The 110,000-nt window shown below is 50.1% G+C and carries 100 protein-coding genes, 7 tRNA genes, 2 pseudogenes and 1 riboswitch (1 of these 110 cut by a window edge); of the genes and pseudogenes, 86 read left to right on the plus strand and 23 right to left on the minus strand.

The features are described from left to right. The first annotated feature begins 60 nt into the window (after positions 1 to 60). The 8 genes from NST96_RS01975 (at position 61) to rocF (ending at position 1,945) form a co-directional block, all read left to right on the plus strand. A tRNA-Val gene (locus NST96_RS01975) sits at positions 61 to 136 on the plus strand. A gap of 74 nt (positions 137 to 210) precedes the next feature. Further along, a tRNA-Tyr gene (locus NST96_RS01980) sits at positions 211 to 295 on the plus strand. Between the two features lie 12 nt (positions 296 to 307). Beyond that, positions 308 to 382, plus strand: a tRNA-Gln gene (locus NST96_RS01985). A gap of 7 nt (positions 383 to 389) precedes the next feature. Next, positions 390 to 465: transfer RNA gene (locus NST96_RS01990), tRNA-Lys, on the plus strand. Between the two features lie 28 nt (positions 466 to 493). Next, positions 494 to 570: transfer RNA gene (locus NST96_RS01995), tRNA-Arg, on the plus strand. Positions 571 to 647: 77 nt separating this feature from the next. Continuing rightward, positions 648 to 724: transfer RNA gene (locus tag NST96_RS02000), tRNA-Pro, on the plus strand. A 64-nt stretch (positions 725 to 788) separates the two neighbouring features. After that, a tRNA-Gly gene (locus tag NST96_RS02005) sits at positions 789 to 862 on the plus strand. Between the two features lie 186 nt (positions 863 to 1,048). After that, positions 1,049 to 1,945 carry an arginase gene (gene rocF / locus NST96_RS02010; protein ID WP_003393022.1) on the plus strand — a complete coding sequence of 299 codons (897 nt, stop codon included), beginning with the start codon at positions 1,049 to 1,051 and terminating at the stop codon, positions 1,943 to 1,945. A gap of 78 nt (positions 1,946 to 2,023) precedes the next feature. Here the strand turns inward: rocF and NST96_RS02015 are convergent, their stop codons facing one another. Beyond that, entirely contained in the window at positions 2,024 to 2,173 is a 150-nt protein-coding gene (locus tag NST96_RS02015) for an aspartyl-phosphate phosphatase Spo0E family protein (protein ID WP_003393023.1), read from the minus strand. 179 nt (positions 2,174 to 2,352) lie between these two features. On the opposite strand from NST96_RS02015, the gene sigW reads away from it, so the two are divergent. The 10 genes from sigW (at position 2,353) to NST96_RS02065 (ending at position 16,344) form a co-directional block, all read left to right on the plus strand. Then, on the plus strand, positions 2,353 to 2,916 hold the full coding sequence (gene sigW, locus NST96_RS02020; protein ID WP_003393025.1) for an RNA polymerase sigma factor SigW: 564 nt from the start codon (positions 2,353 to 2,355) through the stop codon (positions 2,914 to 2,916). 17 nt (positions 2,917 to 2,933) lie between these two features. Then, positions 2,934 to 3,557, plus strand: a complete 624-nt coding sequence (locus NST96_RS02025) for a zf-HC2 domain-containing protein (protein WP_003393028.1) — start codon at positions 2,934 to 2,936, stop codon at positions 3,555 to 3,557. A gap of 108 nt (positions 3,558 to 3,665) precedes the next feature. Continuing rightward, a complete protein-coding gene (cdaA, locus tag NST96_RS02030) occupies positions 3,666 to 4,487 on the plus strand; it encodes a diadenylate cyclase CdaA (protein WP_003393030.1) in 822 nt (273 codons plus the stop codon). Continuing rightward, positions 4,480 to 5,721 carry a CdaR family protein gene (locus tag NST96_RS02035; protein WP_024984026.1) on the plus strand — a complete coding sequence of 414 codons (1,242 nt, stop codon included), beginning with the start codon at positions 4,480 to 4,482 and terminating at the stop codon, positions 5,719 to 5,721. The genes cdaA and NST96_RS02035 overlap by 8 nt, the downstream gene beginning before the upstream one ends. A gap of 47 nt (positions 5,722 to 5,768) precedes the next feature. Beyond that, positions 5,769 to 7,115 carry a phosphoglucosamine mutase gene (glmM, locus tag NST96_RS02040; protein WP_122958177.1) on the plus strand — a complete coding sequence of 449 codons (1,347 nt, stop codon included), beginning with the start codon at positions 5,769 to 5,771 and terminating at the stop codon, positions 7,113 to 7,115. A gap of 463 nt (positions 7,116 to 7,578) precedes the next feature. Next, entirely contained in the window at positions 7,579 to 9,411 is a 1,833-nt protein-coding gene (gene glmS / locus NST96_RS02045; RefSeq protein ID WP_311067875.1) for a glutamine--fructose-6-phosphate transaminase (isomerizing), read from the plus strand. Between the two features lie 279 nt (positions 9,412 to 9,690). Next, on the plus strand, positions 9,691 to 11,160 hold the full coding sequence (locus tag NST96_RS02050) for a class I SAM-dependent DNA methyltransferase (RefSeq protein ID WP_172920132.1): 1,470 nt from the start codon (positions 9,691 to 9,693) through the stop codon (positions 11,158 to 11,160). Then, a complete protein-coding gene (locus NST96_RS02055) occupies positions 11,153 to 12,322 on the plus strand; it encodes a restriction endonuclease subunit S (RefSeq protein ID WP_172920131.1) in 1,170 nt (389 codons plus the stop codon). The genes NST96_RS02050 and NST96_RS02055 overlap by 8 nt, the downstream gene beginning before the upstream one ends. 19 nt (positions 12,323 to 12,341) lie before the next feature. Beyond that, a complete protein-coding gene (locus NST96_RS02060; RefSeq protein WP_172920130.1) occupies positions 12,342 to 15,689 on the plus strand; it encodes a DEAD/DEAH box helicase family protein in 3,348 nt (1,115 codons plus the stop codon). Positions 15,690 to 15,792: 103 nt separating this feature from the next. Then, the gene (locus tag NST96_RS02065) at positions 15,793 to 16,344 is read left to right on the plus strand and encodes an AAA family ATPase (protein WP_342405509.1); all 552 of its coding nucleotides are present in this window, start codon (positions 15,793 to 15,795) and stop codon (positions 16,342 to 16,344) included. On the opposite strand, the gene istB (NST96_RS02070) is transcribed toward NST96_RS02065, so the two are convergent. From istB (NST96_RS02070) to istA (NST96_RS02085), 4 genes are all read right to left on the minus strand, one after another. Then, positions 16,289 to 17,017, minus strand: coding sequence for an IS21-like element helper ATPase IstB (istB, locus tag NST96_RS02070; protein ID WP_023555238.1), 729 nt, complete (start codon positions 17,015 to 17,017; stop codon positions 16,289 to 16,291). The two genes, NST96_RS02065 and istB (NST96_RS02070), sit on opposite strands and share 56 nt — an antisense overlap. Further along, a complete protein-coding gene (gene istA / locus NST96_RS02075; RefSeq protein WP_023555239.1) occupies positions 17,014 to 18,519 on the minus strand; it encodes an IS21 family transposase in 1,506 nt (501 codons plus the stop codon). Before istA (NST96_RS02075) ends, istB (NST96_RS02070) begins: the two co-directional genes overlap by 4 nt. A gap of 160 nt (positions 18,520 to 18,679) precedes the next feature. Beyond that, a complete protein-coding gene (gene istB / locus NST96_RS02080; protein ID WP_024982952.1) occupies positions 18,680 to 19,483 on the minus strand; it encodes an IS21-like element helper ATPase IstB in 804 nt (267 codons plus the stop codon). Further along, the gene (gene istA, locus NST96_RS02085; protein WP_024982953.1) at positions 19,480 to 20,703 is read right to left on the minus strand and encodes an IS21 family transposase; all 1,224 of its coding nucleotides are present in this window, start codon (positions 20,701 to 20,703) and stop codon (positions 19,480 to 19,482) included. Before istA (NST96_RS02085) ends, istB (NST96_RS02080) begins: the two co-directional genes overlap by 4 nt. A 105-nt stretch (positions 20,704 to 20,808) precedes the next feature. Here istA (NST96_RS02085) and NST96_RS02090 point away from each other — a divergent pair, with 105 nt between their 5' ends. The 8 genes and pseudogenes from NST96_RS02090 to NST96_RS02125 form a co-directional block, all read left to right on the plus strand. Beyond that, entirely contained in the window at positions 20,809 to 22,698 is a 1,890-nt protein-coding gene (locus NST96_RS02090) for an AAA family ATPase (protein WP_194246924.1), read from the plus strand. Between the two features lie 656 nt (positions 22,699 to 23,354). Next, on the plus strand, positions 23,355 to 24,860 hold the full coding sequence (gene istA / locus NST96_RS02095) for an IS21 family transposase (protein WP_023555239.1): 1,506 nt from the start codon (positions 23,355 to 23,357) through the stop codon (positions 24,858 to 24,860). Then, positions 24,857 to 25,585, plus strand: coding sequence for an IS21-like element helper ATPase IstB (istB, locus tag NST96_RS02100; RefSeq protein ID WP_023555238.1), 729 nt, complete (start codon positions 24,857 to 24,859; stop codon positions 25,583 to 25,585). The genes istA (NST96_RS02095) and istB (NST96_RS02100) overlap by 4 nt, the downstream gene beginning before the upstream one ends. Positions 25,586 to 25,833: 248 nt before the next feature. Further along, positions 25,834 to 26,613, plus strand: a complete 780-nt coding sequence (locus NST96_RS02105) for an ABC transporter ATP-binding protein (RefSeq protein ID WP_003393036.1) — start codon at positions 25,834 to 25,836, stop codon at positions 26,611 to 26,613. Beyond that, positions 26,603 to 28,768, plus strand: a complete 2,166-nt coding sequence (locus tag NST96_RS02110) for an ABC transporter permease (protein ID WP_003393038.1) — start codon at positions 26,603 to 26,605, stop codon at positions 28,766 to 28,768. The genes NST96_RS02105 and NST96_RS02110 overlap by 11 nt, the downstream gene beginning before the upstream one ends. 37 nt (positions 28,769 to 28,805) lie before the next feature. Then, a complete protein-coding gene (locus tag NST96_RS02115) occupies positions 28,806 to 29,474 on the plus strand; it encodes a response regulator transcription factor (RefSeq protein ID WP_024984030.1) in 669 nt (222 codons plus the stop codon). 4 nt (positions 29,475 to 29,478) lie between these two features. Beyond that, entirely contained in the window at positions 29,479 to 30,516 is a 1,038-nt protein-coding gene (locus tag NST96_RS02120) for a sensor histidine kinase (protein ID WP_342405514.1), read from the plus strand. 33 nt (positions 30,517 to 30,549) lie between these two features. Continuing rightward, positions 30,550 to 30,648 (plus strand): annotated as a pseudogene (locus NST96_RS02125) (oxidoreductase); the annotation flags it as partial. Positions 30,649 to 30,752: 104 nt separating this feature from the next. Here NST96_RS02125 and NST96_RS02130 read toward each other — a convergent pair. Continuing rightward, positions 30,753 to 31,589 carry a DUF92 domain-containing protein gene (locus NST96_RS02130; RefSeq protein ID WP_122958182.1) on the minus strand — a complete coding sequence of 279 codons (837 nt, stop codon included), beginning with the start codon at positions 31,587 to 31,589 and terminating at the stop codon, positions 30,753 to 30,755. Between the two features lie 116 nt (positions 31,590 to 31,705). Beyond that, complete coding sequence (locus tag NST96_RS02135) at positions 31,706 to 32,335, minus strand: DUF2306 domain-containing protein (RefSeq protein WP_342405517.1); 630 nt, start codon at positions 32,333 to 32,335, stop codon at positions 31,706 to 31,708. Between the two features lie 185 nt (positions 32,336 to 32,520). Between NST96_RS02135 and NST96_RS02140 the strand changes: the two genes are divergently transcribed. Then, positions 32,521 to 33,114, plus strand: a complete 594-nt coding sequence (locus NST96_RS02140; protein ID WP_039071582.1) for a TetR/AcrR family transcriptional regulator — start codon at positions 32,521 to 32,523, stop codon at positions 33,112 to 33,114. Here the strand turns inward: NST96_RS02140 and NST96_RS02145 are convergent. From NST96_RS02145 to NST96_RS02155, 3 genes and pseudogenes are all read right to left on the minus strand, one after another. Then, positions 33,099 to 33,287 carry a hypothetical protein gene (locus NST96_RS02145; RefSeq protein WP_024984034.1) on the minus strand — a complete coding sequence of 63 codons (189 nt, stop codon included), beginning with the start codon at positions 33,285 to 33,287 and terminating at the stop codon, positions 33,099 to 33,101. The genes NST96_RS02140 and NST96_RS02145 overlap by 16 nt on opposite strands. Further along, positions 33,284 to 33,370: pseudogene (locus NST96_RS02150) on the minus strand (short-chain dehydrogenase); the annotation flags it as partial. The gene NST96_RS02145 and the pseudogene NST96_RS02150, both read right to left, overlap by 4 nt. Positions 33,371 to 33,488: 118 nt before the next feature. Further along, the gene (locus NST96_RS02155; protein WP_024984035.1) at positions 33,489 to 34,703 is read right to left on the minus strand and encodes an MFS transporter; all 1,215 of its coding nucleotides are present in this window, start codon (positions 34,701 to 34,703) and stop codon (positions 33,489 to 33,491) included. A gap of 146 nt (positions 34,704 to 34,849) precedes the next feature. On the opposite strand from NST96_RS02155, the gene NST96_RS02160 reads away from it, so the two are divergent. After that, positions 34,850 to 35,740 (plus strand): LysR family transcriptional regulator, encoded by an 891-nt coding sequence (locus tag NST96_RS02160; protein ID WP_342405518.1) that lies wholly within the window; start codon positions 34,850 to 34,852, stop codon positions 35,738 to 35,740. Positions 35,741 to 35,784: 44 nt separating this feature from the next. On the opposite strand, the gene NST96_RS02165 is transcribed toward NST96_RS02160, so the two are convergent. Next, entirely contained in the window at positions 35,785 to 37,035 is a 1,251-nt protein-coding gene (locus NST96_RS02165) for an MFS transporter (protein WP_172920432.1), read from the minus strand. Between the two features lie 418 nt (positions 37,036 to 37,453). Between NST96_RS02165 and NST96_RS02170 the strand changes: the two genes are divergently transcribed. After that, complete coding sequence (locus tag NST96_RS02170; RefSeq protein ID WP_152562264.1) at positions 37,454 to 37,858, plus strand: ASCH domain-containing protein; 405 nt, start codon at positions 37,454 to 37,456, stop codon at positions 37,856 to 37,858. A 154-nt stretch (positions 37,859 to 38,012) separates the two neighbouring features. On the opposite strand, the gene NST96_RS02175 is transcribed toward NST96_RS02170, so the two are convergent. Next, positions 38,013 to 38,732, minus strand: a complete 720-nt coding sequence (locus NST96_RS02175) for a glycosyltransferase family A protein (protein ID WP_003393058.1) — start codon at positions 38,730 to 38,732, stop codon at positions 38,013 to 38,015. Positions 38,733 to 38,969: 237 nt separating this feature from the next. Between NST96_RS02175 and NST96_RS02180 the strand changes: the two genes are divergently transcribed. The 7 genes from NST96_RS02180 to NST96_RS02210 all read left to right on the plus strand — a co-directional run bounded on the left by NST96_RS02180 (position 38,970) and on the right by NST96_RS02210 (position 45,887). Then, complete coding sequence (locus NST96_RS02180; RefSeq protein ID WP_003393060.1) at positions 38,970 to 39,647, plus strand: response regulator transcription factor; 678 nt, start codon at positions 38,970 to 38,972, stop codon at positions 39,645 to 39,647. Then, complete coding sequence (locus NST96_RS02185) at positions 39,622 to 40,629, plus strand: ATP-binding protein (protein ID WP_003393062.1); 1,008 nt, start codon at positions 39,622 to 39,624, stop codon at positions 40,627 to 40,629. The genes NST96_RS02180 and NST96_RS02185 overlap by 26 nt, the downstream gene beginning before the upstream one ends. A 96-nt stretch (positions 40,630 to 40,725) precedes the next feature. Then, positions 40,726 to 41,484: an ABC transporter ATP-binding protein gene (locus NST96_RS02190; protein WP_003393064.1), complete on the plus strand. Its 759-nt coding sequence runs from the start codon at positions 40,726 to 40,728 to the stop codon at positions 41,482 to 41,484. A 95-nt stretch (positions 41,485 to 41,579) separates the two neighbouring features. Then, the gene (locus tag NST96_RS02195; RefSeq protein WP_342406527.1) at positions 41,580 to 43,550 is read left to right on the plus strand and encodes an FtsX-like permease family protein; all 1,971 of its coding nucleotides are present in this window, start codon (positions 41,580 to 41,582) and stop codon (positions 43,548 to 43,550) included. Between the two features lie 489 nt (positions 43,551 to 44,039). Next, the gene (locus NST96_RS02200) at positions 44,040 to 44,690 is read left to right on the plus strand and encodes a YitT family protein (protein WP_342405522.1); all 651 of its coding nucleotides are present in this window, start codon (positions 44,040 to 44,042) and stop codon (positions 44,688 to 44,690) included. A 92-nt stretch (positions 44,691 to 44,782) separates the two neighbouring features. After that, positions 44,783 to 45,535, plus strand: coding sequence for a metallophosphoesterase family protein (locus NST96_RS02205; protein WP_342405524.1), 753 nt, complete (start codon positions 44,783 to 44,785; stop codon positions 45,533 to 45,535). A 34-nt stretch (positions 45,536 to 45,569) separates the two neighbouring features. After that, positions 45,570 to 45,887: an HAD family hydrolase gene (locus NST96_RS02210; RefSeq protein ID WP_081924473.1), complete on the plus strand. Its 318-nt coding sequence runs from the start codon at positions 45,570 to 45,572 to the stop codon at positions 45,885 to 45,887. Between the two features lie 54 nt (positions 45,888 to 45,941). Here the strand turns inward: NST96_RS02210 and NST96_RS02215 are convergent, their stop codons facing one another. Beyond that, positions 45,942 to 46,556 (minus strand): helix-turn-helix domain-containing protein, encoded by a 615-nt coding sequence (locus NST96_RS02215; protein ID WP_338462796.1) that lies wholly within the window; start codon positions 46,554 to 46,556, stop codon positions 45,942 to 45,944. 273 nt (positions 46,557 to 46,829) lie between these two features. On the opposite strand from NST96_RS02215, the gene cyoE reads away from it, so the two are divergent. The 3 genes from cyoE to NST96_RS02230 all read left to right on the plus strand — a co-directional run bounded on the left by cyoE (position 46,830) and on the right by NST96_RS02230 (position 49,590). Continuing rightward, complete coding sequence (gene cyoE, locus NST96_RS02220) at positions 46,830 to 47,774, plus strand: heme o synthase (protein WP_003392856.1); 945 nt, start codon at positions 46,830 to 46,832, stop codon at positions 47,772 to 47,774. 621 nt (positions 47,775 to 48,395) lie between these two features. Beyond that, positions 48,396 to 48,968, plus strand: coding sequence for a GNAT family N-acetyltransferase (locus NST96_RS02225; RefSeq protein ID WP_003392852.1), 573 nt, complete (start codon positions 48,396 to 48,398; stop codon positions 48,966 to 48,968). Further along, complete coding sequence (locus NST96_RS02230) at positions 48,955 to 49,590, plus strand: C39 family peptidase (protein WP_003392850.1); 636 nt, start codon at positions 48,955 to 48,957, stop codon at positions 49,588 to 49,590. The genes NST96_RS02225 and NST96_RS02230 overlap by 14 nt, the downstream gene beginning before the upstream one ends. 149 nt (positions 49,591 to 49,739) lie before the next feature. Here the strand turns inward: NST96_RS02230 and NST96_RS02235 are convergent, their stop codons facing one another. Together NST96_RS02235 and NST96_RS02240 are read right to left on the minus strand one after the other, a co-directional pair. After that, the gene (locus tag NST96_RS02235) at positions 49,740 to 50,861 is read right to left on the minus strand and encodes a GNAT family N-acetyltransferase (protein ID WP_003392849.1); all 1,122 of its coding nucleotides are present in this window, start codon (positions 50,859 to 50,861) and stop codon (positions 49,740 to 49,742) included. 441 nt (positions 50,862 to 51,302) lie between these two features. Then, positions 51,303 to 52,685, minus strand: a complete 1,383-nt coding sequence (locus NST96_RS02240) for a PLP-dependent aminotransferase family protein (RefSeq protein ID WP_340700969.1) — start codon at positions 52,683 to 52,685, stop codon at positions 51,303 to 51,305. 213 nt (positions 52,686 to 52,898) lie between these two features. On the opposite strand from NST96_RS02240, the gene NST96_RS02245 reads away from it, so the two are divergent. From NST96_RS02245 to NST96_RS02285, 9 genes are all read left to right on the plus strand, one after another. Next, positions 52,899 to 53,819 carry a DMT family transporter gene (locus NST96_RS02245; protein WP_024984223.1) on the plus strand — a complete coding sequence of 307 codons (921 nt, stop codon included), beginning with the start codon at positions 52,899 to 52,901 and terminating at the stop codon, positions 53,817 to 53,819. Positions 53,820 to 54,230: 411 nt separating this feature from the next. Further along, a complete protein-coding gene (locus NST96_RS02250) occupies positions 54,231 to 55,415 on the plus strand; it encodes an MFS transporter (RefSeq protein WP_342405525.1) in 1,185 nt (394 codons plus the stop codon). A gap of 95 nt (positions 55,416 to 55,510) precedes the next feature. Further along, entirely contained in the window at positions 55,511 to 56,023 is a 513-nt protein-coding gene (locus tag NST96_RS02255; protein ID WP_003392842.1) for a DinB family protein, read from the plus strand. Between the two features lie 382 nt (positions 56,024 to 56,405). Beyond that, the gene (locus NST96_RS02260; RefSeq protein ID WP_342405526.1) at positions 56,406 to 57,587 is read left to right on the plus strand and encodes a M20 family metallopeptidase; all 1,182 of its coding nucleotides are present in this window, start codon (positions 56,406 to 56,408) and stop codon (positions 57,585 to 57,587) included. Positions 57,588 to 57,612: 25 nt separating this feature from the next. Then, positions 57,613 to 57,801, plus strand: a complete 189-nt coding sequence (locus NST96_RS02265; protein ID WP_003392838.1) for a 4-oxalocrotonate tautomerase — start codon at positions 57,613 to 57,615, stop codon at positions 57,799 to 57,801. Positions 57,802 to 57,992: 191 nt separating this feature from the next. Continuing rightward, positions 57,993 to 59,423, plus strand: coding sequence for an amino acid permease (locus NST96_RS02270; RefSeq protein WP_003392836.1), 1,431 nt, complete (start codon positions 57,993 to 57,995; stop codon positions 59,421 to 59,423). 206 nt (positions 59,424 to 59,629) lie between these two features. Beyond that, positions 59,630 to 60,169: a GNAT family N-acetyltransferase gene (locus NST96_RS02275; protein WP_003392834.1), complete on the plus strand. Its 540-nt coding sequence runs from the start codon at positions 59,630 to 59,632 to the stop codon at positions 60,167 to 60,169. A 228-nt stretch (positions 60,170 to 60,397) separates the two neighbouring features. Further along, positions 60,398 to 62,122, plus strand: coding sequence for an ABC transporter ATP-binding protein (locus NST96_RS02280; protein ID WP_342406528.1), 1,725 nt, complete (start codon positions 60,398 to 60,400; stop codon positions 62,120 to 62,122). Positions 62,123 to 62,576: 454 nt separating this feature from the next. After that, positions 62,577 to 63,554 (plus strand): NADPH:quinone oxidoreductase family protein, encoded by a 978-nt coding sequence (locus NST96_RS02285; protein ID WP_338462775.1) that lies wholly within the window; start codon positions 62,577 to 62,579, stop codon positions 63,552 to 63,554. Positions 63,555 to 63,580: 26 nt separating this feature from the next. Here NST96_RS02285 and NST96_RS02290 read toward each other — a convergent pair whose 3' ends face one another. Next, entirely contained in the window at positions 63,581 to 64,144 is a 564-nt protein-coding gene (locus NST96_RS02290; RefSeq protein WP_342405527.1) for a hypothetical protein, read from the minus strand. Position 64,145: 1 nt separating this feature from the next. Then, positions 64,146 to 64,940 carry a transposase gene (locus tag NST96_RS02295; protein ID WP_251873633.1) on the minus strand — a complete coding sequence of 265 codons (795 nt, stop codon included), beginning with the start codon at positions 64,938 to 64,940 and terminating at the stop codon, positions 64,146 to 64,148. 375 nt (positions 64,941 to 65,315) lie between these two features. On the opposite strand from NST96_RS02295, the gene NST96_RS02300 reads away from it, so the two are divergent. The 3 genes from NST96_RS02300 to NST96_RS02310 all read left to right on the plus strand — a co-directional run bounded on the left by NST96_RS02300 (position 65,316) and on the right by NST96_RS02310 (position 68,083). Next, on the plus strand, positions 65,316 to 65,618 hold the full coding sequence (locus tag NST96_RS02300) for a metalloregulator ArsR/SmtB family transcription factor (protein WP_003392827.1): 303 nt from the start codon (positions 65,316 to 65,318) through the stop codon (positions 65,616 to 65,618). A gap of 165 nt (positions 65,619 to 65,783) precedes the next feature. Further along, complete coding sequence (locus NST96_RS02305; protein WP_003392825.1) at positions 65,784 to 66,818, plus strand: LLM class flavin-dependent oxidoreductase; 1,035 nt, start codon at positions 65,784 to 65,786, stop codon at positions 66,816 to 66,818. Positions 66,819 to 66,949: 131 nt separating this feature from the next. Continuing rightward, positions 66,950 to 68,083 (plus strand): NADH-dependent flavin oxidoreductase, encoded by a 1,134-nt coding sequence (locus NST96_RS02310; protein ID WP_342405528.1) that lies wholly within the window; start codon positions 66,950 to 66,952, stop codon positions 68,081 to 68,083. A gap of 8 nt (positions 68,084 to 68,091) precedes the next feature. Here NST96_RS02310 and NST96_RS02315 read toward each other — a convergent pair whose 3' ends face one another. After that, positions 68,092 to 69,471 (minus strand): PLP-dependent aminotransferase family protein, encoded by a 1,380-nt coding sequence (locus NST96_RS02315; protein ID WP_342405529.1) that lies wholly within the window; start codon positions 69,469 to 69,471, stop codon positions 68,092 to 68,094. Positions 69,472 to 69,605: 134 nt separating this feature from the next. On the opposite strand from NST96_RS02315, the gene NST96_RS02320 reads away from it, so the two are divergent. Both NST96_RS02320 and NST96_RS02325 read left to right on the plus strand, forming a co-directional pair. Beyond that, positions 69,606 to 70,550, plus strand: a complete 945-nt coding sequence (locus NST96_RS02320; protein WP_122958028.1) for a DMT family transporter — start codon at positions 69,606 to 69,608, stop codon at positions 70,548 to 70,550. Positions 70,551 to 70,824: 274 nt separating this feature from the next. Next, a complete protein-coding gene (locus NST96_RS02325; protein WP_003392817.1) occupies positions 70,825 to 71,112 on the plus strand; it encodes a HesB/YadR/YfhF family protein in 288 nt (95 codons plus the stop codon). A gap of 177 nt (positions 71,113 to 71,289) precedes the next feature. Here the strand turns inward: NST96_RS02325 and NST96_RS02330 are convergent, their stop codons facing one another. Continuing rightward, positions 71,290 to 72,858 carry an IS1182 family transposase gene (locus NST96_RS02330; protein ID WP_172920515.1) on the minus strand — a complete coding sequence of 523 codons (1,569 nt, stop codon included), beginning with the start codon at positions 72,856 to 72,858 and terminating at the stop codon, positions 71,290 to 71,292. 784 nt (positions 72,859 to 73,642) lie between these two features. Here NST96_RS02330 and NST96_RS02335 point away from each other — a divergent pair. The 7 genes from NST96_RS02335 to NST96_RS02365 all read left to right on the plus strand — a co-directional run bounded on the left by NST96_RS02335 (position 73,643) and on the right by NST96_RS02365 (position 79,175). Then, a complete protein-coding gene (locus NST96_RS02335; RefSeq protein WP_141334213.1) occupies positions 73,643 to 73,867 on the plus strand; it encodes a hypothetical protein in 225 nt (74 codons plus the stop codon). A 53-nt stretch (positions 73,868 to 73,920) separates the two neighbouring features. Then, complete coding sequence (locus NST96_RS02340) at positions 73,921 to 74,469, plus strand: NADPH-dependent FMN reductase (protein ID WP_003392811.1); 549 nt, start codon at positions 73,921 to 73,923, stop codon at positions 74,467 to 74,469. Positions 74,470 to 74,711: 242 nt separating this feature from the next. Next, complete coding sequence (locus NST96_RS02345; RefSeq protein WP_003392809.1) at positions 74,712 to 75,665, plus strand: ABC transporter permease; 954 nt, start codon at positions 74,712 to 74,714, stop codon at positions 75,663 to 75,665. Then, a complete protein-coding gene (locus NST96_RS02350; RefSeq protein ID WP_003392805.1) occupies positions 75,655 to 76,605 on the plus strand; it encodes an iron chelate uptake ABC transporter family permease subunit in 951 nt (316 codons plus the stop codon). Before NST96_RS02345 ends, NST96_RS02350 begins: the two co-directional genes overlap by 11 nt. Continuing rightward, the gene (locus NST96_RS02355; RefSeq protein ID WP_003392803.1) at positions 76,599 to 77,357 is read left to right on the plus strand and encodes an ABC transporter ATP-binding protein; all 759 of its coding nucleotides are present in this window, start codon (positions 76,599 to 76,601) and stop codon (positions 77,355 to 77,357) included. Before NST96_RS02350 ends, NST96_RS02355 begins: the two co-directional genes overlap by 7 nt. Before the next feature lie 140 nt (positions 77,358 to 77,497). Continuing rightward, positions 77,498 to 78,493, plus strand: a complete 996-nt coding sequence (locus NST96_RS02360; protein ID WP_024984291.1) for a siderophore ABC transporter substrate-binding protein — start codon at positions 77,498 to 77,500, stop codon at positions 78,491 to 78,493. 163 nt (positions 78,494 to 78,656) lie between these two features. Further along, positions 78,657 to 79,175: a hypothetical protein gene (locus tag NST96_RS02365; RefSeq protein WP_338462763.1), complete on the plus strand. Its 519-nt coding sequence runs from the start codon at positions 78,657 to 78,659 to the stop codon at positions 79,173 to 79,175. Positions 79,176 to 79,341: 166 nt separating this feature from the next. Here the strand turns inward: NST96_RS02365 and NST96_RS02370 are convergent, their stop codons facing one another. After that, positions 79,342 to 79,662 carry a hypothetical protein gene (locus tag NST96_RS02370; protein WP_342405530.1) on the minus strand — a complete coding sequence of 107 codons (321 nt, stop codon included), beginning with the start codon at positions 79,660 to 79,662 and terminating at the stop codon, positions 79,342 to 79,344. Positions 79,663 to 79,941: 279 nt separating this feature from the next. Between NST96_RS02370 and NST96_RS02375 the strand changes: the two genes are divergently transcribed. Beyond that, entirely contained in the window at positions 79,942 to 80,910 is a 969-nt protein-coding gene (locus tag NST96_RS02375; RefSeq protein ID WP_024984294.1) for a YafY family protein, read from the plus strand. A gap of 74 nt (positions 80,911 to 80,984) precedes the next feature. Continuing rightward, positions 80,985 to 81,506, plus strand: coding sequence for a DinB family protein (locus tag NST96_RS02380; protein ID WP_003392795.1), 522 nt, complete (start codon positions 80,985 to 80,987; stop codon positions 81,504 to 81,506). A gap of 52 nt (positions 81,507 to 81,558) precedes the next feature. On the opposite strand, the gene NST96_RS02385 is transcribed toward NST96_RS02380, so the two are convergent. After that, positions 81,559 to 82,782, minus strand: coding sequence for a cytochrome P450 (locus NST96_RS02385; protein WP_003392793.1), 1,224 nt, complete (start codon positions 82,780 to 82,782; stop codon positions 81,559 to 81,561). A gap of 233 nt (positions 82,783 to 83,015) precedes the next feature. Here NST96_RS02385 and cpaB point away from each other — a divergent pair, with 233 nt between their 5' ends. The 12 genes from cpaB (at position 83,016) to NST96_RS02445 (ending at position 93,229) form a co-directional block, all read left to right on the plus strand. Beyond that, a complete protein-coding gene (cpaB, locus tag NST96_RS02390; RefSeq protein WP_003392790.1) occupies positions 83,016 to 83,741 on the plus strand; it encodes a Flp pilus assembly protein CpaB in 726 nt (241 codons plus the stop codon). A 25-nt stretch (positions 83,742 to 83,766) separates the two neighbouring features. Continuing rightward, positions 83,767 to 85,038, plus strand: a complete 1,272-nt coding sequence (locus NST96_RS02395) for an AAA family ATPase (RefSeq protein ID WP_003392786.1) — start codon at positions 83,767 to 83,769, stop codon at positions 85,036 to 85,038. Further along, positions 85,016 to 86,389, plus strand: coding sequence for a CpaF family protein (locus tag NST96_RS02400; RefSeq protein WP_003392785.1), 1,374 nt, complete (start codon positions 85,016 to 85,018; stop codon positions 86,387 to 86,389). Before NST96_RS02395 ends, NST96_RS02400 begins: the two co-directional genes overlap by 23 nt. Further along, positions 86,383 to 87,303: a type II secretion system F family protein gene (locus tag NST96_RS02405; protein ID WP_003392784.1), complete on the plus strand. Its 921-nt coding sequence runs from the start codon at positions 86,383 to 86,385 to the stop codon at positions 87,301 to 87,303. The genes NST96_RS02400 and NST96_RS02405 overlap by 7 nt, the downstream gene beginning before the upstream one ends. Positions 87,304 to 87,316: 13 nt before the next feature. After that, the gene (locus tag NST96_RS02410; protein WP_003392782.1) at positions 87,317 to 88,213 is read left to right on the plus strand and encodes a type II secretion system F family protein; all 897 of its coding nucleotides are present in this window, start codon (positions 87,317 to 87,319) and stop codon (positions 88,211 to 88,213) included. 35 nt (positions 88,214 to 88,248) lie between these two features. Continuing rightward, positions 88,249 to 89,142 carry a hypothetical protein gene (locus tag NST96_RS02415; RefSeq protein ID WP_003392776.1) on the plus strand — a complete coding sequence of 298 codons (894 nt, stop codon included), beginning with the start codon at positions 88,249 to 88,251 and terminating at the stop codon, positions 89,140 to 89,142. Between the two features lie 185 nt (positions 89,143 to 89,327). Then, positions 89,328 to 90,890 (plus strand): hypothetical protein, encoded by a 1,563-nt coding sequence (locus NST96_RS02420; protein ID WP_342405531.1) that lies wholly within the window; start codon positions 89,328 to 89,330, stop codon positions 90,888 to 90,890. Positions 90,891 to 90,919: 29 nt separating this feature from the next. Next, positions 90,920 to 91,597 (plus strand): SLAP domain-containing protein, encoded by a 678-nt coding sequence (locus tag NST96_RS02425; RefSeq protein WP_171506023.1) that lies wholly within the window; start codon positions 90,920 to 90,922, stop codon positions 91,595 to 91,597. Between the two features lie 31 nt (positions 91,598 to 91,628). Then, positions 91,629 to 91,802, plus strand: coding sequence for a Flp family type IVb pilin (locus NST96_RS02430; RefSeq protein ID WP_003393138.1), 174 nt, complete (start codon positions 91,629 to 91,631; stop codon positions 91,800 to 91,802). 8 nt (positions 91,803 to 91,810) lie between these two features. Further along, positions 91,811 to 92,329, plus strand: a complete 519-nt coding sequence (locus tag NST96_RS02435) for an A24 family peptidase (RefSeq protein WP_024984299.1) — start codon at positions 91,811 to 91,813, stop codon at positions 92,327 to 92,329. Next, entirely contained in the window at positions 92,308 to 92,724 is a 417-nt protein-coding gene (locus tag NST96_RS02440) for a TadE family protein (RefSeq protein WP_003393141.1), read from the plus strand. The genes NST96_RS02435 and NST96_RS02440 overlap by 22 nt, the downstream gene beginning before the upstream one ends. A gap of 40 nt (positions 92,725 to 92,764) precedes the next feature. Further along, on the plus strand, positions 92,765 to 93,229 hold the full coding sequence (locus NST96_RS02445; RefSeq protein ID WP_003393143.1) for a pilus assembly protein TadG-related protein: 465 nt from the start codon (positions 92,765 to 92,767) through the stop codon (positions 93,227 to 93,229). A gap of 38 nt (positions 93,230 to 93,267) precedes the next feature. Here the strand turns inward: NST96_RS02445 and NST96_RS02450 are convergent, their stop codons facing one another. Further along, on the minus strand, positions 93,268 to 94,020 hold the full coding sequence (locus NST96_RS02450) for a hypothetical protein (protein WP_003393144.1): 753 nt from the start codon (positions 94,018 to 94,020) through the stop codon (positions 93,268 to 93,270). A gap of 17 nt (positions 94,021 to 94,037) precedes the next feature. Further along, on the minus strand, positions 94,038 to 94,382 hold the full coding sequence (locus NST96_RS02455; RefSeq protein WP_003393146.1) for a DUF192 domain-containing protein: 345 nt from the start codon (positions 94,380 to 94,382) through the stop codon (positions 94,038 to 94,040). Between the two features lie 98 nt (positions 94,383 to 94,480). Between NST96_RS02455 and NST96_RS02460 the strand changes: the two genes are divergently transcribed. From NST96_RS02460 to NST96_RS02515, 12 genes are all read left to right on the plus strand, one after another. Further along, complete coding sequence (locus tag NST96_RS02460; protein WP_052259778.1) at positions 94,481 to 97,345, plus strand: AAA family ATPase; 2,865 nt, start codon at positions 94,481 to 94,483, stop codon at positions 97,343 to 97,345. Next, positions 97,332 to 97,769 (plus strand): hypothetical protein, encoded by a 438-nt coding sequence (locus NST96_RS02465; RefSeq protein ID WP_003393150.1) that lies wholly within the window; start codon positions 97,332 to 97,334, stop codon positions 97,767 to 97,769. The genes NST96_RS02460 and NST96_RS02465 overlap by 14 nt, the downstream gene beginning before the upstream one ends. A 23-nt stretch (positions 97,770 to 97,792) precedes the next feature. Continuing rightward, positions 97,793 to 98,374 (plus strand): hypothetical protein, encoded by a 582-nt coding sequence (locus NST96_RS02470; RefSeq protein WP_342405532.1) that lies wholly within the window; start codon positions 97,793 to 97,795, stop codon positions 98,372 to 98,374. An 11-nt stretch (positions 98,375 to 98,385) separates the two neighbouring features. Next, positions 98,386 to 99,594, plus strand: a complete 1,209-nt coding sequence (locus NST96_RS02475; RefSeq protein WP_342405533.1) for a WG repeat-containing protein — start codon at positions 98,386 to 98,388, stop codon at positions 99,592 to 99,594. Positions 99,595 to 99,700: 106 nt separating this feature from the next. Further along, entirely contained in the window at positions 99,701 to 100,813 is a 1,113-nt protein-coding gene (locus NST96_RS02480) for an S-layer homology domain-containing protein (protein WP_003393157.1), read from the plus strand. Between the two features lie 242 nt (positions 100,814 to 101,055). Continuing rightward, on the plus strand, positions 101,056 to 101,994 hold the full coding sequence (locus tag NST96_RS02485) for a phosphotransferase family protein (protein ID WP_031933363.1): 939 nt from the start codon (positions 101,056 to 101,058) through the stop codon (positions 101,992 to 101,994). A 65-nt stretch (positions 101,995 to 102,059) separates the two neighbouring features. Continuing rightward, positions 102,060 to 102,181, plus strand: a riboswitch (SAM riboswitch). A 129-nt stretch (positions 102,182 to 102,310) separates the two neighbouring features. Next, a complete protein-coding gene (locus tag NST96_RS02490; protein ID WP_024984305.1) occupies positions 102,311 to 103,336 on the plus strand; it encodes a sugar ABC transporter substrate-binding protein in 1,026 nt (341 codons plus the stop codon). Positions 103,337 to 103,412: 76 nt separating this feature from the next. Beyond that, a complete protein-coding gene (locus NST96_RS02495; RefSeq protein ID WP_003393162.1) occupies positions 103,413 to 104,897 on the plus strand; it encodes a sugar ABC transporter ATP-binding protein in 1,485 nt (494 codons plus the stop codon). Between the two features lies 1 nt (position 104,898). Beyond that, positions 104,899 to 105,894 carry an ABC transporter permease gene (locus NST96_RS02500; RefSeq protein WP_003393164.1) on the plus strand — a complete coding sequence of 332 codons (996 nt, stop codon included), beginning with the start codon at positions 104,899 to 104,901 and terminating at the stop codon, positions 105,892 to 105,894. A gap of 345 nt (positions 105,895 to 106,239) precedes the next feature. Continuing rightward, complete coding sequence (locus NST96_RS02505; RefSeq protein ID WP_003393165.1) at positions 106,240 to 107,847, plus strand: catalase; 1,608 nt, start codon at positions 106,240 to 106,242, stop codon at positions 107,845 to 107,847. A gap of 304 nt (positions 107,848 to 108,151) precedes the next feature. After that, complete coding sequence (locus NST96_RS02510) at positions 108,152 to 109,624, plus strand: ATP-binding protein (RefSeq protein WP_003393168.1); 1,473 nt, start codon at positions 108,152 to 108,154, stop codon at positions 109,622 to 109,624. A 23-nt stretch (positions 109,625 to 109,647) separates the two neighbouring features. Then, positions 109,648 to 110,000, plus strand: the 5' end (the start) of a protein-coding gene (locus NST96_RS02515) for a tetratricopeptide repeat protein (RefSeq protein WP_003393170.1). 865 nt of this gene lie beyond the right edge of the window; 353 of the gene's 1,218 nt are visible here — the first part of the coding sequence; its start codon is at positions 109,648 to 109,650; its stop codon lies beyond the right edge, outside the window.

The raw sequence follows: 110,000 nt of genomic DNA on the forward strand, positions 1-110,000 counted from the left end.
GGACCCCCGCAAAGTACTCGGAATATGCTGCCAAGCATACCGTCACTTTGTGGGGATGATGGAGGCTTAGCTCAGCTGGGAGAGCATCTGCCTTACAAGCAGAGGGTCGGCGGTTCGATCCCGTCAGCCTCCACCATTTATTATTTTGTTCACAGATATCGGTTACGGGTTGTCACCGTTCCGTAATTACTCTCGAAGAGCAAATGCGATGGGGAGATAGCGAAGAGGCTAAACGCGGCAGACTGTAAATCTGCTCCCTATGGGTTCGGCGGTTCGAATCCGTCTCTCCCCACCACTTCATATATATTGGGGTATAGCCAAGCGGTAAGGCAACGGACTTTGACTCCGTCATTCCTAGGTTCGAATCCTAGTACCCCAGCCACTTGTTTGAGCCATTAGCTCAGTTGGTAGAGCATCTGACTTTTAATCAGAGGGTCGAAGGTTCGAGTCCTTCATGGCTCACCAGTTTTTTTATTTTTAAAGTGAACGAGATGTGCCCTTAGCTCAGCTGGATAGAGCGTTTGACTACGAATCAAAAGGTCGGGAGTTCGAATCTCTCAGGGCACGCCATTTTTCCCCTAAAAATAATGCGAAGCTTTGTTCATCGCATAGTGTTGACACCGGGGATTAGACAATTGATTTTGTGTCGGGAAGTAGCTCAGCTTGGTAGAGTACTTGGCTTGGGACCAAGGGGTCGCAGGTTCGAATCCTGTCTTCCCGACCATTTCTTCTTATGATCCCGTGTATTCCATTGGGATTATATGCATTTTCAAGCGATTATTTCTTATGCGGGTGTAGTTCAATGGTAGAACTCCAGCCTTCCAAGCTGGTCGCGTGGGTTCGATTCCCATCACCCGCTCCATAAGTGTAAAGGACATGCCGTTGGCAGTCCTTTTTTATTTTTAGCGGCAGATCGTTCTTTCTTTTTCCTAGGACCCTTTTCCTATCGGTTTATTTATGCAGATTTGTGTCGAGTTGAGTCATTTCTTCTTTCAAGGCTACAATAAGTAACAAACAACAAGGTAACCGAGAGGAAGGGGTAACGAGTATGAACAAAAACATCAGTATCGTTGGTGTACCGCTTGATCTGGGAGCAGACCGCCGCGGTGTCGATATGGGACCGAGTGCGATTCGTTACGCTGGAGTGATTGCCCGTCTGGAGCAAATGGGTTTGAACATCCAGGATAAAGGAGATATTCCCGTTACACGTCCTCGCAATTTTACAGAGACAGAGAACCATAAGTATTTGGACGAGGTAGTTGAAGCGAATCAAAAGCTCGCTGAGGTTGTAAGCGGTATCATGCAGGAAGGACGTTTTCCTTTGGTGCTGGGAGGGGACCACAGTATCGCTCTCGGGACAGTAGCAGGCGTGGCCAAGAACGTGAAAAATCTGGGGGTCATTTGGTTTGACGCTCACGGTGACCTGAATACGGGAGAGACCTCTCCATCGGGGAATATCCATGGCATGCCTCTGGCTGCGAGTCTAGGCTTTGGCCATGAACGTCTGGTCAATATCGGAGGCTTTGCACCGAAGCTGAAACCAGAGAATGTGGTGATCATTGGTGCGCGGGATTTGGACAGAGGGGAAAGAGAATTGATCAAGAGGATCGGGCTCAAGGTGTTTACCATGCATGAGATCGACAAGCTGGGAATGGCTCGCGTAATGGAGGAAGCCATGGCTCACGTGTCCAAAAACACGGATGGGGTGCACCTCAGTCTGGATCTGGATGGTCTGGATCCTCATGACGCTCCGGGCGTAGGTACCCCGGTCATAGGCGGGATATCCTACCGGGAAGGACACCTGGCCCTGGAGATGCTGGCAGATGCGGACATACTCTGTTCGGCTGAATTTGTAGAGGTAAACCCAATCCTCGACCGGGAAAATGTGACGGCACGTGTAGCAGTAGCACTCATGAGTTCCGCTTTTGGCGACAAATTGTTATAAGGGCAAAAGGAGAGGGAAACAGGCCTCTCCTTTTTTGTTTCCACATCTTTACATGCGCCAGGGAAAGCGTTACAGTGACTAAGGATGGAAATGCAGTTGGTTAAGGAGATTGTCGAGGCGTACGCTCAGCTCGACCATTTCCGGAGTTATGGCTGCCAGTTCTTTATACCTGTCGTTTAACTCTTGACGAAGCTGTTCGATTTGGAACAGAACATCATCCTGACTCATTTAAACCACGCTCCCTTTACACCATCAGGATAAAAGAGGTACCATCACTACTATATAGAGAGAACCTTGATCTTTATTCCACTCATTCCCAGAAAATTGGCGGGATAAACATAATCAAAACTGAAACCATTTGAGGTATTATCCGTATATAAGGATTACGGTATTGCGGGGAGGATCGCATGGATTTTGTAGAAAAACGGTTGACTCAGCGCGCCAAACGCGGAGATCGCGAGGCTTTTGCTGAGTTGATCGAAATATATAAAGACAAGATATTTCAACTCGCATACCGGATGGTAGGTAACCGTCAGGATGCGGAGGATATCGCGCAGGAAACCTTTTTGCGGGTCTATGCCAATCTGCACACCTACGACGAGAGCTACAAGTTCTCCACGTGGATTTACAGGATTGCAACCAATCTGTGTATTGACCGGGGCAGAAAGAAAAGGCCTGACTTTTCCCTGGATGAAGAAGTAGAACCCGGACAGGGAATGGACTGGTATTCCCGCCTATCCTCAAACGAAAAGAACCCGGCAGACTCGCTTGTCACGCAAGAGCTGCAGGAGACCGTACAGGATGCCTTGTCGCATCTGGCACCAAAGTATAGGTCGATCATGATTTTGCGCTATATTGAAGACCTGTCGCTTCAGGAGATTAGCGATATCGTCAAATTGCCAGTCACAACCATCAAAACCCGTATCCATCGCGGTCGGGAAGCATTGCGCAGCAAGCTGCGATTCATGTAGGAAAGGAGAAAGTCACGATGGAATGCCGAGAAATGTCTGTTCTCATTCATGAGTTTCTGGACGGGGAAATTGACGAATTGTCCAATCAGAAATTACAGACCCACATGAGAACATGTGCCTCCTGTCGTCAACATCTTCAAGAGCTGCAAAGAGCGATCGCTTTTGTACAAAGCGCGTCACATATACAAGTATCTCCGGATTTTACAGCCCGGGTATTTGCGCAACTGCCAACGCCGACGAGGAAAAAACGTTTTTCTTCTTGGCTGCGCAATCATCCGTTTCTTACAGCTGCAGCTGTCTTTCTCTTCCTGATGACGGGGAGCACGATGGCCAACTGGTATGAACGGGACAATACACTGCAAATTGCCTCGTCCAACATGGATAAACTGAAGATTGACCGTACGCGCAATGTCGTCGTGGTTCCGGCCGGCACCACCATTGATGGAGATCTGGTCGTACGCAACGGCAATGTCGAGGTACAGGGCGAAGTGCGAGGGAACGTTGTGGCAATTGAGGGGAAGGTCGTTCTGGCATCGACTGCACACGTGGCAGGAAGCGCTGAATCGATCGAAGCCATTTTCGAATGGATTTGGTACGAAGTGAAAAATATTGGAAATGACTTGCTTCCCGTCTTCCCATAGGAGAAAATAAAGGGTACAACAATAATGAGCACGGCGCCAGAAGCCGTGCTTTTTCCGCAGGAATAAGAGCGACCGCATTGAGATGGAGCGAGATATGGGGGCTTCGTTATGATATCACTGGAATATGGGGATATATTGCGGTATGTGATCGATATTTCGCTCGTCACATACGTGATCTATAAATTAATTATGCTGATCCGGGGGACGCGGGCGGTCCAGCTGCTGAAAGGGATCATGGTGATTATCGTCACTTGGCTGCTGAGCAAGTACTTCGAGCTGAAGACCCTGCACTGGCTGATGTCCCAGGCGTTTACCTTCGGGGTACTGGCTATCGTGATCATCTTTCAGCCGGAGCTGCGGCGAGCGCTGGAGCAGTTGGGACGCGGGAAGCTGTTTTCTCGCACCAATACGATTCAGGATGAGGAAATGGTCAAGCGGGTCGTACAGGAAGTGTGCAAGTCCGTTACGTACATGGCCAAGCGTCGGATCGGGGCCTTGATCGTCATTGAACGGGAAACGGGCCTGAATGATTTTGTGGAGACGGGAATTGCCATCAATGGACGAGTCAGTTCAGAACTGTTGATCAATATTTTTATCCCAAATACACCTTTGCATGACGGGGCGGTCATCATGAGAAAAGATATTATCTTGGCAGCAGCGAGCTATTTGCCCCTCTCCGAAAACAATTCGATCTCAAAAGAGCTGGGAACCCGGCACAGAGCTGCGATCGGAGTAAGCGAGGTTTCCGACGGTATGGCGATTGTCGTTTCCGAAGAGACTGGACAAGTTTCCTTTACCGCGAACGGGCAAATGAACCGGAATTTGACCGAGGAGCAGTTGGCTGAATTGCTCACCGAGCAACTGCATCCGGCCCTGAAGAGCAAATCCATGGGAAGTCGTTGGCAATGGAGGCGAAAACAACATGGATAAATGGTTGAACAGTCACTGGTTTGCGCGCATTGTTGCTCTGTTGTTGGCCGTGATGATGTGGACGGTGGTCAATGTGGAAAGCGACACAACGCCGACCACGGATTCAGCGCCGCCGCTCTTGATCGACAGCGTCAACCTGCACGTAAAGTATGACACGGATCGTTATTACGTCGCCAAAATGCCGCGTACCGTGCAGCTTGCTCTGGAGACAAACAATCCGTTTTACAAGCATAATCTCGTGCCCCAGGACTCCAGAGAGGTGTATGTCGACCTCATGGACAAGGGGAAGGGGACACACCGTGTTCCGGTCCAGTACAAAGGATTTCCCGACGATGTGAAAGTCGGAATTATTCCCAGTATTGTCGAAATTACGCTCGAGGAAAAGAAAACCGTAGAGCGGGAAGTGACGGTCGAGCTGCTCGGCCAGGTCGCCCCCGGCTACAAAGCCGGAGAGCCGCTGGTCAAGCCGTTCCGCGTACTCGTCCGGGTACCGGAGAGTCAGGCCGACAAGGTAGCCGCAGTAAAGGCTCCCGTCGATCTGGAAGGGGCTACGTCTCCGATCAAGACGACAGTGCCGTTAAAGGTGATGGACAAGTCGGGGAATACGCTGCAGGGCGCGGAGGTTATCCCGCTCACGGCGGAGATCAGCGTGCCGGTGACAAGCCCGTATGTACAGGTGCCGATCAAATTAAACTTGACGAATGAATTGCCCGATGGATATAGTTTGGCTAGTGTGGATACGAATGTGGATGAGGTCACCGTATACGGTCCGAAGGAAGTCATCGATGCGATGAAATCGGAGACGTATCCGGGGCCGGAAATCGATCTGAGCGATGTGACCTCGGATCGCGTCATCGAACGAAAGATGCCGGTATTGGAGAACATCGTAAAGGTGGAGCCGGATTACCTGAAGGTAGCCCTGAAGGTCGTGCCGTCCGAAACCAAACGCTTGGAGAAGATTCCAATCCGCATCAGCGGTCTGGCCGAAGACATGGAGGCGCGCGTACTGTCCGGAACGGGGCAAGAGATGTCCACGATGGACGTCGACACGGTTGGAGCGCCGACCATACTGGAGAAACTAAGACCGGAGGATGTGCAGGTCGTGGCAGATGTCAGCAACATGCCGGCGGGAGTGTATGAGGTGCCGATCACCTACATCTTTAACCAGCCGGATTACGTCAAGACGGCCAAGAATGCGATCACGAAGGTTACTGTGGAAATCACCAAAAAATAGCGCTGGGCATAAGCTGTTTTGTACAAGGAAAGAAATGAGGGACAAACATGGGGAAGTATTTCGGAACTGATGGTGTGCGCGGTGTAGCCAATGCGCAGTTGACGCCGGAGCTGGCGTTTCGAATCGGGCGCGTAGGCGGTTACGTTCTCACCAGACATAAACAGGAAGGCAAGCCCAAGGTAGTCATTGGACGCGACACGCGCATTTCCGGTCAAATGCTGGAAAGCGCGCTGTTGGCCGGTCTCCTCTCTGTTGGAGCAGAAGTAGTTCGTCTGGGAGTAATCTCTACTTCCGGCGTTGCTTATTTGACACGAGCGCTGGGAGCAGATGCCGGTGTCATGATTTCCGCCTCGCACAACCCTTACCCGGACAATGGAATCAAATTTTTCGGGAGCAACGGGTTCAAGCTTTCCGACGAGGTGGAAGCAGAGATCGAACAATACCTGGATGCGGCTGAAGACACGCTGCCGCGGCCGACTGGGGAGCACATCGGAGCGGTGCTGGACTTCCTGGAGGGTGGACAGAAGTATCTCTCCCATTTGAAAAGCTCAGTAACGGAACGTTTTGACGGGCTGAAGATCGTGCTGGATTGTGCCAATGGTGCCGTTTCCTCGCTGGCTGCAAGGCTGTTTGCGGACGTGGAAGCAGAGGTGATCACCATCGGAGCGAATCCGAACGGGGTCAACATCAATGAGCAGTGCGGGTCCACGCATCCCGAACGCCTGCAGGAGGAAGTCGTCAAGCACAAGGCTCATCTGGGACTTTCCTTTGACGGCGATGCCGACCGCTGTATTGCGGTAGATGAGAACGGTGAAATTGTAGACGGCGACTACATCATGGCGATCTGCGCCCGGGCTCTCAAGGCAAAAGGCAAGCTGAACAACAACACGGTCGTGACGACGGTCATGGCGAACATGGGCTTTTTCAAAGGCATGGAAGAATGCGCGATCAATACGACCAAAACTGCGGTGGGAGACCGCTATGTCGTGGAAGAGATGCTGCGTGGCGGCTACAATCTCGGCGGCGAGCAGTCCGGACACATCGTGTTTCTCGATTACAACACGACGGGAGACGGCCTGTTGACCGGCCTTCAGCTCCTGAACATCATCAAGGAATCGGGCAAGCCCTTGTCTGAATTGAAGCAGGTTATGACCAAATACCCGCAGCTTTTGGTCAATGTCCGCGTAGAAGACAAGACCAAGCTGAACGGAAACGAAGCGATCGAACAGGCGATCCGTGAAGTGGAGGCCGAGCTGGCTGGCAACGGCCGCGTGCTCGTGCGTCCGTCCGGCACGGAGCCAATCGTCCGTGTCATGGCAGAAGGCCCAGACGAAGCGCAACTGGATGAGCTGGTGAACCGCATCGTTGAGGTCGTGAAAAAGGAACTCGTGTAAAAAGTCAGGGGAGTGGTACGGTGCCACTCCCTTTTGCATACAAGTATAAGACAAAAGAATGATTGTGAAGGACAGGGATCTATGATAAAGTTTGGTTTGTGCCTGGGCTCACAATGAAAAAGGGGGAATGCAGCGAAAAGAGACAATGACATAGCATCGATCTTGATGGGAAAGCGCCAGCACTGCAGCTGCCCGACGTGGAGTGCAGTGGACGAGGTGGAGGTTTATCGAAGCATTCGGCGGATGCCTCCCGGCCGAGTATCGCGGCCGCGGAGCGCGGGGGCAAAACAACAGGGCGACTTGTTGCACAAGACCCGCGCATGATACAGATGATCGTTTTATGGAATGGTTTTATCGAAAAAATCAAGCTGACCACATATACAAATGGAATGGCGGGGGAGCAACCCCCGTACCATTGACAACTGGGTTGTGTCCTCCGTCATAGGGAAGGGGACAAACACACATGTGCGGAATTGTAGGATACATTGGCGATAAACAAGCGCAAGAGGTAATTATCGGAGGTCTTCGCAAGCTGGAGTACCGCGGGTATGACTCGGCCGGAATCGCGGTATTGACCGAGCAGGGGCTGCTCGTAGACAAGGCAAAAGGACGCCTCGCTGTTTTGGAAGGAAAGCTGGCAGCACAGCCGCTGGCCGGAAATGCAGGGATCGGACACACGCGTTGGGCGACGCACGGAAAACCGTCTGACGAAAACTCCCACCCGCATACGGATTCGAGCCACAAGTTTGCTGTCGTCCATAACGGCATCATCGAAAACTTTCTGCCGATCAAGGAAGAGCTGATCGCAAAAGGATACGCCTTTACCTCGGAGACGGACACCGAAGTAATCGCGCACCTGCTCGCGGATCTCTACGACGGGGACATCGTGTCTACCGCCCGCAAGGCCGTACAGCGCATGCGCGGTGCCTACGCATTGGGAATCATGACGGAGCACGAGCCGGATAAGCTGGTAGCAGTGCGTCTCGCAAGTCCGCTCATCGTCGGAATCGGAGAGGGCGAGAGCTTCATCGGCTCAGACATCCCGGCTCTCCTGGAGCACACGCGCGATGTCTATATCCTCAATGAAGGCGAAATGGCGGTATTGACCCGGGAAGGCGTTCAGCTGATGGATGCCCAAAGCGGCGAGAAGATCGAGCGCGATATCTTCCACGTAGACTGGGATCTGGTCCAAGCAGAAAAAGGCGGGTACGATTCGTTCATGCTCAAGGAAATCTATGAGCAGCCGCAAGCCGTACGCGACACGATGGGCGCACGGATCGACCAGGAGAAAAAGCAGGTCATCCTGCCTGAGCTGAATATGAGCGATGCGGAGCTGGCCGCTTACGACCGCCTCTATATCGTGGCGTGCGGAACGTCCATGCACGCTGGACTGGTCGGGAAGGACGTCCTGGAAAAGTGGACCCGCGTACCGGTAGAGGTGGCCGTCGCGTCGGAATTCCGCTACCGCGATCCGATCTACACCGACAAGACGCTGATGATCGTCATCAGCCAGTCCGGTGAGACGGCAGACACGCTGGCCGCGCTCCGCGAGGCGAAGAAGAGCGGGGTCAGAGTTCTGGCGATCACCAACGTCGTCGGCAGCTCCGTAGCCCGCGAGGCGGACGAAGTAATCTTTACCTGGGCCGGCCCGGAAGTGGCGGTGGCCTCGACGAAAGCCTATACGTCCCAGGTGATTGCCCTGTACCTGTTTGCGCTGTACTTCGCGCAGGTAAAAGGGACACTGGCGGCTGCAGAGATCGCAGAGGTAGTCGAGCATCTGCAGGAGCTGCCGGCGAAGATCGGCGCCATCCTGGCCAACGTCGAGCCGATCCGCCAGTTTGCCCAAAGCATCCAGGACGCGACCAGCCTGTTCTTTATCGGACGGGGACTGGACTATGCGGTCTCCCTGGAGGGCTCGCTCAAGCTCAAGGAGATCTCCTATATTCACTCCGAAGCGTATGCGGCGGGAGAACTGAAGCACGGTACGCTTGCGCTGATTGAAGAAAACGTCCCGGTGGTGGCGCTGGCTACCCAACCGGACATTTACGAAAAAATGGTCAGCAATATCGTGGAAGTCAAAGCCCGCGGCGCCCATGTGCTCGGCTTTGCTCTCGAAGGAGACCGCGACCTGGCCAAATCGGTGGACGGCGTCATCCACGTCCCAGCCACCACGCCGATGTTAACGCCAATTTTGACCGTCATTCCATTGCAATTGCTGGCGTACTACACTTCTGCTGCGCGCGGGCTTGATGTTGATAAGCCGCGGAATCTGGCGAAGAGTGTTACGGTGGAGTAAGTTTTCTAAGTTGGGTTAATGTGCATGCAAACAGCAATTTAAACTTGTATTGAGAAATTAAAAGTCGTGTCGAAGCCGAGCAGATCGGAATTATTTTCCGGTATTGTTCGGCTTTTTTCATGTTCTGCTCTCAGCCTTAAGACAGAAACCTGTTAGGGACCATTTATTGCTTTTATTCCAATACTCCGCAAATCTGTTGATACTGTGGTATACTACAATAAAACTAGTCCAATAAATTACAAATTACCTAAGATTTAATATAGATTGGAGCAAAGCACAATGCTAACAGGAGAAATTCGCAACAAGGTAGATAAAATATGGACCGATATGTGGGCTGGCGGGATTACCAACCCGTTGACTGTTATCGAGCAGCTTACATACCTGATGTTCATTCGTTCTTTGGATGAAAAGGAACTGGAAACGGAAAGCTTCGAAGCAGTAAGCGGTCAGGAAATGCCAAAGATCTTCCCGCAGGATGAAGACGGACAGTCCATGCGCTGGAGCAAGTTCAAAACCAAAGATGCTCGTGTAATATACGACATCGTCGGCACGAAGGTTTTTCCGTTCATCAAGTCCATGAACGGTGAAAATACGTCTGCCTTTTCTCGCTATATGCAAGATGCAATGTTTTTGATTCCGACACCGCAGATCCTGCAAAAGATCATTACCGGATTGGATGAGCTTTACGAACACGACATCAAAGATTTGGATATGCAAGGCGACCTGTATGAGTATATGTTGGGCAAGCTGGCTACAGCGGGTCAAAACGGGCAGTTCCGTACTCCGAAGCACATCCGCGACATGATGGTGCGACTGCTCGCTCCAAGCCCGGATGACAAGATTTGTGACCCAGCATGCGGTACAGCGGGCTTTCTGGTCTCGGCAGCGGAGTACATCCGGGAAACCTACGAATCAGAAATGACCAGTGAGCAATGGGAGCATTTCGCCAGCACCATGTTTACTGGTTTGGACACAGACCGTACGATGCTGCGTCTTTCCGCGATGAACCTGATGCTTCACTCCATTACGAATCCGCATATTGATTATGTAGACAGTGTTTCTAAGCAAAATGAGATTACGTCTGCCTATGATTTGATCCTTGCCAATCCGCCATTTACGGGAACCGTGGACACGGAGAGTATCCATGATAACCTGAAAACTGTTTGCGATACGAAAAAGACGGAGTTGTTGTTTGTCGCGCTCTTTTTGCGGATGCTTCGTAAAGGTGGGCGTTGTGCGTGTATCGTACCGGATGGGGTATTGTTTGGAACTACGAAAGCACATAAGGCGTTGCGCAAAGAGTTGGTGGAAAACCATCAGCTGGAGGCTGTCATCTCTATGCCGAGCGGAGTATTTAAACCGTATGCCGGGGTGAGCACGGCAGTATTGATCTTTACCAAGACCGGTGCTGGCGGGACGGACAAGGTCTGGTTCTATGATATGAAAGCGGATGGATATTCTTTGGATGATAAACGCTCTGCGATTGAGGAGAATGATATTCCTGACATTCTGGCGCGGTTTCACAATCTCGCAGGTGAAGTGGATCGCAAGCCGACAGAGCAGAGTTTTTTGGTGGACAAGGCTGCGATTGAGGAAAATGGGTATGATTTGTCGATTAATCGGTATAAAGAGGTTGTGTATGAGAAGGTGGAGTATGATGCTCCCGGGGTGATTATGGAGCGACTGGATAAGTTGAACCTGGATATTGCAGCGAAGATGGAGGAATTGAGGGGGCTTATCGGTGAGTAAGTGGGAAAGTATGAAGCTCGGATCACTCGGTGACTTCAGAACGGGTGGTACACCTACTAGAACTAGACCAGAGTATTTTGAAGGAGAAATACCATGGATTACAACTACATCTCTTGGGAAACCGCTTATAGACGAAAGTGATGCAGTTGAATACATTTCAATGGAAGCTATAGAAAATAGCTCGACAAAACTGATATCACCAAACTCTATTATGGTAGGAATAAGAGTTGGAGTGGGGAAAGTTTCAATTAATTTGGTTCCAATGTGTACAAGTCAAGATATTATATCAATTGAAAATATAAACGAAGAAATAGTATATAAGCCGTTTTTGGTTTATTGCATAAAAAGCTATAAAAATTATTTTAGTTCCCATAAACGCGGCGCAACCATTCAAGGTATCAGTTCTGCAGTATTAAAGTCAATTAATATTCCCCTCCCCCCACTCGAAACACAAAAACAAATCGCCAAAACCTTGGACACCGCAGCAGAACTGCTTGCGATGCGTAAACAGCAGCTTGCGGAGTTGGATAATCTTATCAAGTCTATCTTTTATGATATGTTTGGCAGTGAGAGTGATTTTAATAGATGGGAATGTACTACCATTGAAAATGTTGCGAAGGTAACTGTTGGAGTCGTTATTAAGCCTGCACAGTATTACACGCAGGGACCTAATGGGGTAAAAGCATTTCGTTCCCTAAATGTCGGTGAAATGTATGTCCGTGAAGAAAGCTGGGTTTATTTCACGCCTGAAGGTCACTTGGTCCACAATAAATCAGTTTTGAAAACGGGGGATGTTCTTATAGTTCGATCAGGGGCTCCAGGGACATCATGCGTCGTGTCTGAAAAATATGCGGGTTGTAATGCAATTGACATCATAATTGCCAGACCGGACATTAATAAAATCAAACCCTTATATCTTTGTGCTTTTACAAACTTTCCGCATGGTAAAAATCAAATAAAAATGAAAACTGGTGGTGCTGCTCAACAACACATTAATGTAGGGGCATACAAGGCTATGACCATTCCTTTACCGCCTCTTGAACTCCAAACCCAGTTCGCCGATATAGTCACCAAAATTGAAGAACAAAAAGCCCTCGTAAAAAAAGCAATCGACGAAACCCAATACTTATTCGACAGCCTGATGAGCCAGTATTTCGAATAACCGTAACTGAGGTGAAAAAATGACTGCAAACTTCGATTTCTTACAGGGACAAACAGCATATAAGCTGTTTGCGTTAGCATGCATTGAGGCGGAGCGTGTACTTGCTACCTCTCCAGCCATGGCTGCTGTCGGAAGCCGCAAAGCGCTTGAGCTTGCGGTCAAATGGGTATACTCCGCAGATAACACCATCACGATGCCCTACAAGGACAATTTGCAGTCATTAATTCACGAACCCTCTTTCCGATTCGCCATGGAAAACCAGACATGGGGAAAGCTGCCTTTTATCATCAAGCTGGGCAATCTGGCGGTCCACACCGATAAGGCGGTCAGCCGCAGCGATGCGATTCTTTCCCTGGTCGGTTTGTTCGAATTCGTCCAGTGGATCGACTATTGCTATGGCTCCAGCTACGAAGAGCGCCAATTTGACGAAGCAAGGATTCCCGCCGAGAAGGTCATTTTAGACGAAGCGAAAATCAGGGAGAAAGATAGTCTGATCGAGCAAAAGGACTCGGAGATTGAAGCACTGCGGGCCCAGATTGCCGCGATGAGCGACCGTCTGACCGCTGACAAAGAGAAGCATAAGGAAGAGCGCCAGTTCACGCCTGAGGACATTTCCGAATATCTGACTCGGAAAAAATATATTGATGTGGACCTAAAACTCCTTGGCTGGGTATTCGGCGATGACGTCAGAGAGGAAGTAGAGCTGTACGGCATGCCCAATCCTGAGGAAAAAGGTTATGCCGATTATGTACTCTACGGTAAAGACGGACTTCCCCTGGCGGTCATTGAAGCGAAGCGGACCTCCAAGGACCCGAAAATCGGAACACAGCAGGCCAAGCTGTACGCTGACTGTCTGGAACGGATGACAGGCAGACGACCGATGATGTTCACGACCAATGGATTTGAAACGTATCTATGGGATGACGCCACTTCTCCACAGCGAAAAGTAAGCGGGGTTTTCTCAAAAGCGGATCTGGAAAAGCTGATGAACCGCCGAAAAGAACGCAAACCATTGGCTGATGTCCCGATTGACGACAAAATCACCGACCGCTATTACCAGAAAGAAGCGATTCGTGCGGTCAGTGAAACGATAGAAACAGGACACCGGAAGGCATTGCTTATCATGGCTACCGGTACAGGCAAAACGAGAACGGCTTCCAGTCTGACCGATGTGCTCTCTCGGGGCGGACATGTGACCAATACACTGTTTTTGGCAGACCGTACAGCTTTGGTCAAGCAGGCGAAGGATGATTTTAAAAACTACCTGCCGGATATGTCGCTCTGCAATCTCCTGTCCAACAAGGATGATAAAACGGCGAGGATCGTCTTTTCTACCTATCCTACGATGCTCAACGCCATCGACTCCGTGAAAAGCGATGACGGGAAGCGTCTATTTACTCCTGCCCATTTTGACTTGATAATCATCGACGAGGCACACAGAAGTATTTTCAAGAAATATCGAGCCATCTTTGAATATTTTGATGGCATTATGGTTGGTCTGACCGCTACGCCAAAGACCGAGGTCGATCGCAATACATACGAATTCTTCGAGATGGAAAACGGCGTGCCCACGTATGCGTACGACTATGAAACCGCTATTGAAAAAGATCATGTGCTGGTTCCCTACTACAACATTGAAGTAGAGACGAAATTTTTAGGGCAGGGCATTGTTTACGATGATCTGTCAGAAGAAGACAAGGCACGTTATGAAGAAGATTTTGCTGACGAAGATGGCACGATGCCAGAGTTCATTCCTTCCCCTGCCGTAAATGAGTACATCTTTAACCAGGCAACGGTAGATATGGTGCTGGAGGATTTGATGACCAAGGGGATCAAAGTTGCCGGTGGTGACAGACTAGGGAAAACGATCATCTTTGCGCAAAATAAAAGGCATGCCGAATATATCGTTGAGCGGTTTAACAAACTGTATCCGCAGTACCGCGGAACTTTTGCCAAGCGTGTCGTCTCCGAGGACAACTATGCCCAGACGATTATCGACGACTTCAAGGTGCCTGACAAAGAGCCGCATATCGCGGTGTCGGTCGATATGATGGATACAGGAATTGATGTGCCGGAAATTGTGAATCTGGTATTTTTCAAACGGGTTCGCTCCAAAGCGAAGTTCTGGCAAATGATTGGACGCGGGACAAGGCTTCGCAAAAACCTGTTTGGGGATGGACAAGATAAAACGCACTTTCTTATCTTTGATTACCTTGGAAACTTCGAGTTTTTCCGTACAAACAAAGAAGGTCTGATGGGCAATGAAGTACAGAGCCTGTCGGAAGCCATTTTTTCCAAGCGGGTTCGTTTGATCCATCACTTACAGCATGCCAACCTTGTGGATGATTCGTATCAGGACATTCGGAACAATTTGATTCAAACCGTACATCATCAAATCAATGCGTTGAATACAGAGCTGGCAGCGGTCAAATTGCAGCTGCAACATATTGAAAAGTATAAGCATCGGGAAGCCTTTGTTTGTCTTTCCGATACAGATAAACACAACCTGATCACGTACCTGGCTCCCCTTGTCTATATGGATGATCCTGATGAATATGCCAAGCGCTTTGATAATTTCATGTACGGGATCATGATCGCTCAGATCGAGGGAATGCCGCAATTCAAAAAAGGGAAAAAGCAACTGATTCATGTTTCCTCTGACCTTTCCAAGCGAGCGACGATTCCACAGATTAAAGAGAAGTTGGAGTTCATCAACATGATTGGAACGGACGAGTTTTGGCAGAATCCAGATATCCCTGTTTTTGAGAAGGTACGCATGGAACTGCGGGGATTGATGAAGTTTATTGTGGATGAGGGCGGAAAGAACCCGGTTTACACGAACCTTTCCGATGTGGTATTGGCTGTCAAAGAGGGCGAGGTACTGTATCAAGCCTATGATTTTGAGGATTACAAGCTGAAGGTCAACCGGTATATTGAGAACAACCGTGATCATTTGACTATTCATAAGCTGCGCCATAATATCCCGTTGACTGCTTCTGATTATGAGAGTCTGGAGCGTATTTTCACAGGCGAATTGGGGACCGAAGAAGATTACAAGCGGGAATTTAAAGATACGCCATTTGGTTTGCTTGTGCGAAAAATAGCCAAGATGGACCATGATGCGGCCATGGCTGCGTTCTCCGCGTTTATTAATGACCAGTCGCTGAATCAGGCGCAGATTGTTTTTGTGAAAAAGGTGGTAGATTATGTCGTTCAGAATGGGTACATCGAAAATGTAGCTGAACTGATGAAGCCGCCTTTTGATAAGCCGCAGAGTTTTATTAAGTTGTTTGATGGGGTAAGGCAAAAACAGTTTGTGGAGTTGATTTCGCAGATTAAGGAGAATGCGGTGAAGATTGTGGGATAAACAGTTATAAATTAAATAGCAACTAACATCAGGGCGTAGCTAAAAGGATTTTATTTAAGCTATGCCCTATTTTATATTTTTGATGAAAGTCTGGTGGCGCAATATGATTAAAAAAATAAAATACATTAAGGATTTTGGAGTGTTTAAAGATTTTACTTGGCATTCTGGTTTGAGTGAGTTTAAAAATTTTAATTTAATCTATGCTTGGAACTATTCTGGGAAAACGACTTTATCTAGGATTTTTCAATCATTTGAAAATCGAAAAATTCACGATGATTTTCTAGTGGGGCGATATGAACTAGAAATATCAGATGGATCAAGTGTAGGAGTAAATGATTTAGCGAATCCAATTTTGAATATACGGGTATTCAACTCAGATTTTATTAGCAAACAATTAAAATGGGAAAACTTCGATGGTATTGATCCAATATTTATTCTTGGCGAAGAAAATATAGAATTGCAAAGGCAATTAGAGGAATTGAAAAAAGACATTGAGAAAGTTAAAAAGAATTATCATGTCAACTGTATTTTGCAACTCAAAAATGCAGAGTTTGGCGGCCAATTTATGCAGAACACTGCCAACATCAATACAAAAGAATTTAGGAAGACTTCATGCTGGATAGAGCATGGCGCAGTCGGTAGCTTTCTCCGGTAAACGCCAGAATATGGGCGTGGTGGACGAGGCGATCCACAAGGGCTGCCGTCAATCGCGTATCTCCAAACACCGTATTCCACTGCCCAAACTCCAAATTCGACGTCACAATCACACTGTTTCTCTCATAGCAGGCCGAGATAACATGAAACAACAGCTCAGCCCCCGTTTGGTGAAAGGGAACAAACCCAACCTCGTCCAAAATCAACAACTCACAGTCTGCCAGTTCTTTTTGAAACCGCATCAGTGCCCCATTCGCGTGTTTTTCCTGCAAGAGCGCAACCAGATCGGGAACACGGAAGAATCGAACGGCATATCCCCTTCGGCACGCCTCTACGCCAAGCGCTGTTGCCAGATGGGTCTTCCCCGTGCCCACTTTTCCCAGCATCAGCACATTTTCCTTGCGCTCCAAAAAACGTAGGTCGATCAATCCCTCCTTTGTACATGTTTCCGGTAAGGTGACTGCCTCAAAAGCGTAATCTTCCAGTGTCTTCAGTTGGGGAAACGCGGCTTTCTTTATCAGTCGCTTCAGCTTTGTCTCCTCCCGCCGTTGAATCTCCATCCGCAAGACTCCCAGCAAGAAGCTCTCCCGATCTTCAAACGGCACCTGTTCATAGGTTTCCATCACATGCGCCAAATGCAAAGTTTTGCACACCTTTGCCAGCTCTTCTCTCATTCCACCCTCACCCCCAGGATCCGGTCGTACTCATCCAGTATGGGTATCTGCCCGTGAAGGGCAGGGGGTGTATGCGACTCTGAAAACGGTTCCGGGCGGAAAACAGGGTGTTTTATCGCGTAAAGGGCATGCTCCAAGGCAACAGCCAGATGCTCTTGCTGATGCGACAATTCTCCCAGTACTTGCCCGATTTCCTTCAACGTATAGGTGTCGAGCAATCGATGGAGCAGGCGAATTCGTGCTTTTCGTGCATTCATGTCTTCCACCGTCAAAAACGTTTGGAGCGCCTGAGGCATCATATTGGTAAAGGAAGAATACATCACCGCCCGCGGGCGTTTTTCATATCTCTTCAATACCGCCTTCCAATCTACTGGAATGACTTTCTCCGTATAGGGACGAGGCAATGTCACAATCGGGGTGTATGTCCCGTCTGCCGTTAACACCTCCAGCACATCCCACTTGACTTTCACCAAAACCGGCTGCATGGCCCGACACTGCGGCAACGGGAAGAGAGCCGCGTCAAACGACAGCTCAGCGTATTTGTTCAGGTGGCACGTCTCCAGCCGGAAAATCTCCAGCGGTGTCGTCGGCAGCGTCAGCAGCTTGCATTTTTCTTGCTTCCACAACTCGGCAATGGTTTGCTTTTTCACATAGTGAGGGCGCTGCATATCCGCACGGGCAGCTTCCGCCAAATACGTCTCCAGTTGTTCCGGCGTATCGATAACCGGTGGCGGAACACACCAGTTCCGGCGTCCATACCCCACTTTGTTTTCCACATGGCCTTTCTCATGGCCGCTGTATGGATTGCAAAACAGGGGCTCAAAGCGGTAATGGGCGCAGAAACGCCGAAACGCTTCCGTACACTCTCGTTTTCCGCCTTGCTGGATGGACACAACAGCAGCGGACAAGTTGTCAAACCAAATCTTGCGAGGAACCCCTCCCATTTGCTGAAATAGCCGCCCTAAGGCCTCCAGAAAGCATTCCGTGTTTTCTTTCGGAACCGGGAACACAAAGGCGGCATTGCTGTACGGAAACGACAGGGTCAATACTTTCCGCTCCACCAGTTCTCCCGACTTGACCACGTACACCGTCCCAAAGTCAGCCTGGGCTTCCCCGCCTGGATGCTCCAAACGCTCAAAATGTTCGGCTCGTTCGGCTGCCATGGCTTTCTTCCGTTTGGAGACATATTCGGATACCGTTCGCTGCCCGCCAGGGAAGCCGTACTCATCCCGTAACCGCTGAAACATGCGGACGGCTGTATGGCGTTGCTTGCGTGGAAGACGCTCATCATCCTCCAGCCATGTGTCAATAATCTCTAAGTACGGTCCCAACACCGGATGGCGGCCTTTTCGCTTGCATACCGGTTCATTCCAATCGTCGCGATCCGCATATTTCTTGGCGGTTCGCCAATTCACCTGGACACGTTCCGCAATTTCCTGAATCGAACACCCTTCGACTTCCCGCAAAAATCGGATATACTGTTGTTGTGGCACTTTCAACATTCCTCTCACTCCCTCAGATTCTAGCCAAATCCAAGGGTAGATTTTGTAGGGGGATGTTGGCAAGTGCCTTTTTCATGGCCTCAGAATTGCGGTGGAACTCTGCAGTTTTCCGCCGCAATTCTCTGCACTTTTATCCTGCCATAAACAGTCAACGCCGGAATTAATTTGACCCACGAGCGCCGGTATAATTTTGACCCACCTGTGCGCCTGGTGTCGAATAGATTCCGGTTTTTAGTTTTTCTTTGAGCCGGTAGCTGTTCCCCCGGATGTTCACGACGTGGGAGTGATGCAATAAGCGGTCGAGAACAGCTGTAGCAAGAACGGGATCGCCCATGAGTTCGCCCCATTCGCCAAAGCTCTTGTTGCTAGTCAGAATCATGCTTCCTTTCTCGTAGCGTGCACAAACCAACTGAAAAAACAGGTTTGCAGCGAGCGGATCGAGGGGGAGGTAGCCCACCTCGTCCACGATGAGGATGCGTGGCCTGAGATATACCCTCATTCGTTTGTCCAGGCGATTCTCTTCATAAGCTTTTCGTAAATCGCCCACGAGCTGCGCGAGAGAGACGAAATACACAGGCAATCCTTGTCCAATGGCCTCCATAGCGATAGCAACGGCTAAATGCGTTTTCCCCACGCCGGGAGGCCCGAGAAACAACACGTTTTCTTGCCTCCCAACGAACGTCAGCGCAGCCAGTTCACGAATCAGTCGTTCATCAATCCCCGGTTGAAACGAGAAGTCGAATTCGTTGAGCGTACGCCGATAAGGGAGGTGAGACAGCTTCATGCGGACCTCTACATTTCGGCGCTGGCGATCCTGAATCTCAGCGTCCAGTAGATCATTGAGGAAAGAGAGATACGTGCTTTGGCTCCGGCTGGCAGCTTCCAGCTTGGCATCAAGCGATTGGGCGGCTTGACCCAAACCAAGTTCCTCCAGACGCTGGCGGGCTTGTTCGAGCTCAATCATGCGCCCACCTCCACAAGACGTTCATACACGTCCAACGGACGCACTTCCACGTCTTGTACAGGAATCTGAACGCCTTGCGGCTTTGGATAAGCATATCCCTGAGCTGTACTCAAATTCGTGTATTGGTCCTCACACATCACTAGCCTTCGGGATTGGTACTGCTTCTCGTGCCGGGCGATGAGCTGCTTCTCGCAGTATATTTCGACGAATCTGTTTACCTCTCGTACCTTTACTTCACGTCCGCTATACCGCCATGGAACGCCATAACGAACGCCGTCGTAGCTCACAAATCCGTCACGGCTTACTTTCCTCGGTTCAAACCGGTACTTTGCCCATCGTTCCGGAGACGGAAGCATACCGAGCTTCTCTTGTGCCAAGCGATCGATCGGTCTTTCCCCAGTTGTACCGTGGATACGACGGTTTTGCTCATCGCACCAGTGTCTGGCTTGGCGATTTAGGTCACCAAGATCGGTGAATGATCGCCCTGGCATGAAGTTCTGCTCGATGAACTGAACGCTTCTCTCGACCTTTCCTTTCGTTTGGGGACGTCGTACGCGGCAAACTTTGGGGATCAAGCCGATAGCCGCAGCAAAATCTTCAAACAACGGATGCCATCTCGGCTTTCGATCATCGCCCATGCCAAGAATAACGGTCTTCATTTGGTCGGTTAGCATGGTCTTTGGAACACCGCCGAAGTATTCCAAACCGTTCATCAAGCAGCGTAAGAAACTGTGGATGTCACAGCGCTTTGTAAATTCGATGTACATCGCTCGGGAGTAACCCAACACCATCGTAAAAACGGGGATTTTACGCACTTCACCGTTTAAATCGATGTACTCGCAAATCTTCCAGTCCACTTGGGCTTGGTGTCCGGCTTTTGTCTCATAGCGTTGCACCGCAGGTGCCTGTTTTGGAGGTCGACGGGGCTTCACATAGTCCTTGATGATCGTAATGCCCCCCGTGTAACCTCGCTCTTTCAAGAGACGCAGCAGCACTTCACAATTGAAAATTCCCTTTTCGAGGTATAGATCCAGCAAGGCTTTGAACGGATCGAGTTTTGAGACTCTCTTCTTACGCGGACGAGGTTCCGGAATTCCTTCTGCGCGGAGGTATTTTCGTATGGTATTACGGGAATGACCCGTTTCCCTTGTGATTTCGCGGATACTCTTGCCGCTCACTTGAAGTTCGTGTAATCTGATCACAGTCCCACTCCTTAGCATATGTCTCCCCTCTGAAGCTACTTTGGTCGGTAATTTCAGAGAGAGGTATTCTACAGGGGTGGGTCATTTTCATTCCGGCGAACCTGGGTCAATTTTAACCCGGCGGTGACATATCAAAATAACCGAAGTCAATATGACATAATATTTAATTTAATTGATAAAACAATTCGAAGTAGAGCACAGTCTATGAAAAAAGAGTTACAGTTGCTCGACTACAATAAAACAAAACTAGAGAATGGTATTAATTCAATTAAAGATTCCTATATTTCACATATATTAACCGATGTTGAGTACCAAAAAGAACTACAAATATCTATAGATATAAATAAAAAAGAGTCCATTGAGGAAATACCAGTACTTAATTTTCAGTTGGAAAGGTTATTTTCTACTGCAAGTGAAATTGTGGGGAGAAAAGTTATTTCAAATGTAATTAAAAAGCTTGAGGAAAATCCGAGATTGAACGATTGGGTTCGTACGGGAAAAGAGTTGCATAAATCGGAAGATATTTGTCAATTCTGCGGAAACAAATTACCTATAAATTTAATGGACAAGCTCGAACAACATTTTACAAGCGATTTTGAAAGATTGTTTCAAGATATCGAATCACATGAAAGATTAATTAAAAATAATATTAATTTAATTGATGACTTTTCGACCAAACTCCCCCATTCGACTAGGTTTTATAATGATTTTGAACAAACCATTGAAACGTTAAATAATAAAATTGATGATATTTTGGGGGAAATCCGAGACCAGCTAAATGCACTGATAACTCTACTAAATCACAAAAGAATTAATCCATTTGAATCTTATAGTATTGAGAGTGATTATGCGGCAGCTACATCTACTGGTATACCTCAATTAGATGATTTAGAAGATGTTATTTTGGAAATGAACAATATAATAAAAAAACATAATCAAAGATCAATTGAGTTCGAAAGTCAAAAGAAAAATGCTAAATTGAGAATCGTAAACCATCATATTGCGCAATTTATTCTTGATTTTGACTATTTTGCTAAACTGAGCGAACTTGAAGAGATGCAAAGTGTAGCATCGAGTTTGCAAATCAAACTTAGTGAACTGAATAACAATACTAAAGGAATAGAAGCACAACTTCTCGATGCCACTAAGGGTGCAGAAAGAGTAAATGAATATCTTAATACCTTTTTTCATAGCAATCGCCTGAAAATTGATATCCGAGAAGATGGACGTTTTATTCTTAAGAGGAATGGCAAAGTGGCCAAAAATCTCAGCGAGGGTGAAAAGTCTGCCATTTCATTCATCTACTTTATCACGCAACTTGAAAATAGAGAAACAAATCTCAAGGAAACGATTGTTGTTATTGATGACCCTATCAGTAGCTTGGACCATAATCACATGCATAGCATCTTTGCAATTATAAAAGCAAAGCTTAATCCACTATCGTGTAAACAAATATTTATTTCCACCCACAACTCAGAATTCTTTAATTTGATGAAGGATTTAGCGATTTCAGATATACCGAGGTTTTTTAGAAAGGGAGAAAAAGAACATGAACAATACGTTTCATTTTATTTCATTGAAAGAAAAGTATCAGAAGATGAAGTGGTATCAACCATAATACCATTGCCACAGGAGTTAAAGAGATTCAAATCGGAATATGTTTTTCTATTTTCAATATTAGAAAGGTTTATTAATGATACATCTTCTGATATAAGTTCTAGGCTAATCATACCAAATGTTGCTCGGCGTTTTTTAGAGGCATACTTAAACTTTAGGAATCCTTCAACTAAACAAGGTCTAATTCAAAAAATGAATTCGATTTTTACTAATGATAATGACAGGTTTTTAGTATTTAAGTTTACTAACGAGTATTCGCATAATGATCAAGTAAATAACCGTACCTTCTATTTACCGGAATTAGAGGAATGTAAAAAAGTTGTTGCAGTAATTTTTAAGTGTTTGGAGGAAAACGACAAACTTCATTTTGATGCTTTAATGGATAATATATCCTGAGTGGGTTAGTCTCGGAAAATTAGAAGATCCAGTCTAATACTTTATTATTTCGTCCAAGGCAGGCAATTTACGAAGATGGATATTAGTCTAAAACTTATTTTTCAAAAGTTGACGACCTATCATCTTAAAAAACGCGTAAAATCAATAAACTGAGTCTAAAACTTTATTATCCCAAGACAATAAGTGCAAAAAGCAAATAAAGTCCTATACCAGCACTTTAAACTTGTGCTGAAGCAATAAAAAAGTCGCATTGAAACCGGGCAGATCAGGATTATTTCCTGACATTTGCTCGGCTTTTTTCATGTCTTGCTCCCAGCCATAAGGCAGGAGAATGCAGGGGATATCTTAATTTTTTTATCCAAAAAAGAGAATCCGGGAACGATAACAGTAGAAACGCTCGTTCATTCTCCCGTTGAAACACCGTATGGGAATATTGGACGGACCCGAAGCATATCACGCAATGGAATAAGACATCGGATGACTGGCACACGAGTATGAATCGAAAGACGTGTTTATGGCAGGATAAAAGTGCAGAGAATTGCGGCGGAAAACTGCAGAGTTCCACCGCAATTCTGAGGCCATGAAAAAGGCACTTGCCAACATCCCCCTACAAAATCTACCCTTGGATTTGGCTAGAATCTGAGGGAGTGAGAGGAATGTTGAAAGTGCCACAACAACAGTATATCCGATTTTTGCGGGAAGTCGAAGGGTGTTCGATTCAGGAAATTGCGGAACGTGTCCAGGTGAATTGGCGAACCGCCAAGAAATATGCGGATCGCGACGATTGGAATGAACCGGTATGCAAGCGAAAAGGCCGCCATCCGGTGTTGGGACCGTACTTAGAGATTATTGACACATGGCTGGAGGATGATGAGCGTCTTCCACGCAAGCAACGCCATACAGCCGTCCGCATGTTTCAGCGGTTACGGGATGAGTACGGCTTCCCTGGCGGGCAGCGAACGGTATCCGAATATGTCTCCAAACGGAAGAAAGCCATGGCAGCCGAACGAGCCGAACATTTTGAGCGTTTGGAGCATCCAGGCGGGGAAGCCCAGGCTGACTTTGGGACGGTGTACGTGGTCAAGTCGGGAGAACTGGTGGAGCGGAAAGTATTGACCCTGTCGTTTCCGTACAGCAATGCCGCCTTTGTGTTCCCGGTTCCGAAAGAAAACACGGAATGCTTTCTGGAGGCCTTAGGGCGGCTATTTCAGCAAATGGGAGGGGTTCCTCGCAAGATTTGGTTTGACAACTTGTCCGCTGCTGTTGTGTCCATCCAGCAAGGCGGAAAACGAGAGTGTACGGAAGCGTTTCGGCGTTTCTGCGCCCATTACCGCTTTGAGCCCCTGTTTTGCAATCCATACAGCGGCCATGAGAAAGGCCATGTGGAAAACAAAGTGGGGTATGGACGCCGGAACTGGTGTGTTCCGCCACCGGTTATCGATACGCCGGAACAACTGGAGACGTATTTGGCGGAAGCTGCCCGTGCGGATATGCAGCGCCCTCACTATGTGAAAAAGCAAACCATTGCCGAGTTGTGGAAGCAAGAAAAATGCAAGCTGCTGACGCTGCCGACGACACCGCTGGAGATTTTCCGGCTGGAGACGTGCCACCTGAACAAATACGCTGAGCTGTCGTTTGACGCGGCTCTCTTCCCGTTGCCGCAGTGTCGGGCCATGCAGCCGGTTTTGGTGAAAGTCAAGTGGGATGTGCTGGAGGTGTTAACGGCAGACGGGACATACACCCCGATTGTGACATTGCCTCGTCCCTATACGGAGAAAGTCATTCCAGTAGATTGGAAGGCGGTATTGAAGAGATATGAAAAACGCCCGCGGGCGGTGATGTATTCTTCCTTTACCAATATGATGCCTCAGGCGCTCCAAACGTTTTTGACGGTGGAAGACATGAATGCACGAAAAGCACGAATTCGCCTGCTCCATCGATTGCTCGACACCTATACGTTGAAGGAAATCGGGCAAGTACTGGGAGAATTGTCGCATCAGCAAGAGCATCTGGCTGTTGCCTTGGAGCATGCCCTTTACGCGATAAAACACCCTGTTTTCCGCCCGGAACCGTTTTCAGAGTCGCATACACCCCCTGCCCTTCACGGGCAGATACCCATACTGGATGAGTACGACCGGATCCTGGGGGTGAGGGTGGAATGAGAGAAGAGCTGGCAAAGGTGTGCAAAACTTTGCATTTGGCGCATGTGATGGAAACCTATGAACAGGTGCCGTTTGAAGATCGGGAGAGCTTCTTGCTGGGAGTCTTGCGGATGGAGATTCAACGGCGGGAGGAGACAAAGCTGAAGCGACTGATAAAGAAAGCCGCGTTTCCCCAACTGAAGACACTGGAAGATTACGCTTTTGAGGCAGTCACCTTACCGGAAACATGTACAAAGGAGGGATTGATCGACCTACGTTTTTTGGAGCGCAAGGAAAATGTGCTGATGCTGGGAAAAGTGGGCACGGGGAAGACCCATCTGGCAACAGCGCTTGGCGTAGAGGCGTGCCGAAGGGGATATGCCGTTCGATTCTTCCGTGTTCCCGATCTGGTTGCGCTCTTGCAGGAAAAACACGCGAATGGGGCACTGATGCGGTTTCAAAAAGAACTGGCAGACTGTGAGTTGTTGATTTTGGACGAGGTTGGGTTTGTTCCCTTTCACCAAACGGGGGCTGAGCTGTTGTTTCATGTTATCTCGGCCTGCTATGAGAGAAACAGTGTGATTGTGACGTCGAATTTGGAGTTTGGGCAGTGGAATACGGTGTTTGGAGATACGCGATTGACGGCAGCCCTTGTGGATCGCCTCGTCCACCACGCCCATATTCTGGCGTTTACCGGAGAAAGCTACCGACTGCGCCATGCTCTATCCAGCATGAAGTCTTCCTAAATTCTTTTGTATTGATGTTGGCAGTGTTCTGCATAAATTGGCCGCCAAACTCTGCATTTTTGAGTTGCAAAATACAAGACGTGTGTACTTATCAGTGGATACTCTGTTCAAGCGGAAAAATCGAAATCCTCGCGAAAAATCAACCCATTTTTCCTTACGCCATTTGTAAGTGTTTCTCGTCTTTCGTACTGACTATAATGTGTATAGCTCAATTCGATTCTAGTTGTTGAAGAAAGGAGCCTTATACAGTGGTCAGACAAGGAAAATTACTAGAGGTTCAAGACTTGCAAAAAAACTACGGGAAGAAGAACAATATAACAAAAGCTTTAAACGGTGTCAGTTTTGATGTTCTCCCCGGAGAATTCTTGGGAATAATGGGACCAAGCGGTTCTGGCAAAACTACGTTATTAAACTGCATTGCAACCATACTAAAACCAACATCTGGGCGTGTACTTTTACATGGAAAAAATATCAGTGCTTTCGACAGTAAGGATTTAGCTGAGTATCGCGGCAGTCGGATTGGATATTTGTTTCAAGACTTTGAATTGCTGGATAATCTAACGGGACAAGAAAATATACTATTGCCTTTATCGATTCATGGGGTGGATTTTACAAAAGCACGAGTTAAATTAGATGAGCTAGCCGGTTTTTTAGAAATTACGGATATCCTTCATAAATTCCCGTCTCAGATGTCTGGGGGACAGAAGCAAAGGGTAGCTGCCGCACGTTGTTTCATTACTGATCCAGATATCGTTCTTGCGGATGAACCGACAGGGGCATTGGACACGCGCTCTGCAAGAACTTTAATGAATAAGCTGGAAGGTATGAATAGAACGAGCGGAAGAACTATTTTAATGGTCAGCCACGATCCTAATGCAGCAAGTTTTTGCTCAAGAATCCTTTTTATTCAAGATGGTGTGATATTTCATGAACTGCGTCGCAAACATGATGAGACTCGCGAGAAATTTTATGAAAGAATCTTGCAGGTACTAGCTCAGCTTGGGGGAGGAAGCGCAAATGTTCTCTAAGCTGATTTATCGCAATGCGAAACGAAGTCGCAAGGAGAATCTCATTTACTTTGCAACACTTGTAATCGCAATAGCGTCGTTTTATATCATTCTTTCACTGGGCAGACAAGATGTTATTTTGTTCTTAAAGGAGTTTGAAAGTGATTCGATCGACAAGCTTTTAGCTCAAATGCCCATTGTGTATCTATTTGCGTTATTTTTATTGTTTTTCTTGATTTTATTTGCGAATCGGTACCAATTAAATCGAAGGAGTAAAGAGTTTGGCCTCTATCTCTTGTTGGGAATGCGCAAGAAACGCCTTGTTCTTCAACTATTGGCAGAGGGGTTCATTACTTCTATTTTGGCACTCATTGCAGGGCTCTTGATTGGTGGATTCTTAGCAGAAATAATCAGCTTGACGGTTTCTAAACTAGTCGGACAGGGCATTATCGGTCATCAAATAAGCTTGTCGGCAGGTGCGATTTTCTTTACCATCATCGGTTTTTTATCCATTCAGTTTATAGCACTGGCCATTCTTGGCGGAAGGTTGTTTAAACAAGAGGTGCATCAATTACTTTATGAGCAAATGGATAAGAAACAAGATATGGGGCATTTTACGGGCAATGTACTCACTTTATTGGCAGGCGCTGTTTTCCTGGGTGTCGCATATTGGGTTGCTTTATATCGTTTCACGGATATTGCCGGACTGCTTCTGTTTGTGGCAGTGGCTCTCGGAAGTTTAGGTACGGTCCTTTTTATGAGGGGTTTTGGGAAATTGCTAGGCTTATTGGCAAGCTTGTCTAAAAATAAATCTACAAAAGGTCTGCACACATTTACAGTAAGGCAGTTTCAAGAAAACGTAGCCAATAGATCTACTTCTGTTGCAGTAACATCTATTCTAATCACGTTGTCTATCATTTTGATAGCAGATGGTGCTTCAACTTTTATAGGGTTAGAAAATGTTTTTGCTAGGAGTTCCTCTGTCTATGATTTTACTGTTAATGGAGATAGTCAAAAAATTGAGCAATTTCTTGCTTCGGAAAAAATGGAACCATATGTAGAGGACTTAAACCTGCTGAAAATTGGGAGAATGAAATATAAGGATGAACGCGGCGAAGACGGCATCCCTTTGTCTTTGGTAGACTGGTCTGCATTGAGAGAACAAATGATTATGGCTCTGCCAGACAACTATAAAGAGCAAGTTTTATCGGGAGAAATACAGAATTACAGTTTCAGTTCGGAAAACCCTGAAGCACTTAATCTTTTTGGGGTTCTGGAGACGGATACAACAGCACCTTACCTCATTCCAGAATCATCTTATAATGGTCTTTTAAAAGCCGTAGGAAAAAAACCGTTGAACCTGCATTCAGATGAAATTGCTTTATACTTTAATCCGGATTTTATGCCGATGGATAATCTGGAAAGCATGCCTGTACTAGATCATATTCTTGAAAAGGCTGCCAAAGAGGGCAAGAGCTTGATGAGCATTCATGGTCAGGCGGTATATATACACCCCTCAATTCCAATGAGAGGTTTAGTAGCAGACCGCTCCGTACAAATTTTTTCAGCATTTATCGTCCCTGATCATATGTTTGAACAATTAATGAATACGGAAACCTATGTGGCGTATTGGAATTTTCGAATCCCGCAAAAGCTGCAAGACCAGGAAGGTTTACTGAAACCAATGATGGAGGCCAGAGATTTATTAAAAGCTTCAGGCTTCACGTTTGAAAGTTATTTGCAAAACTTTGGACGCAAACTCTTCTATGTTGTTGCTGGGAGTTATGCAACACTATATATGGGATTCTTGTTTTTGATTATTGCTTGTACGGTATTGGCTTTACAATTTTTGACACAGGTGAAACAGACTGGACAACGCTATGTAACGCTTTCCATGTTGGGGGCAAAACGTAATCAAATGAAGAAATCCATCCACAGACAGGTGTTGCTGACTTTTCTGTTACCTGTATCTCTTGCATGCGTGAGTGGAGCTGTTGGCATAAGGGCTATGATTGCATTTGTTATGATTCACATCGATGACAAAGCGTCCCTTTATCCGATTGCCCTTGCCTCTGCCTGTATTGTAATCGTAATTTTGGGGATTTATGGAGTAGCAGTTGCCCGTTCAGCAGATCATGAACTAGATAAATTGCGTTGGAAACCAAATATAGAGTAAAAAACAGTTGCAATTTACATCGAAGGGTGGTGCTGAAGTGGCGAGGATTACTATTGTTGAAGATGATCCGCTGATGAGGGAAGAATTAATCGATATACTGCAAAAAGCTGGTTATGAAGTGGCTGCCATTGCGGACTTCCAAGATATAGTGGCTCAAATAGCCACTTTGGCACCAGACTTAGTCTTGTTGGACATCAATTTACCGGGACAATCGGGATTTGAAATTTGCAAAAGTCTAAAATCACAAGGAACTGGTCCCATATTGATTCTTACATCTAGAGATAAGTTGCAGGATGAATTGCATGGTCTTGATTTAGGTGCAGATGATTATCTCACAAAACCGTGCAATCGAGATAGATTGTTGGCTCGCATTCAAAACCTGCTAAGAAGATTTGAAGGACGACCAGGCTTGATAAATGGCGGCAGTTTTTTCCTAGACCCCAATACCTTTACCTTGTATAAGGGATCTCAATCGATAGTATTATCAGCAAATGAAGGAAAAATTTTATTGACTTTAGTGCAGCATAGACCTGAGATTGTATCCAAGTCTGCATTACGTGAACTTTTATGGGGAACAGACCAATATATCGACGAAAATGCACTTCAAGTAAATCTGACTCGCTTGCGCAAAACGCTACGACAGTTAAACCTGGAAGATCAAATTGAGACTATAAGAGGTCAAGGTTATCGACTTAGGGGTAGGTGAAGGCATGAAATGGATAAAGCAAATCTTTGATTGCTTTCATGCTTATAAACAATGGTTTCTTATTTTCATTACTACAGATCTTCTGTTTATCTTTTTCGCTTGGCTGGCCTACCCGGAAACCTTTAAGGTGTTAGTAGGACTCATGATTGTTTTTACTCTAGCAATGATATCGTTGTCAGTATTCATTATCATCAGAAAGCAAAAAATAATCGAAGCGGCCATTGAAGATTTTTTGGTAGAGGCGAATGAGACGAACGAAGAAATATTATGCAGGCTATCTCCGAAGACATATTGGCCGTTTATCCGTAGAATGGGGAGCGTCATAAGGTCTTATCAGGCGCAGCTTAATGAGCAAGTTATTGAGTTGACCGATTATGAAAACTATATAGAAGGATGGGTTCATGAAATTAAAAAGCCTCTGTCACTAATGACATTGGTATTAGATAACCGGAGTGATGAAATGTCTCCCCTTGTTAGACAGCGTATGATTCATATTAGAGATCAAATGCTTGGAGACGTAGGGCGAATTTTGTATTTTGCAAGACTAGGGGCTACTCATAAAGATTATTTTTTTGAACCTATCGACTTACTGGCTTTTTGTAAACAGACAATTGAAGATCATCAAACGCTACTGGATGAATCCGGTTTTCAAATACAATTCATAGGTGAGGAGCGGGAAATTCTTTCCGACCGCAAAGGGCTAGCTTTTATATTGGAACAAATAATCGCTAATAGTACAAAACATGTTGCACAGAATCAGGATAGTCCCATTTTGAAGTTTGAAACGGTTTACGACAAAGGGAGTGATCAGACTATTTTACATATTAGTGATAATGGGCCTGGTGTACCTCAAGAAGATTTGCCATTTATATTTGATAAGGGCTTTACCGGAAGGCGAGGTACTTGTACAAGGCAAGCTACGGGGATGGGACTCTTTTTGGTAAGCAAGATGGCCTATGATTTAGCCATTCAGTTGGATGCAAAATCAGCGCTTGGTTCAGGTCTGACCATATCACTAATATTTCCGCATGTGAAACAATAAGCTATGCATCGTGGAGAAAGTTTATCAAGCTGAATAGGCAGGCTGGCCGCATTCGTATGCAGCCCTGATGCATCCGCATGTAAAGGTTCTCCAATCCGTATGGATGGGGGCATGGTGCCTACCATTTTTTAATAGGAATTCTATTAACGTTCCGTACGTCTATAGTACAAGGCATGCGGCATCACCGGAAGGACCAGGCATCGTTCAACGATACAAAGCCCTTCCGGCTTTTCCCATCAGGCCAAGCCGAGTGCCAGAGCCAGCGAGGCGGCTGCTACGCCGCCAGCAAGCGATCCGGCGACATTGACGGTATCGTTGCTCCAGCCGGAGCGGCCGCGGATCCGCTCGGCTGGCCTGCCGCAGTGGCGGACCTGCTCGATCTCCCGGCCGCAAGCGGGGCAACGGTACATTTGCTGCCATGTCGCACCGATCCACGAATCGGCCAGCGATCCAATGATGCCCGCCAGACCGGCTATTCCGATCCAGGCCGCCGGTCTAAGAGCCGCCGAGGTCGTATCCGGTGCGGATTGGCCGGGCACCACCACAAGCAGCATCCACGCTGCAACGCCAATAAATAGGCCGCCAGCCAGCGAAGCGACCATACCGAGGCCTGAGACGCCTCCGGACGTGCCGGGCGGAACGCGCCGACCCGTCTTGATCGATATTGGAGGCGTCCTGCTCAAGCCGCCGATTTCTGTCGCCCACGTATCGGCTGTGACCGCCGCCATTACGCCGAGGAAGGCGTACCACCAAAGCGGATGCGGATACGCCCAGTTTGCCGCGCATAACAGCAGCCCCACTCCTCCATTCGCCAGCACCTGGCCCGCATCGCGCCTCCCGGTTTTCTCGTAACCGCTCTCTGCCGCTGCCTTTGCATGCTTTTTCCACTTGGACCATAACGTCGACGAAACAAAAAAAGCGATAAGGGAGCCGAACCAGACCGCGCTGCCGAGCGCGTACATCACCGTGCCCAGCATCACCGCCGCGAAAAAGCCGGAACCGGACAGCGACCGTTTTGCATAAGCCGCTCCAGCAATCCCGGCGCTGCAGGCCAGACCTATTAACCACTCCACCGCTCTCCGCCCCCTTTGCTTACACTATTATACATTAGCTCAGCGGGCTTTCGAAAATGAGAAGGGAATGAAACGTAGATACCGCTGGACGTTTGACTTCTCCTTTATGACGCCTCCTAGGTTATCCATTTTTTGCGGATGAAAATCTCTGCCAATCCCAGATTGAGCAGCATGCTCCCCCATACGGCGAACGCATACGCAGAGGCGTACGTAAGCCCGATTACGTGCTGGCCGAGCGGGAGCAGGAGATGAATGGCCAGATTCGCGTAAGTAAGAAAAAAGCTGCGTGTGATCCACTTGGAATGCTCGGCAATTTGCTTGCGGCGAATATGGAGATATCCGAGCCAAGCGGTCCCGAGCCAGAGCAAATTCAAGAGGAGGAAACCGGCAACTGTCAAGCCTCCCGCCGCAAACCACGAAACGTAAAGCCCGGGAATGAAGTTCAGCAGGATAGAAACGACGTAGATTCGCCCATTCCATCGATGCCAGGCGATTGACCGGGTACGTATGTTTCGCAGCATGCCGACAGGCCCCGTAATCAAAGAGACAATCGCAAGCACAATATGCGCCCTCAGCATAAACAACCACAATGCCCGGTCGGCGGTAAAGGAATCCCTGGTTGCAAGAAGCTTGATGAATTCGGGATCAGACACGAAATTTTTGGTTACCGTATGCATGATCCACATCAACGCGACGACTGACAGCAGAATAACAACGCCATTCTTTTCTTTCGTTCGATTTTTCACACTGGCAAACCATCCTTTGCTGTTTTTATGTATAATAGATCGGACCGGACCGTCCGGTCTGAACGGTTTCATTATACGGTGTCTTCTGCTAATTTAAAATAGACAGCTTCTCGTAATTCGTGACAATATGAAGAAGTCGCGGAAGGTTCTAATGAATAGGACTGCCTGCCAGGGGGATGAATCATATGAAGAAATCAGATGAGATAAAGGAAAAGATCGTTAATGCCGCCATGCTTTTGTTTAATACGAAAGGCATTGCTCAAACGTCGATACAAGAAATCATGCAAGCAACCGGTTTGCCGAAGGGAGCCATTTACCGGCGGTTTGAAACCAAGGAACTGATTGTGCTGGCTGCCTTTGAGAGAGCGGGGCAAATCATGCAGCAGTTTTTTACACAGGCTGTGGGAGAGGGGACGAGTACGCTCGATAAATTGCTGAAAATCTCGGCGGTTTACCAGGATGCCGTCCACAACCCGCCCATACCCGGCGGATGTCCGCTGCTGAATACGGCGGTAGAAAGCGACGGAACGTTCCCCGAACTCCGTCAGAAGGCCGCAGGAGCTTACGCGGGCATGGTCAAGTTCGTTCAATCGATCATTGAGCAAGGCATACGCAACAAGGAGTTCCGTCCGGATATGGATGCTGCCGAAATGGCCGCTTTTTTGATCGATTCCATGGAAGGGGCCATCATGGCGAGCCGTTTGACGGGCAGCAATGCCCCGATCGAACGCAATATGAAGTATACGGAAAGGCTACTCAAGAGCTACTTGATTGCATAGCCGTTGAACAACAAGCTTGTGACGAAAAATGGAGCCAAGACAGACGGTTGAATCTCAACTGCCCTACAAATATCTTGGCGAAAGAAAATCACAAAGTGAAAACGGGACGTTACCGTTTGGGGGCTGCCGAGAAAACGATCGGCAGCCCGCTTGGCAAGAAAGAGATCAATCACAAATGCGATCCCCTGCTAGCATCGATGCACTGTCCAGTAATCCACCGGCTTTCCGGAGAGGCCAGGAAAGCTGCGACATCCGCAAATGTTGCTCTCCTATTCGGCAGGCGTATCGGCATGAGACAACCTAGAGAGGCAGCAACTCTTTCAAACACAAAAAAATCCTCATTCGCCAGATGAGGATTTTTTCAACGCATGGCTTCATTTAAAGGAAATGGTTTTCTTATGTTGCACGGCCGTAACCCATTTTGCTTGAAGCAACGTAAGTACAAGTGCGATCAGCAAAAATCCCGCGATCATACCGACGACTCCGCCCCATCCTTGGGAAGACCAAAACACGCCGGCTGTCGTCCCTCCGATACTGGAGCCTATATAGTAAAAGAAAAGGTAGAGCGAAGAAGCTTGCGCCTTATCGTGATGAGCGCGGTATCCCACCCAGCTGCTGGCGATGGAGTGGCTGCCGAAAAATCCGAAAGACACGATCGGCAAGCCCAATATTTTGAGCCACACATGGGAATCCAATGTCAGAATGACTCCGGCCAAGGTAATCAGCAAAGAGAGCAAAAGCACCTTCTGTCTACCGTATTTGCTTGCCATTTTTGCCATCCAGACGGAACTGAACATGCCTACGAGATAGACGATAAAAATCCAGCCGATCACCGTCTGGCTCAATGAGTAGGGTGGCGCGGTCAGGACATACCCGATGTAGTTAAACAAGGCAATGTTGCTGCCAAGGATGAGAAACCCGATGACATAGAGCGAAAGCAATGCCGGATTTTTCAAGTGATCAACCAGAGACGCAAGCAGCTTGCCAATTTCAGGAGAACGCGGGTGAAAGTTTTGGGACTTGGGCAAACTCGCAAAAAATATCAGGCTGGCCACAATGCTGATGACGCTAATGGTTCCCAGCGCTGCGTGCCAGTTGAACATGTCTGTCATCATTCCGGCAATGATTCTGCCTGCTACGGCTCCCAGCGAGTTTCCACTGATGTACAGGCCCATCGCCACACCGAGACTGGCTGGTTCCATCTCCTCTCCCAAATAGGCCATTGCGATGGAGGGGAGTCCGCCTAAAGCGAATCCCTGAATCACCCGGAAGACCAGCAGGCTTTCATACGTTGTACTGAAGGCAGTCAAAATGGACAAGACGGAGGCGGATAGCATGGAGATCATCATGATTCGCTTGCGTCCCCATACTTCCGATATCGAGCCAAACAACAGCATACTAACCGCCAGAGATATGGTGGTCAAAGAAAGGGACAGGCTGGCCATTGCAGGGGAGATGTGAAATTCCTTGGTGAATTCCGGCATTAATGGCTGCGTGCTGTAAAGAATCGCAAACGTGTTGAATCCGGCTGCAAAAAAGGCCAGGTTCGATTTGCGAAAAGCAGCGGTGCCTTGTTGAATGTAACCCATGACAAGAACCTCCTTACCTTCTTCCGTACGCATTTTTATACTATCACCGGCAACTCATGATGTATAATTCATTGTAATTATGTTTTTCATGCACACGGGTAATAGATAAATCAGCACACGATGTTTACAGAAAGGAGGATTCAAACATGGAGTGGCAACAGCTCGAATACTTTCAAACCTTGGCTCACTTGCAGCATGTGACGCGTGCGGCCGAGTACCTGTCCATTTCCCAGCCAGCCCTCAGCCGTTCCATTGCCCGACTGGAGGAGGAGCTTGGGGTACCGTTATTCAACCGACAAGGGCGTACCATTGTGCTGAATCGATATGGCCAGCTCTTTTTGAAGCGGGTGAATCGCATTTTGATGGAATTTGACGTTGGGAAGCGGGAGCTGCACGATATGGTGAATCCGGAGCATGGAGAAGTCGCGTTAGGGTTCTTGCATACGCTCGGCACCAGCCTGATCCCTGACTTGCTTGGCGCCTTCCGTGTCCATTCCCCGGCGATCCGTTTTCAGCTGACCCAAAATCACAGCTACTCGCTGTTAGAGCAGATGAACGCCGCCAAGCTCGACCTTTGTCTTGTAGCAGAGCCAACCGAAACAAAAGTGCCGATCCAATGGAAGCCTCTCTGGAGCGAGGAGATTTTTGTGATCCTGCCCACGAATCATCGGTTGGCTCATGCCCAGAGCATTTCGATGGAAGAAATAGCGGACGAATCCTTTATCTTTTTGAAAAAGGGGTACGCGCTGCGTGAAACTACCGATGGTTTGTTCCGGCAATTGGGAATGAATCCGAAAGTTACGTTCGAAGGAGAAGAAGTGTCTACCGTTGCAGGGCTGGTCGCCGCTGGTCTGGGCCTCTCGCTTCTCCCCGACGTAGGGTTGGACAAGAGCAAAATCGTGTATATCCCGATCCGGCAGCCAAAGTGCAGACGCGTGATCGGGATCGCGTATGTTGAGGATCGGTACTTGTCGCCTGCCGCCTTGCGATTCAAGCAGTTTGTGATCAACTATTTTGGCAGGATGGAATCGATTTGACGGTACGGTATCGATCTTAGTACGGCATTGGGCTGAAGCTTCCATCAGCCCGCCGCTTCAGGCTTCTCCACATACATTCTGAATAACTGAATGTATAGCGCGGTGCTGATCAAGGCGAGCGCCAAAATGAGGCTGAATATTCCCATAGGCGGCATCCACCCGGACAGGAAGACGGTGACCGGGGCCAAAAATTTCCCGATCGTGGCCTGCAAGCTGTCAGCACCCATGTATTGCCCCCTGGCGTGCTCCGGGGCATAGCGGCTGATAAAGCTCTGTGTCACGGGTGAGCGCACGATCTCGCCAAAGGTGAAGATAACCGTAACGAAAAACAGGAACCATATATTCGTGCTGATCCCGACGAGGAATGTGCCCCCGCCGGCCAACAGCGTCGACAGAATAAAGACATTGCGCTCCTGCCAATGGTTGAACCACTTCGTGACAGGCAGGATGAAGAGGACAAACAAAAGACCGTTAAATCCCAGCAGCCATCCATATATCTCCGTACCGGAAAGCAAAAGGGTATCGCCATTCCACGGGAACAGTGGCTGGGCAGGGACTTCATTGATCACGTATACTGACAAATACAGATCCAGCTGCATGATCGGGATCAGCGCAAAGATGCCTGCCAACGTATACACCAGAAACACTTTGTCGCGAAGAATAACGCCGTAGCCTTTCCATTGTTCCTTGAAAGCGCGGGAAATCGAAGCCGGCGCTTCCAGGTTTTTCGCCGACCGCGGCAATGTTTCATGGACGATTGCATACATGGCAATGAAATACAGCAGCAAGACCAGTGCGCAGGTCCACAGCAGCTCTTGCCGGTAATGAAAGAAGAAAACGGCTCCGAGTGCAGGTCCGAGAACCGCTCCTATGTTGTTGGCCGTCGCAAACGTTGCGAATACTTGGCGGCGGGATTGTGCGGGAACCAGATCGGCAACCATAGCGGAGCTTGCCGGCCTGTAAATGGCTCCTCCCAGACCAAGACCGATGAATGCGATATAATCGATCCAATGGGACCAAGACACGGCAAACAAGGCAAACATCACCGTCTGAAGAAAAGCGCCCAGCAGCATGACAGGACGCCTTCCCCACCGGTCGGCCAAAGCTCCTCCGAGCAGACTCCCGATCAGGCTGAAGATCGGAGGGACCGTCATCAAAATGCCAGCGATGTGATTGCCCAATGCCGCACCAAAATATACAGTGATAAACGGAAAGTACATCCAAAACAGCATGTTAAACAGTGCTTCCCCGATTAACCGGGTTTTCAAATTGTTATTCCATGAACGTATTTTCATCCATATCCTCCTCATTATTGTCAAAGCAGGCATGTTCCTGTTTACAAACAGATACACACCACAAGTTTTCCGGCCGGGTATACAAACTTTAAAGCATTTTTTCAAGTAAATATAGACTTATAATTCAGAATGGTTTATACTACTAATATGAAGGTCGAATATACGTCTGGTTAGTTTGGATGTTTCAAAAAAAGAACACATGTTCGGAATGCTAAAAGACGCTCCTCACGGAAGCGTCTTTTTTGATGCCTGCGCCGCGGCCATAAGCGATTCGAAAACTGGTAAAACGAGTACTTGCGGCAATGCCAAATGGGCAGGCAAAGGAAAGGCTGACGGGAATAACAGGGCAGGCAAGCTATGAAGCCAACTCGCCAAAATGTTATGATGAATGGATAAGTGAGCTTTTGGAGGAGAGTCTATGTCAGAAATTACAGTACATAATCACAAAATGATATTTGGCTGGGAAGAGGATAATGGCTTGGGCGAGAGATTGATTCAGCAAATCCTCAGGGGGGAGAAAACGGCTACTTGTGCACCCAAAGAAGAATATTCCGCGGAAGAATTGCAGCAAACATACGAGCCGGTCGGAAAAATTGTCACCGTCTATGACAAGCATGGCAATCCCAGATGCAATGTGAGACTGAAGGAGGTTTTTGAAACGACGTTTGGAAACCCAGATATGCGGCTTGTCCAAGGAGAAGGAAACGGAGACGATGTCGCTCAATTCCAGGAGGACCATCGGCTTGCTTGGAAAGATATCGGGATTACGTTAACAGATGATACGGTTTTGATTGTCGAATTATTTGAGTTAATCCATGAATAACGAGATGGTGAAGCCGACGAAAAAGATGGAGGGCCTGTGTTTCAACACCAACCAGACTAAGCCTCTTGGCATATCGCTTTCGATTCAAGAATAAAAAAGGATGCCAAATCGGCACCTTTTTTTCTTGTAAGATAACACGATGAGAAGGTCCTTTTTACATAAAAGACGAGAGGATCCTTTTTACCTGGCGCCGATTTTTTACAATACGTCTTTTGTTGATGACCTTGTTCCGCTTTGAGCGAAATTTGCTTGTCGTATTGCCCGAGTGGATGACGTGCACATAGTTGCGCAAACGCAATTTGTCATGGCGCAGGCGGATGACGGCGGGATGTCCCCCGGCAAGCCGATACCGTTTTCCTTTCAAATAATCTTTTACTTTATAGATTAACGTATAGAATGCCGGCGACTTTGCATACATCGGCGCAATTCGCTTCTTTTTCGAGTCATACATGTAGCCAAATTGGTTGATCACCGCGGACGTTCCCTTTCTTCTGCGGTGATTCTTGAGCTGCTGGATATAGCTTCGGCGGTACAAATCGTCTGAATCCAACCGCACCAAATACAAATAATGATAGCCCTTGAGGCGCTTCCTGATACTTTTCTGGTACTTGCTTTTGGGGATGAATTTGATATTTTTAGGGAGCTTGCTGTACTTGCGCAGCTCTTTTTTTATTTTCCTTCGGGAGCGGTCCTCATACTCCACGAGAGCGACAAAGCCTTGATTGGTCTGTCTTTGCAAACTTCTCCGCGTATACCGCATAAATATTTTCATCCGGCTTTTAATCCATTTCGTCGTAAATCTCTTCTTGCGGTTGTACTTTAGCTTTTTGGAGTTAAAGGCAATCCGGACGATGATCTTCTTTCGTTTTGCCAAGAAGTCCTCACTCTCCTTTACCAAGCAAAGCTGTAAATATTACATGGTATTGGAGTTTTCCAGGTTTTGCTGTAGTCGGATACCTCTCGGTGATATCCGCACACAAATGCCCCTGGTCTTAGCTGAAGAGACTCTCCCGGTTTCGCCCTGAAAAAAGGAAGGGATATAATGTATGCAGGCCACGGCATGCAAAGCAAAAAGCGATGCATCCAACAATCCTGATTCGGGAGGCAAGCGATGAAAATACTTTTAATAGAAGACGATGTGAAGCTGATCAAATATATCAAGCAGTATTTGACCGCATACGATTATGAAGTTTTCATTGTCGGGGATTTTGAGCGGGTCGTGGAAACAGTTGACCGGGTAGAACCTCATCTGATCATTCTGGATATCAATTTGCCGACGTTTGATGGTTTTTATTACTTGAAACAAATCAGGAAAACCCACGCCGTACCGATCATCATATTATCCGCCAGGAATGAAGAAGGAGAACAAATCAGAGGAATGGAGCTAGGGGCGGATGACTATATCACCAAACCGTTTAGTGTCGGGATTCTTATGGCCAAAATTAACGCGGCCTTGCGGAGGTCCATGCAATACTCGGATGGGGTCAGGATCGAAGAGGGGAAGCTGGTGCTGCTGGAGGACAGTTTAAAGCTGCAGTATGAAAATCAAACCGTAGAGCTTTCGAAGAATGAGTATAAAATCATCAAATTATTGATGCAAAACAGAGGGAAACTGGTGAGCAGAGATGATCTGTTTGATGTGCTGACCGATTATAACACCTTCGTGGCGGAAAATACGCTCAATGTCAATATGTCCAGAATAAAGGGAAAGCTGAGGGAATTGGGGCTTGAGGATGTCATCTCGACGAAAAGGGGGTTGGGATATGTCTTTCATTCCGTTACTGATTGAAGTGATCCAGGACAAGAAAGTGACGATCTTCGTGTACACGATGAATACGTTCTTGATCATTTTATTTTATATGCTTTTGCTGGATAGCGCGGAGTATGTATATCCGATCCTGTTGAGCAGTACTCTGCTCATTCTTTATGTAGGCTACGAAGTATACAAATATCATCAATTTGTAAGCGAGATCGAGGACGGAGGGAAGAGTCCGGACTACGCCAAGCATGTCTCGAATCACAAAGACAAGCTTGTTTTTCAGACGCTCTCCAAACTCCATCGTCACTATAACGCAAGGCTTTATGATAACAAAGTCAAACAGAACAATAAAAATGCCTTGTTTTCACAATGGATCCACAACATGAAAACATCGGTTTCCGTCATCCACCTGGCTTGTGAAATCGGACTTGCGGAAAGAGAAAATGATGAGTATTTGGAAGACATCAAGGAAGAGAATGAAGGATTGAAAAAGAACCTGGAGGAAGCTCTGAACTTGCTTAGAATCGAAGAGTTTTCCAGGGATTTTATCGCTCAGCGCATGCCGTTGAAGCAACTCGTCTATCAAGCCTTGAACGAAAGAAGAAGAGAAATCAGGTATAAAGGAATCGAACCGATTGTGGATATACCGGAAGAATTTGAAATCTTGACCGATAAAAAATGGGCACAGTATATGCTTGAGCAAGTCCTGTCAAACGCCATCAAGTATTCCATAGCAGAGCGGAGCGAATCAATCATGATTCGCGCAAGAAAAGAACGGGACAAGGTGATTCTATCGATTATTGATGAGGGGATTGGGATTGACGAAAAGGATCTCCATCGCGTATTTGATCCATTTTTTACGGGAGATGGCGGGAGACGGGACAGAAATGCCACAGGAATCGGGCTTTATATGGTCAAGCTTATTTCGGATCGATTGGGACATCACATTCACATTCAATCACAAAAGAATAAAGGAACGACGGTCGACATCGGTTTTCTTTCAAAACTGTAAGACTTTGAGAGCAAAATCGATATTTTGTTATCCATTCCTCCTATAAACTTCTGCTTAGAACAGAACAAACGTTGCGTATTGGAGGTTTTCTTTCTGATGGAAGTATTAAAAGTAAATGACCTGTCAAAAGTGTACAACTCGTTTAAAGGAGCCAAAGAAGTTACGGCTTTGCATGGAATAAACCTCAGTGTGAGGAGAGGCGATTTTGTTGGCATTATGGGGCCGAGCGGTAGCGGCAAAACCACTTTGCTGAATTTGCTGTCTGGTATCGATCAATGCACGTCGGGAGAAATCTTTATCGAGGACAAAAACATCACAAACCTGTCGAAGGAGGAAATGGCGCTTTTTCGGAGGCACAGTGTAGGCTACGTATTTCAGGACTTTAACTTGCTGGACAGCCTGACGATCTCGGAAAACATCTCCCTTCCCTTGATACTGGACAAGATCGACCCGGCAACAATTAACGGAAAAGTTCAGGAGCTTGCAGCATTTTTCGAAATCGAGCATATCCAAAATAAATATCCTTATCATATATCGGGTGGACAAAAGCAAAGAGCAGCTGTGGCCAGAGCGTTGATCAATGACCCCGCCATCGTATTCGCCGATGAACCGACGGGCAATCTCGATTCAAAATCCTCCAAAAATATTATGAATACGCTGAAAAAGATCAATGAAGAAAGAAACAGCACGGTTTTCATGGTCAGTCATGACCCCTTTGCTGCGTCTTTTTGCAAAAGAATCATTTTTATCAAAGATGGAGCGATCAAGATGGAAATCGCATCGAATGGCGACAGAAAGGAATTTTTTGACCGCATCCTGGAAGCTGAAAGCATGATTGGGGGAGAGCTCCAATGACGTTTTCCGCGATTGTATATAAAAATTTGAAGTACAACCTCGCCCGTTATATCTCCTTTTATCTCGTAAACAGTTTTATTGTCGCTGTTCTATTTATGTATGGAACCTTGTTTTTTAACGACAGCATCCCGGACAACACGAAAAGTGTGTTCAATTTTTCGTTTGTGGCGATCGTGCTGTTCTGTATCGTTTTTATCTCCTACACGCAAACGTATTTTGTAAAATTCCGAGGAAAAGAATTTGGCGTCTATTTGACATTGGGGATGACTGCCAGAGACCTCAAAAAGATGACGCGACGAGAAAATATCATCATTATCTCCATCTCATTGCTAACCGGAATTACGGCAGGATTGCTTTTTTCGAGGATGTTTTACCTGATTCTGGGCAAATTGCTGAAAACTATCGAATACAGCATCGGCTTTGATTCTTTTTTGCTGACGATCGGTGTCTTTTTGCCGATTTATATCATCAGCACATTTTTTACAGAGAGATATTTGACCAAACTGTCCATCATTGAAGTCATTCAATCCAGCTCGAAAAAAGAAGTAGCCACTGCCAATCCCTTCGTCGGCTTGGTATCTATCCTGTTATTTGGACTAGCCTTGTACCTATTGCCGAAAATTTACACGGATGAAATCTTTGATGGTAGCAAGGCGATGCTTGCGCTTTGTGCAATAGTGGTATTAGCTAGTCCATTCTTCATTTTCGGTACATTGATCAGCACATGCCAATTGTTCATTCGTAAATTTCCGAGGGTGTACAATAACAACTTGCTGGTTCTGTCTAATCTTGCACACCGTTTTTTATCCTACCGGACGATTCTTTACGTGGTTTCCCTCATGGTGTCACTGGGTGTTTTTCTGATCGGAGTCGGTTACACGATCCATAAAAATGCCGTTACATTCAATGATTTGGAGAGACCGTATGACTTCATGTTCGTTGAAGATGGTATATACAATCATGTTTCGCCAGATGAGATGCGGGAAGTCATTGAAGATAGCGGCGGAAAGATCGAGAAATATGCGGTCTTGGAGTATCTTTCCTTACCGATTTACAAAATGAAGGATGGCAAAGTGAAAACGGGTGAGCGTACGTATTTCAACGGTGTCCTTGTTAGCGAAAGGAATTACAACAAGCATATGGCTGCAAACAAGGACGTAAAACAAGGCTACATGCTGGATGTATTTCTTGATGGCGGAGAGATTCAAACGAAACCTGCTGAAGATGTCATGTTTTTGATGAATAAAAAAAGCGTGCAAAGCCCAGGCACATCATTCGATGAGGCGAATATAACAATGAGCTCTTCAGACTTCTTTCGTCAGGTCGACCCTGCCGATGTATTTACCGTCTCGAAAGATCGGATTCAAAGTGATATGGCTCAGTTTGCAAATTTAGAGTATACCAATGCGTATTCAACGTATCACATCTATGTAGTCGATGATGCAGACTATGAAATGATCCGCAGAAAGAGCGGCTATCCCGATACTTCCAAGTATCATTTGATCAACCTCGCCAGCGGTGATAAAAACAAGATATTTGCTGAGATGCTCCGCACTTTGCGGGAAGCGAATCACGCTGATGAGTCCATCTGGAAGGACAAAACCTTTTTGGGTGGACCGAAAAACGAAAGGACCTTGCTGGAAGCATATCGCCCTTTCTCCAAGGCCGAGAAAGTAGAAATAGATGTACAAATAAATGGCGTCTTTTACTTCTCCATGGCGTTTTTGGGAGCGTTGCTCCTGATCTCCTCAAGTATTGTGCTGTTCTATAAAATTGTTACAGATATTGCGGAAGAAACGCAGAGAATCACGATACTGAGAAAAATCGGGATCACCAACCGCGAGATGACGCAAAATCTGACGAAACAGTTGAAATTGATCTTTTCGGTACCAGCCATCTTTGGTGTTGCTATGGCTTTGTACTATATCGCATTGGTGAATACCAACTACTCAAAAATCCATTATACGATGCTGCAGGCGTTGTATGTGGTGGCCGTGTACCTTTTCTTGCAGGTTCTTTTTTACTTCGGGTTAAAGAGAAAGTATCTTTCCAGTCTAAACGACTAGTCAAATTCTGCCGTTCTGGCTGCCTGAAGAAGGCTCTTTCAACTTTCCAGCGTGAATGAAAGTTGAAAGAGTCTCTTGCTTATCTGCACTCTTCCTGTTCCCAAATAGCCAAGAGGGGTTCCTTACATCACCATGATTTGGTATGGGACTGCCTTTTTCCTATAGACAAGTGGAAACGAGAATGGTAGAAAAGAGAGAATAAGCAAGTCCTTTCGTTCAACGGGAGAGGGAAAGAGAAATAAATCCTGAGAAATTATCATAAGATGCAAGATGGCGTGAGCTTGAAGCCGGTTCCTCCTGTAGGGTCATTTACTCGGTCAAGTAGTCCGAATATTCAATTTTGCAGAAAGAAGGTGAAGCTTATGGATACACACGTGATGCCCGTCTTCGGACAATGGATGGCATTCGCACAATCTCCCCCTTATGCGTCCTGAAGAGGACAACCGAAAATAGGGGCTGACCACCCCAACACAACAGGGGGAACCAATCATGATAAAGAAGTTTTTTTCAAGCCCGGTAACGGTTCAGTATGCCGTTTTCATGCTGGGCCTGGCTGTGATGGGCTTTGGAATCGGGATGATGATCGAAGCGAATCTCGGTGTGGCTCCGTGGGATACATTGCACATTGGATTGCAAAAGACATTTGGACTGACCATCGGCAGTTGGTCGCAAATCGTTGGAGCGCTCATCATACTCGCGTCTTACGCAATCGGAAAGATCAGGCCAAACGTGGGCATGTTTTTAAACATGTTTTTCTTCGGGCTGTTCATTGACTTATTCTTGTGGCTGGAATGGATTCCTACCGGAGAAACCTTGACGGAGCGCGTCGTCTTGTTCGCGGGCGGGCTTCTGATCTATACGTTCGGAACAGGGATGTACATTTCGCCGCGAATCGGGGCCGGACCCCGCGACAGCTTTATGCTGGCGCTGCATGAACGAATGGGCTGGGGGATCGGCAAAGTCAGGGTCGGGATCGAATGTACAGTTGCGCTCGTGGGCTTTCTCTTGGGAGGGCCGGTTTCGATCGGTACACTGGTGACGGCAGTAGCGATCGGGCCGTTGATCAAGCAGTTTATCCCGATGTGGGAGCGAATGATGGCCGTCCCGTACGGAAGAGCGCCAAAGAAAACAGCGGTTTAACCTGGCACAAAGCAAAACCACCACGCAAGCATTTCGTTTCCGTGGTGGTTTTTTTAAAAATACGGTTTGATGGTCGAAAGGAGAGATGTACGATGAAAGTGGCAGCACTTTATGACATCCATGGCAATTTGCCAGCCCTACACGCTGTGTTGGATGAGCTTGAAGACGTGAAACCGGACTTGCTTGTCATTGGGGGAGATATCGTCTCTGGGCCAATGCCTGCACAGACGATCGAGCGTCTTTTCCGGCTGGAAACGAAGGTCCGCTTCATACGTGGCAACTGTGATCGCGAAGTCGTCATGGCTTTTGACGGTGAGCCGCTTCGTCCCGGAATGTCAGCGAAGGGGCGTGAAAAGACGGAATGGGTCGCCAAACAGTTGACACGCGCTCAGCGCGATTTTTTGTCGCAGCTGCCGCAACTGTTTGTCCAATATATCGAAGGGATTGGGGAGGTATTGTTCTGTCATGCGACCCCGCATAGCGACGAGGTGATTTTTACACCGCTCACGCAGCAGGAAAGGCTGGACGCTATCTTTCAGGGAGTTGAGCAAGGAACGGTTGTTTGCGGGCACACGCATATTCAGTTTGAACTGCTTGCCGGAAAAACTCGCGTCATCAATGCAGGAAGCGTGGGTATGCCCTATGCCGACCAGCCCGGTGCCTATTGGCTGCTGCTTGGCCCGAACGGATGCGAGTTTCGGCGGACGGCTTACGACGTAGAGGCTGCCGCAAACGAAATTAGAAGAAGTGACGATCCACAAGCCCATGAGTTCGCAGAGGAGAATGTCGTCCAGGTTCCCACGGCTGCTCAAGCAATGGAAGTGTTTGAGCGTATGTCTGGATAGCCGCTTTTTTAGCGAGGCATGAAAGCGCAAAGGGGTGTGTCCGGCGCTGCACATTGAGCATTTTTTCGATAAGGCATTGATATCGGAATGGGAAGGGCTGCAAAAGCCAGACCCGGCGATTTTTCTTCGGGCGCTTGCAAAGCTTGGCGTTCCGGCAGAAGATGCTCTATTTGTAGGGGATCATCCGGAGAACGATGTCAGAGCCAGCCGGGCTGTCGGAATGAAGGCGGTTTGGAAGAGAAATGAACAGTTTGAAACTGTAGCAGAGGCGGATGCTGTCATTGACGATTTGGGGGAGCTAATCCATATTGTATGGCACGATCATGTTCATCCCTTATTTCCGTATAGATGATCACAAACGCCCAACCCTGCATTTGACATGCTGCCCCCTCCCATCAGGGGAAACCTATTCTTCCTCACGAGGGGGCTGGAGCATGCTTTGCAGCGCTTTTCCAAATAAATCGGGAGGAGCGGCGTTTTCCACAATAGAAGAAAAGATAGCCATGCCATTTTCCAGCGACAATAGAGTCCACGCCATTTCTTCCGCAGATAAAGACGCCTCGCAATGCTCCTTTGCCATCATTTCCTCGATTGTCTTTGAGAGTTGTTCTGCCGATTCCAAGATCATGCTCGACCACTTCTGGCGAACCGATTCCTCTCGCATCGCATATAAAAGAAATTCCATGTTCAGCATGCTCCAGGTCCGGGTTTGCTGTCTGGCTGAATGGAAATAGCGGTTCATCGTCTCATGAAAATGCTCAAGTGAAGGCTGTTGGCTAATAATTTTATGGATAGTGTGCACATGCAATTTCATTTGCTGTTCCAATATAGCAAGAAACAGCTCTTCCTTGGACTGAAAATGGGCGTAAACGGCTCCTTTGCTAAACCCGGCAAACTCCGCGATTTTATCGACAGAGGCCCCGTGAAAACCGAGCTGGGCAAAAGTCTTCGCTGCCGATTCCAGAAGCAATTGCCGTGTTTCCTGCTTGCGCTCCTCTTGGGTCAATCGTCGTCTCGTCACCGCTCGTCCTTCCTTTCTTGACTGCCGTCCCATATACTATTAATATACCGATTAGTATGTAAATTCCAATGAGTATATAAGGAAACATCTGTATTTTTCTACTTTAAATCGTTATTTGCAGCGTCTTTCGGGATAGTCATTTCCCATTTGGCAGGTACTGGTGTGTGCCAATTGTTTGAACTCGCAACATAATGAATGATAAATTGATATACTAGGTAGGAGTAAAAAGAGCTGGTCACATTTCGGGTAGATTAGAAAAGGAAGATAGGGAAAATGCAAAAGGACGAAAAAATCGATACGAACATACAACAAGCCCTCTCAACGGCTCCGAAACAGACATTGTCAAAGATTTTGGCGCAAACCGTGAAGACGGGGATTATCAAGTCGAATTTGATTCCGATGTTTGCGGGATTGACATTGGCCTTATATACGTACAAGATCAGCCCGTTTGAAAAGCTTCCGGAAATCATCTTGGCTTTCGTCGGTTCGAGTCTGGTAATGGGGGCGGCGGGGGCTTTTAATAACCTGTATGACCGCGACATTGACTCTGTGATGGAGAGGACCAAAAACAGACCTACTGTAACAGGGGAAATAGAGCCGAAGACGGTATTGTGGCTGGGGATTGTCATGACGATCCTGGGACTGGCGGCTCTCGCATGGACTACTCCGCTTGCGGCATTGCTGGGGTTTTTGGGACTGTTTTTTTATGTCGTCCCTTATACGATGTGGACGAAACGAAGGACGATCTACAATACAGAGGTGGGAAGCATCTCTGGAGCAGCTCCTCCGCTCATCGGGTGGGCAGCGATTCATCCGGATATCACGCATCCGGCGATCCTGGGCCTCTTTGTGATCATGGTAATTTGGCAAATGCCCCATTTCTATGCAATCGCGATCCGCAAGCACGATGAGTACAAGGCAGCGAAGGTTCCCATGCTGCCTGTAGTCAAGGGCGTCCGCAGAACCTATATCCAAACGAATGTGTATTTGGTCGTATTGATCGCGACCAGCTTTCTGCTTGGCTCGCTTAGCCTCGGACTGATGCTGGTGGCTCTTTTGTTGAGTGTCGCATGGCTGATTTTAAGTGTGTATGGCTATAAAAAAATGGACCCGGAGAAGTGGGCAAAATCGCTGTTCCTGTTTTCACTGCTGCACATGACCGTCTTGTTTTCTACCGTGATTCTCTATTCGCTGGTGGGCGTCTTTCTGGAATTGTAAGCATACCAGTCCGACAAATTCATATGTTGGCGGGTATTCGCAATGGCAAAGGCAGGCTCTGAAAAGGGGCTGTCTTTTTCTATTCCCGGATAAAAATTGAGCTGCCCGATATAAAGAGAAGGACTTAGGCAGCAGAATGGACAAATAGTAAGTATTCCCTGGCGGACTGCAACTATGGAAGGCAGCGGCTGCGCGAGCAACATGCCAGAGGGGATGCAAAAGAGTGGCTGATTCCCCCAGGCCAAATCCGCGCCCTTGATGGTTCGGCACAAGCCGTCGTACCAAAGCTGGGCGGCTTGTGCCTGTAGCCTTTCGGACAAGAGGCTGGATCGCCTATTTCGGCGCTTCTTTTCCCGCATCCTCGGATTCTTTGTCCAGATTGGTCCGAATGCCAATGATTGGACCTTGGGGGAGGCGGGGCGATCACGCGGTCGGTCAACTGTTTAAAATCGGGCAAATGGTCCTCGCGGTGTGTGTCGATGGGGAACAATCCTCCTTTCATGTATGGACAATGAATTTGGACTTAGTATATCCAAAGCAAGGCTGTCCATTTAGAACAAAGGGAGAGTAGCTGGATTGTCGGTCTTCTTGTGGGGGCCAGTTAAGTACGGGAGGAAGACAATGAATATAAAAATAGCGGAACTGAAGGACGCTCACGGAGATTACCGCGTGGATAGCATCGATGGCAGCTTCCTCGTTGATTCCGAGCTTGTCCTATCCGTAACCGATGGGCGAATCGGGTATACAGTCAGAGAAGTGCCTGCTTATCAGAAAAGCTATTTGGAAGAGGAAGACGTGGACTATTCCGAATACATCGGCAATCCCGATCAAATCATCTATGTCGCACTGGCAGACGATAAAGTCGCGGGCCTGATTGTGTTGAAGCGGAATTGGAACCATTTCGCTTATATAGAAGACATCAAAGTAGACAAAAGCTGCAGAAGGTTTGGTATCGGCCGCAAATTAATCGAGCAGGCCGTGCTTTGGGCGAAGGCGGGCGGAATGGCCGGCATCATGCTGGAGACGCAAAGCAACAATGTAAACGCATGCAAATTTTACGAGAGCTGCGGCTTTGTCATAGGCGGCTTTGATTTTTTTGTGTATAAAGGCATTCCCGAAAGCAGCGGCGAGACTGCGCTGTACTGGTACCTTCATTTTGATCGGGAGCGAACAAATCGCCATGGAAAGGAATGAGAATATGGCTGTAGTGCCTTATTTTTCGCAATGGGAATCTCGGGAGCTGGTGCCGGATTTTTTGTCCGGGCGCATGCTTCCTGCCGATGACCCCCTGTGGCATCTGTCCGGCGCCTCCAACCGGGAGGAATATGCGACCTGGAGCGCTCACATCTGCGGCATGGCCTGCCTGAAAATGCTGCTCGCCCATCGGCAAAAGCAAATCATTCCAACCATCGAGTTAATGAAACAATGCCGGGAATACGGAGGGTATGTCGAGAACGGGGACGGGACGATCAAAGGCTTGTTCTACCGTCCCTTTGTTTCCTTTGTCGCGGACAAATTCGGGCTTGCAGCCGAGGTCAAGGAGCATACACCGATTGAAGAGATCGGCGAATTGCTCGATCAAGGCCATGTCTTCTTTGCTTCTGTCCACCCGAGTATCCGCACGCCTGAGGTGACGCCGCCCCGGCAAGGCGGGCATCTGGTGTATGTATTTGGCGGCAATGCTCAAACCTGGGAGGTCGTTTTTCACAATCCATCCGGGGACACGCCCGCCAGTCAGGAAAATGTCCGGTTAAGCCTCGAGGTCTTCGCCCGTTTTTACGCCGGGCGGGGGGTATTGATCAAGCCTTCGCAATAAAGGTAATAGAAATGGATAGAGCTTCAGTTGATGCCTGAAACTCTATCCATTTTTTGTTTGTTTCAGCTAAACTTGTTTACTGCAAAATTCATACGGAGGGACAGTCCGGGATTTGCTCTCCGGCGCCAATGCGTCGGTCGCCTGCGTTTTTATTTCGCCAATTCCAGAGCTATGGCCGCGGAATCCGCTTCGGAGTACACATAGTCTGCGGCGGTCTGGCACTCGGTACCGTCCCAGCCTTTCTCCACAGCGATCCGGTAATAATGCTTGGCGCGCTCCTTCTCGCCGATCCGGTAGAACAGGCAGGCCGCATTCCAATACAGCGAGGCCATGCCGTCCCAGTCCCAGCCTTTGTCAAGGGCCTGGGCGTAGTTCCATGCGGCGCGGGCATAATCCTTTTGAGTGCCCACAGTCCCGTCTCCTTGCATGTAATAATTGCCGTTTACGAGAAAATTGTTCAGCGGATTCGTCCACCCGAACAGGACCGGGTATTCGGCAAGCGGCTTGAATCCGACAGAAAGGGCCGTTCGTCGAGAGGCTGCATTGCTGGACCAGCACTGCCAGCCTGCTCGTGTGAGGCCCCGTTTCCGGGCCAGTGCGAGAGCGCCTGCGGCTGTCTTTTTGGCCCAGCCTTTTTCCCGGTAGCCTTCTGCGGTTTCAACGCCCAGCTCGCACTCGCTGCCGACCACCCAATCTGTCAGGCACCAGCTGACAATGACCGGTCCTCGCTCTGTTTCCTCAATGCCGACGCATCCGAAACCTTTGTCTAGAAATGCCTCCAGCGAAGGCCATTGGTTCGAGATTTCCTCCAAAACGTCGTCCACACCGATGCAATCCTCGCGTGCCAGCAGCTTTTGATCCACAGGGATGACACCGTCGGCAAGCGGTGCATCCGTGTTGCCCAGATCGTGAGAAAAGGTCATTCTGCCGCTTTTCATCGCGTACAGATCTTTCATCACGATATCCATTTTCGCTTCCCACAGCGGGCTTTGCGGGTAATAGACGACATAGTCCAGCACATCGTCGGCGTCAAGCTTGGGAAAAATCTCATGTCGTAACAGGCTGTTCATCTCCCGTAAAAACAGATCATTATCGGGATTGCCGCCCAGATATATTCCTTCTGTGCTTGCCACCATGGCCGTAGCAGAATCATCCGCCATAAAAATTCGGCCGGGTATGAGGCCATGGATCACTCCGTGAATACACAAGTGGTTCTTGCAATCCTGAAAAATGTCCAGGGCCTTTGTATAGTTTTTGCTTTGCAGCTCCATGAAGCAAAACCTCCTTTTGTTTGGGAAAAGCATAAAATCGCATAACGGCTAAAACGCTGTTCCATGACGGCAACTGCCTTGCTTGCGCATCGCCCGGATTTTGATAAAATCGCGGCCTTTTCGTTCCGTAATCTCTGCGTACGCCTGTTTTTGGGCGCAAAAAGACCGCAGACAACGCCTGCGGTCTCTATCGGCCTATTGTTGCCGGGTTTATCTGCAAAGCAAATAAACCCCCTTTTTATAGGAGCCATGAGCAGCGATATCCTTATAAAACTGCAGAGGAAGCACCATCTGCACTATTTAGTTCATCATCATTCCATAAGGAAAATAAGCCCGGCGTTTCATGCCAATCATTCCCTTCAAAAGCGAGATGCCATTAGAATAACGCAAATGGATTGCAGATACAACCTGTATTTTCCAAAAAAGGGTACAGCTTCAGGCTTACAGCAGCAAAGATGGTCTGGAATGAAAATGATCCTTTTTCCCTTGAAGAAAGACAATGCACCGGGCGATTTGTTCGACCCCGCGGCCAATCTGCTCCTCGCTCACCTGGGAGATGCAGAGGCGCAGCATATTTTCCTGGCGATATTCAGGCAAAAACATGCGCACCGCGTCATCGACGTAGACATTTGCCCGGAGCAGCAAATCGGCCATCCGCCCGGCCTTCACATGTTCAGGGAGAGAGACGGCCAGATAAAAACCGGAAGTCGGCCTGGAGATGGAAGCGCCGGGGGGCAAGTGGATGTCGCAGGCTTCTTGAAGCAGCTTCATCTTTCGTTGATAAAGCTTTTTTATTCTTTTGATGTGTCCCTGGAACATGCCGCTCTTCAAATAAATTTCCAAGGCTCCTTGAGAAAGTGCGGAGCTGTTGAAATCTGCACTGAATTTATGGCGCGAAAATGTGTGGATCATGAGCTTGGGCAGGACGACGGCGGCAAGTCTTAGTCCGGGCAGCATGATTTTCGAAAAGCTTTTGAGATAGATCACTCGCCCGGAAGGATCGTAGGAGAACATGGGGTCATGCCTGGGGTTCGGATCAAGATCGCCCAGAAAATCATCCTCAACGATGTACACATCGTATTTTTGCGCCAGCTTCACAATCTGTTTTTTCTCTTCATTTGTATAGCTGTGACCAAGCGGATTGTGAAACCGCGGGACGGTATAAAAAAATTTGATGTCATTGTTTCGGAACATATATTCCAAACGGTCGAGATCAAGTCCTTTCATTGTCCGTTCGATGCCCAATGCCGTGGCGCTCTGAAGCTCCACTGCCTCGATAAACCCGAAGTAGGTTGGCTGTTCCATAAGGATATTCCTTTTGCCGTTGGGAAATGGCATAGACACCAGCAGATGGAGAGCCTGCTGCGCTCCCGACGTGATGAAAAGCCTCTCCGGGTCTGTAAACACCTGCAGATTTTGCAAGTATTTGATGAGCTGGAGGCGCATGGAATAAAAGCCTTGGCGATCGGAATAACTGAACAGCTCTTCTTTGTAAATGTCGATGGCCTGGTTGATGCAATGCTGAAACTCAATGTAAGGCATCGCTTCCCTGTCCGGACCGGCGGAATAAAAATCAACCTTTTTGTTTGCAAGCTCATCATGCGGCGAGCGGTATTCGTTCACCACATAGTACCCGCTTTTCGGAACGGAATACACCAGATGCTCTTTTTCCAACTCGCTGTAAGCCTGAATGACGGTATTTTTGCTGCAGGAAAATCGGTCGGCCAGCATGCGGACCGAGGGAAGCTTGCTTCCGGGACCGATTGTTCCGTTTGCCACCTGCTGCTTGATTACGCTCATAATCATCTCGTATTTTGCGGCCACAAGGTAAACCTCCCGATTCTGTACCAGGACAGATGAGGAAAAGCGCGATTTCAATCGCTGTCTGTCTCCCCTATAGTGTAATTATTCTGACATGTCTTTGGAAGCAATGTATGAAAATTTGGAGTGGTACAGTTCATTTATTTCGCTTGCAGCTTGGGCAAACGGGGGACAGATGCCTGACCCCCGGCTGCGAGCAAAAAGTGGGGGATTGTCATGCTGGGAGAAAAACAGGAAAAGAAAGAACGGCTAGGGTTGTTGCTCGGTGTAATCGGGGTGTTTTGCTTTAGTTTAACGCTTCCGACCACGCGAATAGCGGTCGAATATTTCGGCCCCACTGTTGTCGGGCTGGGAAGAACGGTGATCGCTTCGGTCCTGGTTGCGATTGTCTTATTGATTCGGAGGGAGAAGCTTCCGTCTGCCAAACAGTTTAAAGGACTGATTGTCGTCGCTCTCGGTGCTGTCCTGGGCTTTCCTTTACTCACATCCTGGGCGATGGAGAGATTGCCTGCTTCTCACGGAGCCGTAGTCGTCGCCTTGTTGCCATTGGCTACTGCAGGCTGCGCCATGCTTCGCGCAAGAGAGCTTCCTTCCTTCAAGTATTGGGTGGCCAGTGTGGTAGGCTTTCTGGCGGTTATCGCGTACGCCTTCCACCTCGGATTCGGCCAATTGCAGTATGCGGATTTCGCGCTGCTTGCGGCAGTCATCCTCCTCGCCTTCAGCTATGCCGAGGGAGGGCTGCTGGCACGGGACTTGGGCGCTTGGCAGGTAATAGCCTGGGCACTAGTCATTGCGGTTCCGTTTATCGTCGTCCCTGTCCTGATGAACGTCACAGGGGAAATACTGCATGCCCCCCTGAAAGCCTGGATCAGTTTTATCTACCTTGCCGTCGTCAGTCAGTTTTTGGCATACGTAGCGTGGTATAGCGGCCTTGCCATGGGGGGAATTTCGCGGGTGAGCCAGATGCAGTATTTGCAGCCCTTTTTGATGATTCTGTTCTCCGCTCTTTTGTTGAACGAATCGATCACGCTTTTCACGATAGCAACCTCTGTCATTGTCGTGCTTTCCGTAATGGTAGGGAAGAATGCGCCCGTGAGAAAGGTTCAGGCCACATCACATTCCAAATCGATGAAATAGTCGGCAGAGGGAGCGGGGCTTGTGCGATTGGTTCAAACAGAAACCGGGCAAAACCCGGGCAAAACCCTGGTAAAACGAAGACCAAATCGTGCATTGCTTGTTATCAGCCGCTTTTTGTGAGCGGCATGATACCTAGCCTATGTGTCTGTTCTATTTTCAGGCCGCGTTTTCTTTTGCTGCAACGGACCTCAGTACACCGCTGCTTGCCCACAAGAGCAGCGAAAGGGCGAAGCATATCGCTGTAAACCTGCTGTGGCAATTCCCATCGCCTTCATGATGTTTTGAGGGGAACAAGCGCGGGGATAGCCGCCCAGACCTGCGGGGTGACGAAAGCGGCAGAAATCCCTGCCAGCGCCCGAAACAGGATCATCGACCAAAAGCCCGTGAATAGGTCAGAAAGGAATAACAATGATGAAGAAACTGTATGTTTACCTTCTTGCATTCGGCGTTTTTTTCACAGCGACTTCTGAACTGGTGGTATCCGGAATCCTGAATGTCATCGCCGAAGAATTGCATATATCCACCGCTCTGGCGGGGCAGCTGATCACCGCTTATTCGCTCGCGTTTGCGATTGGAACCCCGATCATTGTGTCGTTTACGTCCCGTATGGAGCGCAAACAGGTTCTGGTTGGTTCACTTGCTGTGTTTATCCTCGGGTGTCTCGTCTCGTTTGCTAGCGCCCAGTATGCGACCCTGATGGTATCTCGAATGATCCTGGGAGCAAGCTCGGGCGTATATCTTGTCGTCGCACTCGGCTCTGTCGCAAAACTGGTGCCTGCCGATAAAATGGGCGGCGCGATTGGAACGGTCATCCTTGGGTTCAGCAGTGCGATGGTATTGGGAGTGCCGATCGGGATAGCCATTGCCGGCTGGCTTGGCTGGCAAGCCATTTTTCTCATATTGGGCCTCTTCAGTCTGCTTGTCATGGTTGTCATTTTCCGCAGGTTCCCCAAGATTGAGGGAGACGCTCCCGTTTCGTTCAAAGACCAGTTGAAGGTACTGGGGAATCTCGTCATCGTAAGCGGTTTGTTCCTGACTTTTTTCAGGGAATCGGGAAATTCCGTCATGTTTACGTATTTGACGCCGTTTTTGCAGTCCATTTTGCAGATGAAGCTCTCTACGGTCGGTATGCTGATGCTCGTGTTTGGCATATTTGGCGTGATCGGGTCGCGATTGGGCGGATTTGTCGTCGACAAGTGGGGAGTTGTTCGGATGATTTTGATCGGATTGGCTGTTCATGTGGTATCATTGGCGCTCTTGCCTCTGTTTTCCTCATTGCCGGCAATCGGTTGCCTCCTGATAGCCGTCATCGTGCTTGCCATGTTTACGACCGCTCCTGCGATTCAAACGTTCTTTATTCAGCAGGCTCCTCAGTCAGCGAATCTTGTACTTTCCTTGCAAACATCGATCATTCATTTGGGATTGGCGGCTGGAGCGGGAGCAGGGGGAGTCATGGTCAATGCGGCTTCAACCGTCCTTTACAATCCGTGGCTGGCGAGCTTGATTGTAGGGCTCGGATTGGTTGCCGCCCTCGCTTGTGTTTCACTGAGCGGGAGAAATGATGCAAAGCCGGCTCAAAATAAAAAATATAGATGATCAAAACTTCCCTGACCGCCGATGTCAGGGAAGCTGTTTTATGATGGCTACATACTGATGCAGACGATGGGTTTCCGAAAAAGGGAGGAACTATTATGGAAAAGCTTGTATTCAATATGTACGACTACCATGTATGGGCAAATCAAACCATTTTCAATCACTTAAAACAACTGCCCCAAGACGTATACACGATGGAGATGCAAAGCGTCTTTCCTTCCGTTTCAAAAGTAATGTCCCATATTTATATGGTCGATCACTGTTGGTATGACATTCTTTCCGGCAAAAGCATGAATGAAGCGCTGGCATCTGCCAATCAGCTGATAGAACAGGCGGAAGCCAAAAGCATCGAGGAGCTGGACGCGTTGTTTTCAGACTTGTCGGAGCGGTACAAAGCATTTTTCAGCAGGCAGGACAACATGGACCAGACGATCGAGCTTGACAATCCATATGCAGGGTTCCGGAAAACGAGCTATGCCGAAATTGTTTTGCAGGTCGTAAACCATGGCACGTATCATCGCGGCAATATTTCCGCCATGCTGCGGCAAATCGGCCACGCCTCGGTCATGACAGAATTTGCGCTTTTTTGGTACGCGAAGCAGGACGAATAGGTTGATCGAGTTTGGCGGCAGCGTTTAGACGGCTCGGTTTGGACGGCTGCGTTTGACTGGTGCATATGACAAGCTCCGGCGTGTTTGCCACTTCCGGCATTTGGGGAGGAAGCGGCCAACAGAAAAATGTAATGCAATTCCTTTGAAGGTCGACCGGATTGTACCGGTTGACCGTTTGCTTTTCTGGAAATGAGCATACAAATTTTCGGTTAGAATATTCTGAATAGTGTGTTGTACGTGCTTTTGAGGAAGCTTATAATAAAATCCTAGCCAACGGAACAAGAACAAATGCTGCTCGATACTGTCGTACAAAAAACGTCGCTATCGATTGATATTCTTCTTTTCCAACTGACAAAAACTCGCGGAGAGGGGAGGTGCCTGAATGGCAGCAGAGCAGCTACGCAGGCTGGTCGACGAGATTCAGATGGAGGTCATCGAATGGCGCAGGTATTTGCACCGGTATCCAGAGCTGTCCTACCAGGAGGAAAAAACAGCCCAGTTCGTCTGCGACACACTCACCTCATTTGGAGGATTGGAACTGTCCAGGCCGACCCAAACAAGCGTAATGGCCCGTTTGCGCGGAGCACGGCCGGGACCGGTCATCGCCATTCGGGCCGATATGGATGCCCTGCCGATTGCGGAGGAAAACACGTTTGATTTTGTCTCGCAAAATCCTGGCGTCATGCATGCCTGCGGTCATGACGGCCATACGGCAATGCTGCTGGGCACGGCCAAAATACTGTCCGGAAGCAAAAGCAGGCTGAACGGTGAGGTCCGTTTTCTCTTTCAGCACGCGGAAGAGTCGCCGCCGGGCGGGGCAGAAGAGATGGTTCGTGCAGGAGTGCTGGACGGAGTAGACATGATCGTCGACGCCCATCTATGGTCCCCTTTGGAATACGGCAAAATTGGTATTCTCTACGGTCCGGCTATGGCCGCTGGCGATTCTTTTACGATCAGGATTCATGGAAAAGGCGGCCACGCTGCAATGCCCCATCTGTCCGTTGACAGTATCGCGGTTGCCGCCCAAGTCGTCAGCAACCTCCAGCAGATCGTTTCCCGCAATACCGATCCGTTGGAAACGCTGGTTCTGTCGATTACGAAGTTTCAGGCTGGAACGGCTTTTCATGTCATCCCCGGCACGGTCGAAATTTTGGGGACGGTGCGGTATTTTCAGCCTGAGTTTCGCGAACAAGTCCCTCCGCTGATGGAGCGTATCGTAAAAGGGATCGCGGAAGCCCACGGCGCTTCTTATGAATTCCGCTACGATTTTGGATACCGGGCAGTCATAAACGATGAGGAGGTGACCAGGCAGGCAGAAGCTGCTGTACGAGAGTATTGCGGAGAAAATGCGATCGAACGGATGGCACCGGTTATGGCAGCGGAAGACTTTTCTTCATTCCAGCAGAAAACCCCCGGCTGCTTTCTCTTGATCGGGGCAGGCAACAAAGAGAAGGGCATCACTTTTCCCCATCATCATCCGCGCTTTACGATTGATGAGGATGCCTTGGCCGTAGGGGTCGGCATATTTGCCCGGCTCGTTGAGAGACTGTGCCTTGCTTCCTGACAACTGCCGAATAGGAGGTGGATTCATGCCAATAGTACAGATTCAGGTATTGGAAGGAAGAGACAAACAGCAAATCGCCCGATTGATCGCGAGTGTCACCGAAGCTGTCGTCGAAAGCCTGGAGGTCAGACCTGAACAGGTGCGCGTAATTGTGTCCGAAGTTCCGCCCACGCACTGGGGTGTTGGGGGCGTCACCAAAGAGAAGCAATCTTGAGTTCACATTAGATGCTGCAAACGAAGCATGAAAAGATGAAAGGAGGGCCTTATCGCGAATTCAACGTTACCCGTGACCAAATGCTTTGCCGAAGAGCTCTACGCCCGGAAGATCATGCGCATTGAATTTTGCGAGAAGTTCGGAAAACGTGCAATGTGGTTGCCTAGTGCTTGGAAAAAGGGGGAGCTGCGATGTCGGAGAAGAACGTTCATTTTCAAGATATTATGGAGCGGGAGAAAGGGCTGCAGCGCGGGTTGACGACCCGCCAGCTCACGATGATTGCCATCGGCGGAGCGATCGGAACCGGGCTCTTTCTCGGAAGCGGGATGGCAATCGGCTTCGCCGGTCCCGGTGTCATCGTCAGCTATCTGATCGGCGCAGTCATTGCTCTGCTATTGATGGGCTGCCTGGCTGAAATGACGGTCGCTCATCCCACCACAGGCTCATTCGGAGCACACGCCGAGCGGTATATCAACCCGTGGGCTGGCTTTACAGTCCGGTATTCGTACTGGTTCAGCCTGGTGTGTGCGGTCGGAACCGAGGTATCAGCGATGTCCGTCTACATGAAATACTGGTTTCCCGCTGTGCCGGGAGTTGTCTGGATTTTGATTTTCTCCGCCGTCCTCATTTATGTAAACGCAACCAGTGTCAATTTGTTCGGTACTGTTGAATACTGGTTCTCTATGATTAAAGTAACGGCTATTATCCTGTTTATCGTATTGGGAGCCTTTGTCGTATTCGGGAGCAGCAGCCATCCGGAAATGGGCATCCAGAATCTCACGGCCAACGGCGGGTTTTTCCCCAATGGATTCTGGGGCATGTGGATTGCCATTTTCATCTCGCTGTTCAGCTACCTCAGCATCGAAATGATCGCGGTCAGCGCCGGGGAAGCAAAGGAACCGGAGAAGGCCGTACCCATCGCATTAAAATCAGCTGTTGTCCGGCTGGTGCTCTTCTACATCCTGACGCTTGCCCTGATGCTGATGATCGTGCCCTGGAACGAGACGGGAAGCGATCGGAGCCCATTTGTAAAGGTGTTCGAGCTCATCCACATTCCGGGCGCAGCAGGAATTATGAACTTCGTCGTCCTGACGGCAGCTCTCTCGGCAATGAACAGCCAGCTGTATATCTCGACCCGGATGGTATTCTCGCTGTCCCGTGGAGGCTTTGCCCCGAAAAAATTGGGCGAACTGAGCAAAAAAGGCGTTCCGGTAAAGGCGCTTGCTTTGTCTACGATCGGGATTGCAATTGCGACGATCGTAGGCATGGTGGTGCCGGACAGCTCCTTTGCCGTCATGATCTCGCTTTCCAGCTTCGGTGCGATGTTCGCCTGGTTCATGGTATTCGTGACGCACCTGTTCTTCCGCCGGAAATGGGAGCAAATGGGGGGGCGAAAGCTGCCCGTGAGGATGATCGGCTATCCGTATTTGAGTGTCCTGGGAGCCGTTTTGCTTGCGTCTGTCGTCTTGTCGACCTGGTTTCAGCCGGAGTTTAAGGACACGCTGAGGCTCGGTTTTCCGTGGCTGATCCTGATCACGATTTGTTACTTTATTTGGAAGAAGGCCAATCCGACAGCCTTTCAGCAACCGACAGATCCAATAGACAAAGAGATCTCGTCGTAGCAGCTGCCCGGATACGCTAGAGCCATCCAGCGCTGCGTGCCATGAAGGGGGGCGAATCCGCTATGGAGCGTCCTCTTTTTTGGATTGTCTACCTCACAGCAAGCGGCTTTTATATTGCAGAAGGTTCTCTCCAAAGCGAGTGGAATCGTTTCTTCATGGAAATGCTATGACAGATAGTTAGAGTGATCGAATGTGGGGGAGTCGTCATGGAATGGTACGAGCGTTTAAGCGAATATTTTCCTGAGCAGGAGATGAAGGACCCGCGCCAGCTGCAGGCTCTGATCGAGGACAAGGATGTTTACCACAAGGAAGAGACAGAGGACTACCTGCTGTTGTATGCGGAATTTCCGACCTTTCTCTTCATCGATTACCTGCTGATCAACCCGGAGACGAGAGGGAAAGGGATCGGAACCAAGCTGCTCAACCGGCTGAAAGAAAAAGGAAAGACGATCATCCTCGAAGTGGAGCCGATCGACCGGGAAGACGAGGACACGTGGAAACGGGTCAACTTTTATCGGAAAAACGGGTTTGTAAAGGCGGACCGGATCCAGTACCGCCGGGAGGATGACAGCGGCGAGACGTACGAGATGAAGATTTACTACTGGAGTCCGGATCAGGACGAGCCGCAAGAGGTCATTTTGGAAAAAATGGCGAAGGCTTGCCAGGAAATCCACAACTTCCGTGCCAAGCGATATTACGGGCGAGACGTGGCCGATCCGGATGAAGTATTGGATTTGAAGCAATAAATACGGGACTGAACATAACTGAATACGCGAATAAAACGTATAGAGAGATAAAACAGAGGAAAGCGGGTTGCCGATGATTCGGCAGCCTTTTTGCCGTGGCACTGACCAGAAGCCAATCGCTCCCCTTTTCAAAACTGCCAGCCGAGAACTCCATTTTCAAATTTTAGGAAGATTGGTATGATAGCATGTATCGCAAAGGTAACGAAGCAGGAAGGAAGTGATCCCGAATTGATCAAGCGCTTTTTCTCTTATTACCGTCCCTATAAAGGACTTTTTTTGTTGGACTTCTCGTGTGCGGTGATCGCCGGCTTGCTTGAGCTTGGCTTTCCGCTGGCTGTCAATCAGTTCGTCGACAAGCTCTTGCCCGGCAAAGACTGGTCGCTGATTCTTTTGGCATGTTTGGGTCTGCTTGCCATCTATGCGCTGAACACGGTCCTCCAGTATATCGTCACCTATTGGGGACATATGCTCGGGGTCAACATCGAGACAGATATGCGAAGAAAGCTGTTTGAGCATCTCCAGAAGCTGTCGTTTCGGTTTTTCGACAACAACAAAAAAGGGCATTTGATCGGCCGCATCACAAATGATTTGAACGAGATCGGAGAAATTGCCCACCACGGACCCGAAGATATTTTCATCGCGGTCATGACACTGATCGGCTCATTCGGACTGATGGCATACATTCATCTGAAGCTGGCGATTTTAACATTCCTGGTCGTTCCGCTGATGGCTGTCGTTGCGACCGTTTACAGCAAAAAAATGACCAAGACATACCGCCGTTTGTTTGGCGATGTGGGTGAGTTCAACGCGAGAGTGGAGGACAATGTCAGCGGCATTCGCGTGGTTCAGGCATTTGCCAATGAAGCCTACGAAAAAGAGCTGTTTGCCGTCAATAATCAGCAGTTCCGCCAGACAAAGCTGCTCGCATACAAAATCATGGCCAAAAGCTTGTCGATCAGCTACATGATGATGCGTCTCATCTCCCTGTTTGTCATGATCTGCGGTACGTGGTTTGTGATCAGAGGCGAGCTGTCGTATGGAGAGTTTGTCGGGTTCCTGCTGTTGACCAATGTCTTTTTCCGCCCGATCGAGAAAATCAACGCGGTGATTGAGAGCTATCCGAAGGGAATCGCCGGGTTTAAACGCTATGTAGAGATTCTCGACACAGAACCGGATGTGGCAGATGCGCCCGATGCGATTGAAGTGGCAAACCTGAAGGGGGATATCCGCTACAACGGGGTGACGTTCGGATACGAAGAGGGCCGGAGCATTTTGCGAAACATCGACCTGTCCATTCGCGCCGGAGAAACCGTTGCTTTCGTCGGACCATCAGGTGCGGGAAAGACGACGATCTGCAGTCTTTTGCCGCGGTTTTACGAAGTGAATGAAGGCAGCATTACCATCGACGGAATCGATATCCGCAAGATGACGCTGGCTTCGCTCAGAAAGCAGATCGGGATTGTTCAGCAGGATGTATTCCTGTTCTCGGGGACGATTCGAGAAAATATCGCGTACGGCAAGCTGGATGCCAGCATGGAAGAGATATGGGAAGCAGCGAGACGAGCCCGTCTAGATGACGTGATCCGGAACCTTCCGGAAGGGATGGATACCGTGATCGGAGAGAGAGGCGTGAAGCTTTCCGGCGGACAAAAACAGCGGTTGGCTATCGCCCGCATGTTTTTGAAAAATCCGCCGATCCTCATTTTGGATGAAGCCACCTCTGCCCTGGATACCGAGACGGAGCTGGCGATCCAGCAGTCGCTTTCCGAGCTGTCCCAGGGACGTACGACCCTCGTCGTAGCGCATCGTCTGACGACGATCAAAAACGCGGACAGAATCGTCGTGGTCAATGAAGACGGTGTGGCAGAGCAGGGAAGGCACCAGGAGCTGATCGCTGCGGGCGGAATTTATCACAGGCTGCATCAGGCTCAGTTTGGTGCGGTTTACCAGTAAGAAAACAGCAAAAAGCATAAGCGAGTTTCATAAGTCCAGGGGAGTTTCATAAGTACAACAGAGATGGCGTTGTCTATAGACTCCCCCAGAAAGAAACAAATAAAGTATAGGTAAACAAAGTAAAGATAGAAAAAACGAGAAGAACGGCATTCCCCCAGATTCCTATGAGTCGAAGCATTCCTTTTTCACCAAGGTAGACTCCGACTAACGACAGCCCCAAACCCAAAGGCGGCACCAAGATAACGTAGAAGACGGAGACTGTGGATTTCGGAAACAAAGCCAGTGACACCACGAGCGTAGACAAAAATAATAAGCTGGATAACCTGCTAAAGAGCTTTTCGGCAAGCATGCAATCACTCCTGAAAAAACCAGTATCTAGTACTATAATAAAAGAGCACCATCGAAATGTAACGAAATTCCATTTGATCCAATGCGGCAAAAGGGGGAGAGGTACATGAAAGCAGTTCTTGTCACAGCTTTTGGCGGAACCGAGGGCATGGTGTATACGGAAGTCGAGATGCCGTCCATACACCCAAAGCAAGTGTTGATCCGGGTAGAAAAAACGAGCGTCAATTTTGCGGATATCAAATCGCGCTACGGAAAAAAGGGCGGAGGAAATCTGCCGTTTATTCCCGGTCTCGACGCAGCCGGCGTGATTGAGAGAGTCGGTTCCGAGGTGCAGTCGCTGCATGTGGGCCAGCGCGTCATCGCATTCCCTCACAACGGCTCTTACGCGGAGTATATCGTTGCCGACGAGAACCTCACGTTTGCTATTCCGGACCAGCTCGACTTTGACACCGCAGCAGCTTGCCCGATCGTTTCGTTTACATCCTACAAGCTCCTCGCTGATGTAGCGCGGCTGGAAAAGGGAGAAACCGTCCTGATCCACGCCGCGGCGGGAGGCATTGGTACGACCGCAATCCAGCTAGCGAAGCTGCTGGGGGCAGGGAAGGTCATCGGGACAGTGGGCAGCGAGAGCAAGGCGGCGATCGCGCTGGAGGCCGGTGCCGATCATGTGATTTGTACGGATAGAGAAGACTTTGCCGAAAAGGTAAACGAATGGACCGATGGGGAAGGCGCGAATGTTATTCTGGACTCGATCGCTGGCCGGGTCACGGAAAAGAGCATGGAATGTCTGGCTCCATACGGACGGCTGGTTCACTTTGGAAATGCGAGCGGGGAAGTCGGACAAATCAGAACAATTGATTTGCATACCAGTTGCCGCTCCGTGCTGGGCTTCAGCCTGGGAACGACCCGCAGCAAACGGCCGCAGCTTTTGCGCGAGACAGCGGAGCGGGTGCTGCCGTATTTGGCGGATGGGCGCCTCAAGATCAAAGTCGGGAGACGCTTTGCTCTCGCCGAGGCGGCCAAGGCCCACGAGTGGGTAGAAAGCAGGCAGAGTACGGGAAAAGTGTTGCTGGATGTACGCTGAGAGGGGGGGAGCCCTCTCTTTTTTTTCTACGACTGACCAATTAACATACAGTAAGCATTTTCGGCCTGTTCCAGGTACACACTTGGATTCGTTCGGAATCGTCTGCGTTTGGTAGCTTCACTCAAACGAGCAGACCAACGCAGGCGTTCATTTTTAAAATCAAGGTAGCTTACAGACTGAAGTCTACTTAACACATTACTCTGGTGAAGTGCGTCATCGACAAATACGACCATTTCACCACTTCGGAGGATATATTCGTTCCAACTTCTCAGACCCGTCATCCGTCGATGCCGGGTCTTCGTCTGGCGGAAGAAACGCTCATGGTCGTTGTTCGTTCGTGGGACATGCGGATGGTCGTAACACGTAAACAGGCCTTTCCAAAACCCTCGGGAGTAGCTTTTCAGATTTGCAACCATTGGCAAGTCGTCTTTGCTGGTGTACGTCTGTTCAACCCAATCTAACAGATGCTGCATATGAAATCGAACCGTTTCACTTCGTTTATCTATGCTTGGATTCAAGATCCCGGCAACGTGGTGAATCGGTTTGGACCAGCGCATCACGGTAGCATATTGCTCTTCAAAATCATCCAATTTATCGAAAATTCTGATTAGGTTTTTGAGCAGAGAGGGCCCCTTTTTTACTCAGGCATCGTTCGAGGGAAGCCTGAATGGCTCTAGCATTTTCATAAACACGTATGCCCGGTAGATCGAGTGGGGGATTGCCGTCTTCGAGGAGCACAGAACGAATGGCCGCCACGTAATCTTTTGCCACCTCTGCTTCTGTAGAGGCATCGTTTTCGATTCGCTTCTCGACTTCGCGAATACCACGGAGGCTCTTCTTGATTCCTGTCTTGAGCTTGCGGTCTAAATCGACAACAGGCTTTGCAATGTCCTTTAGATAGTGGTATTGGCAGTATTGGTACGGCACGTCCGGCAGTAACGATTCCATGGCCATTCGGATGGATTGTTGACCATCCGTAACGATCCCGATGATGGGAAATCCCAGTTCGATAACAGGCAGGATGAGTTTCTTAAGTTCTTCTGCGGAGCTACTCTTTAGATTTTGTGCAGACAGGATCGTTCCGCTGAATACTTCTCGTATGACATAGAGCGTCTCATTGCCTTTCTCGGGCTGAACACCGTCCATGGAAATCATGATACCGCCACGGTCCTGAACAACTTGCTTGAGTGCTTGCTTGACGTGATCCGTCACGCTAGCGCGGAGCAAGGTAAGATAACGTTCGTACAACCGCTGAGAATTGCGTTCTGACGTGGTTACCCCGCGCTGATTCAACGTTTCCGTAATTTCGCCGATTGTCATATGTTGCTTAAACCGAAGCTGACCAACCAACGCTAGCACGTCAAAACCGTAGGAAGTGTGTTTCATGCTGAGAAGCTCAGCTTCAGCGGATTTGTAATAGGTTCTGGGGTATGAGCAATCTGCGTTGCTGCAAGCATAAGCCATACTCCAAGCTTGGATAACACCGGCAAGTGTGATGACATTCTTTTTCCATGCGGTATGATGTCGCCTGAGTTTCGTGCCACAGTGCGGGCAATGCTGTATCTCTGGCCGAAAGTATATTTTCTTTTCAGGAATGACACGATTCTTGGGTAAAGGCATGAGAAGACCTCCGTCAAATAGGCTAATGACTAACTTCGACAGAGGTCTTGGAAATCCTTGTTAGTTAATTGGTCAGTCGTAGTTTTTTTTGCCTACACTTGCTGCATTGATCTATCGGGATATAAAGATATAATAAAGGGCATGGATCCCCTTCTCATTTTCAAGGCTTTATCTAATGAAACGCGTTTGCAAATTCTGGACTGGCTGAAGGAACCGGAGAAACACTTCCCCCCGCAAGAAGGAGGAGATTGCCGAAAAATCGGGGTATGTGTAAGCCACATTCAGGAAAAGGCTGGCTTATCGCAATCGACCGTTTCCCAGTACCTTTTGACACTTCAGCGGGCAGGCCTATTGGAAGTATACCGATACGGCCAGTGGACCTACTACAAGCGAAATGAGCAGAAGTTGAAAGAGTTGGCTGCGTTTATCCAACACGACTTGTAGCTGCCTGTCCAGACAGCCGAAATGTACATGGATGTGTTTCCCGCGTTGCTGCGAGACCCAGCCATGTATGCGGATGTTCTATCATCTATAAATCTAGATATTCAGATATGTAATTTTGTAAGAATGATCAGGGGAACGATCTTCTCATAGCAAAGGATGAAAACAATGGCCAAGCAGACTGAAAGAAACAAACAGCTTCGCGACATCCCGCTTTCCGTACTGGATCTCGTGCCTGTCCTGGAGGGAGGGACACCGGCCGATTCCTTCCGAAACACGCTGGATCTGGCCCGGCATGCGGAAAAGTGGGGGTACAACCGCTACTGGCTGGCTGAGCACCACAATATGCCGGGAATCGCCAGCTCTGCGACCTCCGTGGTGATTGGATATGTGGCGGCAGGCACCTCGACGATCCGGGTCGGTTCCGGCGGCATCATGCTGCCCAACCATGCCCCGCTCGTCGTCGCCGAGCAGTTCGGCACACTGGAGTCCATGTTTCCGGGCCGCATCGATCTTGGACTGGGGCGAGCGCCGGGTACGGATCACCTCACGGCCCGCGCGCTTCGCCGAGACAGCAAGAGCGGCGGTGAAGACTTCCCGGAACAGCTAGCGGAGCTGCGGGAATATTTGAACCCGACTTCCACAGAGGGTTCGGATGGGCCGCGCGTTCGGGCTGTTCCCGGCGAAGGCATGAACATCCCGATCTGGCTCTTGGGCTCCAGTCTGTATAATGCCCAGTTGGCGGGTCTTTTGGGCTTGCCCTTCGCTTTCGCGGGCCAGTTTTCGCCGGACAATATCTTGCCGGCGCTCCGGCTGTACAGGAGTGCCTTCCGCCCATCCGAAGTGCTGGAGGAGCCGTATGCGATGGTCGGGGTAAACGTGATCGCAGCGGATGACGATGAAACGGCGAAACGTCTGGCAACCTCGCAGCAACTCAATTTCCTCAGCCTGGTAAGAGGCCGTCCGCAAAAATTTCAGCCGCCGGTCGAGAGCATGGAGGGAATTTGGGCCGATTATGAGAAAGCGAGCATAGATGCCCAACTGCGGGCGTCGATTATCGGCAGTCCCGCGGTCGTCAAAGAAAAGCTGCAGGAGCTGCTGGATGCCACGCAAGCCGACGAGATCATCATCAACGGCGCGATTTACGATCATCAGGCTCGCCTGCGCTCCTTTGAGATCGTAAAACAGGTTGCAGCGGAGTAAAGGCTGGATCCCAGGCAAGAATATGATGGGGAGACTCGGGCATACCTGAAGGGACGAGATACGCGAGCAGTGATTGGGGAACAAAAGCCAAATTGGACACAATAGCGAAATATGTTGGGAGTGTACGGTACATGAAAGAAAAATATACGCCTTTGTTTGAACCCTTTACTTTTCGCAGCGGAATCACATTGAAAAACCGGATCGTCATGGCTCCGCTGACCAATTATTCTTCGAATGACGACGGGACCGTTTCCGATGCGGAACTTCGCTACTATTCCCGTCGCGCTACCGGCGTGGGCATGGTGATTACCGCCTGCATCTATGTGACAGAGAACGGCAAGGGCTTCCCCGGCGAATTTTCTGGAACCAGTGACGAAATGATCCCGAGCATGCGCCGATTGGCTTCGACCATTAAGGAAAAGGGAGCGCAGGCAGTCCTGCAAATATTTCATGCCGGACGAATGGCTCCGCCGGAGCTTGTTCCCGGAGGAGAGATCGTCAGCGCAAGTGAAGTCGCTGATGACAATGCGCCCATCCCCCGTGCGCTGACGGATGAAGAGGTTCAGGAGATCATTCGCGCATACGGAGAAACGACCCGCCGCGCCATCGAAGCCGGCTTTGACGGTGTAGAAATTCACGGCGCCAACTTCTACCTGGTCCAGCAATTCTTCTCCGGCCATACGAACCGCCGTACGGACCGCTGGGGAGGCAGCCTGGAAAAACGCCTTGCCTTTCCGCTCGCCGTCGTAGACGAGGTAAAGCGAGTGGTGGCCAAACACGCAGACCGCCCGTTCCTCGTAGGATATCGCTTTTCACCGGAAGAGCCATATGAAAAGGGAATTACGATGGACGACACGTTCGTTTTGGTGGACGCTCTCGCAGATAAGGAACTCGACTATCTACATGTGTCGCTGCAGGATTTTTGGTCCAAGCCGAGACGGGGCGGCGATTCGGCCCGCACGCGAATCGAGCAGATACGAGAGCGGATCGGTGATCGCACGGCGGTAATCGGCGTCGGTTCCTTGTATACGGCAGACGATGTGCTGGCCGCCAGACAGACGGGAGTGCCGCTGATCGCGCTGGGACGCGGAATCATTATCGAACCGGAATGGGTGGAAAAAGTGATAGACGGCAAAGAGGACGAAATCGCCACCACGGTGGGTCCAAACGACCAGGAGAAACTGGAAATTCCCGATCCGTTGTGGGAGCGCATCATGACCGTCGAAGGCTGGTTTCCGGTGAAAAAAGAAACGCCTGTCAAGTAAGCCGGCTGTCACTGATCGCGGGCAGCTGATCTGCGCTTTGTATTCGCCAGCTTTTTGACCGTTTCCGCCAGGCGGCAAATTCCTTGGTCAATATCCTCGTCCTTTGTGTTCGACACATTGATCTTCAGGAGATTTTCTTTTGGATAGGCAGTCAAATAATGCTTGTCGATCGGCTCGATTACGACGCCTTTCTTTTTCAGAAGGGAAATGACTCTCGGGACGGAAATGCTCCGATCCAACGCAACATGGGTATGAATCATCGGCTGGCTGGCATCGCAGATAGCGGAAATGTCGCTCAATGGCCCGAAATGATGTTTGATCGACGCTGCCAATACGTTCGACCTCCTGGCGTAGGACGCGCGAATTTTGTGCCGGTGCCGCTCAAACATCCCGCTTTTGATGTAGATCTCAAGCGCTGCTTGGGACAGCATCGAGGTATCGATGTCCAGTAATCGCTTGTACCGCTGAAAGACATCGACCAACTGGTCCGGGACAACGGCGACTCCCACCCGCAGGCTGGGCAGAAGGATTTTCGAATAGCTTTTCAAATAAATGACGCGGGCGGACCTGTCGTAGGCAAACAAAGGGTCCGCCTTGCTGTCTTGTTCAAAATCGGCCATGTGGTCGTCTTCTACGACAAACACGTCGTATTTCTCGGCCAATTCGATGATGGCGAGCTTTTCCCGTTTTGTATAAGACGTACCCAAGGGAGAGTGGAATCTCGGCATCGCATAGAAAAATTTGACGTCCCCTCCGCGAAAAATTCTCTCCAGCTCCTCCAGGTCCAGTCCTTTTGCGGTTCGCCCTACACCTACGACCGGGATGTTGTGCGTCTCAAGGTATTCAATCAACAAGTGATAGCCGGGCTGCTCGAGGACGACCTTTGACTTTCGGTTGGGAAAAGGCATCCCAGCGAGAACGGCCAAGGCTTGTTGAACGCCCGAGGTAATAAAGATCTGTTTCGGGCTGGCAAAAACCTGATAATCGGCAAATTGCTTTTGGACAACCTGGATCAGGGTATCCAGTCCTTGCGGTGTCCCGTACACGAACAGGTCGCCGCTGTAAGTGTCGATGGCCTTGTTGATGCAGTGCTGAAAATCGAGATAGGGAAAGACGCTGCGATCCGGAGCGGAAGTAGCGAAGTCGATGACGCCAGTACCTTCCTTGGGTGAGGCAAGCGCCCCCTTCACTACATAGTAGCCGCTTTTCGGGACCGAATAGATGACGTGGCGCCTCTCCAGTTCATTCAGAGCGCGGATAACTGTACTTTGGCTGCATCCATACCTGTCTGCAAGGACCCTGATGGAGGGAAGCTTATTTCCATCTGTCCATTGGCGGCTTTCGATTTTTGATTCCAGCTCGCTTAGCAACTGCAAATATTTGTGCATCATCTCACTCCAGAACAAATCTGTACCGATACAGATTTGTTTTTTTTGAATTGTAGCACACGTGCCTGCCATTTACGATAGAGCCATGACCGGTCATGAAATCACAGTTACGCCATGCATGAGGAGGCAATCATATGACACAAAAGACAATTCAAAAAGCGTATCTGGCGGCGGTGTTGAACGCTCTTATCGTCGGATTGTCGTTTTTGTTCGTGAAGGTGGCGCTTGCGATCAGCGATCCGCTGGATACGTTGGCTCACCGGTTTACCCTGTCGTTTCTGGCGGCTTCGATTCCCGTTCTGCTGGGCTGGGTCAGGCTGCGGACCACGCTGCGGGACATCGTTTCATTTTTGCCTGTGGCACTGTTCTATCCCGTCATCTTCTTTGCTCTGCAGGCGTTTGGCCTGGTCTATACGTCGTCATCGGAGGCAGGGATTATTCAGGCTACCGTACCGATCTTCACCATGATCTTGGCCGCTTATTTCCTAAAGGAGTATACGAATGGGATGCAAAAGGTGTTTACGTTGTTGTCCGTAGCGGGAGTGGTTTACATCTTCGCCTCCAAAGGGGTCGACCCGCAATCCGCCAATCTGACGGGAACCGTTTTGGTGTTTTTGTCCGCTCTTTCCTTGTCCGCTTATGGCGTGATGGCCCGCAAGGTTGTGAAGAAACACCACTACATGGATGTCACGTATGCAATGACCGTGTTCGGCTTCCTGTTTTTCAACGGCATGTCCGTTGTCAGCCATATCTCGGCGGGGACGCTCGCCGCTTTCTTTCAGCCTTTGGCGAATCCGTCCTTTCTGGTCAGCGTCCTGTACCTGGGCGTGCTGTCGTCGCTCGTTACCTCCTTTTTGTCCAATTATGCCTTGTCGCATATCGAAGCCTCCAAGATGAGTGTATGCAATCAAATATCGACGCTGGTAACGATAATTGCGGGTGTGATCTGGTTAAACGAGAGAGTGGAGATTTTCCATGTCGTTGGCGGCGCTTTGATCCTCATCGGGGTTGTCGGGGCGAATGTGTTCTCGTCCGGCAGAAAGAGTGCGCTTTCAGGTGATAAAGCTTTGGACCAATGAATGGTTTGGGTTCATACCATCCGACCCTTGTGAAGGAGCTCATCATTTTTTGGTTGATTTATAAACTAAATGATTGAAATAGTATAGTAAGTTGCCTATACTGTATGTATAGCAAAGTTTGATCCAGGCTGTTTTCTGTTTGCATAGAAGGCGCATTCCTCTCTGGTACGTCCACTTGTCTCCCAGAAGGGCCTTTTCATGGGGAAAACAGCCGTCTTCTTTTTCTGCATCACCTATTCCATCGGCAGCCTTTTGCCGAAAGGGGCGCTAGCGCATGAAACTAACAGTTACACAGTCGGCACTTGCCTGGTTCGAGGAGGAGTGCGGCTTTCAATCGGGGGACTACGTTCGTTTTTTTGCCCGCTATGGCGGCAGCAGCACGATTCAGGACTCGTTTTCCATGGGATTCACCAAAGAAGAGCCGGACAATATCGGTCTCTCCACTGAAGTGAACGGCATTACCTTTTACATCGTAGAGGATGAAATCTGGTATCTGGACGGCAAGGACATGCTGGTGGATTACCGGAAGGACCGGGATGAGATTGTATACTTGTACGCTTGATTCGCTATTGGCTTTTTTGTTTAAAAGCGATGAGTGGAATTTTTTGTTTCGTCGATGATCGGATACGCTGGAAGATTTGACGGGATTTGACGGGGAGAGTTTAGAGGGTGTCTCAAAAGTAAACTCTGGAACACCCCCATCAGCAAAAATTAGATGAGTTTGTAAGAAACCAAGGAGCTAAGCGGCCTGTTCTCGCTTAGCTCCTTGGTTTTTAGCGTCTACCGCTGCTTTCTTGAGCAGATTGTGGGCAAGGGAAAGCCACCCGACCTCCAGACTTACTTTTGGTAAGCCTCGAAGCAGGAACCTTTTAAAGCCTCGGTTGTTCTTCATATCGCCAAATACGGGCTCCGGCTCGATCATGCGTCTCACGGCCAGGGCATAGCCTTCTTCGCTGCGGAGTTTTTGCCTTGCTTGGTTCTTTAACCGCAAATACTTCATGCTGACTTTGATCTCACGATCTCCTTGGGCTTTCGTACACTGCGGCTTTAGCTGGCACCCCTCACAACCGGCACTTCGGTAATGTCGGTATTCGATTTCATACCCACTTTCCGTTTTCTCCCTACTCATCCGGCGGAAATGGAGCGTTTGACCCGCCGCACATGTCCACGTATCCTGTTCGCTGTTGTAGGTCCAGTTGTCCATCTTGCTGATGTCCTTTTGCCATGCCTTACTTTTTTCGTGGTGGTACGTGCTGTATTTGACGATGGCTTCGACTTCATTCTGCTCCAAGTAGTCATAATTCTCCTCACCGCCATAGCCCGCATCAGCAATGACGGTGTTTGGCAGCTTGCCGAACTGTGATTTTATTTTCTCCAGATGAGGGATGAGGCAGCGTGTATCAGTTGGCCGCTGGTGGACACTGTAGCCGAGAATGAATTGATTTTCGGTACCGATCTGAACGTTGTAACCCGGCTTGAGCTGGCCATTTCCCATGTGGTCCTCTTTCATCCTCATAAACGTAGCATCATGGTCCGTTTTGCTGTAGCTGTTTCGCTTGCCTAAAATCGATTCATGCGCCTCATACTTATGGAGGCGAGGAAGCAGATCCTTGCGGATTGTGCGAACTGCCTTCTTTAGTGGCTTGTCTTTCGGCGTCTGCTGCAGACGTTCTTCCAATTGTTTCACAGCATACTCTAGCTTTTCGCTGGTGATGGTAGAAGACTCGCCTAATTCACGAAGATCCTTGCCCTCGTGTGTTCTTTCATCATGCTTCTCGGCTTCCTCAATAGCGGCGAACAAGGTTTGGACTTTCTCCTGAAGCTTGGCTTTCTGCTTCACGACAGCCTTTCCCCAAACAAACGTATACCGATTGGCATTGGCTTCGATCTTGGTGCCGTCCACAAAGTAGTGCTCCAGCTGCACGTAGTTCTCCTCAACCAGAAATTGAAGCACCGCGGTAAAGACGGTCTCCAGAACGGTTTTCATGCGCTCTGAGCGAAAACGGTTGATGGTACGAAAGTCTGGGCGCTGCCTGCCTGCGATCCACATAAACATGATGTTTTCACGGACGGCCTTGGCAATTTGGCGAGAGGAATAGATACGCTGCGTGTAGGCGTAAATGATAATTTTGGTGAGCATCTTGGGGTGATAGCTGTCTCGTCCGCCACCGGGGTAAGCCGCATCGAAGATGGCGTCGTCGAGACGATTGACGGCGGCATTGACCACACGAACGAGGTGATTTTCGGGAATGTCTTCTTCTAAATCCATTGGTAAGCAGAGTTGATTCATGGTATATTGAATGTACAAAGAAACCGACTCCTTTTTGTAAATGGTGGGTGGTACTTCCATTTTAACAAAGAGCGGTTTCTTTTTGTTTACCTGAATGAAAAGAGGGCCGTCCCTCAGTCATTTATGATGACTTTTGGGACAGCCTCTTTAAATAGCAGTACGGATATAATTGTTAGAAATATCGGACATTTTGAGCGCTGAAAACGAGGAAAGGTATCAGAAGCTGCCAAAGGCAAGGCAGTTTAGCTGGAGTAGACATCTGGAGCAATGTAATGACAGTAAAGGAGTTACTACATAAGTAAAAGTGAGGAAAAATCGTGAAGCGCAATCTTAAACTGCTTTGGTTTCCAGATGCTTCGTCTATTTTCGGCACATCGGTCTATACGCTTGCACTGACACTGCTGTCCCTGCAATACAGCGACAGTGCACTGGGAGCGGGAGCGGTGCTGTTTGTCTCCGTAGATTCCTTATTTTTTTCTCGGAATCATAGGCGGTGTCATTGTCGATCGAGTAGACCGCAAAGCGATCATGCTGTTTTGCGGTTGGACACGGGGATTGCTTACCTTGTCCATTCCCATTGCTCATGCTGCCGATGTGTTGACATTGGAGCACATCATGATCGTCAGCTTTGTCATGACCTGCCTGCGGGCCTTTTTCTTTCCGGCCATTCAAGCGAGCATCCCGTTGCTGGCTGTTGACAAAAAGGATTTAAACATTTCTATCGGCGTTGATCCAAGGCTTTGGAAATACGATATCCGGCACGACATTGACGACTGTTCTGCAGTTGAGGACCCCCAACGAAATGTTGGGAAAGGTGATGGCCCTCCGCTCCAGCGTCGGCAATGTGTCTGATGCCTTTGCCTGCCTGTTGATTGGCGGTCTTTTGTCCGCATTCTCACTGCCTCTCGCTTTTACGGCAGTGACCGTGTATGTGTTTGGGACAACGGCAATGTTTTACGGCCTGCGGTTGCGGCATGCAAGGCAGCAAACCCGAATGGAGACAACGGGACAATCTGTTGGAAAGTAAGGCGGGAGCTGACTTGCGGTATCTGAGCATCAATAAGAGAGGAGAATGATCTGATGCGAATTTTGCTCATATCGGGAAGTGTAGCGGAGCCTGCGCATACAACGGCTTTGATTGAGGAGATCGCCGCACGGCTGCGGGAAAAAGGCTGTGAAGCGAATGTCTGGGATTTGCGGGTACGTCCGCTGCCTATCGCCGATCCGAAATATCACTATGAACCGGAAAAGCACCCCGATGAAACCGCTCGCGAGCTGATCCGGCTGGCCGGGCAAGCAGATGCATTTGTACTCGGGTCGCCCAATTACCACAATTCGTATTCGGGTGTCCTGAAAAATGCGTTGGATATTCTCAATATGGATATGTTCCGGGACAAACCGGTGGGGCTCGTAGGCAATGGGGGCGGCATCCGCAGTACGCAGCCGATCGATCATCTGCGCATTGTCGTGAGGGGACTGTTGGGCGTGGCGATCCCCATGCAGGTGGCGTCTTGCAAAAGCGATTTTATACTTGAGAATGGACGGTACGCCGTTACAGCCGAGGATTTGAAGCAAAGGCTGGACGCATTTGCTGCCCAGTTGGTTGCGTACACCGAAAAGCTGAGATAGGAAGATGTAAAAGGATAAAGCCCGGGGCGCCGCTCCGGGTTTTATCATTCATGGACGCATCAAGAGCACATCCGCCACTGAGAATTCTAATCATTCTCATTGACTGTATGTAAATGAATGGGTATAATACTCAATGTAATCAGATGATAATGAATATCATTATTGGATGCCGGAAGTACATATTCTTGTGCTTCATAGGCATTTTGACTGAGAATCTTACCTGACCACAAAGGAAAGAGCCAATGAAAATCGGATATTTGTTTCTTGCACTGCTTCTATTCTCATTCGGGTCTGTCTTTATCGGTGTAAAGGACATTTCCCCGCTGGATGTATTCCAGCTGACAGACGACCAGGTCGAAATACTGCTCGTGAGCAGGCTTCCCCGTCTGATCAGCATTATTATTGCAGGCGTCAGCATGAGTATTTGCGGTCTGATCATGCAGCAGCTAAGCCGGAATAAATTTGTTTCTCCCACGACAGCAGGGACGCTAGATTCCGCCAGATTGGGGATTCTCGTATCGCTGATGCTGTTTACCACGGCAAGTCCGTTGGTCAAGATGCTGATTTCTTTCGTCTTTGCCTTGCTGGGCACTTTTGTGTTCATGAGAATCCTGGAGAAGATCAAGTACAAGGATACGATCTTCATCCCGCTCGTCGGACTGATGTTCGGGAACATCATCAGCTCCTTCGCTACCTTTATCGCGTATAAGTACGACCTGATCCAGAACATGTCGGCATGGCTGCAGGGCGATTTTTCCATGATCATGAAAGGGCGCTACGAGCTGATGTACATCAGCATTCCGCTGCTTGTTATCGCATACCTGTACGCCAACAAATTTACGATAGCCGGGATGGGCGAGGACTTTTCCAAGAATTTGGGCCTGAATTACAGGCGGGTGGTCAACATTGGATTGGTGATTGTTGCCCTGGTCACCGCGTCCGTCGTGTTGACTGTGGGGATGATTCCGTTTCTGGGCCTGATCATCCCGAACATCGTTTCGATCTATCGTGGCGACAACCTGAAAAACAGCCTTTCTCATACCGCTTTATTGGGAGCCGTATTCGTACTCTTCTGCGACATCCTTGGCCGGGTCATCATCTACCCATACGAAATTTCCATCAGCCTGACCGTCGGGGTGCTCGGAAGTGGTATCTTTGCTTATTTACTGATGAGGAGAAAGGCATATGGCATATAAAAAGAAAATGGTCTGGTTGGCAGCGGCGGCCCTCGTTTTGATCGCCATTTTTATGACAATCAAAGCAGGGGGCAACTGGGATTACATCCTTCCCCGGCGGAGCTTGAAGGTACTGGCGATTATTCTGACGGGAACAGCCATCGCCTACTCGACACTGGTGTTTCAGACGATTACGAACAACCGAATCCTGACACCGAGCATCATGGGCCTGGATTCGCTTTATATGCTGATCCAAACCTTCGTCATTTACGTATTCGGCTCCAAGTCGCTCACCATGGTAGACAACAATTTGAACTTTCTGTTGTGCGTGGGCCTGATGGTTCTGTTCTCGGCTGTTTTGTACAAGATCCTGTTTAAACGGGATCAGCAAAATATTTACTATCTGCTGCTGATCGGCATCATCTTCGGGACATTGTTCCAGAGCATGGCGACGTTCATGCAGGTGCTGGTCGATCCGAACGAGTTTCAGGTCATCCAGGACAAGAGTTTCGCCAGCTTCAACAACATCAACAACAATCTGATCGGCATCGCCGGTATCCTGATGGTGCTTGTATTCGCTTATTTTTGGCGGTTCAATAAATACCTCAATGTCCTGTCATTGGGGAGAGATCAAGCCATAAACCTGGGGGTTGATTACGACTATGTAGTCAAAAGGCTGCTGGTCGCCGTAGCGATTCTGATCTCGATCTCGACTGCTTTGGTCGGGCCGATCACCTTCCTGGGACTGCTTGTGGTCAACGTCACGTACGAATTCATGAGAACCTACAACCACAAGTATTTGATTCTCGGTTCCATCTTCATCAGCGTGATTGCACTCGTCGGAGGGCAGCTCATCGTAGAGAGGGTGTTTACCTTCTCGACAACCCTTAGCGTCATCATCAACTTTGTCGGCGGCGTGTATTTTATCTATCTACTATTGAAGGAGAATAAATCATGGTAGAGGTAAGAAGCGTGTCCAAAAAATACGGACAGAAAAAAGTAGTGGAAAACGTCTCTGTAAAAATCCCCAAAGGGAAAATCACCTCCTTTATCGGTCCAAACGGGGCAGGCAAAAGCACATTGCTGTCGATGATCAGCCGCTTGATCGCCATGGACGAAGGGGATATCTACATTGACGGTCAGGAAGTCGGCAAGTGCAAAAGCAACGACCTGGCCAAAAAGATTTCCATTCTGAAGCAGTCCAATCACATCAATCTGCGGCTGACGGTCCGCGAACTGGTTTCCTTTGGACGCTTCCCCTATTCGCAGGGACGGCTGACAGAGGAGGATTGGAAGCATGTCGACGAAGCGATCCGCTATATGGAGCTTCATGACATGCAGGACAAATATTTGGACCAGCTCAGCGGGGGACAGAAGCAGCGCGCCTATATCGCGATGGTCATTGCTCAGGACACCGAATACATCCTGCTGGATGAGCCGCTCAACAATCTCGACATGAAGCATTCCGTACAGATCATGAAGATTGTCCGCAGACTGGTGGATGAGCTGGGGAAAACAGTGGTGATCGTCATCCATGACATCAATTTCGCCTCCTGTTACTCCGACTACATCGTGGCGCTCAAGGACGGAAAGATCGTCCGGGAGGGAACGATCGAGGAGATTATCACGTCTCCCGTGTTGAAAGAGGTCTATGACATGGACATTCCGATCCAGCACATCGATGACAATAAAATCTGTATTTACTTCTCTTGATGAAAATCTATTGTGTCAGGCATCATTTCGATGGTGTCTGAAAAAGAGAAATCCCGTTTTTAAATGGGCTGGCAGCAAGCCAGACTCTTTTCCAGACAATCATCGATGCAATATAAAAAATCCCTTTTAGAGGTGACGACATGAAGAAGGTAGCAGTATATCTCATGATTGCCGTACTGGCAGTCTTTGCAGTAGCATGCGGTTCGGGCGGTTCCAGCACGACCGGCAGCACTAATAGCACGGCAGAGCAGCCGCAAGCGCAGGGAGCGCAAGGAACGCCGGCAACGGAAGCGCAAGGCGAAGAGCTGACGATCAAACACCAGCTGGGCGAAACCAAAGTGAAGAAAAACCCGAAAAAAGTTGTTGTCTTTGACTTCGGTACGCTGGATACGCTGGATAAGCTGGGCGTTGAAGTAGCGGCGCTGCCAAAAACAAGCATTCCTACTTACCTCGAAAAATACAAGGATGACAAGTATGTGAATGTAGGAAGCCTGAAAGAGCCTGATTTTGAGAAAATCAACGAAGTGAAGCCTGACCTGATCATCATCTCTGGCCGCCAACAGGCTATGTATGAAGAATTCAAAGCGATCGCACCAACGATCTACCAGGGCGTGGACACCTCCCGCTATATGGAGTCCTTTACCGAGAACGCAAAAACGATTGGCCAAATTTTTGGCAAAGAAGCAGCCGTTGAAGAAGAACTGGCGAAAATCAATGAATCGATCAAAAAACTGAACGCAGAAGCAACAGCCAGCGGCAAAAACGCGCTGATCATTCTGGCCAACGACGGCAAAGTAAGCGCGTATGGAGCAGGCTCCCGTTTCGGCATTATTCACGACGTGTTTGGCTTTACACCGGCAGATAAGAACATCGAGGTATCCACTCACGGTCAAAGCATCTCTTTTGAATACATCGTGGAGAAAGACCCGGACTTCTTGTTCGTCATCGACCGCACCGCTGCAGTTGGGGGAGAATCCTCCGCGAAGGGTGTAGTTGAAAACGAACTGGTGAAGAAAACGAAAGCCTTTAAAGAAGGGCACATCGTTTATCTCAAACCGGACTTCTGGTATCTGTCCGGCGGCGGACTCGTCTCCGTCGACGCAATGGTAAAAGAAGTAGAGGGCGCTTTGAAATAATAGCGTCAGGCTATGAGTACTGATAGTAGAGGCGCTATGCCTTTGGCGCAATACAAAAGAATAGTGGGAAAAACAGCGGGGCCTTCTTTATGAAGGCCCTTTCTCAGTGAGTTACAAGCCGACAGAAATCCTGTATAATGCCCATAAGGAGGGGAACAGCGGAATGGAAAAGCTCCTGTTGGAAATCGCGGAAGGCATGAAGCGGATGGGAGAAAGGTTCGATCAGTTGGAGGGACGATTCGACCAGTTGGAGGGACGATTCGACCAGTTGGAGGGACGATTCGACCAGTTGGAGGGACGATTCGACCAGTTGGAAGGGCGGTTCGACCGGCTTGAGGAGAAGGTAGATCGACAAGAGGAACGTTTTGATCGGCTGGAGGCAAAGGTGGACCAGTTGGAAGGGCGGTTCGAGCGACTTGAGGAGAAAGTAGATCGACAAGAAGAACGTTTTGATCGGCTAGAGGCAAAGGTAGACCATTTGGAGGAACGTTTTGACCGACTGGATACAAAGGTAGACGAAATAAAAGTCGCGCTTCACTCCCAGCACATCGCCAATATTAATAGCGATAATTTGGTACTGTCCGAGATTCGCGACATGAAAGAGAAAGTACGGTATGTAAACCGAAGGGTTGCAGACGTGGAACTGGATATGATCGGAAAGCATGCGAAGGACCCGAACTGACGTGGTCTTTTTTTTTTGTCTCTTGAGGTACGAGAACGAAAGTGTTTCCGTTAAAGGCGTCCGATGGCTGTTGGTTGGGGAAAGTGGCTTATCGCTCATCCTCGGCCTGTAGCGGATTCAAGGCTGCAGCATCAAACGGCTGATTGCTTTTATTACAACTGCTTTTTCATTCCTTGATAGGATTCCCCATAGGCTCTTCTATGTCTTCCACATGGTTTTTCGGCCTGATTCTAACAGATAGGAAATAGACGTCCTCGCTTTCTGTATCGAATACATGTATTACATAGCGCAAAGCTCCATACCGATAAGAAGGAATATCCGTTTTTATCTGTTCGATGGGAACATTGTATTTGTTATGAATGTAGGCAATGGCTTGTTGTCGTACTTTGACTCTGTCTGGTATGGTCCCAAAGAATTCAGAACAGCCTGCCACAAAAAGGATGACGAAGCCAATTGTTACAATAAACCATAGGATTCGCTTTATCATGAGCGACACCTCCCTGTTTTTTAGGGGGACGAGACGTGCCTCAGAATAGGGTTCCGATCATTTCTATGGGACTACATCGGCAATGGAAAGCATCATTCCCAAAATAACGGAGAACGGGAACGATGCTTTTTAGCATGAACGAATGGAACAAGCCAGCAGGTTTATGGTGCCTTCATGGATAATTGTATATCAATTCCACATGAAAAAAGAGAACCGGATCTTAATGCGGTGAACAGAAATAACGATAACCTCGCCAACAGGAAAGGAGCACTTCATAACATGTCAAAAGCCGACAACATGCTTTCCATCTTGTGGCTCTTGAAAACAGGGAGACGGATGACGGCCAAGAAGCTGGCAGAGACGCTGGAGATTCATATCCGGACCGTCTACCGTTACATCGATGCCTTGTGCGCGAGCGGCGTGCCGATCATCGCCGATTCCGGTCACAATGGCGGATATACCCTGCCCGATCACTTCATCGAGGCTCCTTTGTTTTTCGACCTGGACGAGCAGAAGGCGCTGATTCATGCAGCCATTTTTGCGAAAGAGGCCGGTTATCCTTTTGGCGAGGCGTTGGACAGTGCCGTGTCCAAGCTGAAGAGGTACACCAATCAGGAGCAGTTGCATCATATTCAGCGGAATGAACGCGGTTTCGATGTGATTAACCCGCCACCGAATCCTGCGATAGAGTCAGTTTTGCAAGAGCTGCAGCGAGCGGTAGCGGATGGGTATACGCTGTCCATGGCCTATCAAAAGGGCCGTGATCCGTCTCCGCAGGTCCGCGATGTCGATCCATACGGGCTGGTTTACTGGAAGAACAAGTGGTACGTCGTCGGCTATTGCCATCTGCGATGCGAGATCCGCAGCTTTCGCGTAGACAGAATTCATCACGTATCCCGGACTGATGCTTTGTTCCAACCACCCGACGATTTTTCCGCAAGGCAGTTTTTCATGCAAAACTTGCTGCCCGATGCGGAGAGGAAAAAGCTCATTGCCGTTCGGATCAAGGGAAAACCCCATGCCATACGCGACCTTTGCGAACATTGGCTGTTCGGACACGCTCTGGTGGAGCGGTCGGAGGGTGAGGCCCGCTTTCAACTGGATGAAGAATCGATCTCGGGTTACGTACCGTACTTTCTGCTGCCGTACGGTGGAGCGATTCAAGTGCTGGAGCCGAAGCTGCTTCGGGAAAGAATGGTGAGTGTCACGAAGGCATTGCTTGTGCATTACGAAACGTATTCATCTTGACTGACTGTATTTGTCAGTGAATCTCGGTTATGCTGTGGACATGAAAAGGTTAGGCGAATGGAGGCGTATCTGAAATGAAGCACCACGCAGTACAATTGTACGAATACCACATATGGGCCAATGAGAGGATTTTTCAACAACTGAAGGAATTGCCCGAAGAAGCCTGCCGTCAAGAGATTCAGAGCATTTTTCCTTCTGTTTACAGTGCACTGGTTCATATCTATACGGCAGATCATATTTGGCTGTACGCGATGGCTGGCGAAAGCTTTGAGAAGATAAGAGAGGCGATCGGGGGCATCACCGAGGAGACGAATGGCAAAAGCGCAGAGGAACTCCAGCAGCTGTTCCGCACTGCCTCCGAGAGGTACAAGGAGTTTTTGGCGGGTTTGCCAGATCTGGACGCGACGACTCAATACCGCCATCCTACTTACGGGGTGCTGGAGGCCAGGTATTCTGATATCGTGCAGCACGTCGTCAACCATGGCACATACCATCGCGGGAATATTGCGGCGATGCTCAGACAGCAGGGGTACGCAGGCGTGCCGACGGACTACGTGTTTTATTTGTATGAGCTTTCTCAGCAAGCACAAGCATAAGAACAGAAAAACGGACTTTGCCCAAGTCCGTTTTTTTGTTCAAAAAACGCTCTTAATGATAGGCGGCAGGAGTAAACTGGACCGGCAGCTCCTTTACGCCGTAAACAAAAGTGCTGGGGATCGCCTCCAGCTTCGTTCCCTCGGGCAGCCTCATGTCGTGGAAATGAGCGAGGATGAGCGGCAGGGCGATCAATGCCTCCAGTCTGGCGAGCGGGGCGCCCAGGCAAAAATGGATGCCCTGTCCGAAAGCGAGATGGGCATTGGGCGTGCGGTCGACGATAAAACGGTCGGCGTCCGGGAATTTTTCCTCATCCCGGTTGGCGGAACCGATCCAGGTCACGACGAGGTCGCCCTTTTTCACCTGCTTCCCGCCGATTTCCACATCCTTTGTCGCATAGCGGTTCATCGCCAGAATGGGCGAGTAGTAGCGCAGAACCTCTTCGATCGCCCCCTTCATCAGCTCCGGCTGCTGCCTCAGCTTTTCCTGGAGACTCGGCTCTTCCATAAAGATGCGAACAGCATTCGTAATCAGGTTGGTCGTCGTCTCGTTGCCGGCACCCAAAAGCAGAATGCAGAACTCCATGATTTCCTCGTCCGTCAGTTTCTCCCCGTCTACTTCTGCTTGCACCAGCTTGGTGATCAAATCATCCTCGGGCTGTTTTCTCCGCTCCAGCGTTACTTTCATGAAATAATCGTCAAGCTCGCGGCGTACCTTTTCTTTATCAGCGAGAAATTTTTGGATGGCTGCTTCGGAGTCGTCCTCGACCGACTCGGCGATTCGATCCGACCAGTCCTTGAACAGCTGGCGATCTGCCGCAGGAACGCCGAGAAGCTCGGCGATCACGATGACAGGCAGCGGGATCGAAATGCTTTGGAGCAGATCGATCTCGGTTTTCCCTTCTGTTTGTGCGATCAGCTCACCCATGATCTCTGTAATGCGTGGCTCCAGTTCAGCGATTGAACGGGGTGTAAACGCTTTGCTCACGATATTTCTCATCTGATGGTGCTTCGGTGGGTCCATCCCCAAAATACTTCCCAACAAAACAGGGCCCTGCTGCGGCCTCACCGATGAAAAGGCAGCGGGGTCCTTGAGAACGGCCAGAATATCGTCGTAGCGGAAGAGGTCCCAGGAGTTTCGCTTGGCATCAAAGGAAACAGGGGATTCCTTCCGCATTTTTTGAAACCAGGCAAAAGGCTGCAACCGCTCTTCCGGGGACTTCAATCCTTCCACCGGTATGACAAAACCAGAGACTTTTGATTGGGAGGACAGGTCCATAAGTAATCTCCTTGGGCTAGTTTTTTGCTTATTTTCCCGTTTTCCTCCAGTTCTTATGTACAGGTATTCCCATTGAATCCATCAGGATATGCGACAATGCTTAGAAAAAACACCCAATTTTTTTCATAAAAAATGGTGTTTTTTTCTTACTTTTTGCAACCAATCTTTGGGTTTTTCGGTCTATAGAGGAAATGTATTGAAACGATGGCAATGTCATAGCAGGAGGAACTCATATGTTTGCGAAAGTGGGCTGGCGTATTTTCTTTATTTTAGTGAGTGCAGGAGCTATCGCATATTCCGTGTACGAATATTTGGATTCGTTGCGCCAAACGACGGTGGTCATTGTCGCGGCCAAGGAAATTCCGGCACACACGCTCATTACCGAAGACATGGTAAAGCCCGTCGAGGTAGCGGCTGACTCGGCACGATTGCTGATTACCAAGCCGGTTACCGTCAAGGAAGATGTCGTAGGCGGCATCACCCTGCAAAAAATCGAAGCGGGCAAACCGATGGAACTGGACCCCAAAGCGCTCATCTTTCCTGAACAGCGAAGCATGTATTTGCGCAAGGACGGCAGCGTGGATATGACCTACTTCATTCCAAAAGAAAAGCGCTTGATATCCGTCGCGCTGCCACCGGCTTCCGTGGTGGACAACAGACTGAGCAAAGGGGATTGGGTCGACGTGATCTACACCTCCAAATCAGACTCGAAAGCGATAGGAGAATCTGTTTCCCACATGATTCTGCAGCAGGTCGAGGTGTTTGACATCGAGCGTGTGAATGTGAAGGGCGAAGGAAGGGAGAGCGTCATGCAGCACGTCACGCTTCTCGTTTCTCCGCAGGAAGCCGTCAAACTCTCGCTCGCCAAGCACAAGGGTGATATCGATCTGATCCTGAACCCTTGGAACGGAGACCGGGAGAGGGTTGCTCCGGTAACAGATTCGCTGCTGCTGAAATAAGGATCGCAAAAGAAGGTGAAAAGAGATGGAGTACGACAACACGACTGCAAGCGCAACCTCGTTTATCCGAGTGGCTGTAGCGGATACGGATCGTGAGCATACACAGGACATTCAACACTATTTTGAACAAAATCACCCGACCATTCGCGTGGTTGCGCAAGTCCGTTCCCTGGCAGAGCTGTATGCCTACTGCGGGGCCCATGATGTAGATGTGGTATTGATCAACCTGGATTTGATGCCGAACCCGCAAGAGGAGATCATTCAGATCAGGAATCGCCGGGTAGCCAAGATCATGATTTGGACGGACCAGATGGAAAAGCTGCGGAAGCTGCAGGTGGATCTCCACGGCGGAACCGTAGAGTTCGTCTATAAATACATCCCGTACGATTTGCTGGCTCCCCGGATCTATTCTTTTACGCCGGGACATACGCAGCCTGTCCAAAGCAAGGCGGCGGTGAACGAGTTTCTGGGCAATCAGGAAACGCGAAAAGTATTGTTCTTTTCTCCGAAGGGAGGGGTAGGGAAGACGACGCTGGCGATCAACACGGCCTGCCAGCTGGCACTAAAAGATAAGAAGGTGCTGCTTGTCGACTTCGCTACCTTCGGACAAATATCTGCCTATCTGTATTTGCCCCGGACCCGGGGATTGACAGATGCGATCAGGATGATCGAGCAGGGAATCGGACAAAAGGATGACCTCGTGGCGACTCTCAAAGAGTCGGTTCACCAGGTCGAGGTAGAGGGGAAAAAGCTGCATGTTCTGAGTGCGGCTACGCATTTCAAGATGAGCAACATGACGCTGGACATGACCGACAAAATATTGGAGGGATTGGAGGCGCTCGACTACGAGGTAATCGTCATGGATACATCGACCGACCTCTCCCCGAAAAATATCGCTCTGCTGAGCGCAGCGACCGATCTGTTCTACGTGACGACGACGGATGTGGTCGCCAACTGGTCGCTCTTGTCCACCTTTGATATCGTCGAAAAGCTGAACCGGCCGCTCCAATCCCGTTATTTGGTGCTCAATCGCTACCATTCGTCGATCGGGTTCCCGACCTCGGAGCTGGAGGAGATCCTCTCCATGCCAATCGCGGAAACCATCCCGGATATGTATCAGCAGATACAAGGCTTTACGAACCGGGGAATCTCGCTCGTCGAGAGACCCCATCTGAAGATCAACAGGTACTACCGGCGTATTGCACACTTCATCTGTCCGGTTTTTACAAAAAGAGAGCTGGGCAAGGGCTTCAGCTTGCGGGGGGTGTTTACACGTGCGGGTAGAAGAGGCCATTAGGCAAAAGAAGGCGGGTGCGACCGGCGAGGGCCCGGCAGAAGGGCGTGCGCAGGAAACCGTCCAGCTTCCCGAGCTGAAACAGGCTGTCCGCGAGCGAATCATCGAGCAGAACAAAAAGGATCAACAGCTGCTGAGCCAGCCGGAGCTGCTTCGCCAGGTGATCTGGAAAGTGCTTGAAGAGGAGAGCGAGTCCCGCTTCGGCCATGCCCTTCTCACCTTGGAAGAAAAGCGGACAATGGTCGAAGAAATTGTCCAGCAGCTGGTCGGCTACGGAATTATTGATCCGTTGGTGAAGAACGAGCAGATCACAGAGATCATGATCAACGGAATTGAACGGATTTTCATTGAGGAAAAAGGGAGAATGCGCCGGGCGATGACGGAAAAAGGCGCCCCGCTGCAGTTCGAGTCCGAGTCGGAGCTGCTGCACCTGATCGAAAAAATCGTGGCCCCGATCAACCGCAAAGTGGATGAAAGCGATCCGATCGTGGATGCCCGGCTCGCCGACGGTTCGCGCGTAAACGTAGTCATCCGTCCGATCTCGCTGTCCGGGCCGATCGTAACGATTCGGAAGTTTCCTGAAAATCCTTACACCATGCAGGAGCTGGTGGAGCTGGGGGCCCTTTCCCCTCAAATAGCAGAGTGGCTCGAAAAGCTGATTTGTGCCCGGTACAACATCGTGGTTTCCGGGGGAACCGGCTCGGGGAAGACCACGTTTCTCAATGCGCTCAGCATGTTCATTCCGCAGACGGAGCGGGTGATTACGGTAGAGGATGCGGCCGAGCTGAAGGTCACTCATATTGAAAACCTTGTCCGCCTGGAGACGCGGCCGCCCAACGTAGAAGGGAAAGGCGCCATCGCCATTCGCGACCTGGTACGGACAGCGCTCCGGATGCGTCCTGACCGGATTGTCGTCGGGGAGGTCCGCGGAGGAGAGGCCGTTGACATGCTGCAGGCGATGAATACGGGCCACGACGGCTCGCTGACGACGGGCCACGCCAACTCGGCGCGCGACATGCTGTCTCGTCTCGAGACGATGGTACTGATGTCGGGACTGGAACTGCCTCTCCCCGCCATCCGCAGGCAGATTGCCTCTGCGGTAGAGATTATCGTTCACCTGGGCCGCCTTCGCGACGGCTCCCGCAAGGTCCTGCAAATCTCGGAAATCCGTGATTACGTCGATGGCGAAATCGAGTGCGTCGACCTGTTTCGCTGGAGGATGGAAGGCATGGATGAGGACGGTCGGCTGCGGGGGGCTCTCGTTCCGACCGGCGAGCCGGTCATGCAGATGGAGAAATGGCTGTCCAGGGGATACGGAGAAACCATGTTTGAAGCGGAGGAGTTGAGATGCTAGGGACATATGTAGCGGTCATGGTCTCTTTGTACGTATTGCTCCGTTCCTTCATCGAGCTTTTGTACGTGCTGATTTACGGGGAATTTCCGCAAAAAAAGTGGCTGACCCGGCAGTTTGACCGCTTGCGTCATATTGAAACAAAGAAGGAGCGGGCCGGGCTGTCGCGATGGCTGCAACTGGGATCGTCGTCGGATACGAAGCTGCTTGACTATCTCTTGATCGCCGTTTCGGTCGTGTCGCTGTTTTTCTTTGGCATGCTGCTGTTCCAAAACGAGTTTTACGCAGCCTTGTTTGGCGTACTTGGGCTTTTCGTTCCGCGGGCCATAAAGAAAAGAAGGCAGGAAAAACTGCGTCAGATCATGGTTCTCCAGTTTCGCGAGGCGATTTTGTCCATCGCAAGCTCGCTGAAGGCAGGTTCCTCCCTGCAGGTCGCGCTCCTGCGCAGTCAGCAAGACTTGGCGAAGCAGCTCGGCCATAAAAAGGATCGCCCCATGCTGGATGAACTGGAAAAGCTCAATCGGGACATCCATTTTGGCGTATCGCTGGAGGAAGCGCTGCAAAAATTCCGCGATGCGGTCAATCAGGAGGACGTCACGCAATTCGTCAACGCGGCCCTCATCACGAAATCGCGCGGCGGCAACCTGGCCGAGGTCATTCAAAATACGACGATGATGATCACCGACAAGATTACGGTCCAGCAGGAAATCATGGTGGCGACAGCTCAAAAGCGAATGGAGGCAAAAATGCTCACATTCATGCCCCTCGGTATTGTGCTGGCGATCATGGCGCTCAATCCGGGCTATATGCAGCCGATGTACGATTCCTGGGTCGGGTCGTCATTGATGTTCCTAGCCGCTCTGATGCTGGTCGCCAACTACTTCCTCGGCCGCGCCATCACGAAGATCAATATATAGTGGGTGAATGTTTATGCCGACGCTGATTGCCTGCTTCACATTCGTACTGGTCGTCATGCTCTTTTTGCCGACCAAATGGCTGCAGGTGCAAAAAGTAAAAAAGGGCTTTGTCTTTATGTCATCCTACGTGACTTCTTCCACCACTCGAAAAACCGGTCTCGTACACCTCATCACTCCTTTCGTGATGAGCATGATGGCTGCTTTGCGGCTTCGCATCCGTCCGAAACAGCGCAAGGATATCCAAACCAAGCTGATTCACGCAGGGTTGGCCGAGAACTGGACCGTGGAGAATTTCGTAAGCGTCCAGGCGGGATCGGCTGTACTGGCCGGCTTGTACTTTCTGTTTCTGGGCTGGGCAAACGGGAATTCCGACTATTACCTCATCGCCATAGGAGCCGTACTGATTGGATACTTCCTGCCGCAGCAATGGATCAGGCAAAAGATCAAAAGCAGGCAGGAATCGATACGCCGTGAGCTTCCGCATCTGCTAAACGCTGTCGCTATCATGTGCGAGGCGGGACTTCATCTCTTTCCCGCTCTCCGCGAAGTAGCGACTCGCCAAAAGGGAGTGCTCGCCCGGGAGCTGTTGACGGTCGTCAATGATGTGGCCTACGGCGTGGGACAAATCGAGGCTTTGGAGCGGATGGCCGATCGCTGTCAGGTAGAAGAGGTAAGCCGGTTTGTCTCGGCCCTGTCGCAGACGATCGAGCGGGGGGCTTCCGGGATCACCGGCGTGCTTCGCCAGCAAGCCTCGGAGGTGTGGGAGGACCGCAAGAAAAAAGCGCAAAGACTGGGTGCGGAAGCTTCTTTGAAGCTGTTCCTGCCTTTGCTGCTGCTTGCCTTTCCGGCGATGACCATATTTATGCTGGGACCTGTGTTTATTGAGTTGGCTCGGTTTGTCATGAATTAAGCGATTTGTCCATGTACGAACAAGGAGGACTGACAATGAAATTGCTATGGATCATGTCGCCGGCAAAGGGTGTTTTCAAAACAGCGCTGTCCCCGTTTAAGCGCGGCTTGCAGCAGATATACATGAGCTCGGAGATGGTTGTGGACGGCGAAGCTTATCGTCTGGTGGGCATCTATCCAATGTCTGTGCTGCTTCGGATGGAAACGAATTTTGAGAAATTCGCCATCGTGGATCAAACAGGCCGGTTGGTCCCAGACCAGAACGTGACGCAGCGCTGTCTGCGAATGTACCAGTTGATCGTGACACTCGACAACAACGCCGGTTATCTCAAAAAAAATTTGGCTGTCGATCCTCAGTCGTTTGTGCCGATCATCCGGCACGTGGAGGAATTGGGAAAGAAGGTGCTGGATCGTCTCGGGGAGGAGCAGGGGAGAGCGGCACAGGCTCACCTGGATGGCTACAAGCAGTACCTGAAACAAGGAGCACAGCTCGGTGAGCGCATTAACTCATCGGGAAGAGAGGTTTTGCGGCGGCTCGAGCCGATCAAGGCGGGCCAGCCGCTGAGGGAGCAAGAGGTGGCTCAGCTTGACAAAGCGATGCTGGATTTCATGGATGACTCGCGGAAAAGAGTGCTGGTCCTTCTGGAGTCGCATACAGCCCGCACGGAAACAAAGCGACTGCTCTCTGAAGCGCTGGCCCAGAAATGGCTTGGTGCCGGTGAGGAGAAGCTAGCTCAGAACATCGTCGCTTTACTGGAGAATTCCTTTCAGGTGGAGCGGGTCTCAATAGCGGAGCGCGGTGCGCAAACACTTGAGCAGGCAATCTGGACAGCCAAGAACGAAACAAGGGATTTTATCGGCAAGCATACCGCTGATTTGCTGAGGCAAAAATGGCTCCTCGGAGCGGAAGGAAGCAGCATACAGGCATGACTGACCATCCGAGAGGAGCGCGTAGAAAGGGGGGTGGTAGCTGCGATAACAAATACAAAATCTGTTGGAGGAGGTGGATCTCTCCCTATACGACCGCATAAAAACCTTCCGGCAAAGCGCTATTCATTCATCCTTGCAAAGTCTTCGATGGAGGTTTTTTTACTAAGCAGGAAGGAAGGTAGATCATGTACAGGTGGTTCAGGAAAAAACAGAGTAGGCGTCTGATCGCCGGTGTGTCTGTTTTCCTCATCGTGCTGCTCAACTTGCTATGGTTTGCCGTGCCTTCAGAGATGGTGTCGGCAAACGAGAAACCCACTCCCAACATGATCAAGGCAGATGAAAAGAACGACGTAAAGCCGGGATCTGGAGCAAACGGGGCAGCACCCGGAGCCTTGCCGGATGGAAAGGGACAGGACGACACTGCCTACAAGGCCGGAAAGACATTCAATAATACATTTACGTATGTACTGGAGGTCGCCAAGGCAGTAGAGAGCATCAGCAGCTCCCCGAGCGGAGGAAACATCATTGTGGGAACCCTCGGCGTCGTAGCCTCCGGGTCAAAGATTTTCAACGAAGCAGGAGATACCCACTGGAGCGTGCAGCTGATCGAGAAAGGGATAGACCCTGCTCTCAAGGCTGTGGAATTCCGGGCAGCTTTCAACTATCAAACCGTGTTTACAGGCGCAGTCAATACCGCCGCGAATGTAAGCTGGTGGACGAAGCTGAAAAACGAGTTCGCCTGGACGACGCTGCAAAACGGGCCAGCCAGCGTTTTTCTGGCCAAAGTCGGGGCGCCGTTCGCCGCGATTTCCGCTGGATTCGGTGTGTATGATGTCGTTCAGGGAGCGAAGAACAACGACGGCTGGAAAATCGCAGAGGGCTCCGTCGATATCATCGGAGGTCTTGCCGGAGTGGCGTTGCCGTTCCTGCTTGCGACGCCTGCTGCACCGATCGTGGCGGGGATTGCACTTGGAGCGGCAGTCGTGTCCACAGCTCTGAAGTATCGGAAAGAAATTGCCGCAGCCGCCAAATGGGTGTGGAACAAAGGCAAAGAATTGGGCCGATACGCATGGAACGCGACGAAAAACTTTGCCGCAAATACGTGGTCCGCAATAAAGAAGACAGCGAGCCAGACTTGGAGTGCAACAAAGCAGGCTGCAAGCAGGGCGTGGGCCGCGACGAAGAAGACAGCTAGTCGTGCTTGGGCCGCGACGAAGAAGACAGCGAGCCGTGCTTGGGCCGCAACGAAGAAAACAGCGAGCCGTGCTTGGGCCGCGACGAAGAAGACAGCGAGCCGTGCTTGGTCTGCAACGAAGAAAACAGCGAGCCGCGCTTGGTCTGCAACGAAGAAAACAGCGAGCCGCGCATGGTCCGCAACGAAGAAAACAGCGAGCCGCGCATGGTCCGCAACGAAGAAGACAGCGAGCCGCGCATGGTCCGCAACGAAGAAGACAGCAAGCCGTGCTTGGTCCTCGACAAAGAAGACAGCAAGCCGTGCTTGGTCTGCAACGAAGAAGACATCGAGCCGTGCTTGGTCTGCAACGAAGAAGACATCGAGCCGTGCTTGGTCTGCAACGAAGAAGACAGCAAGCCGTGCCTGGTCTTCGACGAAGAAGACAGCAAGCCGTGCTTGGTCTTCGACGAAGAAAACCGCCAGCCGCGCGTGGAGCTCGACACGCAAGGCAGCCAGCTCTGCACGAAACGCAATCGGAGGCTTCTTCAGCAATGTACGAAAGTCATTTGGTTGAGTCGACCGGATGATGGAAAGGACGTTACCATGCAACTGAAAAAGATAAGCAGCATCATGATGGCGACGTGCCTGCTCCTCTTTCTCGCCGCTTGCGGCGGGGAGAGCAGCACGTCCGCCCCTGCTACCGGACCGGAGAACGGAGCTGACCGGAAGCTTCAGTATCGCGCTGAACAACTGGCGAATCTGCAGCAAGAAGATCTGGAGGAGCGGATAAAGCAGTTGGAAGCGGTAAAGGATCAGCTAAAAGCAAAAAGGGATGAAATCATCGGCCAAGGCGGAAAGTGGGTCGAATCGAAGCTTTCCGTATTGGAGCATCAAGAACCATTTCGAACAGAGGAAATGAAAAAATATTTGACGACACTGATGGATCTCTATCTGCCGCTGGCTGAAGGCAGCGTGGATGTCGTTCCAGTGACGGCAGCCTACCAGGAGGACGGCTCGCTTCTCGCGGTGATGCTGCTGAGAAATGGCGTACCAGGGAAAACACTGACGTCTGCCGATCTTTCGAAAGCTGTGCTGACGATTTACCAAGCAGATGGACAAAAGGTAGTCGAGGTTCCGTTTGCTCCGAATGCTCAGGACATTGGCAGTCTTTCGACAGGGGAAGCACGTCCGCTCAGCATCGTCGTTGACAAGAAGGACGTTCTGAACAGCAATTATTCATTTCAGCAGGAAGGGTATGTTTTTACACTGCAGGGCTTCTAAATCAATCAACCATTCAATGGAGGGATTCGCAATGAAACAAGCACTGGTGAAATTTTGGAAAGAAGAAGAAGGACAGGCGCTCAGCGAGTACGGCTTGATTCTCGGCATCATCGCGATTGCTGCCATCGCTGGCCTGGTCGCCATGAAGGATAAGATTGTCAAAGTATTTAAAGATATTGCTGACGGTCTTGGCAAGGGCAGCTGAGTTTGGAAATGTTCACATACGGCCTTTGCCTGTTCGGTCTGACGATCGCGCTTATCTTTGACGTGTGGAAATATCGAATCCCCAACCTGTTGACGGTATCGCTCGCGCTGGCCGGACTGGCAAACGGTACCATTCTGTACGGCTGGTCCGGCTTCGTGGAGCATCTTTTGGGCTTGCTGGCCGGACTTGGAATATTTCTTGTCCCTTACCTGATGGGAGCCTTTGGCGCCGGAGATGTAAAAATGATGGGCAGCATCGGTGCGGTCATGGGTCTTCCCTTTATCGTCACCAACAGTTTTGTCGTGATCGCAGTCGGCGGAGTCATCGCAGCCGGGATCGTTGTCGCTGCGCGAGGCTTTAAAGGGACATGCGAGTTGCTCTATCTCTTTATTGTCTATTTGTGTAGCGGAAAGCTGAAGGACTTTTTACATGTGCTGAAAGATCGCTCCCAGCCGGTATTTCCGTACGGCATCGCAATATTTATCGGAACGGTGGTGACCATGTATTGGGGATCCGCAATCGTCTGAGACAACTTGTCAAAAGAGAAGAAGGGCAGGCCATCACGGAATTTGCGATTGTCCTGCCTGTCATGATCCTGCTGATCACGGGCATCCTCGTTTTTGGACATATGATGTACGCCAAAACCCTCGTGGTCTTGTCTGCCAGCCAGGGAGCGCGGGTGGGCGGCGCTGTCTGGGATGATGAGGGGGCAGGAGCCGCGCGGGCCAAAATCCGCAACACCGCCCTGTCCATTCTAACGAACGGCCTGAGCGGGTCTCACGATGTCCAGATCCGGGAAACGGGAAATGACATCAGCGTGACAGTCACCTATGACTACCCGGTGACGATCCCGATCATCAGCGCGTTTTTCTCCAATCCTGTTGTAAAGCTTGAGCATACGGCTGTCTATAAAGTGCTATAGCGGTGGGACAAAAATCCTGAGCAGGAAAGAATGAGGTCAGATGAAAATACCAGCGAAGTGGAAAAAGGAATGGAAACGAAAGTGGGGCCGGTGGAAACGGGACGAAAAGGGCGGCGCCCTGGTGCTGTTCGCCGCTTTTCTTCCTGTCCTTGTGGCTGTGGCCGGGCTGGTCATTGACACCGGGGTGATCGCCTATCATCAGGCGAAGCTGTCCGAGGCCACTGACGCTGCTGCCTGGGCGGGACTGGATTCGTATGACCGCGATCTCTGGAATGTAGAGCCGCCCGAAGAACCGCGGGTCGTGCTTGTACCGGGCGAAGCACGGTCGCTAGCAGCCAGCTACCTGGCGATCAATTATCCCCAGGCTCAACTTACCGGTGTAGAGGTGAGCGGTGGCACCATAGTCGTGAAAGCGGAAGCGGAGTGCCAGTTTTTCTTCATGAAAATGTTTGGCATCCAGGGGACCACCTTGTCCGCATCTGCGGAGGCGAGGATGGAAGAGTAAAGGACGGCCACCCGCGACCGTCCGTACAAGATACGGTATTACATTCTGCTGCTCTCCTCTTGGTATACGTCGAAATCGAATGCTTCTTTTCTTGTGCGAAGCTCCAGGTACAGCAGGTAGTAGGCGGCGCCCTCAAACGGCAATATCAGCATTTCGCGTATGAGGAAGAGCAGGAAGGCTATCGCCGGCTGACTGGCAATTGCCGGAAACAAAAAGCCGGGCAAGTATTGCAGGACTGCTCTCACGACGGCAAAGATCAGGATGATGCCCAGGACGCGAAGTGTGGAGCCCTTTACCAAAAAGAGACTTCGCTTCAGTGCCGCGATCGCCCCCATCCCTTCAAAGGCGATCACCTGAGGAAAGACGGTAAACCAGATCATGAGCAAAATGCCCGGAATAATCAGCAGTAGCGTACCCAATGCCACCCCTGCAAATTCAAGCAGGCTGGCAAGGATAACGACGGGCACCAGGCTGCCAAAGGCCGTCAGCGCCTGAAGCTGCTGATCCCATTGTGTTCCCAAATGAGATCGTTTCAAAACGATTCCCATGTAGACGAAATAGAGGGACAGCAGAATGCCGTTGACCGGCGTCATGATCAGCGGGCTGAACGCTTCCTTCAACTGCTGGGACTGTGCCCATCCTGTCAGCGCTTGCTCTGACCAAAAGAGAAGGGAAACGATCAGGAACAGGAAGGGAAACTGGCTGAGCCAGATCCGTTTCCCCGTTTTCAGACTATGGCCCAGAAGAACTGAAATGGGCTGAGGTTGGATATTCGATGGCTGAATGATCATGGTCACGATTCCTTTCGTTAGCTTGTAATTTCCAGTCGATCGCCTATTTCAGTCTGCGTGTTGCGGATCGTATGGGCAGGCAGTTCGATAACATAGGCCGCCCTTTTTATAAACGGAGTATACCGCCATGGTTGCAGCTCCTCCATGAGATGGACGATCTCGCCGTGTTGATCGACAAACAGACAGTCAATGGAAAAACGCATAAACCAGGTATGGACAGCCTTGCACGGGTTTATGATCAATGCCTGTCCCTCCGGGAGCGTGCTTCTCCCGAGCAAGCCGAGCATCCTTGTGACCGACGTGTCGGCACATTTGGCCTGCTGTGCGATCATTCTGTTTTTCGTTGCATTCCAAATCTTCATAAACGCCCCTCCGGGCTGGATATTTTGCCCAATCTGGCATTTGTTCTACATCATAACAATTCTGGATTTTTCTATCAAGCCCATTGAGACGAGGCGGGATGACGAAAGGAAACGATTCAGACATGGCATGGAAAAAGTGGATGCGCATTCTCTTTCCGGAGCTTCAACTGCTTGACCATATACGGGAGCGAGGGTTTTCGGGGAAAAAGGCAGAGCGTCAGCAACAGCCCGAAACATCGCCATTTCGGCAGAGCGGGATGGCCGGGCAAAGCCAATCGCTAGCCTCGTCTGCGGGAAAAGAGACCTTTGGCCCTTTGGCCAGCGGAAGAGAGGCAGTGGCAGATACCGTCCGGGGGTGGAACAAGCATGCCTGGGTCCGGTCCCGGGCCGAGCTGGATGATCTTTTCCCGGCCATCATCGAAGAGGTTAACGGGCAAATCAACCGGCAGGAGCCGTTCGTCTACGAAGTGGCGATCGCCTACAAAAAAAGCTTTTTGCTTCGGGAAAGCGGAAAAGTCCAGCACAGGCTCCTGCTGGCCGGACCCGAAGGGACGGGCAAGCTGCGAACATTATCTTTGCTGCTCGATCAGTTTTGCCGAAAGCGGCTGTTGCCGTACGGCCACGTCACGACGGTCGATTTGGACAGATATGGTGAGCGGGAGGCACATACGCTGTTTCTCCTCGACTGTGCAAATGCCTTTCGGGACGGAATCGGGACGGTTTGCTTCAGAGGCATTGAGCGGGCTGGCCCGGAAATCGTCCAGTACGTTACGAAGCTGTTTGCAGATGGCTTGATCCGGACTCCGGAGGGGGGACAGATAGAGGCCTCCGACTACTTCCTGGTCCTCCATGTGGACCAGCCGTCTCCCAAAAGCGAAACAGCAGGAGCCGCTGAACAAATGGAGCGAAGGACGCTGGAGAAAATGATTTCGCCAGCCGTTCCGCAAGCCCTGGTAAAAAGTCTGGATACGTGCGCGTTCACTGCTGCCCCCGGCCTTGATACTCTGGCGAAGCTGCTGGGAGAAAGGTGTCTGGCGCAAGCAGAAAGGCTCGAAGCGGATATCCGGCTGACCCTTTCTTTTGAAGAGTCCGTTTTTCAAGAGCTCGCCAAACAGGTAGAACAGACAAAACGGTACGAGAAGGCGATTGAGGAATGGGTCACACATGTATTTACCCCGCAATTGCTGGACTGGAGAGCGAGAGGAGTGCTTCGTTCCGATCAGGAGGCGCTGGTGGCTTTCCGGGAGGGAGAGCTCGTTCTCGTCAGCGGAGCGGTCAGCTTGCCGCTGCCGGGTTTGGCGAGAGGGCAGGAGCAGGAGCTTTCAGAAGCTTTGCTGGAGCTGGAGCAGTTGACCGGATTGGACGCCGTTAAGAAATTCGTTCGAGAATGCCTGGATGTCGTGACGGCTGAAAAAAAGCGAAGCCTGACAGGCCAAACGAAGCTTCCCATGTCGATGCACATGGTGTTCTCAGGCAATCCGGGTACCGGAAAAACAACCGTAGCCAGGCTCGTGGCCCGCATCTGGAAAAGCATGGGGCTGCTGTCGGGCGGTCAGTTGGTCGAGGTGACCAGACAGGATCTCGTAGGCGAGTATATCGGCTCCACAGCCGCCAAAACCGCAGAAAGGATAAAGGAGGCGATTGGCGGCGTGCTGTTTATTGATGAGGCGTACACACTGTCCCGGGACCCTGCCGATCTGTACGGCCGGGAAGCCATCGATACACTGGTCAAAGCGATGGAGGACCACCGGGACCAGATGATCGTTATCCTGGCCGGCTATACACGGGAGATGGACGCCTTTCTGAAAGTGAATCCCGGTCTTCGCTCCCGCTTTCCGCTGCAGATCGAATTCCCCGACTACACGCCGGAAGAGATGGCGGAGCTTCTGGAGAGAATGGTAATCGGCCGCGGGTACGAAATCCATCCCGATGCCCGTCAGCATTTGCTCGGAATGATTGAAGGCAAGCAGGTAAGGGGCCGAAGCGATACCGGAAACGGGCGTCTGGTTCGCAACCTGTTTGAGGAAGCTGTGAGGAGGCAATCAGCTCGTCTGGCCCAGTTGGAAGCGGGGGCGGAAGAGTGGAGGTGGCTGCGAGCTGAAGACTGGGGCATCGGTGATAAGGAGCGCGGTACTGCAGAGAACATAATGGCCGAGCTGGAGGAGGAACTGGCTGCCGTCGTGGGATTGGAGCCGGTCAAATACATGGTCAGGTCTTTGGCGGCACAAATCCAGATCGCACAGCGGCGGAAAGCGGCCGGAATACCCGATGCGGCGGGACAGACGCTGCACATGATTTTCCAAGGGAATCCCGGAACAGGCAAGACGACGGTGGCCCGGATCATTGCGCGGCAGTTGTATCGATTGGGCGTAATCAAGCGGGATGAGCTGATTGAAACGGATCGCTCCGGGCTCGTCGCCGGTTATGTGGGGCAAACGGCACTCAAAACGCGGGAAGTCATCGAGCGTGCGCTGGGGGGTGTGCTCTTTATCGATGAAGCATACGCACTGGCGGGGGCCGAAGGTGACTTTGGCCGGGAAGCGATCGACACGCTGGTCAAGGCGATGGATGATTTTCGCGACAGTCTCGTCGTCATTCTGGCAGGCTACGGCGAGGATATGACCGGGTTTTTGGCAAGCAATCCCGGCTTGCGTTCACGGTTTCCGACGATCATTGAGTTTCCGGATTATACACCTGATGAATTGCTGCAAATCACCCGGCAATTGTTGGCGCAGCGAGGCTATGAGGCTTCTGCTGCGGCAGAGCGAGCCATGCGGCAGCAGTTTGTTCAGACGCAAGGGGACAAGATGGCGGGGAACGGACGCTTTGCCAGGAATCTGTGTGAACGGGCAATACGCTCGCACGCCATGCGCCTGAGCCGAAACAAACACGCAACCATACAAGAGCTGACCATGTTGGAAGAATGCGATGTGGTGGAGGAGGCTATCTATGAAAGCAGCTAAGGCGATGTTCGCGGTCTGTTTCTATCTGCTCCTGCTCCCCTGTGTACTGATCCTGGTCACCATGCCGCTGTTCTCTATCCTCGACATGATCGAGGTAGCCAAGTACGAGGCTCCCCGTCTGGGGTATCCCCTGATTGTGCTGGGAGTGATCGGCGGACTGCTGTTCGCATCCGTCCGGGTGGGAGCCTTGCGAACCTTGTACCGAAAATACCCGGTTTTGCTGCCTTTCCTGCATATCGCTTACTTTATGGCGATTGGAACATCTGCAGGTCTGGAAGTGATGAACCAGTGGGCAGACAGCTTGTTGTTTCCGAAGTGGCTGGCGATAGGAGGAGCGGTCGTGATTGTTCTGGTGACCCGGGTCTTCTTGTCTTACTGGTACTGCAAATATCCGATTAGTCTCACCGTGAGAAAGCAGGGGTGATGCAAGTGGAAGAGTCGCGCCGCATGTCAAGCAAGTCGGAGACGAGGGGAGATGCGCCTCGGTCATACGCTCCGGACAGCAGAAGCAAACCCGAGCCCCATGATGCGGTCCCCGGCGAAAAAGGAATCGGAAAATCATTTTTGCTGGCAACCATTTTGATTGCCGCGGCCGTCTTCTTTACGGGGGGACAGCCGGAGGGGGATGCCGCTCAGATCGTCAATAGCCGGGTCAGCACGTCCGTCGCAGCCGGTGAACAGTTGTTTGCCGAAGAGAATACGGCCGGTTTGGAAGCGAAGGATTTTGTCGTAGAGAGCCCTGCCGACGAAGCGGGGGAGGCAACCATGCTGATTTGGGATTTCAACGCCGAAGACGGAGATCAGATCGAGATCCTTGTCAATGGAAAGTCGGTATACCCCGTACTTACTTTGACGAATCAGCCGGCAGCGATCAGCGTTCCCGTCCCGAGCGTAGTGACGGTAAAAGGCCTAAAAGATGCCGGAGGAGGCATTTCGTACGCTGTGAAGCTTCCTCAGTCCGGTCTTGCTTACTTTAACGCCGTTTCTGTTCAAGGTGTAAATACCTATACGATAAACCTGAAGAATTAGGGGGTGCCACCATGTCCATACAATCGAATACCGGGGAGCCTACTACCCATTACATCAAAGTCGTACCGGCTGAATTGGAGCTGCATCCCGGTCAAACCGCACAGTTGAAGGCGTACCTCGTCTGGATGGATGGACGGGAGGAGGACATTACTGAGCAAGTACGCTGGAGCACAGATCAGCCACAGATTGGCACAGTAACCAAGGCAGGTGCTGTAACTGTAGGTGTGGTCGGAAACATGGTCGTCCTGGCCCAGTATGAGGGGCAGCGGACGGAAACGCACATCCAGGTGACGGCCGCCGCCGGACCAGTCAAAAAAAAGAAGAGCTGGGGCAATCGCAAAAGCCTGATCATCGGAGGAGCGATCGTGGCAGTCACGCTGATTATTAACGGCGTCGCACTGTCCCAGATGAGCGGCGGAAAAGGCGATTCGGCAAGTGCCCAGCCAGAACCCGCTCCGGCCAGCCAGACCTCCGAGAGCAAAGAACTGCCAGCAGAGGAGACGGAGGAGTTCAATGCCTACAGCCCGGCAAGTGACGGAGATAGAAAAGATATGCGCTCGTCCCTGTTTGGATTTGCCAAGGAAAAGGCAGTTGCAGCCATAGAGACAGCGTCGAGTCTCAGCGGGCAGGGGAAAGAGCTGGTTCCATCTGTTCCCCCAATGCCGCAGCCAGAGCTGCCAGCGGAACAGGCGGTACAACCGCCAGCAGAAGCGGCAGCGACGCCCAGCCCGGCGGCGACAGCGGAGACTGCCGCAAAAGCCGCTCCTCCGACAGTCGCAAAAAAAGAAGCCGCCCCCAGACCGAAGAAAGAAAGCCCAAAAAAGCAAAGCAAGCCGACTCCTAGCGTACAGCCGCAACCACAACCAGCAAAGCCCAGTCAGGTTGCAGCAAAGCCCGCCCAGCCAAAGCCGCAGCCAAAAGCCGCACCAGCCCCTGTGCTTGTACCGGTCCAGCAGAACGGGAAATGGGGCTATGTCAAACAGATCAATCCGTTTGACAAGGAGCTGGCGATTGCGTATCAATTCGACCATGCGACAAGCTTTTCCGAAGGGCTCGCTGTCGTGAAAAAGGGCGGGAAGTTCGGGTACATCAACGCCGAGGGAAGCCTCGTCATCGATTATCAGTACGAGTACGCCACGCCTTTTAAAAATGGCGTCGCCACAGTCAAACAGAACGGGAAGCTGATCCAGATCGATAAAACAGGAGCAGTCCACAAGTAAACGGAAATCCGATAATCGCATGGTATTCCCGTCCGTCAGCATCAGCACGATCACTTACCTAGGGAAAATGTTGCCCGAAGCATTATTTGGAAAGGAGTACTGAGAAATGTACAAACGTTATCTTGCCTGGATCGTTATGTTCGGTCTGTTCGTCCAAAGCTTTTTTGTCCCCGGCGCTTCTGCGGCTCCCGCATACTATGAGGATATTCAGGGGCATTGGGCCCAAAAGGAAATCGAGGAACTGAGCGCACTGAATGTTTACCGCCTCAAGTACGGGTATTTTCATCCGGACAATCCGGTTACCAGGGGCGAAGCGCTGGCTTTGCTGAACCGGGTGCTGGAAGGCATCTATGGTCCCTTGGAAACAGCCAAGCCAAATACGCATGTGGATCAACGGTTCTCTTATAAACAGGAAACGGAACAACTCCTTGCCAATATGCGCGCCATGCTAGACATACAAACCGGATTTGTCAATTCCTTCGATCCGGGAGAAAGCATGCTGTACTACCTGCACTTATCCGAACGTGGAGGTATGAAGCAGCCACAGAAGAACAACATCGACTGGTGGCTGTCCTCCGATTATTTGCAAAAGCCGTTGACCAGAGAAGAAGCGAGCATGATCCTGTTCCATGTCCTGGCTCCTTACAAAATGCGGGCGACAACCCTCAAGCTGGATGAAGTGAAGCCTTACTATACGGGCTACTATCTGTGGAAGCACGATCCCAAATACGAGGATACGGCATCGCCCTATGCGGCAGCGATTTCCGAATTCTATCTCTTTAACGCAGACAAAAATTTTGACCCGAAAAAACAAATGACACGAGCGCAGTTTGCCATCGTCCTGAAACGCTTGCATGATCTTTGGAAACGCGATACGCCTCAGCAGTTCAAGGAAACGCAGCTTCGCCAGAAAAACATCGTCAACCTCTTCCTCACCGCCGCCAATCAGGCGTATGTCCAGAAGGACCCGTCGCGGATCGGGCAGTTTTTCAGCAAGGACGCCCAAGAGTCACTGGAAGAGATCGCTCCGCTCCCTCTGCATGATTACAGCGGCAGCCTGGTGGTCAGGAAAGATGACAGCAATCCGAAGCGATTGTGGGTGACAGGAAGCTATCAGCATACGCTGACAGGAAATTATCAGGTGGAATACTCTTTGGAACAGGAAGAATCAAGCCCGTATGGCTGGAAGATCGTAAGAGTAAATTACCAGCAGAAGTAGTTGGGAATTTGTGGGGGGATTGGGTCAGGCGCTGGCTTTAGCAGTTGCAGTCCAGGTGAAAAATGCAATGGCTGCACATCCAACTAAAGCGATAAACAGCGATTGACCCGTAAAGCGAGCAAAAGAAGCGGACGGCCCATTCGAGAGCTGTCCGCTTTTCATTTTTCATCTTCTGCGGGAAACCGGGATGATTTGATCACGGGGATAGCGAATATTCCGGAAAAGGCAAAGGAGAGGTGCAAATGACAGAATCAACGGAAAGGGACTGCTTTCAAAGATTGGTTCAAAGGCTTGAACCCCAAAGCAAGCTGGTTCGCTCCTGGGAGTTGAAAGGCGGTGTCTCAGCGCAGGTGACGGCGCTTGAAATCGAGCAGCTTGACGGCAAAAGGAAAAAAATGGTTGTGCGCCGGCACGGTGCGGCAGACATTTCACAGAATCCCCATGTGGCGGCAGATGAATTCAAGCTGATGGAACTCCTGAAGTCTGTGGGGGTGGCCGCGCCAGTGCCATTTTTCCTGGATCAATCAGGCGAGATTTTTTCCACGCCGTACGTCGTGATTGAATACATCGAGGGAAAGACTGAGTTCACTCCTGCCGATGTGACCGACCACGTTTTCCAGCTAGCTGCGCAGCTTTCCAGGATTCACAGTGTGGACGTCTCGAAGCTGGATTTGTCCTTTTTGCCCAAACTGGAGAAGGCATGTACCGAGAAAATCGAAAAACGGCCGGCAATCACAGATGAATCGCTGGGTGAGGGACGCATTCGGGATGTGCTGGAGGCAGTCTGGCCATTTCCTTCGCGGAATCCATGCGTACTGCTGCATGGAGATTTTTGGCCAGGAAATGTAATGTGGAGGGACGGACAGCTTGCTGCAGTGATCGACTGGGAGGACGCGCAGCTCGGAGATCCGCTCGCGGATGTTGCCAACGCCAGACTGGAGATTCTGTGGGCATTCGGCATCGAGGCGATGCTTCGTTTTACCGGTCGCTATCAATCCTTGACGAAGTTCGATTTTACAGACCTGTCTTACTGGGATCTGTTCGCAGCTTTGCGCCCGGCTTCCAAAATATCCGACTGGGGACTCGATGCGTCTACGGAACAAAAGATGCGGGAGGAGCACAGTTGGTTTGTCGCCCAGGCATTTGAAAAGATAGGGACAGGGAAGGGGAAAAAATCCTAGTTGACAGGTTTGAAAGCAGCCATTATATTCTGTATATACAAAAGGTTTTGATATGAGAATATGAACTCTTATCCAGAGAAGGCTGAGGGACTGGCCCAATGAAGCCCGGCAACCTAGCGCAAAGGAACACGTTTCTTTTGAGCCAAGGTGCTAACTCCTACAGGTAGCGATACCTGACAGATGAGAGGCGAAAATCCGCTGATTTAAGCCTCTTTCATCTGGAAAGAGGCTTTTTTGATGGAGCAAATGGATGTCGATTCCGGTTCAAAACCGCAGAACAGCGTACCGTGTTACTTTAAAAAGGGGGTTTTCCGATATGAAAAAGAAGTTTAGTTTGATTGGATCGCTTATCCTTTCTGCGTCTCTTTTGCTGACAGCTTGCGGCGGGGGCAACAGCGCGTCTTCCGGAAACGGCGGAGCGGGTGGCGGCTCCGGCGAGAAAGCAAAACGGATCGCGCTCGTGATGCGGCAAAACGTAGGCACATTCTCGGCTCAGTACATTGCCGGCGTCAAAGCCGAAGTAGAAAAGAACGGCGGAGAGCTGACTGTTTTCAACGCAGATACCGATCTGTCCAAAATGGCTTCCAACCTGGATGCGGCGGTCAACCAGCGTTTCGACGGCATTCTGATTGACCACGGCACTGCAGAAGCACTGCAGCAAGGAGCAGAAAAGGCTGTGAAGCAAAACATCCCGCTCGTGCTGTTTGATACAGACATCAAGCTTCCCGGGGTTCCGGTAGTAGAGCAGGATGACCAGAAGCTGGCTGAGCTTAGCCTGGAGAAGCTGGCTGAAGATACCGGCGGCAAAGGAAACATCGTGAAAATTTGGGTGGCTGGCTTTGCACCGATGGAAAAACGCCAGATCACGTACGAAGCCTTTTTGAAGAAATATCCGGATATCAAGGAGGTTGCGGCTTTCGGCAGTGCCACCAACAACACCGCGCTGGATACGCAATCGCAGATGGAAGCCATTCTGAAGAAGTATCCAAACAAAGGAGATATTACAGCGGTCTGGGCTTCCTGGGATGAGTTCGCCAAAGGAGCGACCCGCGCCATTCAGCAAGCCGGCCGTACCGAGATCAAAGTATACTCGATCGATTTGAGCGACGAAGACCTGCAGCTCATGCAGGATCCCTCTACCTCGTGGGTAGCGACTGCAGCGGTAGACCCGGGCAACATCGGACGGATTCAAGCCCAAACCGTCTTCAAAAAAATCAACGGCGAGCAGGTGCCGGACAGCGTCAAACTGAATCCTGTGCTGGTCAAGCGAGACGATTTGCCGACGGACAAGAAAATCACGATGGGAGATCTCTCCCAGTACGTGAAAGAATGGGGCAAGTAATCCTGCATAGATGGTGTAGCGTAATCCCGTTGATCATCCATCAACGGGATTCTTCCTTAATAAGGGGGGACAGAAAATGACGACTTTGCAGATGAACGGCATCATGAAGCAGTTCTCTGGCGTACCCGCGCTCCGTTCCGTCGATTTCGAAGTGAAAGCGGGAGAAGTTCACGCTCTGCTCGGAGCCAACGGAGCGGGGAAGAGCACGCTGATGAAGATTTTGACGGGAGCCTATGTGGCGGACGGAGGCTCTATTGTGATTGATGGCAGGGAGGCCGCGATCCAGTCGCCGCAGGATGCCAAAGCGCTCGGGATTCAATGCGTCTATCAGGAAGTGGATACGGCGCTGATCCCGTACCTCAGTGTAGCGGAAAACATATTGCTCGATCGCCAAATCCAAGCAAAGGGCTTGATCAGCTGGCGCCGCTTGTATGAAGAGGCGGAAGCGATTCTCGCAAGGTTTGGCTTTTCCATTCCTGTGAAAAAGCAGGTGGAAGCCTGTACGCTGTCCGAAAAGCAGCTGATCCTGATCGCCCGGGCGACGGTACAGCAGGCCCGATTCATTATTTTTGACGAACCGACAGCTCCGCTCAGCAACACGGAAACAGAGCGGCTGTTTCAGATCATCGAGCAGTGCAAGCAAGCGGGGTTGGGCATTATCTACATCTCCCACCGGCTGCCGGAAATTTTTCAAATCTGCGACCGGATCACCGTCATGCGCGATGGACAACGGATCTCTACCAAAGAGACGGCGGACACAACGATGGACGAGGTCATCGCCGCGATGCTGGGCAAGACATTCTCCGAGGAGTTCCCGAAGACCCAGGTGCCGATCGGCGAGACCATCCTGGAAGTGAAAAACGCCAGAGGAGGCAAGGTTCGCCGAGCGGACCTGCATGTGCGCGAGGGAGAAATCGTCGGTGTCGTCGGCCTGGTTGGAGCAGGGAAGACGGAGCTGGCACGTCTGCTGTTCGGCGCGGATGAGTGGGAGGATGGCAAGCTGATTGTAAACGGCAGGGCTTTGCGGCTTCGCACGCCGAAAGAGGCAGTCCAGGCGGGGATCGTCCTCGTGCCGGAGGAGCGCCGCAAGGAAGGGATATTCGTAGAGGAGTCGGTCGCCCGCAATCTGTCGGTGGCTACCCTGGCCAAATGGTCGCCAAGGGGCTTTGTGAAGCAAAGACTGGAGTCGGAGCAAGCCGAGAAGATCGTCCGAAAACTGGGGGTAAAGACAGCGGGCATTCGTCAGCCTGTCGGCCACTTGAGCGGGGGAAACCAGCAGAAGGTCGCTATCGGAAAATGGCTGGATACGGATGCGCGCATCTTTATGTTCGACGAGCCGACGAAGGGTGTGGACATCGGGGCGAAAAGCGACATTTACCGCCTGATCGGCTCGCTCGCCGCGGAGAAAAAAGGCATCCTGTATTTTTCCTGCGAGTTTCCCGAGGTGCTGGGGATTGCGGACCGGATCCTCGTCATGTTCGAGGGACAAATCGTAAAAGAGCTGAGCCGGGAAGAAGCGACCCAGGAGTCAATCATGTATTACGCAAGCGGGGGTGAATAAGATGGAAGCAAAAAAATACAGCTTGTTTGATTTTGTTTATAAATACGGAACGGTTGCCGTGATCGCCATCGTCATCCTGCTTTTTAGCCTGACCAATCCTTATTTCTTTACCTATGCCAACATCACGGATATTTTGCGCTCCATCTCCATCGTCACATTTGTGGCCGTCGGTGTTACGTTTTCCTTGATTGTCGGCGGATTCGACCTGTCTGTCGGTTCGACCGTCTCCTTGACTACCGTTGTCTCCGCATCGATGATGGTCTGGTACGAACAAGGGGCGGTCGCGACATTGGCGGTTCCGATCGTTCTGGCCGTTCTGGTGGGCTTGATCAACGCGCTGTTGGTCGTGAAGATTCGGATTCCCGACCTGTTGGCGACCTTGGCGATGCTGTACATCGTAAACGGCGTCCATATGACCTATTCAAAGGGCTACTCGATCTACGCCAATATGCCGATGGAGGACGGGACGACTGCTCCGGGCAAATTTCAGGAATGGTTTCTCTGGCTGGGGCAAGGCGAGATTCTCTCCGTACCGGTGCCTGTGCTGCTTACCTTTTTGCTGGTGGCGGTCACGCATATTTATTTGACCTATACGAGACAAGGGCGCATGCTTTATATGACCGGAGGGAATGTGGAAGCGGCACGGCTCTCCGGAATACCCGTGAACCGGTACCGGACGCTTGCTTACGTGCTCTCTGCCCTGTTTGCCGGACTCGGAGGGATGCTCTTGGCTGCGCGAATCGGAACCGGTCAGGTGAGCAGCGGAGGCTCCATGCTGATGGATGCGGTGGCCGCGGCGTTTGTCGGTTTCTCTGTATTTGGCGCAGGCAAGCCCAATGTATTCGGCACCTTCGTCGGGGCCATCCTGATCGGTGTCCTGCTGAACGGCATGACGATGCTGAATCTTCCTTATTATGCGTATGACATCATTAAAGGAATTGTCCTGGCGCTGGCATTGGCAGTCACGTACTATCAATTGCGCAGAAAGCGGGCGTAGGAAGGATTGGAGTCAATCCTTTGCTGACTTGGAAGCCAAATGAAAGTCGCTACATACAGGGCGCAGCAGAAGAAGCCAGTTTTCAGGCTCACTTTAGGCTGTGCCCTGTAGCGGTTTTGCCGACCAACATCTCCAGAGTGTTACACATTCGTATGTGGCATGAAATTCCCTCTCTAATGGTTTCGCAGGCAATTTTTGCATAAAGCTACCCCCGCAGGAAGATATTACATATGTGCAACCAAAAAACGTGCAAGCAAGCTATTTGACTGAAAGCGGGGGAATGCAATGAGTGATGTTCATCAGGAACGAGGAGCGTCAGCGGAAGGAGAGAACGGGACCTCGGTAATGGGTGCCGGCGGCGTATACGACAAAAGAATGACTGCGGGGGAGGGCGAAGATTCTCTCACCAACCGGCAAGGACACCCCATTACGGACAATCAGAACATGAGGACGGTGGGCAGAAGAGGCCCCACGACACTGGAGAACTACGATTTTCTGGAAAAAATCACCCATTTTGACAGGGAACGCATTCCGGAGAGGGTCGTTCATGCGCGCGGGACAGGTGCCCATGGCTATTTTGAAGCGTACGGCAAAGTGGGAGACGAGCCTATAGCCAAGTACACCAGGGCCAAGCTGTTTCAGGAAGCGGGCAAGCGCACACCCGTGTTTGTCCGGTTTTCCACGGTCACCCACGGCATCCACTCGCCGGAGACATTGCGCGATCCGCGCGGCTTTGCCGTCAAATTCTATACGGAAGACGGCAACTGGGATCTGGTAGGCAACAACCTGAAAGTGTTTTTCATTCGGGATGCGATGAAGTTTCCGGACCTGATTCACGCGTTCAAACCGGACCCGGTGACCAATATTCAGGACCAGGAGCGCATCTTTGACTTCATCTCCAACACCCCGGAAGCCATGCATATGATTACGTTTCTTTTCTCTCCGTGGGGCATCCCGGCCAATTATCGCCAGATGCAGGGCTCGGGCGTCAATACGTACAAGTGGGTCAACAAAGAGGGCGAAGCCGTTCTGGTGAAGTACCATTGGCAGCCGCTTTCCCAAGGCATCAAGAACCTCACGCAAAAGGAAGCCCAAAAAATTCAGGCACAAAATTTCAACCACGCTACTCAGGACTTGTACGAAGCAATCGAGCGAGGCGAGTACCCGGAGTGGGAGCTCTGTGTCCAGATCATGAGCGATGACGAGCATCCGGAGCTTGATTTTGATCCATTGGACCCGACCAAGCTTTGGCCGGAGGAACAATTTCCGTTTCTCCCTGTAGGCAAAATGGTGTTGAACAAAAATCCGGAAAACTACTTTGCGGAGGTAGAGCAAGCATCCTTCGGGACGGGCGTACTGGTCGACGGACTGGATTTTTCCGATGACAAGCTGCTGCAGGGGCGGACGTTTTCCTACTCTGACACACAGCGTTATCGGGTAGGCGCCAATTATTTGCAGCTTCCGATCAACGCTCCGAAAAAACGCGTAGCCACCAATCAGGAAGGCGGTCAAATGCTCTACCATGTGGACAGGACCAATCCGCATATCAACTACGAGCCGTCCACGATTGGGGGACTGCGTGAGGTCGTGCAGGAAGAAAAGGACCACGAGCCGTACGTAGCGGGAAATGTGGTGCGGCAAAAAATTGACCGGACCAATGACTTCAAACAGGCCGGGGAGCGTTACCGGATGTTCGAGGACTGGGAGCGGGACGATCTGATCGAAAATCTGGTAAACGCCTTGCGCGTCTGCAGGAAGGAAATTCAGGACAAGATGATCGAGATGCTAACAAAATGCGATCCCGATTACGGCCGTCGCGTCCGGGAGGGTCTGGAGCAGGCCGGCAGCAAGGATTCGGGAAAATTGGGGACGGGCGGTCCGATCGGCACAGAAAACGCTGGAGCAGCAGTGAAGGAAGCCGAAAGAAAAGGGCATCAGGCTGATCCCTATTAAGGATGGAAAGGCCGTTTCGCACGAGAGCGTGACGGCCTTTTATATTGTTTATCAATAATGGAAGTATTTGTATCGGGTGTTTGTAATAGCCAAGACATCAAAACAGAACAGGGAATGGTAAGAAAGTCCCGTTTTCGCTGCTTCTTTTGCCCGAATACCCACATAAAATAAAGAAAAGGACAACCCGCAGAAATCGTCACAATCCACCATGTTTCTTGAAGTTTTTTACATTTGATGTAGAATGATGAGAGGTTGCAAACGAATATCCGAAACTGGATGCACGCGTCAAGATAGAAGACCATGGATGAATGGCGGTGAACACGCTTTGGAAAAAATACAATGGCTGCGTCAAATGGCGGCAAAGCATCCCGAGGACGCCCAAACGCACTTCTGGTTAGGAAAGGAACTGGCCGAAAACGGTTTGTGGCTGGAAGCGATCAGTTCATATTCTGCAGGACTCACATATTGCGAGAATGAGGAATTGCGCAATGACTTTATTCGGGAGCTGTCACTGGCCACACAACAGCTGCAGCAACAGGCAACGGGCAGTGCTGCTGCCCCGGCTGTCCAGAAGAACTCCTCCGCCGCCTCGGCTACAGGGATGAGCAATGTCGCGCCTCTGGCCAAAGGGATGGAAACAGAAAACATCGGAGAGAAAAACGAGGCTCCCCCCCAAGAAACAGATCATAAAAGAGATGGCCGCAACCATTCGCTGCAAAATGATTTCGGGGAAGACGATGAGAAATACGATGAAGCCGATGACGACAACAGCGATTACGAGGATGACCGTTATGCTGGCAGCCAGGGAACTGGAGCGGGCAGACAAAACCACTCCTACAAAGTAAAGAACCATCCGGGCCTAAAAATTATCGATGGCGGCCAACGGGAGAAAAAAGAGGAACTGCCAACGTTAAACAAGGTCACGTTTGAGGATGTGGCAGGCCTGCATGAATTGAAGAAAACGATTCGCTTGCGGATAATAAGCCCGTTTTTCAATCAAGGCCTGTTCTCCAAGTTCCGCAAAAAAGTGGGCGGCGGCGTATTGCTGTACGGCCCTCCCGGTTGCGGGAAAACGTTCGTGGCGAGAGCGACTGCAGGAGAATGCAAAGCCACCTTCGTCCCGGTGCACATCACCGATATTCTGGACCCGTATATCGGAGTGAGCGAGCAGAATCTGAAAGCCATGTTTGACAAGGCGCGTCACCATAAACCGAGCATTATGTTTTTTGATGAGATCGATACGATCGGCTACAATCGTTCAAAATCTTCATCCAATTACATGCGGGGCGTGATCGATACCTTTTTGTCGGAAATGGAAGGCATTGATACCAGCACCGATCAGGTTTTGATCATTGGAGCTACCAATCTCCCTTGGGATGTAGACAATGCACTGAAGCGGCCGGGGCGGTTTGACCGGTTGATTTTTGTTGCGCCGCCAGATTTGGAAGCGCGTGAGCAAATGTTCACGCTGAAGCTGCACGGACGATTTGCCAAAGGAATCGATCCCCATTGGCTGGCCAAGCACACGGAGTTCTTTTCCGGGGCTGACATTGAAAATGTGTGTGAGCGGGCAGCGGAGCTTGTTCTGGAGGAAATCTTGGAGACCGGCGTGGAGCGCCCGATCATGATGAAGGATTTGGAGACGGTTTTGAGCGAGGTGAAGCCGACCACCCTGGACTGGCTGCGCACGGCGAAGAACTATGTCAAATATTCCAACCACAGCGGGCTTTACAACGATATAGAGGCGTATTTGCGCAAGTTTGGCAGACAGATTTAATTTTCACCCAGGAGTTGAGAGAGATGGAAGAAAGGATACAAAACGATTCCGAAGAGCTAGTGGAAAGACTGGTAGACAGCATCGAGTACCATTTTGACAATGACAATTATGAGACGGTGATCGCGGAGGCCAAGGAGCTGCTCGCGGTGGAACCTGACCATTTTTATGCACTGCTGCAAATGGGCTACTCTTATTTGAATCTCGACAGAATGGATGAGGCCAAAGAAACCGCCCAATACATGCTGGGATTGTGGCCTTCCCACCCGAGGGTGTTTCACCTTTACGGATGTGTGTGCAGATATAGCGGGGATTACAGCCGGGCTGTGGAAAGCTTCAAGCAGGCTATCGAGCTGAGACCGCTCAATATCGTCCATTA

Source organism: Brevibacillus sp. FSL K6-2834, from assembly GCF_038592925.1.
Lineage (GTDB): Bacteria > Bacillota > Bacilli > Brevibacillales > Brevibacillaceae > Brevibacillus > Brevibacillus borstelensis.

Excerpts from the sequence above, each read along its gene's own strand:
- NST96_RS02495 (WP_003393162.1), top strand. The coding sequence starts at position 103,413 with ATGACGACTTTGCAGATGAACGGCATCATGAAGCAGTTCTCTGGCGTA.
- NST96_RS02415 (WP_003392776.1), top strand. The coding sequence starts at position 88,249 with ATGAAATTGCTATGGATCATGTCGCCGGCAAAGGGTGTTTTCAAAACA.
- NST96_RS02485 (WP_031933363.1), top strand. The coding sequence starts at position 101,056 with ATGACAGAATCAACGGAAAGGGACTGCTTTCAAAGATTGGTTCAAAGG.
- NST96_RS02270 (WP_003392836.1), top strand. The coding sequence starts at position 57,993 with ATGTCGGAGAAGAACGTTCATTTTCAAGATATTATGGAGCGGGAGAAA.
- NST96_RS02395 (WP_003392786.1), top strand. The coding sequence starts at position 83,767 with ATGGAGTACGACAACACGACTGCAAGCGCAACCTCGTTTATCCGAGTG.
- NST96_RS02260 (WP_342405526.1), top strand. The coding sequence starts at position 56,406 with ATGGCAGCAGAGCAGCTACGCAGGCTGGTCGACGAGATTCAGATGGAG.
- NST96_RS02385 (WP_003392793.1), bottom strand. The coding sequence starts at position 82,782 with ATGGACCTGTCCTCCCAATCAAAAGTCTCTGGTTTTGTCATACCGGTG.
- cpaB (WP_003392790.1), top strand. The coding sequence starts at position 83,016 with ATGTTTGCGAAAGTGGGCTGGCGTATTTTCTTTATTTTAGTGAGTGCA.
- NST96_RS02185 (WP_003393062.1), top strand. The coding sequence starts at position 39,622 with ATGTCTTTCATTCCGTTACTGATTGAAGTGATCCAGGACAAGAAAGTG.
- NST96_RS02195 (WP_342406527.1), top strand. The coding sequence starts at position 41,580 with ATGTATGGAACCTTGTTTTTTAACGACAGCATCCCGGACAACACGAAA.
- NST96_RS02410 (WP_003392782.1), top strand. The coding sequence starts at position 87,317 with ATGCCGACGCTGATTGCCTGCTTCACATTCGTACTGGTCGTCATGCTC.
- istA (WP_023555239.1), bottom strand. The coding sequence starts at position 18,519 with ATGTTGAAAGTGCCACAACAACAGTATATCCGATTTTTGCGGGAAGTC.
- NST96_RS02060 (WP_172920130.1), top strand. The coding sequence starts at position 12,342 with ATGACTGCAAACTTCGATTTCTTACAGGGACAAACAGCATATAAGCTG.
- NST96_RS02480 (WP_003393157.1), top strand. The coding sequence starts at position 99,701 with ATGTACAAACGTTATCTTGCCTGGATCGTTATGTTCGGTCTGTTCGTC.
- NST96_RS02110 (WP_003393038.1), top strand. The coding sequence starts at position 26,603 with ATGTTCTCTAAGCTGATTTATCGCAATGCGAAACGAAGTCGCAAGGAG.
- istA (WP_024982953.1), bottom strand. The coding sequence starts at position 20,703 with ATGCTAAGGAGTGGGACTGTGATCAGATTACACGAACTTCAAGTGAGC.
- NST96_RS02285 (WP_338462775.1), top strand. The coding sequence starts at position 62,577 with ATGAAAGCAGTTCTTGTCACAGCTTTTGGCGGAACCGAGGGCATGGTG.
- NST96_RS02155 (WP_024984035.1), bottom strand. The coding sequence starts at position 34,703 with ATGGGTTACATTCAACAAGGCACCGCTGCTTTTCGCAAATCGAACCTG.
- NST96_RS02025 (WP_003393028.1), top strand. The coding sequence starts at position 2,934 with ATGGAATGCCGAGAAATGTCTGTTCTCATTCATGAGTTTCTGGACGGG.
- NST96_RS02420 (WP_342405531.1), top strand. The coding sequence starts at position 89,328 with ATGTACAGGTGGTTCAGGAAAAAACAGAGTAGGCGTCTGATCGCCGGT.
- istB (WP_023555238.1), top strand. The coding sequence starts at position 24,857 with ATGAGAGAAGAGCTGGCAAAGGTGTGCAAAACTTTGCATTTGGCGCAT.
- NST96_RS02315 (WP_342405529.1), bottom strand. The coding sequence starts at position 69,471 with ATGCACAAATATTTGCAGTTGCTAAGCGAGCTGGAATCAAAAATCGAA.
- NST96_RS02345 (WP_003392809.1), top strand. The coding sequence starts at position 74,712 with ATGAAAATCGGATATTTGTTTCTTGCACTGCTTCTATTCTCATTCGGG.
- NST96_RS02455 (WP_003393146.1), bottom strand. The coding sequence starts at position 94,382 with ATGAAGATTTGGAATGCAACGAAAAACAGAATGATCGCACAGCAGGCC.
- NST96_RS02205 (WP_342405524.1), top strand. The coding sequence starts at position 44,783 with ATGAAAGTGGCAGCACTTTATGACATCCATGGCAATTTGCCAGCCCTA.
- NST96_RS02505 (WP_003393165.1), top strand. The coding sequence starts at position 106,240 with ATGGGTGCCGGCGGCGTATACGACAAAAGAATGACTGCGGGGGAGGGC.
- NST96_RS02235 (WP_003392849.1), bottom strand. The coding sequence starts at position 50,861 with ATGGAGCTGCAAAGCAAAAACTATACAAAGGCCCTGGACATTTTTCAG.
- NST96_RS02325 (WP_003392817.1), top strand. The coding sequence starts at position 70,825 with ATGAAACTAACAGTTACACAGTCGGCACTTGCCTGGTTCGAGGAGGAG.
- NST96_RS02050 (WP_172920132.1), top strand. The coding sequence starts at position 9,691 with ATGCTAACAGGAGAAATTCGCAACAAGGTAGATAAAATATGGACCGAT.
- NST96_RS02470 (WP_342405532.1), top strand. The coding sequence starts at position 97,793 with ATGTCAAGCAAGTCGGAGACGAGGGGAGATGCGCCTCGGTCATACGCT.
- NST96_RS02365 (WP_338462763.1), top strand. The coding sequence starts at position 78,657 with ATGGAAAAGCTCCTGTTGGAAATCGCGGAAGGCATGAAGCGGATGGGA.
- NST96_RS02355 (WP_003392803.1), top strand. The coding sequence starts at position 76,599 with ATGGTAGAGGTAAGAAGCGTGTCCAAAAAATACGGACAGAAAAAAGTA.
- NST96_RS02435 (WP_024984299.1), top strand. The coding sequence starts at position 91,811 with ATGTTCACATACGGCCTTTGCCTGTTCGGTCTGACGATCGCGCTTATC.
- NST96_RS02500 (WP_003393164.1), top strand. The coding sequence starts at position 104,899 with ATGGAAGCAAAAAAATACAGCTTGTTTGATTTTGTTTATAAATACGGA.
- NST96_RS02430 (WP_003393138.1), top strand. The coding sequence starts at position 91,629 with ATGAAACAAGCACTGGTGAAATTTTGGAAAGAAGAAGAAGGACAGGCG.
- NST96_RS02340 (WP_003392811.1), top strand. The coding sequence starts at position 73,921 with ATGCGAATTTTGCTCATATCGGGAAGTGTAGCGGAGCCTGCGCATACA.
- NST96_RS02445 (WP_003393143.1), top strand. The coding sequence starts at position 92,765 with ATGAAAATACCAGCGAAGTGGAAAAAGGAATGGAAACGAAAGTGGGGC.
- NST96_RS02320 (WP_122958028.1), top strand. The coding sequence starts at position 69,606 with ATGACACAAAAGACAATTCAAAAAGCGTATCTGGCGGCGGTGTTGAAC.
- NST96_RS02475 (WP_342405533.1), top strand. The coding sequence starts at position 98,386 with ATGTCCATACAATCGAATACCGGGGAGCCTACTACCCATTACATCAAA.
- NST96_RS02120 (WP_342405514.1), top strand. The coding sequence starts at position 29,479 with ATGAAATGGATAAAGCAAATCTTTGATTGCTTTCATGCTTATAAACAA.
- istB (WP_023555238.1), bottom strand. The coding sequence starts at position 17,017 with ATGAGAGAAGAGCTGGCAAAGGTGTGCAAAACTTTGCATTTGGCGCAT.
- NST96_RS02165 (WP_172920432.1), bottom strand. The coding sequence starts at position 37,035 with ATGAAAATACGTTCATGGAATAACAATTTGAAAACCCGGTTAATCGGG.
- NST96_RS02370 (WP_342405530.1), bottom strand. The coding sequence starts at position 79,662 with ATGATAAAGCGAATCCTATGGTTTATTGTAACAATTGGCTTCGTCATC.
- NST96_RS02065 (WP_342405509.1), top strand. The coding sequence starts at position 15,793 with ATGATTAAAAAAATAAAATACATTAAGGATTTTGGAGTGTTTAAAGAT.
- glmS (WP_311067875.1), top strand. The coding sequence starts at position 7,579 with ATGTGCGGAATTGTAGGATACATTGGCGATAAACAAGCGCAAGAGGTA.
- NST96_RS02245 (WP_024984223.1), top strand. The coding sequence starts at position 52,899 with ATGCTGGGAGAAAAACAGGAAAAGAAAGAACGGCTAGGGTTGTTGCTC.
- NST96_RS02510 (WP_003393168.1), top strand. The coding sequence starts at position 108,152 with ATGAATGGCGGTGAACACGCTTTGGAAAAAATACAATGGCTGCGTCAA.
- NST96_RS02405 (WP_003392784.1), top strand. The coding sequence starts at position 86,383 with ATGCTAGGGACATATGTAGCGGTCATGGTCTCTTTGTACGTATTGCTC.
- istB (WP_024982952.1), bottom strand. The coding sequence starts at position 19,483 with ATGATTGAGCTCGAACAAGCCCGCCAGCGTCTGGAGGAACTTGGTTTG.
- NST96_RS02450 (WP_003393144.1), bottom strand. The coding sequence starts at position 94,020 with ATGATCATTCAGCCATCGAATATCCAACCTCAGCCCATTTCAGTTCTT.
- glmM (WP_122958177.1), top strand. The coding sequence starts at position 5,769 with ATGGGGAAGTATTTCGGAACTGATGGTGTGCGCGGTGTAGCCAATGCG.
- NST96_RS02255 (WP_003392842.1), top strand. The coding sequence starts at position 55,511 with ATGGAAAAGCTTGTATTCAATATGTACGACTACCATGTATGGGCAAAT.
- NST96_RS02160 (WP_342405518.1), top strand. The coding sequence starts at position 34,850 with ATGGAGTGGCAACAGCTCGAATACTTTCAAACCTTGGCTCACTTGCAG.
- rocF (WP_003393022.1), top strand. The coding sequence starts at position 1,049 with ATGAACAAAAACATCAGTATCGTTGGTGTACCGCTTGATCTGGGAGCA.
- NST96_RS02300 (WP_003392827.1), top strand. The coding sequence starts at position 65,316 with ATGGATCCCCTTCTCATTTTCAAGGCTTTATCTAATGAAACGCGTTTG.
- cyoE (WP_003392856.1), top strand. The coding sequence starts at position 46,830 with ATGCAAAAGGACGAAAAAATCGATACGAACATACAACAAGCCCTCTCA.
- sigW (WP_003393025.1), top strand. The coding sequence starts at position 2,353 with ATGGATTTTGTAGAAAAACGGTTGACTCAGCGCGCCAAACGCGGAGAT.
- NST96_RS02305 (WP_003392825.1), top strand. The coding sequence starts at position 65,784 with ATGGCCAAGCAGACTGAAAGAAACAAACAGCTTCGCGACATCCCGCTT.
- NST96_RS02350 (WP_003392805.1), top strand. The coding sequence starts at position 75,655 with ATGGCATATAAAAAGAAAATGGTCTGGTTGGCAGCGGCGGCCCTCGTT.
- NST96_RS02380 (WP_003392795.1), top strand. The coding sequence starts at position 80,985 with ATGAAGCACCACGCAGTACAATTGTACGAATACCACATATGGGCCAAT.
- NST96_RS02360 (WP_024984291.1), top strand. The coding sequence starts at position 77,498 with ATGAAGAAGGTAGCAGTATATCTCATGATTGCCGTACTGGCAGTCTTT.
- NST96_RS02335 (WP_141334213.1), top strand. The coding sequence starts at position 73,643 with ATGTTGGGAAAGGTGATGGCCCTCCGCTCCAGCGTCGGCAATGTGTCT.
- NST96_RS02140 (WP_039071582.1), top strand. The coding sequence starts at position 32,521 with ATGAAGAAATCAGATGAGATAAAGGAAAAGATCGTTAATGCCGCCATG.
- NST96_RS02295 (WP_251873633.1), bottom strand. The coding sequence starts at position 64,940 with ATGAAACACACTTCCTACGGTTTTGACGTGCTAGCGTTGGTTGGTCAG.
- NST96_RS02375 (WP_024984294.1), top strand. The coding sequence starts at position 79,942 with ATGTCAAAAGCCGACAACATGCTTTCCATCTTGTGGCTCTTGAAAACA.
- NST96_RS02190 (WP_003393064.1), top strand. The coding sequence starts at position 40,726 with ATGGAAGTATTAAAAGTAAATGACCTGTCAAAAGTGTACAACTCGTTT.
- NST96_RS02460 (WP_052259778.1), top strand. The coding sequence starts at position 94,481 with ATGACGAAAGGAAACGATTCAGACATGGCATGGAAAAAGTGGATGCGC.
- NST96_RS02265 (WP_003392838.1), top strand. The coding sequence starts at position 57,613 with ATGCCAATAGTACAGATTCAGGTATTGGAAGGAAGAGACAAACAGCAA.
- NST96_RS02425 (WP_171506023.1), top strand. The coding sequence starts at position 90,920 with ATGCAACTGAAAAAGATAAGCAGCATCATGATGGCGACGTGCCTGCTC.
- NST96_RS02035 (WP_024984026.1), top strand. The coding sequence starts at position 4,480 with ATGGATAAATGGTTGAACAGTCACTGGTTTGCGCGCATTGTTGCTCTG.
- NST96_RS02465 (WP_003393150.1), top strand. The coding sequence starts at position 97,332 with ATGAAAGCAGCTAAGGCGATGTTCGCGGTCTGTTTCTATCTGCTCCTG.
- NST96_RS02250 (WP_342405525.1), top strand. The coding sequence starts at position 54,231 with ATGAAGAAACTGTATGTTTACCTTCTTGCATTCGGCGTTTTTTTCACA.
- NST96_RS02490 (WP_024984305.1), top strand. The coding sequence starts at position 102,311 with ATGAAAAAGAAGTTTAGTTTGATTGGATCGCTTATCCTTTCTGCGTCT.
- NST96_RS02170 (WP_152562264.1), top strand. The coding sequence starts at position 37,454 with ATGTCAGAAATTACAGTACATAATCACAAAATGATATTTGGCTGGGAA.
- NST96_RS02310 (WP_342405528.1), top strand. The coding sequence starts at position 66,950 with ATGAAAGAAAAATATACGCCTTTGTTTGAACCCTTTACTTTTCGCAGC.
- NST96_RS02015 (WP_003393023.1), bottom strand. The coding sequence starts at position 2,173 with ATGAGTCAGGATGATGTTCTGTTCCAAATCGAACAGCTTCGTCAAGAG.
- NST96_RS02225 (WP_003392852.1), top strand. The coding sequence starts at position 48,396 with ATGAATATAAAAATAGCGGAACTGAAGGACGCTCACGGAGATTACCGC.
- NST96_RS02200 (WP_342405522.1), top strand. The coding sequence starts at position 44,040 with ATGATAAAGAAGTTTTTTTCAAGCCCGGTAACGGTTCAGTATGCCGTT.
- istA (WP_023555239.1), top strand. The coding sequence starts at position 23,355 with ATGTTGAAAGTGCCACAACAACAGTATATCCGATTTTTGCGGGAAGTC.
- NST96_RS02230 (WP_003392850.1), top strand. The coding sequence starts at position 48,955 with ATGGAAAGGAATGAGAATATGGCTGTAGTGCCTTATTTTTCGCAATGG.
- cdaA (WP_003393030.1), top strand. The coding sequence starts at position 3,666 with ATGATATCACTGGAATATGGGGATATATTGCGGTATGTGATCGATATT.
- NST96_RS02180 (WP_003393060.1), top strand. The coding sequence starts at position 38,970 with ATGAAAATACTTTTAATAGAAGACGATGTGAAGCTGATCAAATATATC.
- NST96_RS02275 (WP_003392834.1), top strand. The coding sequence starts at position 59,630 with ATGGAATGGTACGAGCGTTTAAGCGAATATTTTCCTGAGCAGGAGATG.